Origin of the sequence: Flavobacterium sp. N502536 (assembly GCF_025947345.1) — a bacterium.
Classification (GTDB): domain Bacteria; phylum Bacteroidota; class Bacteroidia; order Flavobacteriales; family Flavobacteriaceae; genus Flavobacterium.
The window spans coordinates 1,960,827-2,076,169 of sequence record NZ_CP110011.1; the positions used below are offsets into that span (position 1 = coordinate 1,960,827).

The window sequence follows — 115,343 nt, forward strand, 5'->3', positions numbered from 1 at the left end:
TGTGTAATTTTAGTTGCAATATTGTTCTCTGGAATTTTAGTTGCACAAGAGATAAAACCGGAATTGGAAGTTGTTGGAAATAGAGTAAAAGCTACTTATTATTATCAAGATGGTACTATTCAACAAGAAGGTTTCTTTAAAGACGGTAAGTTAGATGGTGTTTGGGTATCGTATGATGCAAAAGGAAATAAGATGGCGGTTGGAGAATACACTGAAGGAGTGAAAACCGGAAAATGGATGTTCTTTAACGACAAAAATCTTTGCGAAGTTGCTTATGAAAACAGCAAAGTAGCATCCGTTAAAAATTTACAGAAAAATGCTTTAGCAAACAGAAATTAATAAAATTTCGAACGATTTATAAAACCGCTTTTAAAGGCGGTTTTTTTATGCCTTATTCTTTTTAGATTTTTTGTTTCTTCCGTACCAGATTACAAAACCGGTTACGGGTAAGGCCGCAGCGGTGAGACTGATAAGGAAGGCAAGGATTTTTCCGGGCAGGTCTAAGATCTGTCCCGTATGAATGCCGTAATTCATTTCGACCACCTGTAAACCCAGGCTTTTTTTGTGGTAAGGGTCGCTTTGTATTAACTCTCCGCTGTTGGGATGGAAATAATAATTGCTTTGATGGTCGTATCGCAGAGCATGCGGATAGGCTCCTGTGCCAATAATATCGCCTTTTTGCTGAGGAAACGTAACATAATACATTCCGGCTTTGGGCTGCAGCTGTACGGTGGTGGTAAAAGCGCGATCGACGGCATGAAGTGTATTATTGCTAAATTTGGTGGTATCGATGATGGGTGCTTTTGTTTCGAGGGCTTTATCTCCGCCAAAATTGAATGTTTTATAGATTCCGTCACCTACCCATTCGTAGGTAAAAGTTAGGCCGGTAATGGCAATAATAGCTGCTATTAGCGAAATGTAAAATCCGGAGGTGTTGTGCCAGTCGTAATTGACGCGTCTCCATTTGGCCGACCATTTAATCGTAAAGCTTCGTTTCAGATCGCTTTTTCGTTTGGGCCACCATTGAATAAGCCCTGAAATTAGTAATAGAATGAAGATGATGGTTGCGCCTCCAACAATGTGCTTTCCGATATAATCCGGTAAAAGCAAATACAGATGGATGTATTCGACAATGATAAAAAAGTCAGTTTCGGGATCTTCAATTTTTAAATGTTTTCCGGTGTAGGGATTAAAATAGAGGTATAAACTTCCTATGTCAGAATAGGTATAAACCATTGCAGAACGGTTTTTTCCGTAATACGAAACCATGGTTGATTTGTAATTTGGAAGAATTTCTTTGGCCTTTTCCTGTAATACAGAAGGCATTACAAAAGGTTTGTTCTGGGGTTCAACAAGCCGCCATTCTTTGCGCGTAAGGTCTTTTATTTCATCATGAAAGCAAAAAATACAACCGGTAATACTGACAATAAAAACAATAAGCCCGGAAATTAATCCGAGCCATTTGTGCAGAAATCGTATTTGCGTTTTGAATCCCATTTTTTTGTAAAACGTAAAAGTATACGCTAAATTAATGGGGAGCAAGTATTTCTAATTATTTTTCAATAACCGCTTCTTTTTTAGGTTTTAAAGAATACGCCACATAAAGGGTTATGGAAGCGAGGAAAATCCAGAAAACATCAATAAAGAAAATCTGAATTTTGTTTTGCAGGAAAGAATCCCAAAACCAGGTTCCGGACACTATTCCATTTGTAATCGGAACTAAAAACCCCAGTATACTTCCTAAAATTAAGCAGCATTTGTTGGTAAAAGCATCATTCTTTTTGAGAATAAAAAATACAGTAAGAAGGAGCCATCCCACAAAATACACCAGATACAACTGGCCCTGAGTCAGGGGATAGAATATTTTGACAGCAATAAAAGCCAATGCTGTAATGGGATACATGCTCAGGCATATGGCCAAATAAATTCGAACTACTGCCGCATTAAAGCGTCTTTTCTTTTCGGGCAGATTGTTTTTTTGTCTGGCTACCAACCAAATCATAACACCCGAGATGATGACAAAACAGGTAATTATGCCTAAAACGAAACTTACAATTTTGAGGGCATAACCGCCATAATCGCCAAAATGTATGCGATATAACACATTTTTTACGACATCTAAATAGTTGGTTTGCGTAATCGGATTTTTTCGGGCAATTTCTTTTCCGTTCGCAATTCGATAGACTATTTTTCCAATTCCGGTGAATTTTTTGTGGCTTAACATTTCACCTTCAACCAAAACGTGCATGTTGGCATCTCCGTAATTCTGAATAAAAACGCGGGTGATTTCAAAGTCTTTCCAATTGCTTTTCGCTTTGGCAACAAGCTGATCGATATTAAAGGGAGCGGCTAATTTTTTGTTGTCGAATTTGTAATCAGGATCGGTGTATTCTAATTCTTTGTACAATTTATCCTGATCGCCTTTGTATAAGGCCATTACTGCCGGAGCCACAATTAAAAGTTTAATCATAAAAAAAGTTCCTGTTACGGCATATACAAACTGAAATGGCAGGCCAATCATTCCTAAGGCGGTATGTGCATCTGTCCATAAGGTTTTTAGTTTTTCTTTCGGACGGAAGATATAGAAGTTGGAAACGATTTTTTTCCAGTGCAGCAAAAGTCCGGTTACGATGGCAAATAAAAAGAACAATGCGGTGAAACCCGATAGGTAGTACCCAACAGGATAAGGGATTTGTGCGAGAAAATGCAAACGGTATAAAAACTCCCCCAGCGAATACGATTGTTCGTAGGTAAAGGTTTTAAAGGTTTTGGTGTCAAGGTAGAAGAAGGATCCTTCTTTTTGTTCTTTCGGTGCCAAAGTGTCTTTTGTGCCTTCCATATAAATGGCAACTCTTCGTTCTATGTTTGGTTTAGAAATGGTAATATTTCTTCCGTGCAGGACGTATTCTTTGTCAAGTTTCTTTAGGGCCGAATTATAGTCCAGTTGAATTTCTCTATTGATAGCTGAGGATTCATTTCTTTCCCAATTGATGATTTCATCCCTGAAGAAAGAAAAGGAGCCTGCGAAGAAAATCACAAAAAGCACGACACTGATTACAATTCCGCTAACGGTATGGGTATGAAAATAGATGTTGTAATTACGATTGTTCATAGGTTATTTTGCTATTGGATTGTAGGTTTGACCAAGGTAGATTAAAAGAGAAAAAACTAATGAAAGCAGGATATAGATTCCCCAGATTTTCCATCCGCTTTTGGCCAGAAAAGCAATAACCATAAGGGCCACCCAAAGGATGAATCCGCTAAAAGCCATGGTCATTAATATGTTGGCACGGTTGAACCAGGCTGCTAAGGCCAAATGAAAAGTAACTGAAACAAAATAGCCGCCTAAGATAGCAGCTGTAATTTTGGCAAATCGTTGCCATTTGGATTGGGTTAAATATTTTGGATTTGCCGGCATATTTTGGTTAGCAATAAGTTAGTAGTAATAAAATTCCAGTAAAGCAGCGAGTATGAAAAAAGCAAGAATTGCGTATCGGCTTATTTTTTTGAGCGGCGCTAAAATGATGATGAGACTTCCAATGGTCATGAGCTGAATGAAGAACATAAAGGTTCCGCAGCACAAGGATTGTGTAAACAGCCAAAGCGCATAAGCGAGTAAAAGAAGCCCCAAGCCCAAAATTTTGGTTGGTTTAGGATTGCTTTTCATCCACTTTTCAAAACCTAAATCATACGATAATGCAGCTCTTTTTGAAGTGTAATAAAGGGTGTAAAAAGCTAAAAAAACGATTAGACTTGCAATTGTTATCATGATTGACAGAATTTAAAAAACACCTTTCCGTACAAAGAAAGGTGTTTTTTTGTTTTGTATTAGAATTTGTAAGCGAAGCTTGCCGCTACACTTCTCATGTTTCTTGGGTGAATGGTAGACCAGCCATCGTAAGTGTCTGCGTTGGCGATGTTATCCATTTTTAACGTCAAAGTAAATTTCTCTGCTGAATAGAAAATAGAAGAGTTTAGTACAGTGTATTCCGGGATGGTAAATGCTCCGGTCGTTTTTCTGTTCATGATCTTGTTATCTCCTACATAATTTCCTCCAAAACCTAGTCCAAAGCCTTGTAGTGGTCCTTCAAGGAATTTGTAACTCGCCCAAAGATTGGCTAAGTTTTGTGCTCCGGCACTTTCAGGTCTGAAACTTACAAATTCAGGATCTCCGGCAGTTAATACCGCGTCGTTATAGCTGTAGCCAAATACGATGTTTAAACCGGCAACAGGGTTAGAAACGATTTCGGCTTCAAAACCTTTGTTTTTCTGACCTCCATTTTGGTAAGAAGTTGAGTTCGTAGCATCCGTTCTAATGCTGTAAACCTGATCGGTAACTTTAATGTCATAGTAGCTGAAAGTAGCGTATAGTTTGTCTTTAAACAGATTAAGTTTGGTACCTACCTCAAATTGATTGGCATGTTCAGGGTTGTAAACTCTTGGAGTTCTAACACCACCACTCATATCTTCTCCAGGGGCAACGTTAGAGAATCCATCCATGTAATTGGCGAAAATAGAAACTTTATCTAAAATCGGCTGGTATACTAATCCGAATTTTGGAGAAAAAGCAGTTTGATTGTATCCACCGTTGTCTGCGTTCATGAAACGGTCAACACGTAAACTTGCCATGGCAGACAATGCCGGCGTAAAGTTGATTACGTCTGAAACATAAACACTGTAAACTTCCTGTTTTGTTTTGTTGTTGTTGGTTGTTGCTTTTGCTAAAAGAGCATCGGTTCCTGATTTTGATAAATTTCCGTTATCACCGGTTGTAATGTATTTTGTTGGATCGGTAATTTTGAAAACATTTTCGTTTACGGTTTGTAAACTTGCATTACCAATATAGATGCTTCCGTTACCAATATAACTGGTTCCGTTGTCTGTCGAAGAGTTGTTGAAGTAGTCAAAACCGGCAACAATTCTGTTTCTTAACTTACCGATTTTAAAGTCACCAATAAAATTTTGTTGAATATCTGTAGTTAAGGTTGTTGAATTTTGATAGTTGATATAACGATCTAAGACGATACCTTCTTTAATTGCCGAAAAGCGTTTGGTTCCTTCATATAAATAAGAGTAATACCCTTCAGATCTTGATGATCCTCTTGACAGAACCGTTTGTGAGGTCCATTCGTTGTTAAATTTATAAACCATTTGACCTTGCAGGTTGTAAGATGGAGTTTCGATAGCAAGCTGGTTGCTGGTATAAGAACGCTTGTTGTCGTATCCAAGTTCTTTCATGTTGTGAACTCTTAAAGCTGCACCTCTGTCCAAAAACAACATGGTTGGATTGGTGGCTTTATTGTTCATGAATTCAGTATTCACAAAAAACGAAAGTTTATCGTTTACTTCGTAAGATAGGGATGGGGCAAAAAAGAAGGATTTTTTAAATCCTGCATCCTGAAAACTATTTTCATTGTGATAAGCAGAATTGATGCGAAGATTTACTTTATGTTCGTCGTCTAAAGGAGTGTTAATGTCTGCAGTAACTCTGTTTAGTCCGTAACTTGCGGCAGTATAGCTGATTTCTCCTCCAAAATGATCGTAAGGTCTTTTGGTTGTAATGTTGATTAATCCTCCGTAAGAGATTAAACTACTTCCGAACAGGGTTCCTGAAGGTCCTTTGATTACTTCGATTCTGTCAATGTTGGCAGGATCAAGGCTTCCGTTTGTTAGTCCCGGTAATCCGTTAATCATGGTGGGCTGAACGGCAAAACCTCTTAAAGAAAAGTATCCTGCACCATCTCCTCCACGTCCTGTTGAGGCCCAAAGTGTGGTTAATCCCGGTGCATTTTTAAGCGCATCGTCGATATTGGTTACCACTTGTTCTTTTAGTAATTCACCTGTAATAGTAGTATAAACTTGTGGGTTTTCAAGATTTTTAAGGGGTAATCTTGATACTTGCTGATTTTCTTTACGAGCCAACGGATTCTTTTTTCCATGACCGTTGATTACGATCTCATCCAGTTGTTCAGAGTTTGAACTGATGGTGAAGTCTTCTACGATTTCGTCTCCGGCATTAAGAGAAACACTTTTTTCTTTGGAAGAATGTCCAACAGCCGAAACCTTGATGATGTAACTTCCCGGTTTGATGTTTTTAATTTCGTAAAAACCTTTACTGTCGGTGTTGGTTCCAATCTTGGTTCCTTTTAATACAATGGTTACATTATCGGCAGCCTGATTGTTCGTTAGGCTAATCTGACCTTTTAGAGATGCTTTGCCCTGTGCCGAAATTGTGGTAGCAGCCAATAGGAAGAAGCAGAAGTTTAAAAAGGAAACGGTAAACTTATATTTCATTTTTTATTTAGAATTGATTTGAATAGTGCAAATTTAATTGCAGAATACAAGCCAAACAAGTTATTCTTATTTATTCTAAATAAAATAGTTTTTAGGGGTTAAAATTTTTGTTTGTTTAAAATTTTAACATCTTAAGGAGATTTTAAGGCAATATTAAGAAAAAAAACCTGCTCAAATGAATGAGCAGGTTTTATATGATTGTAGAAAATTATTACAATTACAATTCTAAAGCACGCTTAGCATCGCCATTCATTAATAATTCTAACGGATTTTCTAAAGCTTCTTTTACAGCTACTAAGAAACCAACTGACTCACGTCCGTCGATGATTCTGTGGTCGTAAGAAAGCGCTACGTACATCATTGGGTGAATTTCAACTTTACCGTTTACAGCAATTGGACGCTCGATAATGTTGTGCATTCCTAAAATTCCTGATTGAGGAGGGTTGATAATTGGTGTACTTAACATACTTCCAAAAACACCACCATTAGTAATAGTGAATGTTCCACCAGTCATATCGTCAACTGTAATTTGACCGTCACGTGCTCTAAGTGCTAATCTTTTGATTTCAGCTTCGATTCCACGGAAAGTTAATAATTCAGCGTTACGAACTACAGGAACCATTAAACCTTTTGGTCCTGAAACTGCGATAGAAATATCAGCAAAGTCATAAGCTACTTTATAATCACCATCCATCATAGAGTTTACGTCCGGATACAATTGTAAAGCTCTTGTAACTGCTTTTGTAAAGAATGACATGAATCCTAAACCAAGACCACCATGTTTTGCTTTGAAAGCATCTTTGTATTCGTTACGAATTTGGTTGATTGGTGTCATGTTAACTTCGTTGAAAGTCGTTAACATTGCTGTTTCGTTTTTAGCAGCTACTAATCTTTCTGCTACTTTACGACGCAACATTGATAATTTGGTACGCTCAGTTCCACGGCTTCCACCAGTTGGAGTTCCCATTGAAGGTACTGCATTTACCGCATCATCTTTAGTGATTCTGCCTCCTTTACCAGTTCCTGAAACTGTTGCCGGTGCTATGTTTTTTTCGTCTAATATTTTTCTTGCTGCCGGAGATGGAGTTCCTGCTGCATAACTTGTAGCTGCCGGAGCCTGAACCGGAGCTGCTTTTGGAGCTTCAGCTTTTACTTCTGCTTTTGGAGCCTCAGCCTTTGGAGCTTCAGCTGCCGGAGCAGATCCTGATGGTTTTGCTGCACTTGTATCAATTAAACAAACTACAGCACCTACTGCTACTGCATCACCTTCTTCTGCTTTTAGCGTAATTGTTCCGCTTGCTTCAGCCGGTAATTCAAGAGTAGCTTTGTCTGAATCAACTTCAGCAATAGCTTGATCTTTTTCTACATAATCTCCGTCTTTTACTAACCAAGTTGCAATTTCAACTTCTTTTATTGATTCCCCTGGTGATGGGACTTTCATTTCTAAAATCATCTTATTTTTTGTTTAAGGTTTTTATGGTTTAAAGTTTCCGGTTGTTGAACCGAAAACTTTAAACTTGAAACATTGTTTTTTATCTGAATAAATTTTTATCGAAAACCATTCTAATTGCATCAGCATGACGACGTTTTGAACGTGTGTAACTTCCTGATGCAGGAGCAGAATAAGCTTTTAATGAAGCCAATCTCCATTTTACAAGGTCAAAGTTCATCAGCATAAAGCTGTAAGCTCCCATGTTTTTAGGCTCTTCCTGTGCCCAAACATAATCGTCAACATTTGGATATTGTGCGATGATTTCTTTGATTTGTTCTACTGGGAAAGGGAATAATTGCTCGATACGAACAACTGCAACATCATTTCTTCCGTTGTTTTCTCTTTCAGCTACAATATCGTAGTAGAATTTACCGGTACAGAATACTAAAGATTTTACGTCTTTTTTGTTTACTGTAGTATCGTCAATTGTTTCCTGGAAACTTCCTGTTGCTAATTCTTCAACAGTTGATACGCATCTTGGATCACGTAACAAACTTTTTGGAGAGAAAACAACCAAAGGTTTACGGAAGTCTGTTTTCATTTGTCTTCTTAACAAGTGGAAGAAGTTGGCTGGCGTTGTACAATCGGCAACATACATATTGTGTCTTGCGCAAAGCTGTAAGTAACGTTCCATTCTTGCAGAAGAGTGTTCAGCTCCCTGACCTTCATATCCGTGAGGCAATAATAAAACAATACCGTTTTGGTTGTTCCATTTGTCTTCTCCACAAGAAATGTACTGGTCAATCATGATCTGAGCTCCGTTAGAGAAATCTCCAAATTGTGCTTCCCAGATCGTTAAGGCATTTGGATTGGCTAATGCATATCCATAATCAAAACCAAGAACACCATATTCAGATAAAAGAGAGTTGAATACACCAAATTTTCCTTTTTTGTTCTCAATAGAGTTCAATAAAATTACTTCTTCTTCAGAGTCTTCTACTTTAACCACTGCATGACGGTGAGAGAAAGTACCACGTTCTACGTCCTGACCAGAAATACGAATATCAAATCCTTCTGTTAAAAGTGAACCGTAAGCCAATGCTTCTGCAGTTCCCCAATCAAGTGTATTGTTGTCGTATCCTACTTTTCTGTCCGTAACAATTTTAGTTATTTTGCTAATGAACTTTTTGTCTGATGGTAAAGTCGAGATCGTATTGATGATAGAATCCAGTCCTTTTTTATCAAAAGTAGTGTCTACTTTTTCAAGCATTTGTGTATCTGTTACCTGAACAAATCCATTCCATTCGTTTTTCATGAATGGAGTTATAATCGTCAAATCTTTTTTACGGGAAGCTTCTAAGTTCTCCTCCATAGCCGATTTGTATTCTTTTTCTAAAGCATTTACATAAGTAGCATCGATTATGCCGTCAGACAATAATTTCTCTGCATAAATATCTCTTGGATTTTTATGTTTAGCGATGATTTTATATAAAACCGGTTGTGTAAAACGAGGCTCATCACCTTCGTTATGACCGTATTTTCTGTATCCTAATAAGTCAATAAATACGTCACGTCCAAATTGCATTCTGTAGTCTAATGCAAAAGATACGGCGTGTACCACAGCTTCAGCATCATCAGCATTTACGTGTAATACCGGTGAAAGCGTTACTTTGGCAACATCGGTACAGTACGTAGACGAACGTGCATCTAAATAGTTAGTAGTAAAACCAACCTGATTGTTGATTACGATATGAATCGTACCACCTGTTTTGTATCCGTCAAGTTGAGCCATTTGAATGATCTCATACAAGATTCCCTGACCTGCAATTGCAGCATCACCGTGAACGGCAATAGGTAATACTTTTGAGAAATCGTTTGGATAATACTTGTCCTGTTTTGCTCTTGTGATTCCTTCAATTACAGCTCCAACCGTTTCTAAGTGAGAAGGGTTTGGCGCTAAATTGATATTGATGTTTTTTCCTGTTCTTGTTTTTTTGTCAGCTGTAAGACCTAAGTGGTATTTTACGTCACCGTCAAAATATTCCTGATCGTAATCTTTACCGTCAAACTCACCAAAAATATCCTGAGTTGATTTTCCAAAGATGTTAGCCAAAACGTTCAGACGACCACGGTGAGCCATTCCCATTACGAATTGTTCAACTCCTTTTTCAGCAGCTTGCTCGATCAAAGCATCCAAAGCCGGGATGATAGATTCTCCACCTTCTAATGAGAATCGTTTTTGACCTACATATTTAGTGTGTAGGAAGTTCTCAAAAGATACGGCCTGGTTTAATTTATTTAAGATTGTTTTCTTTTCTTCAGAAGAGAAGTTTGGCTGGTTTACATTTACAGCCAGTTTGTCCTGGATCCATTTTACAACGCCGGGATTTCTGATGTACATGTATTCGATACCAATGTGCTGGCAGTAAATAGTCTGAAGACGTGTTACAATATCCTGTAATGTAGAAGGCGCTACTCCGATTGCCTGAGCAGCATCAAAAACTGTTGAAAGATCAGCAGTTGTTAATCCGAAATTTTCGATGTCTAAAGTTGGAGACGATGTTCTGCGATCACGAACAGGGTTTGTTTTGGTAAACAAGTGCCCGCGCGTACGGTATGCATCGATTAATTTTAGGACATTGAATTCTTTTTGTAATTTATCAGAAACTAAACTACAATCTACGTTGTCGTTTGTCACGTATTCAACGATTCGTTGAACCGGATTTTCGTCATTATAAGTCGTTTGTCCAAAGTCGAAACCTTGAAAAAAACTTCTCCAGCTTGGCTCAACGCTATCTGGGTTTACTAAATACTGATCATATAATTGTGCGAAAAACTCTGTATGCGCTGCATTTAAAAATGAAAACCTATCCATAATATGAGTGAATATACTTTTTGTTAAATAGAATCGCAAAAGTACAACAATCACATTTATTTAAATCTTTTTTTTACGTACTTTTACGTAAAAATTTGTTAAAAATAGACTCAACTATGGATAAAAATCAAATTTCAATCGTTTTCAGAACTTTTTTTGTGATTTTGGTAGTCTTATTTTCAAGTTCTGTAATGGCACAGCAAAAATATGTCATAGACAACAGCAATCCTTTTTGGGATAAAGTTCAATTTGGAGGAGGTCTTGGTTTAGGAATTGGTTCCGGATATACGGATATTTCTGTTATGCCAAGTGCCATCTATAATGTAAACGAAATTGTAGCAGTTGGTGTTGGATTACAGTTTGGTTATTTGTCCTCCAAAAACTATTACAGCTCTTTTGTTTATGGTGGAAGTTTGGTTGGACTCGTGAATCCGATTCCTGAAATTCAGTTGTCTGCCGAATTAGAACAAGTTCGTGTAAATACCGATTATAAGTCGACTGCTTATCGACCAAGTTATTCTGATAATTACTGGAATACCGCCCTATACCTTGGCGCAGGTTACCGAACCGGAAGTGTTACTATTGGAGCACGCTACGATGTTTTGTATAATAAGGATACCAGTCTTTACGGATCCGGATTTATGCCTTTTGTGAGGGTTTACTTTTAGAGGTGCTAAGTTTCTGAGGTGCTGAGATGCTAAGGTTTTTAAAATCCGAAAAAATTGAAGAGATATATTTTTATACTTATTGTCATTGTGTTTGTGAGTTGTAATGACTCTAAAAAATCAAATCTTGAAATTCAAAAAGTTGTAAAAAAAGAATTACGACCTTTTTTTGATTCTGATAGAATTGATCATTACTTTGTGAATTACACTCTTGAAAGTATAATTGATTTTGAGGAAAAAAGTAAAAAATCAAAAAAACATCAGGAATTTGAAGATTTATTTATGGGATATTTTCCTGATAGTATTCCTAAAAGAGATTTTGAAGAAATTTTGATAAGTCATAATTATAAGAAATCGAATCTTACAATTAAACAGCAAAAGGAAATTGAAAATGTATTCAGTCAAAAAGATTCTCTACAAATGAGTGCTTATGCTTGTGTTCCTGAATACCGTGATGTTTTTATCTTCAAAAAGAAAGAAAAGACAATTGGGATAGCAAAAATCTGTTTTAAATGTGGTCGTTTCCAAATTATCGGAAGTAAAATTGATACCCAGTATTTTGGACTTTTTGAGGAATTAGATAAATTACATAATATCGTTCGTCCCTATGAGAAAAAAACATAGAGCCTTAGCGCCTTACTTATAATAATTTCGAAACCAAACCTTCTGCCATTCTCTTTTTAAAATCAAAAAAGAAACCTGCTCGGCAAGAATAACCAAATCAGAACCATCTAGTTTTTTGATTTCGTCTTCAGAAACATCAATGATGTAAAGCAGATTGAGGTATTCGGCAAATTTGTACTGAATCATTCGGTAGATCTTCTCGTGAAGCTGAATCTTTAGTTCGTCGGGAGAAATGCTTAACGGGAAATCGATTCCTTCATTTGCCAAATTAAAATCTTTATTAATTTGTTCAATCAGGTTTAGATATAGGTTTTCTTTTTCGGCATCAGCCAATAAAAAATCGGTATTTTCAGGGATCGGAAACATTGATGCTTTTTAAGAATTGACGCAAAGTTAAAACTAAAAAATCATTTAACGGTTGATTCTCTTTCAATGATTCTTGTCGGGAGTTCAATAATTTGATGGGTCACCGGTCGATGTTCTTTCAGGTCTGCAATTTCATCTATTAAAAGTGAAACCGCCTGATGGCCCATTTCAAAGCCGGGCTGATCAATAGTAGTTAGTTTGGGCGAGATAACCGTACTCATAAACCAATTGCTGAATCCAAAAACCGCTACCTGTTCCGGTGTTTTGATTCCGGCCTCATTAAAGTATTTGATAATTCCGATAGCGACCAAATCGGTGATGGCAAAAATCGCGTCTATGTCCGGGTGTTCGGTCATTATTTTTTGAGCATTTTCGTAACCATCTTCAAAATCGGTATTGTTATCACACACATAAACCAGTTTTGAATCGTATTCGATTCCGTGTGCTTCCAGGGCTCTTTTGTATCCTAAAAATCGGTCAATGGAATTTTGCGGAACGTACGAACCTCTAAAATGTGCGATCTTTTTGAAACCTTTATTAATGAGGTAAGAAACGGCGTCGAATGCTGCTTTGGCATCATTGATAACGACTTTGGAGCAATCGACTCTTTTCGCAATTTTATCAAATAAAACCACAGGAGTGTTTTTGCGGATGGCTTCATTGATGTGGAAAAAATCATCGGTTTCGTTAGAGAGTGACATCAAAACCCCGTCAACCCGTTTTTGAATTAATAAGGCCAGCTGTTTTTTCTCGAGTTCGTATTTTTCATTGGATTGTAATATAATGACAAGATACCCTCTTTTTTCGGCTTCTTCGAGAATACCGTTTAAGACACTTGAGAAGAAATGATGCACAGTAGCCGGAATAATAACGCCTATTGTTTTGGTTTCATTGGTTCTTAGGTTTACCGCAACCGAATTGGGCATGTAATTCATGGTTTCGGCCATCTCGATTACCCGGGCACGAGTAGACTTACTAATATCGGTATAGCCTTTTAGTGCTTTTGAAACTGTGGTAACCGAAATTCCTAATGCTGAGGCTATATCTATTAATTTTGTGTCATTCATGAAATAAAAGTACTAAAAAATAAAGTGTATTAGTAAAAAATTAACTTCCGAAAACGTTTTAGGTCATTTCGAAAACGTTTTCGATTTAGAATTCTTAAATTAGAGTTAATTCCTTGAGTAAGTTTACATTCACAAATGAAAGATTTACTAACTAAACCAAAAAATCATGAAACAGCAACATTCTTATTTAGGCATATTATTTTTGATATTGTGCTTAATTTCTGTTCCAAACCACCTGTTTGCCCAGAATAAAAATACCGTTTCCGGAAAGGTACTCGATGAGAGCGGCCAAACGATTCCGGGAGCCAATGTTTCGCTTAAAGGAACAGATAAAAATACCATTACGGATGAAAACGGAAAGTTCGTATTTTCGAATGTTTCCGCAGGAGATTATACTATTGTAGCAACCAATGTTGGTTACAAAACCTTTGGAAAACAAATTACAGTAAAAGAAGGGGAGTCTTTAGAGGCAAATTTACTCCTTGAAGGAGAATCACAAAGTCTTAAAGAAGTTGTGGTAACGGGATCTTCAAGTCCGAGGTCTAAATTAGAATCTAGTGTGGCCATTACTACAATGGGCGCTAAGGCCATCGAAGACAGAGCTCCGGCCAGTACAGCAGCTTTATTGCAGACTATTCCCGGATTTGTGGTGGAAGCCTCAGGAGGAGAAATTGGAAATAACCTTTTTGCAAGAGGAATTCCGTCTGCAGGAGCCTATGAGTATGTGCAGATTCAGGAAGACGGATTACCTGTTTTTGAAGATGGTGCGCTGCAATTTGCAAATGCCGATACTTTTTACAGATTAGACGAAACCGTGAGCAAAATGGAAGCGGTTCGTGGGGGCTCGGCATCGATTTTTGCCAATAATGCTCCGGGTGGAATCATCAATTTCATATCTAAGACAGGTCAGAATGACTTTCAGGGAAGAGCAAAGTTCTCGACTTCAGATTACGGAATGTTTCGAACCGACCTTAATTTATCGGGTGCTTTAATTCAGGACAAATTGTTCTTTAATATAGGAGGTTTTTACAGAGCCGATAATGGAGTAAGAAACACAGGTTTTACCGCTAATAAAGGAGGACAGATAAAAGGAAACATCACCTATAAATTTGATGATAACGATTATTTAAGAATTAACTTCAAACACCTTGACGACAGAAATACCTTCTACCTGCCAATTCCGCTAAAAAGTAATAATGGAAAAATCGAAGGAATTCCGGGTTTCAATCCTAATTATGGAACATTGACCTCAGTAAATTTCAGTCGTTTAAATGTGCCTCAATACGGTGGCGGAACTTTTAGTGCCGATTTAGAAGACGGTTCTCATCCGATAATCAATTCGATTGGGGCTGAATTTAAAAAGAAGATATCAGAGAAAGTGACGTTTAAAAATGCATTCAAACAAACGAGTATCAATTTGAATTACAATGCTATTTTTCCAAATGGAGGTCCGTGGACACAAAGCGCTTATGCGACCGGTGTTCAGAATACAACGGCCAGTAACCTGACCTATTCTTATGTAGATAACGGCGCAACACTTGATCCAAACGCTTTAATCATGAGAGCAGATCTTTGGCACATCGAGAAAAAGATGAGCAATTTTGCCAATAACTTCTCTTTTGCGTTTGATTTAGATCCGGTAAAACTTACAGCAGGATACTATTATTCAAACTGGAAATCGAATCAATACTGGAACTGGAATTCCTATTTGGTAGGTGTTTCAGATAATCCGAGATTGTTAAATGTAAAAGACAATACATCAGGAGTAAATCATACCTGGAATGGGGTGGAAAGAATTACCTGGTTAGAAAGAGATGCGCAAACCAAAGGGCTTTTGAATGATGTTTATGCCGATGCCGAAATTAAAGCGACAGACAATCTGACTTTCAATGCCGGTTTACGATACAACAAAGACAAGTATTCGGGTTACAGAGACAATGCCCGTTTTTTTGCAGAGAATTTAGGAATTTTAGACAACAATACAGCCGATGATAAGGTAACAACAGTAAAAGGAAATCCTTATACTTACTGGAGATATGATGTGAGTGAATGGTCGTATACTGCTGCCGGAAACTACAAATTCAATGACAATATGGCTTCGTATGTACGTTACAGCCACGGTTTCAGATCGCCTATCGAAGAGTCTTTTTATGATAATGCGGCCGATTTGAGCAAACTGGAAAATACCGAGGTGAATCAGTTTGAGTTGGGGTATAAATATTCTAATTCTTTCTTTAATGTGAATGCCAATTTGTTTCATATGGGCTTAAAAAATGTTGCCTTTACGGATATTTTATCGGATGGAACTTCTGAAAATAAATTTGCCGATGTAAACAATATTGGTCTTGAAGTAGAAACGAATGCGAGATATGAAATGGTAAAACTGAACTTTACGTTTACCGTTCAAAAACCGGAGTATGATAATTTTACCGGTACCAATGCCGACGGATCGACTTTTAATTTCAATGGAAACACCGCACGAAGAATCCCTAAGTTTTTCTGTAACTTAAGACCGGAAGTAGACATTACAAAAGATTTCACAGCCTATGTTCAGTTTTCTTACTACGATAAAAAGTTCACGAATCAGGACAACAAACAAGTTTTGCCAGCGTATAAAGAAGTGGGAGCAGGTTTAAATTATACCTATCATAATCTTCGTTTTGCCGTTGATGCTTCGAACTTGTTCAATGAAATTGGCTTAACTGAAGGTGATCCAAGACAAACTACATCAGCCGCAAGCGATGTGTTTATGGCAAGACCTATTTTAGGACGTGCTTTTAGATTTTCGGTTGCGATTAATTTTTAAGAGATGTGAAATGTGAGATGTGTGTTTGAAACTTGAAACATTTCATAAAAAAACAAACCAATAAAAAATGAAAAACATAGGAATCAAAATCTCTCTTTACCTTAATTATTTTGTCTTCGCTATTTTGCTAAATAGTGTGGGGATTGTGATTTTAAAATCGCAGAAAAATTATGGTGTAGATGAAGTTCAGGCGAGCATCCTCGAAGCTTTTAAAGACATGCCTATTGCAATTGTGTCGTTTTTTATCGCTTCTTTTTTACCCAGAATCGGCTATCGAAAATCGATGCTGATTGGTTTGGGACTGGTTACGCTGGCCTGTATTTCTATGTATTTTGGAAACTCATTCGACAATGCTAAAATTCTTTTTGCGACTGTAGGAGTTTCATTTGCTTTGATTAAAGTTTCGGTGTATTCGTTGATTGGTACAGTAACCGAAACCAAAAAAGAACACAACGCCCTGATGAGCAGTATTGAGGGGTTTTTTATGGTTGGAATCGCACTGGCTTATTTTTTATTTCCGGCTTTTAACAATGAAAATGATCCCAATTCATGGCTGAATGTGTATTGGTTTCTGGCAGGACTATCCTTATTGTCGTTTCTGTTTTTGTTTTTTGTGAAATTTGAAGAAACCGAAGTCGCCGCAGGAGCAAACCTCAAAGACGATTTTATGCAGATGTTCCGTTTAATGGCAAAATTGCTAACGGTTATCTTTGTTATTAGTGTCTTTTTGTTTGTGATGATTGAACAGGGAATTCTTTCCTGGCTGCCTACATTCAATACAAAAGTGCTTCATTTACCGGAGAACATCAGTATTATGATGGCCAGTATTTTGGCTATTTCACTGGCAGTAGGACGATTGATTGCGGGGATTGTGACCAAGAAAGTAAATTGGATCTGGGTATTAAGTTTCTGTATTTTTTCGGCCATGCTGATTGTGATTTTTGTGCTTCCAAAAACAGTTGGACTGGAAGTAAAAAACATCAATACGCTCTCAGACATACCCTTAATTGGTTTTGCATTTCCTTTAATCGGACTGTTTATTGCGCCCATCTATCCCTTGTTAAATTCGATTGTATTAAGTGCGCTGCCCAAAAATCTGCAAAGTTCGATGACGGGATTAATAGTGATTTTCTCGGCTCTTGGCGGGACATTAGGCTCCAGAATAACAGGCTGGCTGTTTAAAAATGAAGGACCTGAAAAGGCGTTTTATTTTACTTTGATTCCAATGTCTTTATTATTAGTATCCTTTTTTATTCTTAAAAAAATAACTGCAAAAGATGAAATTTAAACTACATATATCCCAAACTATCGAAAAACTATTGGCTCAGGAAGATACTGATGGCGATAAAAAAATAACGATTGACGATCAGGGGCCAAAGAAATTTGTACTCAACGATGAGGAAGGAAATTCAACGGTTATTGAAGGAACCTATCAGCTTTCAAACCTGTTGCAGGAATTGGCTTTGGCTAAAAAAGACAATGCTGAATTTGCCGAGATTAGTCTGGATCAAATCATTGAAGATCCTGTGAAAAGAATCTCAGGAAAAATAAAAAACCTGTATTGGAAAGGGCTGACGCGTACTATTGATGCCAATGGCGTAAAAAAAATACTGGAAGACAATAAGATCGAAAACGCTATTTCGTATTTGTATGTGCCTTTTGGGGATGAAATTGTTTTTGATTATTTCAAAAAACTAGAAGCCATAACGCCAAAGTTAAAAGTGGTACAGCTGCCCAAACATATTTCACCGGAATATGTATTGTCACTGAATCAAAAGCCGGGGATTCTGGCTCTGGCGCTTCAAATTAAAAACAATGAAATTTCGGGGGTTCCGTTTGTTGTTCCGGGTGGAAGGTTTAATGAAATGTACGGTTGGGACAGTTACTTTATTGCCAAAGGACTTTTGATAGATGATAAAATAGAGCTGGCTTTGGGCATTGCCGAGAACTTTAAATACCAGATCGATCACTACGGAAAAATACTAAATGCCAATCGAAGTTATTATTTAACCCGAACCCAGCCACCGCTTTATACTTCGCTGATCAGAGATGTTTTAGAAAAGTCGAATCCCGATATTTTCTGGATTGAAAGACATTTAAAAACCGCAATCAAAGAATACAGGACGGTTTGGATGGAGGAAGGAAAAAGGCTTACAGCCAATGGACTGAATAGGTATAAAGCAGAAGGAATTGGCTTGCCATTTGAGGTAGAAGAAGGTCATTTTGATGATATTCTCGAGCAATATGCGCCAAAATACAATTTGTCTACCCGCGAATTCGAAAAAAAATACCTGGAGAGAGAAGTGGTGGATGCCGAACTGGATAAGTATTTTATTCACGACCGAAGTATGCGTGAAAGCGGCCATGATACCACAAACAGACTCGTTGGCGTTTGTGCGAACTTGAATACGGTTGCCATTAATAGTCTGCTTTATAAGTACGAAACGGATATTGCGTTTTTGATTAAAAAGTATTTTAAAGATGAATTTCAATATTTTGAAGACAAATCTTTTTCAAGCGAATATTGGCTTTCAAAAGCGGCTTCCAGAAAAGAAAAGATCAATCAGTTGTGCTGGAATTCAGAATACGGCTGTTATCTTGACTATAATTTTGTAAGTGAAGAACAGCATTTTTTTGAGGCGGCTCCGACATTTTATCCGCTTTGGGCAAAAATAAGTACACAGGAACAGGCCGAAATTCTGGTAAAAAAGACGCTTCCAAGGTTTAAAATGAAAGGTGGAATTGCAGGAAGCACCAAAGAATCTATTGCAGATATAGACGAAAACGCCCCAATTCGACAATGGGATTATCCGTTTGGATGGGCGCCGCATCAAATGCTTTTATGGGAAGGTTTGCTGAATTATAATTTTAACGAAGAAGCCCAGGAGATGGTGTATCGCTGGCTTTGGCTGATTACCCGAAATGCGGTTGATTATAACGGAACCATTCCGGAGAAGTTTGATTTATCGATCAGTTCGCACAAAATTTTTGCAGAATACGGAAACGTAGGAACCGAATTTGACTTCATAACCGAAGAAGGTTTTGGATGGATGAACGCTTCGTATCAGTACGGTTTAACCATTTTGGAAGAAGATTTAAAACAAAAATTATCGGACTTGGTTGATCCCGATGTACTTTTTTAACATTCTAAAATAACAAACCCGACAGGTTTTTGAAACCTGTCGGGTTTAATAATAAAGTTTATCAAGCCTTCGACTTCGCTCAGGGTGACACTCGGTTTTATACTAAAGTTTATCAAACAAACCCGACAAGTTTTTAAAACCTGTCGGTTTACTAAGTTATACTTTTCTACCCATTAAATTCTCACCGAAAGTGCGCAGAATGTTTCTCTTTTCAGCGGTAAGATCCATTTGGTCAAGCGTTTCAAAAGCTTTAAAAGTATACATTTCGATGGCGTCCTGCGTTGCTTTTGAAGCCCCTGATTCATTAAAAATGGATTTTGCAGTAGCTATTTTAGCTGCATTTTCGTCCAATTGCAAACTGAATAATTGCTCTAATTCTGAAGCTTTTTCAGGAGAAGAGAATTCTCTTGCTTTAAGATATAAATATGTTTTTTTGTTTTCGATAATATCTCCGCCCACTTGTTTTCCGAAGGTTTCCGGATCTCCAAAAGCATCCAGATAATCGTCCTGAAGCTGGAAGGCAAGACCCAGATTCAACCCGAAATCATAAATTAAATCACCTTCTTTTTCAGATGTTTCGGCTACAATAGCTCCCATTTTCATGGCTGCCGCAACCAGAACAGCGGTTTTATATTCGATCATTTTAAGATATTCCGGAATCGTAACATCATTTCTTTGTTCAAAATCAACATCCCATTGTTGTCCTTCGCAAACTTCAAGAGCGGTTTTGCTGAATAGTTTTGCTAAATTCCTGAAAACATGAGGTTCGTATTGCTCAAAATACTGATAAGCCAGAATAAGCATCGCGTCTCCGGAGAGAATTCCGGTATTGAGATCCCATTTTTCATGAACCGTTTCTTGTCCTCTGCGCAAAGGCGCATCATCCATAATGTCGTCATGTACAAGCGAGAAATTATGAAAAACTTCAACAGCCATTGCCGCCGGAAGTGCCGTGGTATAAGAGGTGTTAAAAACTTCTGCGGCCATCAGGGTAAGTACGGGACGTATGCGTTTTCCGCCTAAGCCAAGAATGTATTCAATAGGAGCGTAAAGATTTTTGGGTTCTTTTTGTATGCTTTGGTTTTTTAAATAACTAATAAAAAAATCCTGGTACTGACTAATATCGTGCATAAAATGAAATTCTGATTTGCGTGGCCCAAAGATACAATTCATTAATCAATTATTCCTTTTTTTTAAAAATTGAAATGATTCGGGAGGGATTGGAATGTGCTGTTAATCTTCAATTTTGTAAGATGTTAAAATTTTTTTTGAAAAAACTTGGAAACTTTTTTGGTATTCAGAGTTTCCTGTTTATATTTGCACCGTTAAATGGAAACTTAGAACACTATAATAGTTTCCACGGAACAGTTGAGTAATTTATAACCTCAGTAAAATCAATAATTTATGAGAACAACATGGACCTTAGATTCTAGCCAGTCAGATGTTTTAATTAAAATGAGACATTCGATAATCGCTTATATGGGAGGAACTACAAATAAATTTGGTGGTTATGTGAACATTGAAGACAACGAAATTGAAGATGCATCGGTTGAGTTTTCACTTGACATCAACAACAAAATTGATAATTTTCAGCAAATCGATACTTATTTACAGCTTCAGGACCTGTTTGATGTAAACGAACATCCGATTATCAGCTTTAAATCGACCTCCTTTCAGAAAGTAAACAACAATATCAATTTTTTCAAAGGTGACTTAACCATTAAGGATGTGACCAAAGTAGTAGAACTTGATGCAGAGTTTATAGGGGTTAATACCTATAATGGCGAGAAGAAAGTTGCTTTTGAAATTAAAGGAGACATCAAACGTCAGGATTTTGGTTTAGATTATAATTCATTCAATCATAATGGAGGTTTGGCTTTAGGAAAAGACATAAAGCTTATTGCAAATTTAGAGTTTAGCATATAAATCTTACCTAATGTGTAAATTAATGTAAAATTATTACAAAAATCATGGAAACTGTTTTTTTTGATTTTAGTTTCCTGAGTATCTTTGTAATGAAATTTGAAAATTAAAATGAAAGAGAAAATTATATCAAAAGCAAGTGAGCTGTTTTTAAAACTTGGTTTCAAAAGTGTTACAATGGATGATATTGCGGGAGAAATGTGTATTTCGAAAAAAACGATCTACAAATATTTCTGTAATAAAGAAGTTTTGATTGAAGAGAGCACATCATTAGTTCATAAACAGGTTCATGAAATCATTGATACAATTGTAGCGAAAGGTCATAATGCGATTCATGAGAATTTTGAAATCAGAGAAATGTTTAGAGATATGTTTAAAAATAATATGGATACTTCTCCTATTTATCAATTGAAAAAGCACTATCCTGAAATTTATCAAAACATATTGAGTCAGGAGATCGATTTGTGCAGTCATTGGTTCAGAGCGAATATTGAAAAAGGAATTCGTGAGGGGCTTTATCGTAAAGATCTGAATATAGACATCTATGTGAAATTTTATTACACCCTTATTTTTCACATCAACGAAACGACTGTTTCAGAACGGGAAGCACAAAAAATAGAATTAGAGGCACTGGAATATCACACCAGAGCTATGGCAACAGAAAAAGGAATACCGGAATTGGAAAAACAACTTAAAAAAATTACTATTTAATCATCAATCTATGAAACGAATAATTCTTATATTTTTGTGTTCTATTGGCTTGACTGCCAACGCACAAGTCAAAACCCTAACCCTGAAAGAAGCTATTACGTATGCGCTTGAAAACAAAGCGGATGCGAGAAAAGCAAGATTACAGGTTGAAAACAGTGAGTATAAAATTCAGGAAGTACGTTCAAGAGCGTTACCTCAAATTTCTGCCAACGGAAATCTAACTCACAATCCGATCATTCAAACCACAGTAATCGACGGTGCAGGATTTGGTCAGCCGGGAACTACAATTCAGGCGGCATTTGGTCAAAAATGGACTTCAAATGCAGGAGTTTCTTTAACTCAAACGCTATTCGATCAATCTGTTTTTACAGGATTAAGAGCAGCAAGATCTACTCGTGAGTTTTATCAAATAAACGATCAGTTAACAGAAGAACAAGTAATTGAAAGAGTTGCAAACAATTATTACTCTGTTTATGTGCAACGCGAAAGACTGACTTTGTTAGACAGTAGTTTTGTAAATACCACTAAAGTTCGCGATATCGTAAAAGGACAATTTGATAACGGACTGGCTAAGAAAATTGACTTAGACCGTATGATCGTAAAAATGTCAAACATTGATACAGAGCGTCAACAAATTAAAAATCAAATTACTTTACAGGAGAATGCTTTAAAGTTTTATATGGGAATGCCTATTGAAACGGTAATTGATATTCCGAAAGAAGAATTTGAAGTGGTACCGGCTGCTTTAGCAGAAGCACCTAATACTGAAACCAGAACAGAGTATCTGCTTTTGAAAAAACAACAGGAACTTTTAGTATTCAATAAAAAAGCAGTTGAAGCAGGATATTATCCAACGCTTTCATTAACTGCGGGTTACAACTATATTGGTCAGGGACCTCAAATGCCTTGGTTTGCTAAACCTTCTCAGGGAGTATACTGGTCCGATTTCTCTGCAATTGCATTAAACCTGCACGTACCAATCTTTACAGGATTTGGAACCCGTGCAAAAGTAAGACAGGCAGATGTTGAACTTAGATCGCTTGAAGAAGATATGAAGGACACCAAACTTTCACTTGATTTAGATTATAAAAATGCAACAACAGAAATGGACAATAACCTTGTGACCATTAATAATCAAAAGGAAAATATGCGTCTGGCGAATGAAATCTTAAGCAATACAAAAAACAATTACCTTCAGGGATTGGCGTCTTTAACAGACTTATTAGATGCAGAAAACGCATCACTTGAAGCACAAAATAATTATACCAGAGCGATTTTGAATTACAAAATTGCCGAAGTAGCACTAATCAAATCAAAAGGTCAACTTAAAACTCTTATTAAATAACTAATTACAATGAAGAAAACTATTATAACAATCGTAATCATAATTGCAGCCCTGGGTGTGATTGGATATGTCTTAAATAATAATAAGAAAGAGAACAAGGAGAAAACAGATATCGTAGCCGAAAAAAATGCTGCTGTTTCCGTAAAAGTATCTCCTGTAAAAACAGAAGAAGTTTCACTGGATTTCGTAGCCAACGGAAATTTTCAACCAATTCAGCAATTGACATTTTCTGCTGAAAAATCAGGAAAAGTAATCAGCGTTCTGGCTAAAGAAGGAGACTATGTAAGAGTAGGTCAAACCTTATTGACCATGAGAGGAGATGTTATTAATGTAAACGCACAGGCAGCAGAAGCAGCGTATCAAAATGCAAAATCAGATTATAGCAGATACGAAAATGCGTTTAAAACAGGAGGGGTTACCAAACAACAACTGGATCAGGCAAGATTAGCGTTGACAAATGCACAATCTCAATATACACAAGCTAAAATTGATGTTGGTGATACCAGAGTAAAAGCACCAATCAACGGTTTTATCAATAAAAAATACATTGAGCCGGGATCTATCTTGACAGGTATGCCAGCAACAGCATTGTTTGATATCGTAAACGTTTCTAAGTTGAAATTGGTAGTTACGGTAAACGAAAATCAGGTAGCGAGTTTAAAAGTTGGAGATAACATTAATGTATCTGCAAGTGTTTACCCGGACAAATCGTTTTCAGGAAAAATTACTTTCATCGCTGCAAAAGCAGATGAGTCTTTAAACTTCCCGGTTGAAATTGAAATTACAAACAATACCAACAACGACCTGAAAGCAGGTATGTACGGAACTGCAAACTTTGCATCCAAACAACAAAAACAACACCTTATGGTGGTACCTAGAAATGCATTCGTAGGAAGTGTGAGCAGTAACGAGATTTTTGTAGTAGAAAAAGGTACTGCAAAATTAAGAAAAGTAACCGCTGGAAGAATTTTAGGTGATAAAGTAGAGATCATCAACGGATTAACTGATGGAGAAACTGTAATAATTACAGGTCAAATTAACCTGCAAGATGGTAACTCAGTAGAAATTATTAAATAATTGTACCGCTTTAAGCCTTACGCCGTAAGCTTTAAGCCTTTAATAAGAGCCTAAAGCCTACAGCGTATAGCCTACAGCCTAAAATAACATATATGAAATTAGCCGAAATATCCATAAAACGTCCGTCGTTAGTAATTGTACTGTTTACAATTCTAACATTAGGTGGACTGTTTAGCTACAGCCAGTTAGGTTATGAGCTGATCCCGAAATTTGAACAGAACGTTATTACCATTTCTACTATCTATCCGGGAGCTTCTCCTAGTGAGGTAGAAAACACAGTGACCAAGAAAATTGAAGATGCGATCGCATCCCTGGAGAATGTCAAGAAAATTGACTCGAAATCGTACGAGAGTTTATCTATTGTTTCGATTACACTGACTTCAAATGCAAAAGTCGATTTCTCTTTGAATGATGCACAGCGAAAAATAAACGCGATTATTAGTGATTTACCCGATGATGTGAAAACACCGGCACTAACCAAATTCTCGCTGAGTGATTTACCAATCATGACGCTTGGTGCTAACGGAAAAATGGACGAAGCAGAATTTTATGACTTAATTGACAAAAAAATTGCTCCTATTTTATCCCGTGTACAAGGTGTGGCTCAGGTAAACATTATTGGTGGTTCAGAGCGTGAAATTCAGGTCAACCTTGATGCATTAAAAATGCAGGGTTACGGATTATCTGTTCCGCAGGTACAACAAAACATTCTGACTTCGAATTTGGATTTCCCAACGGGTAACATCCAGACGCGTGAGCAAAAAATATTAATCCGTTTAGCGGGTAAATACAAAAGTGTTGAAGAATTAAGAAACTTAGTGGTTTCTTCTCAAAACGGAATTCAGGTTCGTTTAAGTGATATTGCCGATGTTCAGGATACCCAAAAGATTGCTGAAAAAATATCACGTGTAGATCAGAAAAGTGCGATCGTTTTGCAAATTGTAAAACAATCAGATGCTAATGCGGTTGCGGTAAGTGAGCATTTATTAGCAACAATTGCGACTCTTGAAAAAGATTATAAAGTAAACCAGTTAAAACTGGAAGTAGCAAAAGACAGTACCATTTTTACATTAGAGGCGGCAGATTCTGTAGTACACGATTTATTAATTGCGGTAATACTGGTAGCGTTTGTAATGTTGTTCTTCCTGCACAGTATCAGAAACTCGCTGATTGTAATGGTATCGATTCCGGCATCTTTGATTGCTACTTTTATCGGTATTTATTTAATGGGATACACTCTGAACTTAATGAGTTTATTAGGACTTTCTCTTGTGGTAGGTATTCTTGTGGATGATGCGATTGTGGTATTGGAGAACATCTACAGGCACATGGAGATGGGTAAAAGCCGAATTCGTGCTTCGTACGACGGAACAGCCGAAATTGGTGGAACCGTAACTTCGATTACCTTAGTAATTGTGGTGGTATTCTTGCCTATTGCGATGAGTTCTGGTTTGGTTTCTGATATTATTACACAATTCTGTGTTACGGTAATTATTTCGACCATGTTGTCGCTTTTAGCTTCGTTTACAATTATTCCATGGTTATCATCTCGTTATGGTAAATTAGAGCATATTGAAGGAAAGAACTTATTTGGAAGAATCATTCTTGGTTTCGAAAGTTATTTGACACGTTTTACAGACTGGGTTTCTCACTTGTTAACCTGGTGTCTGGACCATTATATTAAAACATTTGCGGTAGTAATTGTATTGTTTTTTGCTTCTACAATTGGTTTAATGGCCGGTGGTTTCATTGGAGGGGAGTTCTTTGCTTCTTCTGATAGTGGGGAGTTCTTAGTTCAGATCGAAATGCCGAAAGATGCTTCGTTAGAGCAAACCAACTTCATGACCCAAAAGGCAGAAGCGTATTTGAAAGCACAGGAATATGTGCACAGTCAGATTACAACGGTAGGACAAACCAGTGAAGGTTTTGGAGCATCGCAAGCAACGGCTTACAAAGCAGAGATTGATGTAAAAATGATCGAGCAAAAAGACCGTACAGATGATGCTAACGTTTATGCAGCAAAAATCAAACGTAAGTTAGAAAAAGTACTGGTTGGAGCTAAAGTAAAAACAGTTCCGGTTGGTATCTTAGGAACTGCTGAGGATGCTACATTAGGGTTGATCGTAACAGGTCCGTCAACAGAAAGTGCGATGGCATTTGCGAAATTGGCAGAGGCAGAATTACGTACGATTCCGGGAACCACAGAGATTAAATTAACGGTTGAGGATGGAAACCCGGAGATCAACGTTAAGGTAGATCGTGATAAAATGGCAGCATTAGGTTTAACACTTCAAACAGTTGGTTTAACCATGCAGACTGCTTTTAGTGGAAATACCGATGGTAAATACAGAGCTGGTGAATACGAATACGACATCAACATCAGATACAATGCCTTTGACAGAAAAAGTATTACAGACGTTAGTAATTTGATCTTTATCAATGCAGCTGGTCAACAAATTAAACTGTCTCAGTTTGCCGACATTACAGAAGGATCAGGACCTAGCCAGTTAGAGCGTAGAGATAAATCGGCTTCGGTAACGGTAAAAGGACAAAACGTTGGAGTACCGTCAGGAACAATCGTTCAACAATGGCAGGTGAAATTAGACAAACTGAAAAAACCTGCTGGTGTAAACTACATCTGGGGTGGTGATCAGGAGAACCAATCGGAAGGATTTGGTACTTTAGGAATCGCTTTATTAGCCGCTATTATTTTGGTTTACCTGGTAATGGTTGGACTTTATGACAGCTTTGTTCACCCGTTTGTGGTATTGTTTGCTATCCCGCTTTCGTTTATCGGTGCGATGTTAGCCCTGGCTTTGACCAACAACTCATTGAACATCTTTACGATTTTGGGGATCATCATGTTGATCGGTCTGGTGTGTAAGAATGCGATCATGCTGGTCGATTACACCAACCAGAGAAGAGCTGCAGGTGAATCTATCCGTACAGCATTAATTCAGGCCAACCACGCTCGTTTGCGTCCAATTTTGATGACAACTATTGCGATGGTATTTGGTATGTTCCCAATTGCATTGGCGTCAGGAGCAGGAGCTGAATGGAAAAACGGTTTGGCATGGGTAATTATCGGAGGATTGATTTCTTCTTTATTCCTTACCTTAATTGTAGTTCCGGTAATCTATAATATCATGGAGAAAATTATTCATAAATTCTCTAAAGGAGAAAAAATCAATTACGAAACTGAAATGTTCGCCGATTATACGCCAACAGAATTAAGTGAAGATGGTTTTAATCCTAAACATACTCATTAAGATTTAAAATCTTAATAAAGAAATTCCAAATTCCAATCCCGATACTTCGGGAGGAAATGGTAAAAATAAAATCCCAAATTCCGAAAGGAGTTTGGGATTTTTTTATGGTTTAAATTTAGATAAGCTGTTGGGTGTAATTCATATAGAATTGATTTCTATATGTTAAAAATAAATAATTTTAACAGCTTAAAATTATGCATTTTATCAAATGAGCACTTTTTTGATGTGTTGATTTTCTATGGCCGAGTGTATTTTTGTTGAGATCTCGTTATAATCAGGATTGTAGTTGTCCCATATTTTCCAGACATCGTCTCTTTTTTTGATAAAGTAGGTTTGCCTGTTCACCTTATTCAGGACAATCGTAGTAACGTCATTTTCGTTTTTCCACTCCAGATTCCAAAACTCCTTTACCGTAAGAATAGCGATATTTTCTTCGATACTTGAAATTTTAAAATCATAAAGCTCAAAATTAGACCGATTATCTTCACAGTTTAAATGATATTTTAAAGTCGAATAATTTTCAAAAAGATCCTTAATCCTTTTTGCAAAAGGCCCTTCTTTGAATACAAAATCGCATAATCCATCCATACTAACGACAGGTAATTTTTGTAACGAATTAAACTCTTCCTGACAATAATCGCTAATCAGTTTTTCAAAAAAGGAAGCTGATTCCGTTTTGTTTTCAGGCTCTAAAGTTTTTACAGCGTCTGTTGCTTCATCATTCAAAAAATGGTTTAAAGAAGGGTATCCAATAAAAATAGCCAGTTTGTCGAGACTTTTTAAAAAACGCAAATCAGAGTTTTTGGTTTTAGAAGAATCATTGGTAAAAATTCTTTGTAAGGTCATACTCGAGATCGAGCATCCGAGTTCATTTCTTTTAGCCCCCTGCATGAATTCTGATTTCTCTAAAACATCAGAGATGATTTCCGACAGGATGATATAATGTGCTCTTTTCCACTCCTGAACACCCGACAGAGTGCTGTTTTGTATAATTGGATGCGATTGTATGCCTTTTATTAATTTTTCTATAATGATTTCCATGGGCGAATTTTTTTAATAATGGAGGTTCTTTTTCAAGATAATTAAATACAATTCCTGCTAGTTAAATCCCGGTTATAGATTTGTGTGTAAGATAAGTTATAGTTGTGATCTTTTTAGTGTTAATGTTATGCCAAAATTACTAATAAATTTGTTAAATAGTTTAACAGACTGAAAATTAACAACAAAAAACCAACAATTATGAAAAAACCACTTATTAAATTTTCAATTAGAAAAATCGCTCTTGTACTTTTTGCATTGCTTGCTTTATACTCTTGTGATAAAGGAAATGATCAGGCTGAAGCCGATGTGCAGCAAAAATTAATGGATGGCAATGTCGATCTTTTGGACAAAGGAAGATACGGACTTGCTCAGATGCCGGATGCTTATTTAAAGAGTATCGAATTTTTAACTCCGGTGGATTATCGTGCCAGAATCGCCGAGTTAAGACCAGATTTAATTACAAGCACTCAAAAAATGTCTTTGACAGCGAAAGTTGCAGCAGTTAAAAATTTACCAACGCCACCGGTTGGAGATCAGGGAAGCGAAGGATCCTGTGTGGGCTGGGGAGTAGGATATGCGGCACACAGTATCGCCCGATATCTGAACAACTCGGTTCATCAAAGCAATTGGAGTGGTGCTTCAAGAAGTGCGGCTTACATTTACAATCAGATAAAATTAGGCAATTGCGGAGCGGGTTCTTACCCAAATGACGCCATGAATCTGATCAAAAATCAGGGAGAATGTTCAGAGGCTCAGATGCCTTATATTGCAGGTGGCTGTTTTACACAACCTTCGACACAGCAGAAAAACTGGGCAGCGGCCAGAAAAACAGGCGGCTGGTTTAATGTTAACCCAGGAAGTACAGCAGATATCAAGTACTATTTAAACCAAAATTATGCTGTTGCGGTATGTTTTGATGTCAATCAGAGTTTTTATGATATCCGTAACAACAACCATGTTTGGTCTAGTCTTTACGGCAGCAGACAGGGTGGACACTGTGTTTGTATCGTAGGTTATGACGACGCAACCGGACTTTTTAAAGTACAAAACTCCTGGGGAGCAGGCTGGGGACGCAGCGGTTTCTTTTATGTAACGTACAACAATATTGCAAACGGAGCCTTCAACTGGGCAGGATGTATTATTCCTAATCCGGGAGCAAATTCGTAACCATAGGTTCGTTGAATTAAAAAAGGAGACCGTCTAAATCAGACGGTCTCCTTTATTTTTAACAGAAAGTTTTAACTCTTAGTAGCTTTATTTCTTCACAATTTTAACTGTTTTAAGCTTTCCTTCTGCTTTAACTTTCAAGAAATAAAACCCTGAGGCAACATTCGACAAATCGATTTCAGAATGGGTATCGTTTATTTTCTTAGTCAGAACAGTTTTTCCGGATACTGATATTAACTCAACTTCATCAATAGCCGAAGTATTGTGTAGCGATAAAGTATGCTGAACCGGATTTGGATAAAATCTGAAATCAGACAAAGCAAAATCTGGTGTAGCAAGCGATCCGTCTACTTTTGCAGTTACTGCAAGACGTTCTTTACTTTCGATTCCGTCAATGGTTTGCGAAGCATAATAGGTAACTCCGTCTACCAAAAGAGTTGTCGGAGACAAAGGCGTTTCGGCAGTTTTACTCGTTTTACCTGTTGAAGCACCTTTAGTGCTGTACCATTTTATATTTTGACCTTCAATGACTAAATCGCCTAAAGTTTGTCCTGCTTTAAAGGTAACAGCGATTTCTTTTTTGCCATCAATTAAAGGAGCCGGAGGATCAATGGTAACCATTATTAAATGCATACAGCCGTTTAGGTCCCTTACCGTTATTTGATACGTCCCATAATTAACAACGGTAAAAATATTACTGGATTGAAAAACAATTCCGTCTAATGAAAATTGATAATTACCTGTGCCACCGGCAGCAGTAACGGTTATGGTTTGATTATTGACAGTTGCAACTGCGGTTATAGGTACAGGTGGAGCCAAACGAATAGCGACAGTCTGATTACAATCGTTAGCATCTTTTATGGTTATAATATGATCACCAGGATTTAGACCCGTAAAAGTTGTGGTACTCTGAAAGGCATTCTGAAAAGAACCTCCGTTTATCGAGAAAAAATAAGGCGCTTTACCACCTGAAGCCCTAACTTCTATTACTCCATTCGAGAAACAAGATACCGCCGAAACAACTACAGCATTTACTACAAGTGGTTCTAAAGCCATTATGGTCGAAGTAAACCTGTAGGTATCATTATTAATATCGCGAACAGTTACGGTATAATTACCGGGCTGAAGAATTAAAAATTCATTAGAAAGGTTGTACGTAGCTCCGTTATCTATCGAATATTGATAAGGAGCTGTGCCACCAATAGCTGTTGCTATTATTTTTCCTGCATTATAACAAGTAGGCTGTACTACAATGGCTGTTGCCGAAAGGGCGTTGGGTTCCGAAATTGTTAACTGTTGTTGAATCGAGGAGCAGCCTTTGGCATCTTTTACCACTACACTATAGGTTCCGGATACCAGATGATTAAAAGTATTGGCGCTTTGTTCTGCAATTATAGTTACATTATTACTGTTCAGAAGGGAATAGGTGTATGGAGCCGTTCCTCCGGTAGCAGTTACGGTTATACTTCCGTTATTGTTGCCCGCAGTTGTTGCATTTGTTAATACGACCGTACTTGTTGGAAGAGGGTGTGGAGCTATGTCAACATTTACGGTTGCATAACAGCCATTGCGGTCCTTGACATGTAACATATGGGGGCCGGCCGTTAATTTTTTTGAAATATTAACGGTCGAAAAGGTATTTAATCCGTCAAAGGAATAGGTATACGGAGCTTGTCCCCCGGTTGCGGTAATCGTTACCGTGTCATTATCTTCACAAGTAAGAGCCGGACTAACAGCTACTGTTGCAACCAGTGAAACCGGTGATGCTATAACAAACGGTATACTGAATTTGCATCCGTTTGCATCCATAACATCTAAGATATAATTTCCGGCATAAGCACCAGAATAAAGAGAACTGGATTGATATGGAAGACCGTTTAATGAATACTGATACGGAACTGTACCTCCTGTTGCATTAATGACAATATGACTAATAGGGGAAGAAGAACAATCGGTGATTGTTGTATGATCAACAGTTGCGGTTAGAGGAACAGGTTGTTGTAAAATGATGCTATTGGTAATTACAGAACAATCCAGTGAATCTTTTACACGCACAAAATAGTTTCCTGCATTTAAATTTGTAAAAACAGGATTGGAAGTGTACGTCACTCCATTATCCAATGAATACTGATACGGTTTTTTACCTCCGGAAGCAGTAACATTTATTGTAGCATTACTTGAGCAATCTATAATTTTAGTAATTACGGCAGTAGCTTTTAAAATGTTTAAATTGTCCAGACTAACCATAACAGTAGTTGTAGTGTTCTGGTTGTCTTTAACCGTTATGACATAGTTTCCGGGAGATAAACCAGAAAATACATTTGAAAAAACGTAGTTTACACCATTATCTATAGAATAGGAATAAGGACCGAAACCTCCGGTTGCATAAACCGTAATTTTTCCTTTAGCATTTTCACAGGTTATTGGAGTTACTACAGCTGAAGCCAGAAGAACAGGAGACTGAGAAATTTCTACATAATTAGGTTGAAAAAAACATCCTTTTGTGTCTATAGTTCGAACCGTATAAGTTCCTACAGGCAGATTATCAAAGGTATTAGAGTCTTGCCAATCGGTAATTATTCCATTATAACTTTCTAAAGAGTACTTGTAAGGCGGTGTTCCACCTGTTGAGGATGCAGTAATCGAATTACCGTTAACAGCAAGTGTTGATTGTATTAAAGTAGGTTCCAATAATGTGATCGATACAGTTGTACGACAGCTATTTTTATCTAAAACATGTAGGGTGTGAGTTCCGGGACCAACATTCCTAAAAGTATCATCAGTTTGAAATTGACCGTTGTCAAGAGCGTAGGTATAAGGAGATTGTCCCTGAGTTACATTTACTCTTACTACACCATCACTGGAACTATTACAGCTTATTGGTAAGATAATCTGTGCTGAAGCTAATACTGGTTTTGCACTTGCGATTGTAATGGGAGCGATAGTTCTGAAACCATTTGAATCCCGAACGGTTACCTGATAACTCCCTGCATTTAAATTAGAAAAGACATTTGAATTTACAAAATTCTCCGGACTAGTCATGGAATATTGATAAGGAGCTGAGCCTCCGGTTGGTGTTACCGTTAGGGTACTTTTTAAATCCGTACAGGTGATAGGAGTTGCGTTAGCGATTGCCGTAAATGGAATCGATTCAGAAATAATGATATTAGAGAACAGTACCTGACCGCCTTGTGAGTCTGATACGATTATATCATAGGAACCATTGACCAGGTTTGTAAATATATTAGACTGAGTGGTAGTTAATGGAGTTCCCGACGACTTTTGAAGTCTATAACTATAAGGCGTGATACCTCCACTGGTCGTAATTGTAACAGTACCTTTGTCGACTACATAAGACGAAACAAGCGGGGTAGGCTCTACTACTGTTATAGGGATATTTACCGTACATTTATTAGGGTCTTTTATAGAAATAGTGTGATTACCATAAGTTACCATTCCAAAAATTCTCGAATCCTGATAACTACCTCCATCAAGGGCGTATTGATATTTTCCATAACCTCCGCTTGCATTAACGGTTACAGTTCTGTAATAATAGGTAATTTGGGCAGTTATCGGAGTAGGATCTTCTAATACTACTGTTGTCGAAACAATACAGCCGTTTGAATCTTTTGCAGATAAAGTATAATTTCCTGCTGGTAAATTTTCAAAAAGATTATTAGAAGAATAAGGCTTTCCATTTATTGAAAAAAGAATAGGCGATTTTCCGTTAGAGGTCCCCACTAATATCGAACCATTAGAATCTCCGTGACACAATATACTTTTATAGGTCGCAGTTATTAGGGGTATTTTTATTGGATCTATAGTGGCAGTTGTAGTAACTACAGCGTTTTGTGCATCGAGAACTTTTAAATCGTAAGTTCCCGCGCTTAAATTAGAGAACACATTAGAATTGCTATAAGTATTTCCGTTATCTATTGAGTATTGATAAGGCAAAGTTCCTCCATTTGGAGTAATCGTAATCGTTCCGGTCGTAATCACGCACGTAATTGGCGTTACTGATGCCGTCGTCGTAAGCGGAGTAGGTTCATTAAGGATATTGATCCCTTTTTGTGAAAGAATACAGCCATGACGGTCTGTTACAACTACTTCGTACGATCCAACGGCTAAACCTGTAAATGGATTAGTTGTTTTAGAAGGAATTGGGTTTCCACCGCTGTCTTTAAGAGCAAAGGTGTATGGGCTAACTCCGCCAGAAACCAGTAGTTCTATTTTTCCTGCATTCGCAGCATTACTATCATTTGTTACAATTGGATTTATAGCAATAGGAGTGTTAAGTAGGCGCATGGTAAAAGGAAGAGAAATAATGCAGCCCGTTGCATCTTTTATTCTTACGGTGTAGTCTCCAACGGTTAAATTTTTGAAAACATTCGCACTTGTAAACGCTCCGTCTGCAATAGAATAGAGATAAGGTGCTTTCCCTCCTGATGCGGTAACCTGAAAAGTACCGTCGTTTCCTCCCTGACAGGTAACAGCTACCATGTTGGCAAGCCATGTCAATGGAGTTAAAGATTCGACCACTATTGTCTTTGAAGCTACACAGCCATTACCATCCCTAACGTATACGGTTTGATTTCCAGGGCTTGGAGTAATAATAACATTGTTTTGCGTATACGTAACACCAAAATGTGAATATTCATAATTAAAATCACCACCATTTCCTGAAATGACGATTCTTGGAACACAATTTACATATTCAACTCTTGCATCAGCCGTTAAAGCGGGATTTACAATCAAATTAAAATAGTTTGTAGTTATGCTTCCATTATGGTCAATTCTGGCATAAATAGTTTTTGAACTTTCCGTACTGCTATAACTTTCCGGATTTGTAATCACATTTAAGTTATCAGTTGCATCTGCAAGACTTAAATGATAACTAACCGTTGTTTCGGCGGGGTTTAAATTGCCAATTAAAAGTGTTTTTTGAGTCGTTAAATTAAAAGAAGTGTCTCCTGCACAATGCTTGATATCATTGACCTGAGCATAAAAATAATTAGAAAACAGTAAAATAAAAAAAAGTAAAGTTTTTTTCATACGTATAGGTTTGTTAATTGGAGCAACAAATATATACAAAAAAACGTACTAAAAATTTCGATACTGGAATCCGGCTTTTTAAAATTTGGAATTTATTATTTCAGGTACAAATAATGATTGTAGTAATCGATAATCGCTTTACCTTCAAGCAAAACGTCGGCCCCAATAATACCCTGAACCGGTTTTGTTTTGTACGATTCTAAAGCTTCATTTACGTGGGAAAGATCAAAAATAACCAGGCTAAAATTAGCATTTTTCCAGCGGCCGAGCTGTAGCTGATTGTGCTTTGAAATTTGTGTTAGCATTCCCGTTCCTCCCGCTCCCGAAGCTTTGGTTTTAGACTTTTTTGCAGTCAGCTCAAAACGTTCAATACTCTCAAATCCTACACAGGAATTAGAGGCCCCGGTATCTAAAATGAAATTTCCCGAAACACCATTGATTTTTGCCTTAATTGATAAATGCTGTGTTTTGGTGACTTTAAATTTTATTTTTTTGTATTTCTCTTTTTTGAGAACCTCGTGAAGATTTTCCATTTTCGGTACTGATTGAAAATCAAAAATAAACCAATTGCGGCCAATAAACTAATGATATAAAAGATATAATTTGGGGATTTTTCTTCTGCCGAAAGAGCACCGTAATACACAAAAGAACTCCAGTAATAAGGAGATTTTTTGGCATTCGAAATGGATTTGTCCTGTAAAAAAGCAAGTTTGGCGTTTGCATTTGCTTCAAAATAAGGCAGACCGTTTTTGATGTTTTTATAAAAATCAGCCATAAAAACTGAGGTGGTGTAATCATTCACTTTCCATAACGAAAACAATAAATTCTGAGCTCCCGCAAACTGAAAACCTCTTGCCACGCTCATCGCACCTTCGCCTTTGTACAACTTGCCGATTCCCGTTTCGCAGGCGCTTAAAACGACTAAATCAGGCTTAATATTCAGATTGTACAATTCCGAATATAAAATTTCCTGATCGTAGAACCGGATGCTCGCGGGCGTTTCGACATCACCAGAAGAGGCGTGAGTACTTAAATGTAAAATGGAATAACGATTGGCGTTACTCTTAAAATTGGAGAAAGTAGCTTGGGAGTTCTCTAAATAGTTTCCTTTGAAATTGCTTCTGATGGCTTCGAGTTCTTTCTTCGAATAGCGCAGTTCAAAAGGAGTATTTTCGAAAACAGGAAAAACGCCCAAAATTGTATTTCGGGAATGTAAAACCGGTTGGGCATTGAGATATTGGTTTGCTGAAGTATTGTACGCAATCCTGAAATCATTTAACAAATAAGGCATTTTGGCAAAATTTGTCGTTTTGGATGTACTTGTCAACAGCGCTTCAAAAGGCAGGAAGTTCAAAATACCGTCAGGAACAAGGATGAGGTTTTGGTAAACGGTATTTTGAGGCAATCGTAACAAATCGTATACTTTTTTGCCATAGTAATTGTATCCCGAAATATCATTTGTAATGGCCGCTGCCGTATTGAAATAATTGATGAATTTTAGAATATATGGCATTGCTTTATGAGCAGTATAAAGGTGATGGAGACTGATCCGGTTATTTTGCAGGGTGAAATAGTACAGGTTTTCGGCCCCCATAAAATAGTACACCAGCACCGCTTTGTCTTTCTCTAATTTGGAGAACAGCGCTTTTAAATCGCAATTGTCAGGAAGTAAATTCGGGTTTTTAGATTGCATTTGCTTTAGGGAAAGCATAAGCTCATTTTGTTTTTGAATAGCCTTATTTAGACTTGGAATATGAGCCGAATCGCCTTTTTGCTGTTCTTTTACAATCAAATTGTTTAAACTTTGAAGTTGCTGTAAAAGCAATTTCTCCGCTGTCGTTGCCTTTTTGATGTTCGATTGATAACTCTTTAAAACCCCTGATTTTGTTCGTTCAGCCAATTGAAATGCGTCCTCCAGATACTCCGTTTTATTTTCCTTTTGAAACAAGCGATCATAAATCGAAAGACATTTTTCGGTACGATGGCGGGAGCGTATCTGAGCAATTATTTTAGAGTTTTCATAAAGCGTAATGTTCATCAGCAGCTCTTCGATATAAAGAGAAAGCTGGTACGATTGCAATGCTTTTTTAGGCTGATTCTGACTTAAAAAAACCTGTGCCTGTAAATCGAGGGCATCAATTAAAACCGTTTCGGCATACAGTTGATTTTGATTCGGCAAAACCTCTTTGGCCTGATAATCGGGGATCAATAGTTTAAAAATGCTTTCGATCTGACCGGTAGTTTTGGCATGTTTTCCCTGATCAAAAAGCAACAAAGCCTTTTCATAATACAGTTTCGCTATTTTTCGGACGTGTACATGAGGCGCTTCCCGTAAAAGCTTCTCCGCTTTGACTAAATAAGAATCTGCCGCTTCAAATTCGTTCTTCTGCCGCTTAAGCATGGCCAGATTCCGATACGAATTCGACAAAGTTTCGGATTGGTTTTTTTCGTTTTTCAGATAATTTACAGAGGACTCAAAACTGTTTTCGATTTTTTGATATACCTCAGGACGCATCAAACCTTCCGTTGAACTCAACAGGTAATTGTTTCCCAGATTATTGAGCACGATTCCTCTCTGAACATTTGTGAGTTTTTCGGTTTTTAGTATTTGTTCTAATAAATCAATGGCCAGATGAAACTTTCCCGAACTCTGATATACATTGGATAAATTGAGGATTGCAGCAAATTTTTGCTTTTGGGCATCGGGATAGGCGGGAGTTGTATTGACAATAAAAAAATACTGTTTTATCGTATTTTCGGCACTGTCGTAATCGCCCAAAACGGTGTATAAATTTCCTAAAGGTTTCAGGCAGTATTCAATAATATCATAATTGCCAAGTTTGTTTTTCTGGTAAATCTGCCAGGCTTTTTCGTAACTCGCAATAGCGTTTTCTGTTTTTCCAAATTGATTTTCATAGTAGGCTTTATTGCAGTTTAAAACTACAATGGCAAGTAATTCGTCTTTGGTTTTTGACTTCGGATTTTTCCAGAAAGCGACCTCGGTATTCTTTAAATTTTGTAACGCCTGGGCCGAAGGATGTCCAATAAAAGAGTCAATTGCTGTATATATTTTATCTTCCTGACTCTGTCCTAAAACATTCAGATTTAAAAAAAGGAAGATTAAAACATATAAGCGATGTAAGTTCATATAATAGAAGATGCAGTATTACGATCGTCTGTCTGAGCGAAGTCGAAGACCTTTATTGTCGGGAAGCCTTCGACTTCGCTCAGGGTGACATTCAATGGCGAATAAAAAACATTTAAAACTTCCAGATTCCATAAAACTGAAAATAATTAAAATTCTGTTCAAAATTAATCACATAACGTGCCCCGAAACTGGGTCCAATTCTGGCAAAACCAGCGGTTAGGTCAAACAAAACTCCGGTTTTTAAATTCACAAAACTGTTCTTTACCGAATTGGATTGCGTTCGGGTATTAATCAGAAACTGATCTGTACCACCTTCAAAAGTTTCAATTTTTTGGGTTTGGTTTTGTTCTGACGAAACATCAAAATTGGCCTGGATTCCGGCGCCAATTCCGATATAATTGTTAAGGTTATACCGAATTAATACCGGAATTTCCCAGTTTACATTTTTGTTTTCGGTTGTCGTGGTCGTGCGTTGCAATTGCTTTACACCATTTGCACCTACTACAGTCTGATCGATTATTGTTAGTCCGCTTTCGTATTTGTTCAGGGCATTAAGCCATTCTGCCTGCCAGTAAAAGCGATAGGACTTAAAAGGCGAAATAGTGGCACCCACAAAATAGCTTGTCGATTTTTGAAGATCAGGATACACATTATAACCTGCTTTTGCTCCAATTGAAATTCCGGGCAGGAATCGGGTGGTAGCGTAGTTGGTAATTATAGGTTCATTTTTATCGAAAATAATAGCCGTTCGGCTTCGGGTTTTTACTTTGTGAAAGTCTTCGCCAAATTTCATCGAATATTTTACAAAGCCTTTTGTACTGTCTTTCTCGCGTACATTTTTCTGTTCGCTTCCGGGTAAGTAAATGTTTTTGAAAGTAAAAAAGATTTGATTTTTTTTGATAATCGTATCCAGGCAGCTTGTTGTTGGAACTTCGTTTTTTGGACAAATGGGGCATTTTGGATACATGTCTTCAATCTGGAAGGTTTTTTTGTCAAACATATCCGGGATGTCCGTTTCAAGTCGGATCATTCGGGCAGGACCTTCACCGTTGTTTTGAAAGCGTGTTTTAAAGTTTACTCTTTTAAAACGAACCAGTCGGTAATTCATCAAACTTCCGTTAGATCCCATTTTATTAGGGTCGTGGGAGGTTACGATCTCCATTTCGAGATTCTTTATTTTATGATTTTTATAACTTCGGTTCGGAACAAAAATACCACGCATCGTAACCGTTGCGCTGGTGTCTTTGATCATTTCGGGAGTTGTTTTAAAGGTGTAAAAAACATTTCGGGTTTCATTGGGGTTGGCCTCATCAAACTCGATGACCGAAACATTATGATAGATTTTATTGGCATCCAGCAACGATGCATCGAGGTCTTCTTCGGTGGTTGTATTTCTGTATTTTTTGGTTTTAAAGGTGTTTTCGGCAGACGCAACATAATTTTTAGAATCGTCCAGATCGTCAATACTTGCTACTGTTTTTTCTTTTACCTCACGCTCGTTGGCATAGGTGCGAAAATCAACCAGCTCGAAGTTATTGTCCTTAAATTGTTTCTCATTGTAAAACAAATACAGTTTTCCGCTTGAAACATAATTCTCAAGATTTTGATAACTTACTACAACTACCATTTCCTGTTCGGGAATAGGATCGCAATTTTTTAAGATCGCAAATCCGTTTTGATCGGCTATAGAGGCAATGTCTTTATAGTTGGTATCGGTAAGATCATTTACGGCTACTTTTTTGGGGCGTGTTGCCGGAGGTTTTCCGTTGTCGTAATTGTTGGTCACAGCAAGTCTGGTGGTATAGGTGTCCTTTTTTTTGTAGACATGTTTGGGTTCCGCTTCTTTGCTGTAATGTCCGTCGCCGAGCTCCCATAAATAAGAATAGCTGGGTTTTGGAGCTCCCGCAATCGGAATTAAAGGCGGAGTTTCGGGTTTATACGTAACCGCATTTCCGTTCTGAATGAAAACAATATTGGCTCTTCGCGTTATGGTGTCTTTTACCTTCGTTTGTCCCATTGCGAAAACAGAAAGCAGCATCAATAAAATAGACGATAGTGGTTTCATAACTAGAGGGTTTTAGTCCTGATGGTAGCGGCATCCTTTTGTATCGGGGTTCGGTACAAAAGATACAGCGGACAGCAGGATTAGCTTCTGAAAAGCATCAGAATTAATTTGAAAACTGGATTAAATGTAAAAAAAAGTGATGAGCAAATCACCACTTTTTCTTAAAAAGAATTTTGTAAGTTACTGAATAGCATTGATTGCGGCTACCAGTTGGGCTTCGGTACCTACAACTGTTTCGGCAAGTGTAAAGGTGTACACATCATTTGCTGCAACGGTTACGGCCTTGATTGCGTATCGCCATTGACCATTGTCTTCGGTTGCAAAAATCACATGGCATTTTAAGCCAATCGGAATTTGTCCGTAGTGCTCGCTGAACAATCCTGCTGCGGTGTAAGTGTCTAATTTCGCAAGTGCATTCCCTTCGCCATCGTAGGACAGGTAAACGGCACTGTTGGTGTTGTTGTAACCATCTGGAGCATCAACCAACAGTGTAGTTTTTGGTCTTGGGTCGCTGTAAAAACGGTCTACGTTGGTCCATCCAAAGTTTCCAAAAGTCACAAAGTAATTGGTTCCTTCTCCCTGAACGCCGCCTTTACCGCCGGTTCCGTCTGCATTTGGTTTAGGCACTTCCCAGGTCAGTTCGTCATTTTGATCGATTACTCCGGTCCATAAAGTCATGGCATTGTCTACACCATCTGTTAGGGCAGCGGGAACGATCATATTCATAGGGCAGGAAATTTTAAGTTCGACTCCGCCCTGAGTCGCTTTGATGAAAAACTCACCACCCGAAATCAAGAGGTTTTTCTTTCCGTCAGGCATAACTCCCATCGTAGGTTTGTTGGTAACCAGCATCTTTCCTTTGTCAAAAAGTTCAATGTATTCAATATCCACTGCTCCTGTTACCGCGACTCCGTTTTTAGTCAGACAGTCGCCGTTGAGGGTTAATTTTACTCCTTTGGCCGAAGTCACCGTTACCACACCGGTTCCGGCAGTAATGGTAAATTTTTGTGTAGCCGATTTTACCCCTTTGCTACTGATGCTTTTAAAAGCGGAAGCTGAAGGCGGCAAAACAAGATTATCGTCGCTGTCGCCATTGTCGCAACTTACAAAACTGATTGCCAGTAAAAATAAAAGTCCGATTTTTCTAAAGTTTGTGTTCATGATTTCTAATTTTTATAAATCTGTCCTGATGATCAGGTGGTTTTCAGATTTCGGTTGTTAATTATAGTTATATCAATTTGGGTTTGATATTGTTACCCTTGCTGTTGAAATTTATTTTTGAATTTGTTGAGATGTGGTTATATCAATTCTTTTAAACAATTGTTACCCTATTTTTTGTATTTCAAAATTTATGCAGAGAGGCACTTGTCTTCAAAGAGATTACCGTCCTCATCTACGGCAACGAGAATGTTTGTTTTTCGTGAAAGCCTCACCATGCAATAGAGCCATACGATAAACCAAAGTCCAAAGGTGATACAGGTAAGAAAGAGATGTAAAGGATGATTGATTGCTTTTTGTTTTTTGGATAAAACAACATACGGAAGCTTCTCGTTATGCTCCACAATCACAAAACCATTTCGTGTTTTGGCAGAAATCATTTGGTAAAATTGATCTAAATTCTTTTCGCTTACAAGTTGACAGGTTTCCATTTTTCTTGATTTTTTGATGGTTCTCAGGACTTTGTCCCGACAATTTTCAGGAGTCCTTTGGTGTTATATCAACTTGATATGTTAATTGTTACCCCTTTGTATGAAATTTATTTCCAATTGTTTTTTAAATTAGCTACAAAAAGGTTTTTTATGGTTAAGGCTAAAATTCATCCCGATCAAATGTATATTGATGGCATTGCTGCAAATAACTCAGTAATCATTCAGATCATTTACAAAAAATTCGTTCCTAAAGTGGTGATGTTCGTCATGAACAATTCCGGAGACAAGGAACATGCTCAGGATGTGGTTCAGGAAGTTATGATTTTGCTTTTTAATCAGGCCAAGGCGAAAACCCTGCAACTCACTTGTCCCTTTGATGCTTACTTTTTTTTATTGTGCAAAAGGAAGTGGCTTAACGAACTTAAAAAAACAGCGAACAAAGGGGTAACAATTAACGAAGATGCAGTATCTATGAATGAATCTGCACTGGAATTAATTGGTCAAACAGAAGAATTTGATGAAAAACAGCAGCTTTTTGATGCGATGTTTCAGAAATTGGGAGACAAATGCCAGGAGTTGTTAAAGCTTAGTTTCACCACTAAAACGATGGAAGAAGTTGCGGCTAAACTCAATGTAACTTATGGGTATGTCCGTAAGAAAAAATCGTTGTGTGTGGGCCAGTTGACACAGTGGATTCAGGAAGCTAAAAATTTTAATTCGCTAAAAAATTAAGGAATCATGAACGAAGAACGCTATATATTATTCGATCAATACCTTCAGGAGGAAATGACTGTTGAGGAGCAGGATCGTTTTGAGAAACAATTGTCTGAGGATCATGAACTGGCTTCGGAGTTTGAAACTTTTAAAGAAGTACAGTCACAGCTTAGGAACAAATTGGGTCATGAAGAAGAAAGAGAAGCTTTTACAGCAAACCTTACCCAGATTTCAGAGAAACATTTCAATGCCAACAAGCCTAAAGTGGTTCGAATGCGACCTTGGTATTTTGCGGCAGCGGCATCGATTATTATTTTATTCGGACTGTTCTTTTTTGATTATAATGGGACTCCTGAATTTGAAGATTTTAATCATCCGGAAACAGCTTCTTTTGTCGAACGTGGTGATACAGACGAAACCTTAAAACAGGCTGAAAAGGCTTTTAATGAAGGAAAATATGTATTGGCAATTCCGTTTTTTGAGGAATTGTTAAGCGAAAATAAAACGGCTGAAATGCAATATTTTTACGGAATTTCTTTATTGGAAGAAGACCATTATAAACCCGCAGAAGCCATTTTTAATGAACTAAAATCAGGTACTTCTGTTTATAAAGAGAAAGCCAAATGGTATCTGGCACTGTCTAAACTAAAACAGAAAGATTACAAGGGTTGCAAAGAAATGCTGCAGACCATTTCGCAGGATTATGAAAACTACGATGATGTTCAGGAACTGCTGGACGATTTGGATTAGTTGTTTGTTAAAATAGAATCAAACCCGACAGGTTTTCAAAACCTGTCGGGTTTATTATTTAGAAAAACAGGTTTTTACGTAAAGCCGTAAACGAATCCGGAATTTTAGTTTTACATTCGGCTGATTTTTTTTTACGAGAATTTACCAAAAAACAATTTCAACCTAACCAGTTATTTACATGAACAAAATTACTTTAGTTCTTCTTATTGTATGCACTCAAACGATCTTTGGCTATGCCAAAATTACCCAAACCGAAAAACTTGCTGCGACCTGCAAAGTCTGGGGATTCTTAAAATATTACCACCCTGCAGTTGCCAGTGGGAAAACAAACTGGGATGAAAAACTTTTTGAGGTTTTGCCCAAAGTTGAAAAAGCACAAACCAAAGAAGAGTTTTCTGCTGTAATAGAAAAATGGATTGAAAGTTTGGGAGAAGTACCCGCTAATACACCAGCGGCTTTGGATCCAAAAACTGACTATTTTACTAAAAATTTAAATTTAGAATGGGCGCAAAAAGGGAAACTGTTCACTAAAAGCCTTTCTCAAAAATTGAAATTTATTACAGAGAATAGATTTCAGGGCGTGAATCATTATGTAAATCAAGAGGGCGAAAATGTGCGTTTGCAGTTTGTTAACGAACCAGAGTATACTGATTTTAAATGGACAGATAAAAATTTACGTCTTTTGGCACTATTTCGTTTTTGGAATTATATAGAGTATTTTTTCCCGTATAAATATGTAATGGATCAGAATTGGGACGAAGCGCTTACGGAGATTCTGCCTCATATCGAGACTCCTGCTTCCGAAAAGGAATTTTTATTGGCCATGCGTGAAATATCGATAAAACTTAACGATACCCATGCCGGGACCAGTAGTCCGGATATGATTAAATATTTGGGCGGAGAGAAATATATTCCTTTTACAGCTAAATTTATAAATGATAAAGCTGTAATTGTTGCGCTGGCAAATGATTCGTTAGCCAAAATAGACGACTTAAAAATTGGCGATATTATAACAAAAGTGGATGGGAGCACAATTGCACAACAATTAGCAGCGCTTTCAAAATATATGCAGGGATCTAATAAAGCTGTAGCGACTTATGTAGGAGGTTTTATAATGTTTACAGGAGATACAGATGATTTAGAAATCGAATTCATTAGAGATAATGTGACATCAACAAAGAAAATACATCGTTATCCAAACGGAAAAATTAAAAGATCGCCACCCAAAAAAACTGCAAAATGGGAAATTCTGGCAGACAATATTGGTTTTGTAAGGATGAGCAAAGTGCCAAAAGAGGAAGTTGCAAAGATGATGGAGGAATTAAAAGGAACACAAGCGATTATTTTTGATGTCAGAAGCAGACCACTCAATACCGATTTTTTAGTCAGTGAATATCTAAATCTGGAGCGAAAACCAATGTTAAGATTACTTCAACAAGACTTAAGCTACCCTGGCCGTTATTATTTTAGGAATGATATGGAAGAATGTGGTAAAAGCAATCCCGATTATTATAAAGGTAAAGTAGTAGTTTTGGTAGGTTCAGGAACTCATAGTTTTGGTGAACAAACCGTAATGAGCCTTCAGACAGCACCAAATGTTACCATTGTAGGTACTCAGACATCGGGCTCCGATGGGCCAAATTATGAGTTTAGTATTATCAACGGATTTGAGTCTTCTTTTACTTCAATGGGTGTTTTTTATCCAAATAAAAAAGAAACGCAGCGTATTGGGATTGTCCCGGATATTAAGGTAATCCCAACTATTTTGGGTGCTCAACAAGGTAAAGACGAAGTTTTCGATCGCGCTTTACAGTTTGTTAAAACAGGGAAATAATTTAGTATCGTATACCGATTCAAACCCGACAGGTTTTTAAAACCTGTCGGGTTTACTATTTTGTTCAGTCAGATAAACAGTACAGCTATAAAAAATCTGTTTTTATCCGCGTTTTCACGAAGTGAATCCGTAAAAATCGGCGTCTCCTGGTTTTTAAAACCTGTCGGGTTTATTATTTTGTTCAGTCAGATAAACAGTACGGATATAAAAAAATCCGTTTTTATCCGCGTTTTCACAAAGTGAATTTGCAAAAATCCACGTCCAATTTTTCCTCATTTCATTCAAATTGGGAAAGTTTTTAATATTATCGTAATTTTGGGCCATTAAAAATTACAACAATTGAATTTGAAGACCATAATTACCGATACACATACACATTTATATTCTGAAGAATTTGATCAGGATCGCGACGAGATGATGCAAAGAGCGATAAATGCCGGAGTAACCCGTTTTTTTATTCCTGCTATTGATGCCGCTGCAACACCGTCTATGTACGATCTGGAGCAAAAGTATCCCGATTATGTATACCTGATGATGGGGTTGCACCCTACCTACGTGAAAGACAATTACGAAGAAGAGTTACAACATGTGGAAAAGGAGTTAGCCAGACGAAAGTTTTACGCCGTTGGTGAAATCGGAATCGATTTGTATTGGGATAAAACACATCTTAAAGAGCAGCAAATTGCTTTTAAAAGACAAATTCAACTGGCGAAACAATATAAATTGCCTATTGTGATTCATTGTCGTGAAGCTTTTGATGAAATATTTGAAGTGCTCGAAGAAGAAAAATCAGCGGATTTATTTGGGATTTTTCATTGCTTTTCAGGGACATACGAACAGGCACTTCAGGCGCTCTCTTATAACATGAAATTGGGAATCGGTGGAGTCGTAACCTTTAAAAACGGAAAAATCGATCAGTTTTTAAATCAAATCGATTTGAAGCACATTGTTTTAGAGACTGACTCTCCTTATTTAGCGCCAATTCCATACCGTGGAAAGCGAAATGAAAGCAGTTACTTAGTAAATGTTATTGCCAAATTAGCCGATATATACGATGTTTCGGAAGAAGAAATTGCAGAGCGAACCACTCAAAATTCGAAAGACGTTTTTGGGATTTAACCCATACCTTACAATAGTTTGATTTTTTTTTGTTCTTTTGCCCACTTAAAACCAATATAAATAATGCAGAGATTTGATGCCATTCGACCGTTTTATGATTCTGAAATAAATGAAGCACTTCATGATGTTGTCAATCATCCGATGATGAAAACCATGATGAACTTTACTTTTCCGGAAGTAGCAGATGAGGTTTGGAAAGAGCAGCTTAAAAAAACACATTCGATTCGTGATTTTCAATGCAACTTTATTTACAATACCATACAAAAGGTTTTAGAGAAAAGTTCAGAAGGGCTTACCACTTCGGGATTTGAGAAATTAGAAAAAAACACCTCTTACTTATTTATCTCGAATCACAGAGATATTTTATTGGATACCACCTTATTAAATGTTTGTCTTTTCGAGCATGGTTTAGTCATGACGGCATCTGCAATTGGAGACAATCTGGTAAAAAAAGCATTCCTGAGTACTTTGGCAAAACTAAACCGAAACTTTTTGGTTTTAAGAGGTTTAACGCCAAGAGAAATGTTGCAGAGCTCTAAATTATTATCGGAGTATATCGGACAATTATTGCTTCGTGAAAACCGTTCGGTTTGGATTGCACAAAGAGAAGGGCGTACCAAAGACGGAAATGATGAAACTAATCCGGGAGTCTTGAAAATGATCGGAATGGGGTCTGATGAACCGAATCTGATGGATTATTTTAAGAAATTAAAAATCGTTCCGGTTTCCATTTCATACGAATACGACCCGACAGATGTTCTGAAAATGCCACAGTTAATGGCAGAAGCCAATAATGAGGTTTATATTAAAGAAAAAAACGAGGATTTCATGACCATTTTAAGTGGTATCATGGGAACTAAAAAAAGAATACATATTTCTGTTGGAGACGTTTTAGATACAGAGATCGATAAGATTGTAGCAGAAAACGACAATGCCAACAAACAAGTGCAGGCTTTGGCGCAGGTTATCGACGATTCGGTTTTGAAAAATTATCAATTATGGCCAACGAATTTTATTGCTTACGATATTTTAAACGAGACCAATAAATTTGCTCATTTGTACAAAGAAAGTGAAAAATCATTGTTTGAGCGTCGTTTAGAAATGCGTATCGGAAGTGATAACCCAGTGACAAGACAAGGATTTTTGGCTATGTATGCCAATCCTGTTGTCAATAAATTAAAATATCAGGATGTCATCTAAAGCTAAAATACTGCTGATTTATACCGGAGGAACGATCGGTATGAGCAAAGATTTTGAGACGGGCGCACTTAAAGCGTTCAATTTTGGTAAATTATTGCAAAAGATACCCGAAATCAAACAATTAGATTGTGAGATCGAAACGGTTTCGTTTGAAACTCCTATTGATTCTTCGAATATGAATCCGGAAGAGTGGACAAAGATCGCTACTATTATTGAAGAAAATTATGCTGCTTACGACGGGTTTGTAGTACTTCATGGTTCAGATACCATGTCGTATTCTGCTTCGGCATTGAGTTTTATGCTCGAGAATTTAGCAAAACCGGTAGTGTTTACGGGTTCTCAGCTTCCAATAGGAGACTTGCGTACCGATGCCAAAGAAAACCTCATTACAGCCATACAGATTGCGTCACTTCAGGAAAACGGAAAGCCGGTAATCAACGAGGTTTGTTTGTATTTTGAATATAAACTGTATCGCGGTAACCGAACTTCAAAAGTAAATGCAGAACATTTTAAGGCATTTACAGCACCAAATTATCCTGAATTGGTAGAATCAGGAGTTCATTTAACGTTAAACAGACACCTGTTTCTTCCTGCAAATACAGACGGAAAACTACTCGTTCATAAAAATTTAGACAGTCACGTTGCAATCATAAAAATGTTCCCGGGAATGAGCGAAGTGGTTTTGGCTTCCATTCTGGCAATTAAAGATTTAAGAGGAATCGTTCTGGAAACTTATGGTTCCGGAAACGCCCCAACAGAAGACTGGTTTTTAAATCTAATCGAAAAAGCAATTCAGTCCGGATTACACATTGTTAACGTTACACAATGTTCGGGAGGAAGTGTCAATATGGGACAATATGAAACCAGTACTGCTTTGAAATCTCTTGGAGTGATCTCAGGAAAAGACATCACTACAGAAGCAGCCATTACAAAATTAATGTACTTGTTAGGACAAAATATTCCTCAGGCCGAGTTTAAAACGATTTTCGAAACGGCTTTACGTGGGGAGATTTCTTTATAAAATTCCAAATTTTTTAAATTCCAAATTCCAAACTTTACGTTGATTGTTTTCTTCGTTTTGGAATTTGGAATTTCTATTTTGGAATTTTAAAAGTTTGGGATTTGCAGCTTTACAAGATTGGAATTTGGGATTTAAAAAGATTGGAATTTGGAATTTAAATTTTAGTCTTTGTAACGAACCTCACAGGTTCCAAACTCCTCCTGAGTACTACGGTTTTTATAATATACATAAACAAGTACCGAAATAATACACACTACACCCTGAATGGCCACTGTTTCTCGGGTTCCGATAATGTGTGAGACATAACCAATAATCAAACTTCCCACAGGAATCATTCCCTGATATGCCATCAGATAATAACTAATACTTCTCGAACGCATATTTACCGTACTTTGCGTCTGGATATAAATGTTGATTGATGAGGTTTGTGCCATCATTCCTATACCGCTCAATGCCATACAAATAAGTGCTACAGTTAAACTATTGGAATAGGCCAATATGATAATGCTAAAGCCCAGTAATAAGCTTGCTGCAATCATTATTTTGCCCATATTGTCGGCTTTTTTAAGGTTAGCCAGATAAATAGCAGATAGTATTGAACCAATTCCGGCGGCGCTTTCAAACCAGCTGAAAGTCTGCGCATTTCCGTTAAAAATATCTTTGGCAAAAACAGGCATTAAAGTATTGAAAGAAATAACAAATAAACTGCTGCACATTAACATCAGAAGCATTTTGGCCATCTCGGTTTCTTTTTTTACATAATCCAGACCTTCCAGAAAATCATCTACCATTTTCATTTTATCCGTGGCCTTAATATGCGGTGTAATTTTCATCAGTAACAGCGAGATCAAAACCGGAATGTAGCTTAAGAAATTGCCAATAAAACAAATATCTTCACCATAATTGTGCAGAATAATTCCCGCCAAAGCCGGACCGGCAATTCGGGCAAAATTATTCAGGGTAGAGTTTAGAGCGACGGCATTTGGTAAATCCTCTTTGTTGTCGACAATATCAATCATCATTGTTTGTCTGCAGGTCATGTCAAAAGAATTGATGATTCCCTGGATCAGACTTAAGGCTAGTATAAAGTTGATGTTGTATATTTTCAGGTAAATCAACAGCGCCAAAGCACCCGCCTGAAGCATGGCCAAAGATTGTAATAGAATCATAGCGCGATGCCTGTCGTAGCGCCCAATAATACTTCCGGCTAAAGGAGCCAGGAATAGGGAAGGTATCATGCTTAAAAACGTTGCTAATCCCAACAGGAAAACCGAACCGGTAACACTGTAAACCATCCAGCTTACGGCTGTTTTTTGAAGCCAGGTTCCAATTACAGAAACAGATTGTCCGTAAAAGAATAACTTGAAGTTTTTTGATTTTAACGCTTGAAACATGATGCCTGATATTTTTTTTACAAAGTTCGGGATTATGATTTCATTAGAAAAATTAATAATTTTACTTATAATAAGTAATTAAACTTATCAATATGGAAATTTATCAGTTAGAATATTTTATCAAAACAGCAGAAGTACTGCATTTTACAAAAGCGGCCGACTTGTGTTTTGTAACGCAATCCGGCTTATCGCAACAGATAAAAAAACTGGAAGAAGAACTCGAAATGCCTTTGTTTAAAAGGATCGGAAAAAAAGTGCAGCTTACGGAAGCCGGTGCTGTTTTTCTGATTCACGCCAGAAAAGTTATTGAAAACGTAGAGAACGGAAAGCAGGCTATTGAAGATTTAAATGAAATGATTGGTGGTGAACTGCGAATCGGGGTAACCTATATTTTCGGACTTTTGATTCTGCCTGTTATCAATACTTTCGCCAAACAATACCCCAACCTGAAAATTGTGGTCGAATACGGTACCACAGAAGCTTTAGAACAAAAATTACTGACGAACGAGTTGGACTTGGTTCTGGTGATTTCGTCGCATGAAATAAATATTCCTGTGGAGAAAGTTCCTTTGTTTACTTCGCAAATGGTGTTGGTAGTTTCGAAAACACATTCTTTAGCCACTTTAGACAAAATTGCATTTAAGAAAATAGAGGAAATCCCGCTTGTTTTGCCGGGGAAAGGTTCGAATTCAAGGGAATTTGTAGAAGATTTATTTGCTAAGAACAAAATGAGACCGAAAATCTCGATCGAACTCAACTCGATTCATGCCTTGTTGCAAATGGTTCAGGATAGTGATTGGGCTACAATAGTTGCCGAAAAAGCCCTAAAAGGCTGGGATGATCTCAAAGCCATTCAGATTACGGGCGTGCCCACAAAAAGAGAGTCGTTTATGCTGACCATTGGAGGTTATCAAAAAAAGGCTGTAAAACTATTTATGGAAGAATTTAGAAAAAGTATGTAAAGTAATATCAGATTTTGTTTTTCTAAGTCAAATTTTTTTATGTTCTTTGCAGACCAATTTAGAGAGGTGTCCGAGTGGTTGAAGGAGCTAGCCTGGAAAGCTAGTATATGGGTAACTGTATCGAGGGTTCGAATCCCTTCCTCTCTGCAAAAACAAGCAATGTATTTTGCTTAAATTTATTAAAAGCTAAAAAAACCGGTAAGTTATAAACTTGCCGGTTTTCTTTTTTTACACCAGTACCTTATATCTTAGATTTCCTTAAGGTTGTCCTTGTAAGTACGGCCTATGGGCAACTCCTTGCCATCTCTGAGCTGTACCATACGTGAATTGAATGATACGATGTGGTTTTTCAAAATCAGGTATGACTTATGTATTCTAATAAAGCCCAGATGACGGTGCATTTCTTCAAACTTTGCCATACGTTCCAGGACCATGTATTTTTTATAACGGGATACAATTTTGAGGTATTCTCCAAAACCTTCTATCCAAAAAATATCATCCAGTTTTACTTTGTTTACAATATTGTCGGATTTAAACATAATGTAATCTTCAACAATGTTTTTAGACTTTATAAAGCGGTGGTATTCTTTGGCTTTTGTAATGGCCTTTTCAAAACGCTCAAAACTTATGGGTTTTATAAGGTAATCTACAACATCAAGCTCAAATGCTTTGGCGGCATGCTGTTCTTCAGCGGTTATAAAAATACAGAGCGGCTTGTTGTGTGTATTTTGCAGTAATTCTATTCCGTTGATGCCGGGCATATTAATATCCAGTATCAGCAGATCAGCTTCATTGTGCTGCAAAAAATCCATGGCTTCCTTTGGGTTGCTGTAGGTAGCCAGCAACTTTATGTCATCCGTTTTGGCACAATATTGTTTTATCAGCTCCAGCGCAAGGTATTCATCGTCTACGCCTACAACCTGCAATTGATTCATAACTTTATTTTGAGAGTAGAAAAGTACGTTTTATTTGATAATTCATCAAACAATTCATAATTTTCTGTGTATTCCATTGCAAGTATTTTTTTCAATGCAACCAGTCCCATTCCGTTATATCCTTTATTATTGCTAACCTGAGCGTGCTCCGGTACAGAGTTTTCTATCCGGAACAACAAGTTATCATCGATTTTATCAAACTTCACAACAATATAGGCATCTATAGCGGTTCCAATGTCTGAATGTTTAAGTGCATTCTCAAAAAGGGTAAAATATATAGAAGGAGGAACCTCTACCTGTTCCTGGGCTTCACTGTCATTTAGCTCAAATACGATATTGAGTGTATTGTTGTACTTGAGCTGGTACAAACCCGCAAGTGCCTTCATTATTTCAAACTCTTTGTGTATGGCAATCGTTTTTTTATCGGTTTCATATATAACATATTGCAGCAACTGACTTAGCTGTAGTATTGCTTCGGTCGTATTAGCATGCTGGCTGTAACTGCCCGCATAAATATTATTAAGGGTGTTGAGTAAAAAGTGAGGATTTATCTTTGACTTCATAAGGTTGAGGTCGGTCTCATTTTTTTTTACCTCAAGGTCAAGATAGTCGTATTCTATTAAAAACTTATGTTTTGATATTCCCAAAAAGGAAGCTACTAAAATCACTATACTTTGCGAACTGTATACGCTTATCAAAAAAAGCGTTTGGTCTTGTGCTACACCGCTCCCTTTTGAAAATTCAGGCTCAGCGAGCAGTCGTAGCAATGTTGTGGATATAAATAATATCAGGGCATACAACAGGTATTCAGGATACTTATTGGTTTGATAATAGGCGGGAACTAAATAGGCATAACAAACAATATACAAGGCAGTATTGATCGTCATAATAAATAGTATCCTATACAACGCAAAAGGCATTTCGGTAAAATAAAACATTGAAATTATCAGAAAGGAGGTATATATCACAAAAAATAAAACATGTTGAAACCGGATAAGGTTTGTCCATTGTTTTTTCATGAGGCTGCCTATAATCTTTTGTTCAAACAGTAATCTAAAAGCTACAAGGAGGATAATGATGTTTATTAGTAAAACCATACTTTTTTGTGTTAAAAATTATTCACCCTTTAAAATTATATCATTTAAAATACAAATATCATTATTTTAAAGTATGCACTTTGCGTTGTTTGTTTATTAAATGAGTCGTTCGTTGAAAATTAATTTTTTGAGAAAATCAATCCTATACTTTTACCTCAGACAAATAAATTAACAATTTATCAGAATGTATAGAATTTATATATCAATCATGTTTTTTTTAATGCTTTTTTCTACGAAAGCATCAGCACAACAAGATAATCTTAACATGTGGCTGCAATATACAATGTCGGCAAAACTGAGCGAAAAGTACAGCTTTACAGCCCTTTCTCAATATCGTGCATACGATTTGGTAAAAGATTCACGTCTTTTTTTAGTTTCGACCTACTTGGAAAGAAAGTTAGACAACGACCTTTATCCAGCTGTGGGTTATATGTTTTTGGTACTTCAACCCTACACAAGTCTTACCGATAAAAAGGTACGTTATGAAAACAGACCGTTTCAGCAGTTAACAATCAAAAGCAAACTGGGGCGTACTACATTACTACACCGTTATCGTGTCGAGGAACGTTTTTTAACCAATCCTGATGATTTTGTTTTGAGACTGCGTTATCTCATATCGTTAAAAATCCCATTGGGTAAAGAAAAGGGAAATAACCTTTTGTATGGCATTCTAAAAAATGAAATTAGGATGAATGTGGTAAAGGAGGAACAATTTGACAGCAACAGGATTACAGCCGGATTGGGTATTAATCTCGGTAAACAATCAGCAATAGAACTTTCATTTGTCAATCAGGTAAGTCCTGATGATACAAGCAACTATGTATTGGCGGGTTTTAGAAACTCATTTGACTGGTCGGCTAAAACAGAAAATAATTAAACTTAAAAATATAGAGTCATGCTTACAATCTTAGGATTTTCAATGATCATTGTATTTATGTACCTGATCATGACAAAGCGCTTGTTTCCGTTAACGGCGCTCATACTTATCCCTATACTTTTTGCCATTTTAGGAGGTTTTACTGCCGATCTTGGTTCGATCATCATGGAGGGTGTAAAGAATATTGCTCCCACCGGCATTATGCTTATTTTTGGGATACTCTTCTTTAGCATAATGATTGATGCCGGATTATTTGACCCGCTGGTAAACCTGATATTAAAGTTTGTAAAAGGTGATCCTTTAAAAATAGCCGTGGGTACTGCCTTGCTTACCATATTGGTTTCACTTGATGGTGATGGTGCGACTACCTATATGATCGTTGTGGCTGCAATGTTGCCCTTGTATAAAAAACTGGGCATGAATCCGCTTGTTCTTGCGTGCATTATAATGCTTGGTGGCGGGGTAATGAATATACTGCCTTGGGGCGGGCCTACAGCACGTGCGATGACCACTCTTAAAATGGATGCGTCAGAACTGTTTATGCCAATGATCCCAGTCATGATTGGCGGTATACTATGGGTACTATTTGCCGCATTCTGGCTCGGGCTTCGCGAAAAAAGAAGAATTGCTCGCGAAGGTGACACGAACAAGTATCTTATAAACGAGGAAGAAGTTATTATAGAACGCGAGCTCAGAAGGCCAGGACTGATATGGTTTAACCTTCTGCTTACTATCCTTCTGCTGGCTTCCATGATGTTTGATGTACTGCCATTGGCCGTTTCCTTTATGATAGCATTCTGTATTGGGCTTATCATTAATTACTCCAAAGTAGAGGAACAGCAAAAAGTATTGAAACTGCATGCGGGCAACGCCCTTTCTGTAGCATCGATGATATTTGCAGCTGGTATTTTTACAGGCATACTTTCGGGTACCGGAATGATGGATGCTATGGCCGCTTCTATGATAGCAATGGTGCCCGATACTTGGGGCAGTGCTTTTCCGGTTATAACAGCGGTAAGCAGTGCACCGTTAACCTTTTTTTTAAGCAACGATGCTTATTATTTTGGGATACTGCCATTAATTACAGAAACCGGTATACATCTAGGCGCTACAAAGTTAGAAATAGGAGTGGCGTCCCTTATCGGTCAGGGGGTTCATTTGTTAAGTCCGCTTGTACCTTCTACCTATCTTTTGGTAGGTTTGGCAGGTGTTGAGTTTTCTGACCACGTAAAATTTACTATAAAATGGGCTTTGGGTTCATCATTGGCTATGCTTATTGCGGCGATGCTTATCGGGTTAATAACTTTTTAAAATTACCTTTACGGAGCAATTTAATGAGTAAGGTTTAAAAAATGAATACCACACAACAACAACCGGAAAGTACTGGAATACCGCAAAAGTATTTGAAAAATTTAGCAGCTTATGTCACACTAGCATTGCTGTTAGGAATTGCTGTAGGTCACTATTATCCCGAACAGGGTATTCAGCTGGATTTTTTAGGAAGTGGATTTTTATACCTTATTGAACCGCTTATACAGCCCATCATATTTTTGACTATAATTATAGGCGTAAGCAGTATTGACAATCTTAAAAAAGTGAGTCGTGTAGGGCTTAAGGCGCTCGTTTATTTTGAAATAATAACTACTCTTGCCATGATAATGGGCATAATGGCAGCATTATTTATAGAACCCGGCAAGATAGAAAAAAGATTTATCGATGCAGCCCTGCCCAAACATTTTACAGCTACCGAATCACTTGATGGCGGCTGGTTTAACTTTATAATACTGAATCGACCGCTGGTATTGGTTTTGTTGGCAGTCATAACAGGTGTTTTGCTTAGCCTTTCGCCGGGTCGGGCAAAGTATGTAACTGCCCTGCAAAAATTTATGACCTTTTTGTATAAGATACTGATGTACCTGTTTTTGCTTATACCGGTTGCTGCTTTTGGCGGAATGGCTTACGCAGTATCGCGATTTGGCATACATAGCCTGTTGCCTTTAGGGAAATTGCTGGCGACTACTTACATAACCATGGCACTCTTTGTATTTATAGTACTGGGGCTTTTGCTGAGGTATTACAACATAAGTCTCTGGAAGTTTCTGAATTATATTAAAGAAGAACTGCTTATTGTTTTTAGTACATCATCATCCAGAACAGTGTTTCCTTTAATTGTTGCAAAGCTTGAAAAAGCAGGGTGTAGTAAAGCTGTAGTAGGTCTTTCAATACCGTTGGGTTATTCTTTTAACCTTGCGGGTGCGTCTATATTTTTGCCCGTATGTACCTTGTTTGTTGCTCAGTTGTTTGACATCCCGCTTACTTTTCACGATATTATAACTATAGGGTTGGTTATCATGATTACATCAAAAGTGGCATCGGGAATACCGGGATCTGGTTTTATCGCTCTTACCATAACATTTACAACACTCAATAAATTTCCTTTAGAAGGCTTGGCACTGCTTTTCAGTATTGATAAGTTCATGAACGAAGCTCGTACCATAACTAATTTTATAGGTAATGGGGTAGCCGTTATTCTCATTTCGAAATATGAAAATGATTTTGAGCCAAACCCCGAAATTGACCTTTCAATATCAAAATAATAAACAAGCCATAAGGCACCATTCTTTAAAATAATACAAAATGACTGAATTACTTACTACGATTAATAGCCTTTGGCAAGATATTATTGCACATCCCGGTACATCACTGGCAATTATTGGAAACCTTATTCTTATTGAAAGCTTGCTCTCTGTAGATAATGCAGCCGTACTGGCTACAATGGTAATGGATTTGCCTGAAAATCAGCGTGACCGTGCGCTTAAGTATGGTATTTGGGGCGCTTATTTTTTTAGGGGTGTTGCCATGATATTTGCTTCGGCACTTATTGCCATTTGGTGGCTTAAGCCTATTGGTGGACTTTACCTGCTCTATCTGGTGTATTCATGGTATAAAGACAAGCAAAAAGAAGGAGGCGAAGAAGAAAAAGTAAATAAGGAAGGTAATTGGTTATACCGTGTAACAGTAGGCTCAATAGGCCATTTTTGGGCTACTGTTTGCCTTGTAGAGCTTATGGATATGGCCTTTTCAATAGATAATGTCTTTGCAGCTGTGGCCTTTACGCCAAACATCATATTAGTATGTATTGGTGTATTTATAGGTATCTTGGCGATGCGTTTTATAGCACAGTGGTTTGTGGGGCTTATGCAAAAATACAATTTTCTGGAAACCGCAGCTTTTGTAGTAATTGCCATTTTAGGAATCAAACTGGCGTTGTCCTTATATGAACATTTTTATCCCGAAACAGCATTCAGTAAATTCTTAGCAAGCCATGCTGCAGATATAGGAATCTCAGTCCTTACCGCTGCTGTATTTTTTGTACCGATACTAACCAGCACCTTCTTTAATTTTCCAATGAAAACCAAACCAGTTGCTCATAAATAAATTATAAGCTTATGAGCGAAGAGTAGTTGAAGAAACTGGTATAGTCGTAACTGTATCCAGAGTTCGAATCCCTTTCTTTCTGTAAAATAAAAAATCCCGCAATTTCATTTTTTAAAATTGCGGGGTTTTATTTTTGAGATCTAAACAAAAAGATCTTTTTTTCATATTATTATTTTCCTGTTGGCAGCAAAGAGTTGCCTTCCAATGACCAGCCAAAAGGAATATCTAAACCAAACCATTTAAGTGAAGAATAAGCAATATCGGTCATTTTTGGCACTTCACCAGTAATTGCTTTTCCGCATTTTAAAGGATCGGTACCGGAAGTCCAGGTTGGATTATTGCTTAGCGACATAGAAATATTACTTGGGCTTGAATCGGTAAAAATATTTCCTGACCCCGTATCTCCTTTCCAATACCCTATCAGGCTACTGTAATCAGGATGAGAAGTGGTTACAGCTGTGCACATATTATTTAAAATGGAAGATTCGGGCAGGGCTTTGTTCCAGATACGAACTTCCGCTATATTTCCATTGATGGTTCGACCGTAAGCTAAAGTTCCGTCCTGACCAATTGCAAGCGGGAGACCTGAAGATAAGCTTCCGAAATCGCTACTGATAGCTGCCTGATTAGCAAGAGCACCGTCTTGGTAAATTTTGAATGATCGGGCTGTACGGTCTACTACCATAACCAGATGGTGCCATTTCCCGTCGTTAATCGGATAACTTCCCTTTAAATCCATTCGACTTGATCCGGTTCCAATATTTGCCCGCCATGAGGCACCGTCGCCTGCAATTACAAACCCCGGATTTGATCCGGACGCCCATTTTTTGTTTGAAACAATAGCGGGATCACTTGAGAAACCGGATGTTTTCACTTTGCATTCGACTGTGAAATCTGAAGTTCCAAAATTATAAAGAGGATTCGTGGTTGAGGCGTAAATTTTGTTAGAGTTGAAGTTTACAAATGATCCGGTTATAGAGGTTTCAGGATCGGCTTGTTGTGTAGGGAAATCTTTGTTGTGAAAAACAGTAAAAATATTTCTCTCCTGATAAGACGAACCACCATGAGATTTACCAACTCCACCGTGATCAGTGGAGACAATTATCAGCCAGTCTTCATTAGCATAGGTGGATCTGCTTTTTAAGGTATTTAAAATTTCTCCAATATAAACGTCTGTCGTTTCAATAGCGGCTTTATATTCAGGAATGCTTCCCGAAAATCCGTATGCATGTCCTGCGTGGTCAACATCATCAAAATGTAGAAATAAAACATCAGGGTTATTGTTTTTGAGGGTATTTACAGCTTCGTTTTTTACCTCCAAATCGGTTGCAGGTGTTTTTTCTACATCAATACCATCAATTATATAATTATTAATAGGTTTCCAGAATGCAATAGATACAGTGTTCAGGGCAGGATTCTGGGTTTCAAGACGTTTTAAAAAACTGGGATAAAGAGCAAAATTTGGAGTTGAAAAAGAATTGTCGGTAACGCCATGTTTGGATGACGAAACTCCCGTAAGCATCGTAGACCATCCGTTTCCGCTCCAAGTAGGAGAGTTGGTCAGAGCATCAAAGCTGTAAACAGAATTGTTGAGCAGGCTTTTAACATTTGGAGTGTTCGAACTCATTAAGGCATCACCTCTGCACCCGTCTATCCCGATAAGGAGCAGTTTTTTTGTTTTTGGGGTCAACGACGGTTCTGATTTTTGATCAGAGTGATTGTCGGAGCAGGAATAGTTTAAAAATAGAACTATCAGGATCGCGATAGAACCAAGTAGGGTTTTTCTGTTCATTTTCTAATTATTTTAAAGGGCTAAGTAACTTTACTAAACTGCTGCAAGTTCGGTATTAAAAAGCGCTTTATACATGATAAAAATCATATTGCATTGAAAAACAGCCTGTTGCTTTCTGTGGTTTGGATAGCTATTGCTCTGAAATTGTTAATTGCTTTTTCAGAAGAGTTTCTCTGGGAGTTTTTCGTTTGGAATGAAAATATCACGGTAAGTAGTTTCGATTTTTCAGGATGGCAATTTCTATTCGTGCCGCTTCTGAGTGTACCTCAATTTACACACTATATTTTAGATGGCTTTATCTGGAAATCTAAAACCTGATTCCAATAAGATAAAAACCTCTTGTGAAAATTAATTCACAAGAGGTTTTATTTTTTTTACTAGATATATCTAAATGTTTTATTACTTGGATTTAGAAAGGGAGTCTAATTTTTCGATTTTTTCTTCCAGAACTTTAATTTTTTCATTCTGTTTCTCAAGTTCAATTATCTTTTTGTTTTGCTCTATTACATAAAGAGTTAATTCTTCGATTTTCTGTAAAAACTTTGAATTTAGATTACCTAAATCAGCTCCGTTTTCTTGCATTTCTTTGGCAGTAGCAACTTCTGGCAGATGTTTTTCAGTTTTTACAAATTTTTCCAGTTCATTTAAGGGTAACAATTTGTAATTTTTTTCAAAAACAAAATCTGCCCCATCTAAATTTACTTTAATTTCATTAGCTCTAATCGTTCCATTGACATCTAGTTTGTAACTGGCATTCTGCTGACTGGTTTTTCCAATCAAAAGATTGCCATTTGCTATGTAATGATTTGAACTTCCGCTAATTTTTAGACTGCCTGATGACTCAATATTATTTTTAGAATCGAGCAATGTGATCCATTCTGACCAGGTATTTTCGTTGTAAAATGCTTGTCGATATCTAATTTTTGAGTTATCCCATCCACCAAAATTTAATTGACTGGTCTGATGATTGGCAAAGCCATAAATTTCCAAAATAGTGCCATATTGTGTGGGGCCTCCAGTATTGTAACTATCCCATAATTTTAATGACATTGGACTTATTCCTGTTCGCGGAGGTGCTGAAAAATCATTTCGATGAAGGTTAAAAGTTAATTCTTCGATTTGAGAATAACCGCATATTGGTAGTACAGCAAGAAATAAAATAAGGTGTATTTTTTTCATTTTAAAGAGGTTTATTGTTTGTTAACATCAAAAGTAATATTTTATGCTAAAGCTTAATCTCAAACAAACTAAAAGAGCCCTCTTTATAATGTTCCGGTAATTCACTTGTCCATTCGATAGTGCTGATACCTTTGTATTCGAAACCACAGCTGGTGTAATACTTGTTTATTCTTTCGTTTCCGCTGTGAGTGTCAAGACGAATGTACTTTTTGTTGTTTTCTTTGGCGTATTCTTTTGCCCAATCGATAATTTTTTTGACATACGATTGCCCCCTGAATTTTGGATTTGTAGCAATACGATGTAGATAAATGGCAGGATCGGCACTAGCTTCTTTCCAGATAATGAGATCATTAAAAGTAAGAACAAATGTACAGGCTACTTCCTCTCCTTCTTTGATGATAAAATGACGATTCTCGGCAATTTCTGTTTCTATAAGAGTCCTTTCAAAACCTCTCCAGCTTTTGTTGTTGACCGTTTTTTGATACGATGTAGCTGCATTGTAAAGAGCAAAAACGGCATCGATATCTTCATTTGTAGTTTTAAAAAATTCCATGATTGAGGGATGTACTGTAGATTAATGAATTCTTCAAAGGTAAATCTTTAAGCAGCGTAAAGCCCCATGAAACATCAGTTTTAACTTTTTTTAGGAACATCCAGCCATACTACATTTTGTTCGGATTGATGCTCCTGACCAATAATATCCCGATACAATTCTGGCCTTCTTGCTTTTATGTAACGATTGCCACCAGCCTGAGTACATTTTTCAGGAGTGAGTATTGCGGTTGTAAAAGAGTCATCAAAAGAGCGGCATTCGGCCAAAACATCTCCAAAAGGGTCAATAATCATCGAACAGCCATTTTTCAGCTGATCGTCGTCCATACCGATTGGGTTAGAGAATATAGCGTAAATAGCATTGTCATAGGCTCTCGCGGGCAGCCATTTCATTAGCCAGTCTCTGCCTTTCATTCCGTCAAATTCCAGTCGGAGAGAAGTAGGATCGGCTTCGCGGTTTTCCCATAGTTGTGGAGCAACAAAACCAGCACCCGGTCGGGTAGAGGGCGTACACATGGTAACATGCGGCATGAAAATGATCTTGGCCCCTAAAAGAGTGGTAGCACGAACATTTTCGATAATGTTGTTGTCGTAACAGATTAAAATTCCACATTTCCAGCCTTTAATCTCAAAAATACAATAACGATCGCCCGGAGTGAGGTATGGGTTTATAAACGGATGCAGTTTTCGGTATTTGGCAACTAAACCGTTTTGGTCGACACACACATAAGCTTTGAACAAATTATCGTCTTCGTCTTTTTCAAAAAGACCGGCCAGAATCACGATGTTATTGTTTCGGGCAATTTCAGTCAATTTCACGATGCTTTCTCCACTCGGAATTAATTCTGCCAGGTCTAACATTTGTTCTTTTGATAAATGTCGTGCAAAAGTATAACCGGTTACCGAGCACTCGTGAAACGAAATAACATCACAACCCTGACGCGCTGCCTGTTGCGAAAGTTTTTCAATTACAGCTAAATTATACGTTTTGTCACCGCTTTTATTCTCGAACTGAGCGGTGGCTATTTTTAGATTTTTCATAATGCGTACTATTGATTTGAGACAAAAGTAGCACTAGTCTTATTTTAGAAATTGTACAAAACCGACATTTTAGAAAACAATAGGTGGAGCGGTTTTGAGAAGATTATTGGTTAATTTTCCGGTATTGTTTAGATACTCTTTTGGAGTTATTCCGGTATGTTTCCTGAATTCTTTGATCAGATGAGACTGGTCCGAAAATCCGGCATTGTAACAAAGACTTGTGAGATTGGTATCGGCAGCTTTGTCTTTTAGTAACTTTAAAAAATAATGCAGTTTTATAATGTTTCCAAATTTCTTCGGATTTAATCCAATAGATTCCTGGAACTTCCTTTCCAGATGCCTTTCGGTATAACCAGTATGTTTAGCCAGCTGTTTTACATTAAAACTTCCTTTGTGGGCAGTAATGAAACGAATCGAACTTTCTATGATTAATTGGTGAGCCCCCTTTTTGTTAGCAATATAGGTACTGAAAAAATGATTTAGTAGCACAACTTTCTTTGGAATCGTGTAGTGTCCGGATATTTTTTCCTGAAGAATCAAACCGTTCTGCTCAAAAATGTCGTCAATAGAGATTATCGCATCCAGAAACTCATAAGCCGGAATTCCCAGCAATTGGTGCATCCCGTTTGGCTGAAAAACAACAATCACTAAATTGATTTCACTATCCGAATAAATGTCTTTAAATCCGGTAAGCTGTCCGTATAAAAAAGAATCAGGTAAGTGGTTGTGTACTCCGCAATCATTAAAATCAGAACTGAGTTTGCCTTTTAAGGAAAATACAATGCCCGTATTACCATCAGAAAACAAGCGAAGTTTTTGTACAGCCATTTCATTATGATCTAAAAAAAGATAATGTTTAATGTAAGGCGATAATTCTTCTGATGGTGAAATCTGCATGGTTTAAAGAATTGATGGAACGCAATCTGTTACGGTCAATTTTAGAAGATCATTTTTGATGGATAACGAAATAACTTTTGATAAAATTAAGGATATTTTTTCAATTATGGTTTTTTGGTTTCCTTGTTGGGGCTGCTTTTTATAGTATTATTTAGTCTGTGGAAGAGCTCAGAATATTAATTCTGTAAAGCCACTCTTATCTTGGGTAAAATACGTTCTGCATATAAAGTATAAGCTTTGGCTGAAGGATGTAAGCCATCTCCGGCTACGAGCTCAGGATTTGTCAGACCTTTACGTGAAATATCAGTTATCGAAACAAAAACAATAGCATTCTGTTTGCAGTAGTTTTCGGCAAAGCTATTGTATTGATCGATTTCGCTTGAAATTCGCTCACCTTGTCCACCCATCTGTACTTCTCCAAAACGAGTATAGGCATAATCGGGTATTGAGATGACAATTACCTTTTTTTTATCTCCTTTTGCCAGAACAACTGCTTTGTTTACGAGTTCTGGAAATTCTTTCTCATAGATCGAAAAACTTTTCCCCTGATACTGATTGTTCACTCCAATAAGAAGGGTAACGATATCGTAAACAGGATCGGGATTTTGGGTATTTATTGCCGAAATTAAATTAGTAGTGGTCCATCCGGTGGTTGCAATAACTTTTAACGAGAAGCTGGCTTGCGGATAAATTGCCGTTAAACTTGATTTTAACTGTTCAGGAAATCCACAGGTTTCGCAAACACTTTGTCCGACGGTGTAGCTGTCTCCAAGAGCCAAATATTTTATAGAACCGGTAAGTGGGGTAACTGGAGCGACAGGAGTTTCTGAAGTCGTTTCGTCAGCACTACAGCTCAAGAGGAATATAGAAAGGGTAACAATAACTATTTGTTTGAAATGCAGTTTCATAATTTAGATAAATTAAATTTCGGCCCATTTTAAACAAATAGTTACGTTAAATAGCTTGATTTGGTTTTTAGACCATCTCTGTTTTCATCAGAATTTCTTCTTCAATAGCGTTCCAGAGTCCGATACGTTTTTCTAATGCCAGAATCGAAATTTCTTCCACTTCTTTCCATTTTTGAGCATCATCTTCACATAAATCAGTTATCATCTGCATGGCCATTGGTCCGTGTTCGTCGGCATCCAATTCGATATGTCTTTCAAAATAGTATAAAAGTTTGCTTAAATCGGTTTCAGGAAGGTTTTTCTGGAAATTTTTCAGGATTGCCGTGAACATACTCGGAATTAAATCTTCTCTTCCAAAAGTAAATGCCGCAGCAATTTGATGCGGTTTTCCTTCTTCAATTACTCTAAAAGTAAAATCTAAGAAAGCTTTTGTATCAGGATGTAAGGAACTTTGTTTTATGGCAACAAAAATATTGTGCAGCGAATTTACTTCAGCCAAAAAGGTATTGATTCCGCTTGTATCGGCGCCACAATCTTCCATGGCTTCAAGATACATTTCATAATGACTTTGTCTTTTTCCATCAATACTTAAATCTGTTTCTTCTGCCAAAACAATTTCGTTGATTAAGTATCTTGTTTCCGGATTTTTTGTAGCAAACCAAGGCGTAGAAGTACAGGTAAGCTTAGATTGTAATGCTTTTAATAATGACATGAAATCCCAAACAGCAAAAACATGAGTTTCTAAAAAACGATGTAAGTCATCAATGCTTTGGATTTTATTGTATAATGAATGTTGTAAAAGTTGATCTTTTTGAGGTTGAATGCTATTGTTTATAGTTTCAATATTCATTTGCGTATTTTTTTTGTGCAAATATAAAAAGCTTCCCGTTAAGAAGAAGCTTTTTGTATTGGTTTTGTATATATTTTAATAGATGTTTATGATTTAAATGCTGGAATTCCAGTTACATCCATACCGGTTATCAAGAGATGAATGTCATGCGTTCCTTCATAAGTAATCACACTTTCAAGATTCATCATATGGCGCATGATCGAGTATTCGCCTGTAATACCCATTCCGCCCAACATTTGTCTTGCTTCACGTGCAATGTGTATGGCCATATCCACATTATTACGTTTGGCCATTGAGATTTGTGCAGTAGTAGCTTTTCCTTCGTTACGTAAAACACCTAAACGCCAGGTTAATAATTGCGCTTTTGTGATTTCGGTAATCATTTCGGCTAATTTTTTCTGTTGCAACTGCGTTCCTCCAATTGGTTTCCCAAATTGAATTCTTTCTTTGGCATAACGTAAAGCAGTGTCGTAACAATCCATAGCAGCTCCGATGGCTCCCCAGGCAATTCCGTATCGTGCAGAATCTAAGCACCCAAGAGGTGCTCCAAGTCCCGACTTATTAGGTAATAGATTTTCTTTAGGAACTTTTACATTGTCAAAAATTAATTCTCCGGTCGAAGAAGCTCTAAGTGACCATTTATTATGGGTCTCAGGAGTTGTAAAACCTTCCATGCCGCGTTCAACGATTAAACCGTGAATTCTTCCTTCTTCATCTTTTGCCCAAACGATCGCAATATCTGCGAAAGGAGCATTTGAGATCCACATTTTGGCACCATTTAAAAGATAGTGATCTCCCATATCTTTGAAATTAGTAATCATACTTCCCGGGTCAGAACCATGATCCGGTTCTGTCAAACCAAAGCATCCCATAAATTCTCCGGTAGCCAGTTTGGGTAAGTATTTCATTCGTTGCTCTTCATTTCCATACTTCCAAATAGGATACATTACTAGTGAAGATTGAACTGAAGAAGTCGATCGAACACCTGAATCTCCACGTTCTATTTCCTGCATGATTAAACCATAAGAAATTTGATCCAGACCTGCACCTCCGTACTCTACCGGAATATAAGGTCCGAAACCGCCAATTTCTCCAAGTCCTTTTATAATTTGTGTTGGAAATTCTGCTTTTTGGGCATATTCTTCTATAATAGGAGAAACTTCTCTCTTGACCCAGGCACGTGCTGATTCGCGAACTAATTTGTGTTCGTCTGTCAATAAGTCATCTAGGTTGTAATAATCCGGTGCTTGAAATAGGTCTGGTTTCATTTTTGTTAGTTTTATTATACAAATCTACGTAATATAAATATAACAAAATACAGTTAAATTGTTATATTTTTATAAATACTGAAGAAGAAAAATAGTATAAACACAAATTAATTTTAGTTTATTGCGAATTTATAAGCTATTTTTGAGATTCAAAAACAAAATGAATGAGGCTGATCATCTCTTTTATACTCTTTTTTGTTCTGAATAATACCTTTTCTCAAGAGAAAAAGGTTTTTACGGAACAGGAGTACTTAATATTGCAAGACAAAATTCGACTAACGGCAAATGCCAATGTTGACAGTTCGATTGTATATGCTAGTCAGTTGGCGAAATCCAATAGTAATAAACATTTGGCTTTTGCTAATGCAGCATTGTCTTATTTGATTCAGTTAAAAGGAAATACAGCAAAATCTAAAGAAAAATACCAGTTAGCCTTAAAATCCTTAGAAAAAATGCCCGATGGGCAGGAAAAAACACAGCTTAGGTCCTACTTGTACAATTATGCCGGATTATCCGAATGGAAAAGGGAGAACTATAGCGACGCCATCGAAAATTACCAGCAGGGCATAAAGCTTTCGATACAGATTGACGATATTATTCAAATTGTAAAGTTTAAGAGTAACATTGCGGCTATAAATGTTGCTGTAGGTAATTACCGGCTTGCGATAAAGGACTTGCGGAGTCTTAGCGAATTTGTTGATAAAAACGAAAGCGTTTATACCAAACAGCAATACCTCAATAATAAGAGTAATATCAATCTTAGTTTAGCAGGATCATATGAGAGTTTTTATATGAAAGATCCTAAAAAGAAGATTTTACTGGACTCTGCCGAGTATTTCTATCAAAAAACCATTAGTTACTCTCAAAATTTTCCCGACAATAAGATTGTGGCAAAACTTAGTTTAGGTAATATTTACAGCGAATTAAAAGAGTACAAAAATGCCGAAAAGACCTACTACGATATCATCTTTTTGGCCAATCAAAACAGTATGCTGGATATTTTATGTACGACTCATTACAATTTGGGGGACTTGTATTTTAATATCAAAAAGTATGATAAAGCATTGGTGTTCTTTAAAAAATCAGACTCTATAGGCAACATTACTAAAACGAATCAGGTTGATCATCTGAAGTCCAATTACTATCAGGCAAAAATTTACAACATCCTTAAAGAGCCTGAACTGGCCTATAAACACTCAAAAATTTACCTGGATAATTACGAAAAATCGGAATCAAAATTAAATGATGAGGTTTTAGAAGTAAATTACAAACTTGGCGTTGGTGATTTGACTAACGAGATGGTTACCATTCAGGAGAAATACAAATACGACGTTTTTCTGAACAAAGCGCTAAAAGTATTTTATGTCGTTTTATTCATAGGAATTGTCTTTCTGCTGATCAAAAACATACGCGATAAAAATAAGGCGCATAAAAAGATGAATGCTTTAATTGAAGAGTTCAAAGCTAATTTAGAAAAGAAAAACGAGCCCGAACCGGAACGAGAGACCATTCTTGAATCTGAAGAAATACAGTCTAAGAAAGAGAATGTCAATTTAAGTATTGATGAGGCAAAAGAGAATAAAATTGTAGAAAAACTGTTGGCTTTAGAAAGTAAACAGGAATATTTACATGCCGATTTTACGCTGCCATATGTGGCTAAAAAAATAAAAACCAACACCACCTATTTGTCTTATGTCGTAAACAAACGATTTGGTAAATCTTTTGGGGAATATTCAAATGAGCTGAAAATTAACTATGTGATTAATGAAATGATAACAAATCATATGTATCGTAAATATTCAACTCAGGCCATTGCCGAAAGTGTTGGTTTTAAAAATGCGGTATCTTTTGCTAAATCATTTCGCAAAAGAACTGGAGTGTCCCCAGCTCAATTTGCGAACAATATCTAAAACAATTTGTTTGAATCAAGGATGCCCTTCAACATCGGTACTTCCTTTTCCGTTCCCTCTGATAGTATCACCAGGATCGTCACCGCCCCCAATTGTTTGTTGTTCTCTTCTTGATAATTTTTCGTTTTCAAAATTTTTGAATTCTATTTTTTTCGTTTTCATTTTTTAAATATTTACTGGTTGTGTAGACCCTTTTCCATTACCTCTGTTAGTATCATTGTCACCTCCTCGAACAGCTTTTTGTTCTTTTTTTGAAAGTGTATTGCTCGTAAAAGCTTCGAAATTTAGTTTTTTATTTTCCATTTTGTTAGAATTTTAGTTGTTAGGTAGATCCTTTTCCATTTCCTCTGATGGTATCACCAGGAATACCAGATTCTTCTTCTCCTCCTCCTTTAACCGTTTTTTGTTCTTTTTTTGAAAGTATATTGTGGGTGAAATCTTCGATGTTCAATTTTTTATTTTCCATTTTTATTAGAATTTTAATTGTTAGGTAGATCCTTTTCCGTTTCCTCTGATGGTGTCACCAGGAATGCAAGATTCTTCTTCTCCACCACCTTTAACCGTTTTTTGTTCTTTTTTTGAAAGCGTATGATGGGTGAAATCTTCGATGTTTAATTTTTTATTTTCCATTTTATTAGAATTTTAGTTGTTAGGTAGACCCTTTTCCATTTCCTCTGATAGTGTCACCAGGAATACAAGATTGTTCTTCTTCTCCTCCACCTCTAACCGTTTTTTGTTCTTTTTTTGAAAGTGTACTAAGGGAGAAATCTTCGATGTTTAATTTTTTATTTTCCATCTTTTTTTGATTTTTAATGATTAGTTAGACCCTTTTCCGTTGCCTCTAATTGTGTCTCCAGGAACATTAGAATCATCTCCTCCGCGAACCGTTTTTTGCTCTTTTTTAGATAGTTTTTCTAATTGAAAATCTTCAAATTTTTGCGCTTGATTTATCATGTTTGTTAGTATTAGGATTATTGATATACCAAAACTATATAAAAAGGAAAACGCTTAATCGAGAATAGGCTTTTTGGGCTTTTTAACAAAATATTTTTCAATTAAGTAATTGATAATCAATTACTTAATTGTTTCATTCAGACTGATATAATTTATAAATTGTATGTAGTATAATTAATAAAATGTGTACTACCAGCGCTTTTTTCTCAATAAAAACAACAATATTTGCAGTGTAATTATGATTTTAAAGACTCGAAAAGATGTTAAAACTTGTCCAAAAATTTCTACAAATAAACAAGTACTCGGAGATCAAAAATGAGTTTAAAGATTTGTTTCTTTCTCATCCAAATTATCCTAGTTTATTTGCGATAACAGATTCTCTGGATTTACTGTCTGTAGAGAATGCTGCGATAAGAGTTCCGAAGGAGCAAATAGTAGATTTGCCTTCAAATTTTTTGGCTTATTTCAAAGAAGAGTTAATATTGGTTGAAAAGGCAAAGAATTTTGTTCGAATCAATACAGTGAAAAAAGGAAGTCATAAAATGGCGTATGAAAAGTTCTTATTAGATTGGAATGGAGTTATCGTGGCAATTGAGCCAAACAATGTTGTTGCGAGAGAGAATTTGAAAATGGAGTTCAGCTGGTTGAAATATGGTTTACCGCTTTTGTTATTAGTGGGATTGTCATTTTTTTATAATACTTACAGTTCATTCAGCCTTGTTTTTTTAGCGACCTCTATTTTAGGGTTTATTGTAAGCGTTTTTATTGTTCAGGAAAAATTAGGGTTTAAGAATACTATTGTTTCAAAACTTTGCAATTTGAGTTCAAACTCGTCTTGTAGTTCTGTTATCAATAACAAAGAAGGAAATGAAAGTAAATGGATTAGTTTTCCAGACCTGCCATTAATGTTCTTTGGGGCCAGTTTGATTGCAATTTTGGTTAAACCATTAGAATCGTCAATTTTTGTTGGTTTTTTAAGCTTATTGGCCATACCGGTTATAGTGTCTTCGATTTGGATTCAAAAATTTGAGATTCAAAGATGGTGCGTAATGTGTTTAATGGTATCTGCTTTGATTTTTGTACAAAGTGTGATATGGTTTGCGTCAGATCTGTTTACGTTGAGTTTTAGTTTTGCCGAAATTTTTCCATTCTTGTTCTCGTTGGTACTCTTGGTTCCGATCTGGGCAGTTTTGAAAACAATCATAACCAGCATTTTGGGAACGGAAAATTCGCTTAAAGAGATGAAAAAGTTTAAAAGAAACTATTCTTTATTGAACTTCTTATCTAAAAAAGTGCCTCATATAAATGGACTTGAGGATTTAAGAGGCTTGAATTTTGGAAATAGAAACGCTGCTGTTAAACTATCGGTAATCATTAGCCCTAGTTGTGCACATTGTCATAAAACATTTCAGGAGGCATTTGATTTAGTCTTGAGATTTCCGGATAAGATAAACCTGAATGTGTTGTTTAACGTGAATCCTGAAAATATCGATAACCCATATAAAGTAGTTGTCGAAAGGCTTTTAACCATAAACAGAGCTACACCAGGGAAAACAGTGGAAGCGATTTCAGATTGGCACATTAAAAACATGAGCCTTAAAAAATGGTTGAAAAAATGGCATGTTGATTCAGTAAGCATGATGATCAGTCAGGAGATAAACAAACAATACGAATGGTGTGCTAAGAATGATTTTAATTATACACCGATTAAAATTGTAAACGATAAAGTTTTTCCGGCAGAGTATGAGCTGGGTGAACTAAAATATTTTCTGAACGATTATATTGAAGAGAAAGAAACTAAAGAAACGATGGTTTTGGAAAAAACAGCGTAGTATTTAAGAAATAGTGACAACAGACAGAAACTTCAGCTGTCTTAAAATGACTGAGGTGCGAATTCAAAAAACAAAAACCTTTAGTTATGTTAAAAATCATTTTAAACTTAGAAGGTGCTCAAAGGCTAAGTGCATACGAGCAAAAAGGGATTGTTGGAGGACAGCCGATTAATCCGCCGAAAAAATGTTGTGTTTGCCCGGGTAAAGGTTCGTCTACTCTAGTAGCCTGTGATTCGATTTGTTCGAATGGTACAATACCGGCAGTGCTTCCGGATTGTTTATAGTCCTAAAAGGATAAGAAATGACGAAAGTTGTTTTTGATATTAATTTTTAGCGTTTTAATAGAAGTATGAAATAGCCTTTTTTAGAATTTAGTCATGTTTTTTTTAATTTGTAGGCGCTCGATCGTGGAACATTGAGCAAATTTCCCGACATTGATGATTGGTGTAGGGATTCTTAGGAAATTGGTCACTGTGTTGATTTTAATTGGTTAGGGTTAACCAGTGCCATGTCCTAAAGAAATTATATTTCTAATAAATATGTTTTTAAATACTCTAAACAGAGAAGATTAATTTCTTCTCTGTTTTTTTTTGGTTTATTTTTAGGTGTTTAGTTCATTTTTGATTTCTGTATCTTAAATGTATTCGTAAAGTCAACGGAGAGATTCAGAGACAGAGGTTTAATTAGCTGAAATGTATAAGTGGTAGTTTTAGTAGCAGAGGTTAAAAAAACGGGAATAAAGGCTCTAAATGATTTAATTGGTTTAATATTGTGATAGAGTGGTGCTATCGCTTTTCAGCAGGAACAAATGAAGCAGGTAAATTGGAGCTCGTATTTTAGATCAGAGGTTGATAATTTTAATAATTTTAGTTTTCAAAGTGGATTGAAGTTTTTTTAACTATAAATCAAAAGGAAAAACAATTAATTACGAATTTTTGGCGGGTAAATATTATATTTTTGTAAGAGAAAGAATGGCAGGGCTATTTGCATATAAATGATTAACTCTAAATTAAATTGAAAAAATTCACCAATTATAGGCAGGTCGATTATAAAGATTGCGGGCCAACATGTTTAAAAATAATAGCAAAGCATTACGGTAAAACAATCAATATACAGGAGTTGAGAGATTTCAGCGAAACAACTCGTGAAGGAAGTAATCTGCTTTTTTTGAGTGATGCAGCTGAGAAAATTGGTTTTAGAACTTTAGGCGTAAAATTAAATCTGGAAAGATTAGAAGAGGCTCCATTGCCTTGTATTCTGCATTGGAACAAAAATCATTATGTAGTACTCTACAAAATTAAAAAAAACAGCTACTATATTTCCGATCCGGCTTTTGGCCTGATTGAATACAATAAAGAAGATTTTATTAAATTTTGGATCGGAAACAATGCCGATGAATCTACTCAGGAAGGAATAGCATTGCTGATTGAAGCTACTCCTAAATTTTTCCAGTCTGATTTTGATAAAGAGGACAATCGCGGACTTGGTTTTGGATTGTTGTCGCAATATGTGCTTCGGTACAAGTCGTTTTTAATACAGTTAAGTATAGGATTGCTGGCAAGTACTTTACTACAGCTGATCTTTCCGTTTTTAACCCAAAGTATTGTTGATGTTGGGATTCAGAATCAGAACATTCATTTTATCTATCTGATACTTTTTGCCCAATTGTTCCTTTTTGCGGGAAGAACAGGTTTGGAGTTGATCAGAAGCTGGATTCTATTACACCTTTCTACCCGAATCAATATTTCACTAATCTCAGATTTCTTTATTAAACTAATGAATCTGCCCATTTCGTTTTTCGATGTGCGAATGACAGGCGATATCATGCAGCGAATTAACGATCATCACAGGATCGAAAAAATTCTAACCACATCGTCATTAAATGTTTTGTTCTCAACTATCAATATGGTTGTTATGGGAGGCGTTCTGGCTTACTTTAATCTCAAGATCTTTTTGGTGTTTTTTGCGGGAAGCCTGCTTTATTTTGGATGGATTACCTTATTTTTAAAAAGAAGAGAAGTATTGGATTACAAGCGTTTTGCTGAAGTCTCCAGCGAGCAAAGTAAAGTGATGGAGCTGATTAATGGAATGCAGGAAATAAAGCTTCACAATGCCGAAAAGCAAAAACGCTGGGGTTGGGAATACATACAGGCAAGACTCTTTAGGGTCTCAATAAAAGGCTTAGTTTTAGAGCAGACACAAACGATTGGTTCTTCTGTAATCAACGAGTTAAAAAACATTTTTATTATATTTCTTTCGGCAAAACTGGTAATTGACGGCTCCATCACACTGGGGATGATGTTGGCAATCAGTTCGATCGTAGGAAGTTTAAACGGTCCCATTACGCAGCTAATCGAATTTGTCAGAGAGCTGCAGGATGCCAAAATATCATTGGCCAGATTATCGGAAATCCATGAAAAAGAAGACGAAACACAACAGGAAGTTTTTCAAACTAATGATGTTCCTTTTGATTCGGATATCGATATCAATAACCTTTCTTATCGATATTTGGGTTCGGATATTCCTGTTCTGGAGGATTTAACGCTGAAAATCCCCGCCAATAAAGTAACGGCAATAGTAGGAGTCAGCGGAAGCGGAAAAACAACTTTGATGAAACTCCTGTTGAAATTCTACGAACCTGAAAAAGGCGAGATCAACATTGGAAATGCACAATTAAAAAATATCTCGCAAAAAGCCTGGCGGTCCAATATTGGTGCTGTGATGCAGGAAGGCTTTATTTTTAGTGACACCATCGCGAATAACATTGCAATTGGCGTTGATAAAGTAGATAAAGAGCGCTTGGTTTATGCGGCTGATGTAGCCAACATAAAAGAATATATTACAGGTTTACCATTGGGATACAATACCAAAATAGGTTCTGAAGGGTTGGGAATGAGTACAGGGCAGAAACAACGTTTGTTAATTGCCAGAGCAGTTTATAAAAATCCCGAAATATTGTTTTTTGACGAAGCTACATCGGCATTGGATGCGAACAATGAAAAAGAAATAATGCAAAAGCTGGATGTTTTCTTTAAGGACAAAACCGTCGTAGTTATTGCGCATCGCTTGAGTACAGTTATGAATGCTGATCAAATTGTGGTTTTAGACAAAGGAAAAATCATTGAAATTGGCAGCCATACTGTTTTGGTACAGCAAAAAGGAAATTATTTCGAACTGGTTAAGAATCAATTGCAATTAGGAAATTAAATCATGACAAAAGATACTACATTTGAACTAAGAAGTGAAGAAGTTCAGGACATTCTCACCAAAGTACCGCATTGGATGATTCGTTGGGGTACCGTACTGATATTTGTGATCATTTCTATGCTTTTTTTCGTGTCCTGGTTTATCAAATATCCGGATGTTGTTACGACTCAGATCGTCATTACAACCAATATTCCTCCAGAGAAAATAGTTTCCAAATCTTCGGGCCGTATTGAAGCAATTCTGGTCAAAGACAAATCGATTGTTTCCAAAAACAGTACACTTGCCATCATTGAAAACACGGCCAATTATAAAGATGTTTTTTTGTTGGAGAAAATTATTGCAGAATACAATATTAACGATCCGAAAAAAGCTTTTCCTTTTGAATTGTTGAAAAACACCCAGTTGGGCGAGATTGAAAGCGCCTTTGCTGTTTTTCAGAAAGACTATCAGGCAGAACAATTAAATAAAAATTTGCAGCCTTTTGAAGTCGAAAATCGGGCGCAGATTTCGGAGAAAGTTCAGATCAAAGACAGATTGGAAATTTTGCAGCAGCAAAAAGTAATTAACGAAAGCGAATTACAGCTTCAGAAAAATGAAATTGCAAGATTCGAAACCTTATTCAATAAAGGAATCATCTCTGCGCAGGAGATGGAAGTGAAAAAACTGGGATATCTTCAGGCGCAAAAGAATTATAGAGGCCTTTTGTCTTCTATTTCTCAGTTAAAGTCGGCTTTAATTACCAATTCCAAATTGAGTCAGAACTCGCAAATCAGTGGTACCAAGGAAGAAGTTACTTTAGGAAGAAATATGGCGCAGTCTTTTTATCAGCTTAAAAAAGTAATAAAAGACTGGGAGCTGGCCTATGCTTTAAAATCATCTGTAAGCGGAGTAGTTACTTTTTTACAGGTTTGGACAGAGAATCAAACCATTAGTGTCGGAGATAATGTTTTTTCGATTATTCCGGATACTAAAAATGGTTTTGTAGGTAAGGTAAAGGCGCCGGCATTAAATTCAGGGAAAATAAAAGTAGGGCAGATGGTCAACATTAGATTGGCGAATTTTCCCGACCGGGAATTTGGAGTGCTAAAAGGAAAAATCCGAAACATCTCTCTGGTTCCTGATAAAGATGGAAATTTATTATTAGACGTAGCACTTCCAAACGGACTGGAAACGTCGTATAAAAAACAAATTGTTTTTCAGCAGGAAATGAAAGGAAGCGCCGAGATTGTAACCGAAGATTTACGCTTAATCGAGAGGATTCTGTATCAGTTTAAAAGTATGTTTGAGCAGGTCTAAAATTTCAGGTAAAAATCTTTAGTGAGTTCAATGTATTCCGGAGTATAGACATGTCTTTCGATTTCGATCGTTAATTCATCTGTCTCTGTTTCCGGGACTTCATTTCGGCTAAAAGCAATCAAACTTCTTTTAATCTCTGAAGTTGGAGTACCTTTTACGCGTGTAATTTTGATCGGGTATAATTCTGATTCTTTGGCCAGAGCAACAAATTTTTCTTCTTCTTTATAAGGAAGAATTACTGCAAAAATCCCGTTTTCTGAAAGCAATAAATCAGCAGCCTCGATTAATTCTTCAAAAGGCATTGCGTCCTGAAAACGTGCCAGATCGCGCTGTTCGTTTTCGGTTTTGTAATTCTCGGAGTAAAAAGGTGGATTTGAAACAATCAAATCGTATTCGTCTTCCGGTTCTTCGATAAATTCATCTAATCCGGCATGGAAACAAAATAAGCGGTCTCCCCACGGAGAGTTTTCAAAATTATCAACAGCCTGTTCGTAAGCATCTTCATCAATTTCAAGTGCGTCAATCTGCTCCGCAGGAGTGCGTTGTGCCAGCATCAAAGCAATAATTCCGGTTCCGGCTCCAATGTCTAAAACGCTAAACGGATTATGACTTATGGGTGCCCAGGAGCCCAGTAAAACACCATCAGTACCCACTTTCATAGCGGTTTTGTCTTGTTGAACTGAAAATTGTTTGAATGTAAACATATAGAGAAATTCCAATTTTTTTAAATTCCAAATTCCAACCAAACAGGAGGAAATTCCAAAGAAGAAAATCTAAGTTCCGATTTAAGTTGTATGTGGGAGGCTTATTTTAAGTTGCAAAAATAAGACTAAAATTCTAATTAATTATTTTGATGTTTTAGTGATTATTGCCGATAGAATTTTTCGTAATTCTTCTATTTCGAATAATAAAGAATTGGAAGCGATTCTCTGATCAGGATTTAATTCGTGTAATAATCTCAGCCAATACTTAGATTCTTTGGCTTCTTTTCGGGAAATTTTTAGTCTGAATATTAAATCTTTATCTCCAAGCTTTTCGTTTGCTTCAATATAATTAGCACCAACCGAACCAGACGATCTTATGAGTTGTTTGCCATCTTCAATATTTGATATTGTTTTTGATAGACTTCCGATGTAATTTCTGCATTCTTTTGCAAACAAAAAAGTTCTCTCTTCTAAATCGTATGGTTTGCTCATTATATAAATTCTATTTTCTAAATTTAAAAACCTAGCTGTTAGGGTTTAAAAGTAGCAAAAAAACAATTAATGTAAGTTTTTTCTTTCAAAAATATAATAATGAATAAGTTTGGTATCCCTTTGGAATTTGGAATTTCTTTTTAGACTTGGAATTTGGAATTTGAGCTTTGGAATTTAAAAAAGATTGGAGTTTCTAGACTCAAAGGTACATCTCTACCAATCCTTCAGGTAAATTCATGATGACCTTTTTGTTTTCACGGTCTATTTTTACCAGGAATTGATCGATCATCGGAATTAACATTTCGACTTCGCCATTCAAAACTTCAAAAAGAGGTTGTGCTGTTGTATCATTTACGGCAGCGATTTTTCCAAAAACGCCTAAACGTTGGTCTTCGATTTCAAAACCGATTACTTCATGGAAATAAAACTTGTTGCCGGAAAGTTTTGGCAACATGCTTAAAGGAAGATAGATCGCATTGCCAAGCAGGGCATCTGCATCTTCTTCTGTGTTTACATCTTCAAAACGGATTCTTAAGAAATCGTTTTTGTGTAAAGAACTTGTTTCAATAAAAAAAGGAACCAAGTGTTTGTTGCATTCAACAAACACTGATTCCAGATTTTCGTATAACTCAGGTTCATCCGTGTCTAAATAAGCCAGAACTTCACCTTTGAAACTAAATTTTTTAGCGATTTTACCTAAATAAAAACATTCTTCTTTACGCATTCTCGCTGGCTAAAATTATGCTTCAGTTGTTTCGTTATTCTCTTCAGCAGCAGGAGCTTCTTCAGTAGTAGCATCAGCTTCAACTTCAGTAACTTCTTCAGCTGCAGGAGTTGCAGCAGCGATAGCGTCAGCTTCAGCCTGAGCTGCAGCAGCTAAACGTTTAGCGTTAACTTCTTGTTCTGCTTTTAAAGCTTTAGCTTTAACATCAGCTTGTGCTTTTGTTAAACCATCTTTTTTAGCATCAACTTTTCCAGCTTTAGCCTCTAACCAAGCAGCTAATTTAGCGTCAGCTTGCTCTTGAGTTAAAGCTCCTTTACGGATACCTCCATCAAGGTGGTGTTTCAATAAAGCACCTTTGTAAGAAAGAATTGCTCTAGCAGTATCAGTTGGTTGTGCACCATTGTGTAACCATTTAACTGCGCTATCAAGGTTTAAGTCGATAGTTGCCGGGTTTGTGTTTGGATTGTAAGTACCGATTTTCTCTAAGTATTTACCATCTCTTTTTGAGCGTGCATCTGCAGCTACAACCCAGTAAAAAGGTTTTCCTTTTTTACCGTGTCTTTGTAATCTAATTTTTACTGACATAATCGTATGATTAAATTTTGAGGTACTCGACCCCTGTTAATTAAGGGCGCAAAGATATAATTTTTTTATGAATTATACGTTCGAAATCATATTAAATGCATTTCAGCTGTATTTCTATGGCTTTTTGTCCTTTTTAACTTCAATTTTTAATTAATTATCCTTAAATGAGGTATTTTTGCCTCAAATTCACCGTGATATGAAAAAAATAATTTCTTTGGTATTACTGCTTTTTATCGTTTCCTCTTGTTCTGAAGATGTAAAATTTAATAATCCTGCTTTCCAAAGCTTAAAGGAGAATGTGTTTTGGCGTGCTGCGAATTATAATGCTTCCAGTACTGTGAACGGCGGTTTTATTATTGAGGGTGATCTCGGATTTGAAAAAGTAATTTTAAAAGTTCCGGAGCCAACAGCACAAACCTACATACTGGGGCGTGACAATATAACGATCGCAACTTACTTAAATACACAATCGTCGCCATCCTCCCGATTTTCTACAGGTATGAATAAAGGAGATGGGCAAATCGTGATTACCGAGTATAATGCCGAGAATAAAACGATCTCAGGAACGTTTAAATTTACGGCCTTGAATGAGGATGAAAAGAATACCGAAAAGCCAAAAGTTAGTTTTACGGAAGGTGTTTTTTACAAAATTCCAATTTCGACAACATTTGAAAATTAGCGTTTTAATTTGCGACGGTTTGGTTTTGTTGATTTCTGTTTTTTTAAATCAAAATAAAAACATAAATAAACTAATATATAGTAGATTACAGAAAAATAAGACTACATTTGCTACATTATTATAAATAAGTACATATGAACATTTTTGTTGGAAGCCTTCCATTCAGTATTGAGGAAGCAGATTTAAGAGAGTCTTTCGAGGCTTACGGAGCAGTAGATTCAGTTAAAATCATTACTGATAAATTTACAGGAAGAAGCAAAGGTTTTGGTTTTGTTGAGATGCCAAACGATGCTGAAGCTCAAAAAGCAATTGATGAATTGAACGGAGCTACTGTTCAAGGTCGTGCAATTGTAGTTAATAAATCTGAGCCGAAACCTGAAGGTGAGAGAAGAAGCTTCAATAACAACCGTGGAGGTGATTCTCGCGGAGGTTACGGAAACAACCGTGGTGGAAATGACCGTGGTGGTAACAGAGGAGGATATTAATATTTTTTTCTAAATATATAAAAGGGATCAACTTGCGTTGATCCCTTTTTTTTTGTTTCAGGTTTCAAGTTTCACGTTCCAAAGTTCCAGCAACTTGAAACGTGAAACAAAAAAATTATAAGTTAGCAACAAGCCAGTCTCCAACTTCGCTGGTTTTGTATGCTTTGGTACCTTTTGGAGCTAAATCTTCTGTCACAATTCCTTCTTCCAGAGATTTGTTGACAACGGCTCTAATCGCCTCAGCTTCGTCTTTTAGTCCAAAGGCATCTTCAAACATCATGGCAGCAGATAAAATAGTAGCCAGTGGATTTGCAATATTCAATCCTGTAGCTTGTGGATAAGATCCGTGAATTGGTTCGTATAAAGAAGTGTGTTCTCCAACAGAGGCAGAAGGCATTAATCCCATAGAGCCTGAAATTACAGAAGCTTCATCGGTTAAAATGTCACCAAATAGATTCTCTGTAATCAAGACATCGTATGAATTTGGCCATTGTACCAAACGCATGGCAACAGCGTCTACAAATTCGTAAGATACAGTAACTTCCGGATAATCTTTTTCCATTGCCTGAACCGTTTCTCTCCATAGACGGGAAGTTTCCAGAACGTTTGCTTTGTCAACACAACACAATTTTTTGCTGCGGGTCATCGCCAGTTCAAAACCTTTTTTTGCTAAGCGCTGCACCTCGGCTCTCGTATAAACGCAGTTGTCAAAGGCAGTATCTCCGTTGTCTCTTCTTCCTTTTTCTCCAAAGTAAATTCCTCCTGTTAGCTCTCTTAAGAAAACCAGATCAGTTCCCTCGATTCTTTCTCTTTTTAAAGGAGAATTGTCAATTAAAGAAGGGAAAGTAAAGGTTGGGCGTACATTGGCAAACAACCCTAATTTTTTACGCATCAGCAACAAACCTTGCTCCGGTCGAACAGGTGCGCTTGGATCGTTATCGTATTTTGGGTGCCCTATTGCACCAAATAAAACCGCATCGGCTTTCATGCATATTTCGTGAGTCTCGTCAGGATAAGGAATTCCAACCGCATCGATTGCGCATGCTCCTGTTAAGGCTGGTGTCCATGTTATTTCGTGATTGAATTTTTTTGCAATAGCATCAGATACTTTTACGGCTTCATTTATGACCTCAGGACCAATTCCGTCTCCTGCTAATAGGGCTATATTAAATTTCATTATTTTTTTGGTATTTCGTTTTTATTAAGGTTCTAAGGTTCTGAGTTGCTAAGGTTCTAAGTTTTTTTACTTCTGAACGACTATTTTTTAAGTCTTAGTGCCTTAGAATCTTAGCAACTTAGTAGCTTTTTTAGGTAACTATATTCAACATTTTTTGAGTAGCAATAATGGCTGCGACTGTTTGATCCGAATCCAGGCCTCTTGTTTTAAATTCTTTTTCGTTGTTTACCCAGGTGATAATGGTTTCGCACAAAGCATCGGAGCTGCTTCCCGGGGGATTCTTACCGCGTAGTCAATTAACTTAGGAAGTGTTAGTTTTTTGCTTTTGTATATCTTGGATAAGGCATTCATAAAAGCATCAAACTGACCGTCGCCCTGAGCATTCTCTTCGATGATTTCATCTCCGAATTTCAGGCATAAAGTCGTTGATGGACGCATTCCTTTGGAGTGAACTAATATATAGGACTCGATTTTTATTCTTTCTTCGTACGTATGGCTGTCCAGAACATCAGAAATAATGTAGGGAAGATCTTCCTTTGTTACGGTCTCTTTTTTGTCGCCCAGTTCGATGATTCTTTGGGTAACCAGCTTCAAATCTTCCTGATTCAGTTTTAAACCTAATTCCTGAAGGTTTTTTTCGATATTGGCTTTTCCGGAAGTTTTTCCTAAAGCATATTTTCGTTTTCTTCCAAAGCGCTCCGGAAGTAAATCGTTAAAGTATAAATTGTTTTTATTGTCTCCGTCTGCATGAATTCCGGCAGTTTGGGTAAAAACATTGTCTCCGACAATTGGTTTGTTGGCAGGGATTCTGTAACCTGTAAAAGTTTCTACCAGTTTGCTTACGCTGTATAGCGAAGTCTCTTTGATGTTGATGCTTACCTCTGGCAGATAGTCGTTTATTACGGCTACTGTGCTTTCGAGCGGTGCATTTCCGGCACGTTCGCCCATTCCGTTTACGGTTACATGAAGTCCGTTGATACCGGCTTTTATGGCCTCCATAACATTGGCAACGCTTAAGTCGTAGTCGTTATGGGCATGAAAATCAAAATGAATTTTAGGGTATCGCGCTCTTATTTTTGAAAGGAATTCGAAAGTCAAAGACGGAATTAATACCCCCAGCGTATCCGGAAGTAAAATTCGTTTAATAGGTTGAGTTGCCAGGAAATCCAGAAATTGAAAAACATAGTCAGGAGAATTTCGCATTCCGTTGCTCCAGTCTTCTAAATACACATTGGTGTCGATATTGTTTTCTTTTGCTAAAGTAACGATGTGGGCAATTTCAGCAAAATGTTGTTCAGGTGTTTTTTTTAATTGATGGGTGAGGTGATTCAATGAACCTTTAGTCAATAAATTCTGGACTCTTGCACCTGCTTTTTTCATCCATTCTATTGAAACGCCGCCGTCTACAAACGATAAAACTTCGATGCGATCGATGTATCCTTTTTCGGCTGCCCAGGTTGTAATGCCTTTTACGGCCTGAAACTCTCCCTCACTTACACGTGCAGAGGCAATTTCGATTCGGTCAATATTTAATTCATCCAATAGTAATTGTGCAATGGTCAGTTTTTCTGCAGCAGAAAATGATACTCCCGAGGTTTGTTCGCCGTCGCGGAGTGTTGTATCCATTATTTCAATTTTTCTCTTTTCCATATTGATTTTCGAAATTCCTTTCTACAGGTAAATTGTTGTTGTGTTGTTTGGTTTAAGTGATAAAGACCCGACAGATTTAAAAAAAAAACCTACCGGGCCTCAAGGGACTGGACTTGATTTTTTAATAAGGAAGTTTATCGGCAAAAGCCACAATTTCTTCTTTAATATTTTGTAAATAATCAATGTCGTCAAAACCATTGATCATGTTGTTCTTTTTGTAACCGTTAATTGCAAATGATTCCTGTTGGCCTGTCGTCAACAAAGTAATCGTTTGATTTGGTAAGTTGATTTCTAATTCAGTTTTAGGATCAGCTTCGATTGCTTTGAAAATGGTATCTGCAAATTCAGGACTCACCTGAACCGGCAAAACTCCAATATTCAAACAGTTTCCTTTGAAGATATCCGCAAAGAAACTTGAAACTACAGCTCTAAAACCGTAATCATAAACTGCCCAGGCAGCGTGTTCTCTTGAAGATCCTGAACCGAAGTTTTTTCCTCCAACAAGAATTTTTCCGCTATAAGTTGAATCGTTTAAAACGAAATCGGCTTTTGGAGTATCGTCTCCGTTGTATCTCCAGTCTCTAAACAGGTTGTCTCCAAAGCCTTCACGTTTAGTCGCTTTCAGAAAACGAGCCGGAATGATTTGATCGGTATCTACGTTTTCAATTGGCAGCGGCACTGCGCTGCTGGTAAGTATATTAAATTTATCGTATGCCATTTTTGTTTGCTTTAGGCTGTAGGCTATAAGCTTTAGGCTTTTCCTACAGTGTATTATTTTGTTTGCTTTAGGCAGTGAGCTATAAGCTGTGAGCCTTTTTTTGAAAATCTGTTATAAGCTTAAAGCCTATTGCTTAAAGCTTATAGCAAGAATTAAAACAGCTCTCTCGGGTCTGTTAGTTTTCCGGTAACAGCGGCAGCGGCAGCCATAATCGGACTTGCTAATAAGGTTCTTGAACCGGGACCCTGACGGCCTTCAAAATTTCGGTTAGAAGTACTTACTGCATATTTTCCGGCAGGAACCTTATCGTCGTTCATCGCTAAACAGGCAGAACAACCCGGCTGACGTAATACAAAACCGGCATCCGTAAGAATGTCTAAAATACCTTCTTCTTTAATTTGAGCTTCAACAACGTGAGAACCGGGAACTAACCAGGCTGTAACGTTATCTGCTTTTTTTCTTCCTTTTACAATTTCGGCGAAAGCCCTAAAATCTTCAATACGTCCGTTGGTACAGCTTCCTAAGAAAACATAATCAATTGGTTTTCCAATCATCACATCGTCTTCGTTGAAGCCCATGTATGCTAAAGATTTTTTGTAAGTTTCGGCACCGCCTTCAACCTGGTTGGCATTTGGGATATGTTTGGAGATACCAATTCCCATTCCAGGGTTAGTACCATAAGTAATCATTGGTTCAATATCTGCAGCATTGATGTTCAATTCGGCGTCAAAAATAGCGTCCGCATCTGTTTTTAATGTTTTCCAGTAGGCAACAGCTTTGGTCCAGGCTTCCCCTTTTGGAGCATATAATTTTCCTTCAAGGAAGTCGAAAGTCGTCTGATCAGGAGCGATCATTCCGCCTCTCGCACCCATTTCAATACTAAGGTTACAAACCGTCATACGGCCTTCCATCGTCATATTTTCAAAAACATCACCGGCATATTCAACAAAATAACCTGTTCCGCCAGAAGTGGTTAACTGAGCAATAATATAAAGAGCAACGTCTTTTGGGCCAACACCTTTACTTAATTGACCGTTTACGTTGATACGCATTTTCTTTGGTTTTGGCTGCATGATACATTGAGTAGAAAGTACCATTTCAACTTCAGAGGTTCCGATACCAAAAGCAATAGCTCCAAAAGCACCATGAGTAGAGGTGTGTGAATCTCCGCAAACAATAGTAGCACCTGGCAAAGTAATTCCGTTTTCAGGACCTACTACGTGTACAATTCCATTTTTAATATGTCCCAATCCCCAGTGTGAAATACCGTATTCATTGGCATTGTCTTCAAGAGCCTGAAGCTGATTGGCTGATAACGGATCCTGAACTGGTAAATGTTGGTTAATCGTTGGTGTATTGTGGTCTGCAGTTGCAAAAGTACGTTCCGGGTATAAAACAGTAACGCCTCTGGCTTTCAATCCTAAAAAAGCAACAGGACTTGTAACTTCGTGAATGAAATGGCGGTCAATAAAAAACACATCTGGTCCATCTTCAATTTTACGCACTACATGTGAATCCCATACTTTGTCAAATAATGTCTTACTCATTTTTTATTTTTTTAATTGTAATTTCTATAATCACAGCAACTTCCTGCTTATATAATAGGAAAGCAAAATTAGAAAAAGCTGCAAAGTGGTCAATTTCAATATTTCATTATATACGATACCCAAACTGAAAATACAAATTGCGATTGGCTTTTGTACGATCGGTTTTGGATCTCAAAAGGAATACGAAATGGGTTTTATTTTTCTTTTTCGGATTAGTTTTTGACGAACGGCTTTTGTTTTTAAGAGTCGGCGGAATCCCCTATAAATCACTATGAAATATGGTTTTTTGGTTTTAAAAATGTAACAAAATCAATAAAAACGGCAATAATTGTTAATTTTTAATTCTTTTTTGAGTTTGTGAAAGGTCAAATACGAACACTTTTTAAAGGGGGTTAAATGCGTTTGACAGGTTTGATTAGATGTAAAATTTTAATGGAAATAATACGACATCCAAGAACTGTATTTTTTTGTTTTTTAGAATGAAAATAAATGAAAAGAAGCAGGATCGTTTGGAAAGAAATTGACCGCTAATGACGGCTATCTGACATTTGCTTCTAAAAGCAAGGGTTAACTTTGACTATTCTAATTTTTAAAAATAATATCATGAATTTAAATGAATTTGCGTACAAACTGGGGGTTGTGGGAACTGTAATTATTTTGGTCTGGGTAGGGCTTTTTAAGTTTACGGCGGTCGAAGCCGGAGCGATAAAAGAACTGGTTGAAAATCATTTTGCCATGGGCTGGATGTACAAAGTAATGTCGGTGCAGCAGGTTTCAAATCTTATTGGAATATTTGAAGTATTGACCGGGATTGGTCTGCTGGCTTCTTTGTTTTTAAGAAGAATTGGTTTTTATGCCGGTTTTGCGTCAGTGGTTATATTTGTAACGACGCTGAGTTTTTTAGTGACCACTCCGGGTGTTTTTAAAATGGTTGAAGGGTTTCCAGTAACCGATTTTTTTATTTTAAAAGACATTCCGTATCTGGCAATTTCGCTGCTGGTTTTTGTAAAAGGCAAAGAATAAAAAATATTGAATGGTATTGATAAAAACCTACATTCTTTCTCTAAAAAAAGACTAAATTTGAACTTCCTCGATTTTGTATCTCAACTTTTTTTATAACTCACATAATCAGTGATTTAGGAGATGCGAAACTTAGAATTTGGAATTTTAAATTTGTCTTTTTATACCTATGTACTTAATATTCGATACCGAAACTACTGGATTACCAAAACGTTGGGACGCTCCAATAACCGATTCTGATAACTGGCCTCGCTGTATTCAGATCGCATGGCAGCTTCATGACGAAATGGGGCAGCTGATAGAACATCAGGATTACCTGGTGAAGCCTGACGGATTTAATATTCCGTATGATGCAGAACGTATTCACGGAATTTCGACAGAATTGGCTGATGCCGACGGAATCACCCTGGCTGAGGTTTTGGAGAAATTCAATATTGCTTTAAGTAAAACCAAGTTTATTGTTGGTCAGAATTTAGGTTTTGACGTTAATATTATGGGGGCCGAATTCCATAGAATGGGCGTGGATTCTCCTATGAGTTCGATGCCGGTTCTGGATACCTGTACCGAGGTTACGGCTTCGTTATTGCAGCTTCCGGGAGGTCGTGGAGGTAAATTTAAATTACCAACCCTAACCGAGTTACACAGTTTTCTTTTCAACAAACCTTTCGCGGAAGCGCACAACGCAACTGCCGACGTTGAGGCAACTACGCGTTGTTTTCTGGAGTTAATCAGAAGAGAAGTTTTTACCAAAGAAGAGCTGGATGTTCCTAAAGATTATTTCAAGGAATTTCAAAATAGAAATCCACAGGAATTTCCGTTAATCGGATTAAAACATATCAATTTAAAGGCTGCCTCGGATAAAATCAGAGAGCAGTTAAAGGCTTTAGAATCTGTTGGAAAAGAACCTGCCGTTTCGCATTCTGACAGAGAAGATTTTAAAGCAGCAAAATATGCGCATTTGCACAATCATACGCAGTTTTCGGTATTGCAATCAACGATAGGAATTGGAAATATCGTTGCGGCTACTGCCAAGAATGGAATGCCGGCCGTTGCTATGACCGATACCGGAAACATGATGGGAGCTTTTCACTTTGTGAGCGCCGTTATGAATCACAATAAAGGGGCATCGGCCAAAAACAAAGCTTTGGTGGAAGCAGGTGAAGAGCCAACCGAAACCGAGATAAAACCGATTGTGGGCTGCGAATTTAATGTTTGTGAGAACCACCTGGATAAAAGCAAAAAAGACAACGGTAATCAGGTTGTATTATTAGCCAAAAACAAAAACGGTTATCACAATCTGGCCAAAATGTCGTCGATTGCCTTTACCAACGGATTTTATTATGTTCCGAGGATTGACCGCACCATTATTGAAAAATACAAAGAAGACATCATGGTGTTGTCGGGGAATTTATACGGAGAGATTCCGAGTAAAATTCTGAATATTGGTGAAAACCAGGCCGAAGAAGCTTTGATTTGGTGGAAAGAACAATTTGGAGATGATTTTTATCTGGAAGTGATGCGTCACAATCAGGAAGATGAAAACCGTGTAAACAAAACACTGATTGAATTTTCTAAAAAACACGATGTCAAATTAATTGCCACCAATAATACCTACTATTTAAATAAGGAAGACGCCAACGCCCACGACATTTTGCTGTGTGTAAAAGATGGTGAAAAACAAGCGACACCAATTGGCCGTGGCCGTGGATATCGTTACGGATTGCCAAATCAGGAGTACTACTACAAGTCGGGAGAAGAGATGAAAAAGCTCTTTACCGATTTGCCGGATGCGATCATTAACATTCAGGAAATCATAGACAAAGTGGAAGGGTACTCGCTTTATCGGGATGTATTGCTTCCTAAATTTGATATTCCGGAAGAGTTTGTGGTTGCCGAAGATGAAGCTGACGGAGGTGTTAGGGGAGAGAATAAATATTTGCGTCATCTTACTATGGTGGGTGCAAAAAAACGATACGGCGAAATTACAGAGTCTATTCAGGAACGTTTGGATTTTGAGCTTCTGACCATTTCGAACTCCGGATATCCGGGTTACTTTTTGATCGTTCAGGATTTCATCGCCGAAGCCAGAAATATGGACGTTTCGGTGGGTCCCGGTCGTGGATCTGCTGCCGGTTCTGCGGTAGCGTATTGTTTAGGAATTACCAATATTGACCCGATTAAGTACGATTTGCTTTTTGAGCGTTTCTTAAATCCGGATCGTGTATCGATGCCCGATATTGATATCGATTTTGATGACGAAGGCCGTGGCCGTGTTATGGACTACGTAATTAATAAATACGGTCAGAATCAGGTAGCGCAAATTATTACCTATGGTAAAATGGCAACCAAATCGGCGATTCGTGATACGGCTCGTGTACTGGATTTACCATTGTTTGAAGCCGATAGAATTGCAAAACTGATTCCGGCAATGATGCCTTCCAAATGGAATTTAGCGCGTTTTATTTCAGAAAGCGAGGATGAAGTTAAAAAAGCACTTCGTTCTGATGAATACGACAATGTAAAAGAATTAATCGCCATTGCCAATGAAGATGATTTGGCGGGAGAAACCATTCAACAGGCAAAAATTCTTGAAGGATCGATGCGAAATACCGGAATTCACGCCTGTGGTGTAATCATTACGCCATCGGATATTACGAATTTCGTTCCTGTTACCACAGCAAAAGATTCTGATTTGTATGTGACCCAGTTTGATAACTCGGTAGCAGAAAGTGCAGGATTGCTGAAGATGGACTTCTTGGGTCTGAAGACCCTTACCCTGATAAAAGACACCGTTAAACTGGTAAAATATAGAAACGGAATTGATCTGGATCCCGACACATTCCCCATTGATGATGTAGAGACGTATGCACTGTTCCAAAGAGGAGAAACGGTTGGAATCTTCCAATACGAGTCGCCCGGAATGCAGAAGTACATGAAGGATCTGAAACCTACGGTTTTTGGAGATTTAATTGCGATGAATGCCCTATATCGTCCGGGACCTTTGGAGTATATTCCGTCTTTCGTTCGAAGAAAAAATGGAGAAGAGGAAATCAAATACGATTTAGATGCCTGTGAAGAATATTTAGGAGAAACCTATGGAATTACGGTTTATCAGGAGCAGGTAATGCTTTTGTCGCAATCGCTGGCTGACTTTACAAAAGGTGAGGCCGACGTTTTGCGTAAGGCGATGGGTAAGAAACAAAAGGATGTACTGGACAAGATGAAGCCTAAATTTGTGGAACAGGCAGCAAAAAAAGGTCATGATGCCAAAGTTCTGGAGAAAATCTGGAAAGACTGGGAAGCTTTTGCGAGTTACGCCTTCAACAAATCGCACTCGACTTGTTATGCCTGGATTGCTTATCAGACCGCTTACTTAAAAGCGCATTATCCTGCAGAATATATGGCGGCGGTTCTTTCGAATAACATGAACGATATCAAACAAGTGTCGTTTTTTATGGAAGAATGTAAACGAATGGGCTTACAGGTTTTAGGACCGGACGTAAACGAATCTTACTATAAATTTACCGTAAATGACGAATATGCGGTTCGTTTTGGAATGGGCGCTATTAAAGGAGTTGGTTCCGGAGCCGTTGCAACTATTGTAGAAAACAGAAAAGACGGACGATATAAATCGATTTTTGATTTGGCCAAGCGTATTGATTTGCGTGCTGCCAATAAAAAAGCAATTGAAAACCTGGCGCTGGCAGGAGGTTTCGATTCATTTGAAGGAACAACAAGAGCGCAGTATTTTCATGATGATGGCGACGGAATAACGTTTTATGAAAAAGCGATGCGTTACGGATCAAAATTTCAGGAAAACGAAAACTCGTCACAGGTGAGTTTGTTTGGAGAAGCCAGTGAAGTGCAGATTGCCGAGCCTGTAGTACCACCATGTGAAGACTGGAGTACCATGGAGAAACTGGCAAAGGAAAAAGAAGTAGTCGGAATTTATATTTCAGGACATCCGCTCGACGATTTTAGATTTGAGATGAAATATTTCTGCAATAACCGCTTAGAATCTCTGAAAAGCATGAACGAATTTGTGGGTAAAAATCTAAATTTTGCCGGAATCATAAACAATGTTCAGCATCGTGTGGCCAAGAACGGAAAGGGCTGGGCGGTATTTAACTTAGAAGGTTATGACGAAAGTTATGAGTTCAAGATTTTTGGTGAAGAATACTTAAAATTCCGCCATTTCCTGATTCAGAATAATTTTGCTTTCATCAAAATATTAATAAAAGACGGCTGGGTCAATCATGACACCGGTAAAAAATCGGATCCAAGAATGCAGTTTGTCGAGATAAGGCAATTGCAGGATATTCTGGAAGCTTTTGCTAAAAAGCTGATTTTGTTATTGAACATAAAAGATCTGGGCGCAGAATTTATTCATAGATTAAGTCATTTGTTTAGTGAAAACAAAGGTGATAATTCAGTGACTTTTGAGATCATGGAATTAGAAAAAGTAAAGCGACTGGTTGAGGTAGAAACGCCAACAGATTTTGAAGAAACGGAAGATGCTGTTTTTGTAGAAGAAAATGATCGGGAAGATGGTATTGAAGAAACAAAAATTCAGGAAGTAAATGAAGTGGAAGAAATAAAGGTCGTGACCAAATTAACGATGCCAAGCCGCAGGTTAAAAGTTAAAATCTCAACTGAGTTATTGATGGAATTGGAAAAAATGCAGATCAATTTTAAGCTAAATTAAATTTTAACAGTTAAAATTTAAAAGAATGCATTTTTTTTAAGTTAAAATTATGCATGCATAATAGTTTTTTAGTAATATTGCTCAAAATTACAACGATTTCGTTCCAAGTCTAACATTGCAAACGGCAGGATTATGTTAAAATAATCTATGTTTGTAAAAATTAATTTAATCAAAATTATGAAAAAGAACCTATTTTTATTAGGATTATTAGTTTGCTCTATGGCCACAATGGCGCAAACAGAAAAAGCGGATAAACCAGAAAGCTGGTATTTTAAATTAGGAGGATCTTATTTTAATCAAACTGCTTCGACAGAATTTCCTGTTGTTGGAGGTCAATTGCCAAACAGAGATGTTTATGCAGGTACTTTAGCAAATAATAAATTAGCTTCCAGAGAAAGTGTTACAGGATCTTTTGGACAAGGTTTCAGAAGTGGAGTTACTGCTGGTTATAGATTTTCAGCACGTTTAGGAGTTGAGATGTCAGCAAACTACTATGTTAGTAATGAAAAAACAATGTCTCAAACAACAAACAGACTTATTTCATATAACCCAGCTGTTAGCCCGGCAGCTACTTATGTAAGTTTTACAGCAAATGGTGAAATCAAAGCTTTTGATTTAGCACCGGCAATTGTAATGTTTTTAGGAGAATCTCATGGTTTTGAACCGTATACTAAAGTTGGAGTTATTGTTCCGGTTCATGGTACATTAGACATTAAAACGGACAGACAATATTCTACGTTTGTAGGAGCTAATCAAGTTGCTTCAACAAATGCTTTCTCAAAAGATGTAGTTAAACCAAATCCAACACTTGGATTTATGGCGTCTTTAGGAACTTCTTATAAATTAGGAAAACACATTTCTGCTTTCGCTGAATTAGAGTACCGTAACTTTACTGTACACGGAAAAACGAAAGAAACTACAATTTATACTGAAAATGGTGTAGATAAATTAAATGAAACTACTGCTTTCAGAACGGCTTCATATTCTGCAATTCATACTAAATATGTAGATCATTTAGACGGAAGCTCTAACAATAAAGAATATAATGCAGCAGGATACGATTCTACTAAACCAATGAATGAATTAAGTTCTTACGTTGGAATTTCAGGTTTAGGATTGACTTTAGGTCTTAAATACAGCCTATAATTTTATAAAAGTTTTTTAGTTTTTTAAAAAAGAGGATATTCGTAACGAATATCCTCTTTTTTTGTTTCTTGTCATTTCTCTTGTTTTTTGTCATTTCGACTAAAAGGAGAAATCACACAAGAAACTCCGCACAGAAAATCGCCAATCTTTGGTGAGCTGCTAGTGGATTCCTCATTCTTCGGAATGACAAGATTGTGGTTAAGGCTAATGATAACAGAGAAAAAACTGCCAGCCCTTTATTTTGAGTTCCTGAATTCCTTTAAAACTTCATCGATTACCCAGGTGGTTCTTGCGGCTGTTGTTCCTTTTGATGGAGAAAAATCCTCTTTGCCTAAAATTTCCGCAACCACAGTCTCAACAAGTGGTAGTTGAATGTGAAGCGGATTTTCGATCGTGATACTTTCTTTTTCACCATTTGTATATTGAATATGAATGGGATCATTCCCGAAAGTAGAGAACGAAATTTTTCCTTTATCGCCTACAATATCCGTATTGTCATAACGTTCAAAACTGGCAAAATTCCACAAACCGGTTCCGTGAATTCCGTTCTCGAATAAAAAAGACATAGAAACCGAATCTTCCGCCGGATAGGCTTTGAGTTGTGAGCTGGCATGTCCGCGAACTGATTTTATAGGTCCAAACACAAAGTCAAGAAAATCTAAAGTGTGGCAAGCCAAATCAACAAATATTCCACCACCGGAAATGTGCGGTAAAACCGTCCAGGGCAAATTGATTTCGTCGTCATAACGCTTTTCAAACGAATGGTATAGAACGCAATTGACATGTCGGACAGTTCCTATTTTGTTTTGGTCGATTAGTTCTTTTATTTTTAGGAATCTTGGAAGACGTCTTCTGTAATAGGCAACAAATAGGGGTACATTGTGTTCTTTACAAACACGGATCATTTCATTGCATTCTTCAAAATTCAAAGCCATTGGTTTTTCCACGTAGACAGGTTTTCCGGCTTTGGCGCATAAAATGGTATATTCTTTATGAGATGATGGAGGTGTCGCAATATAAACGGCATCAACTTCAGGATCGTTAATTAAATCGATGGCGTTGGAATACCATTTAGGGACATTATGACGTTTGGCGTAATCTTCAGCCAGAGCTGCATCCCTGCGCATAACAGCAACTAAAGCCGAATTTGAAGCTTTTTGAAAAGCAGGACCGCTTTTAACTTCAGTTACATTGCCGCAGCCTATAATTCCCCATTTTACAATTTTCATTTTTCTAGTTTTTTAGTTCTTTCAAATTTAAAAAGTTTGCGATGAATTCAACGAATTATTTTTCACGCAGATTTGTAAAAAGTTAGCCACGGATTAAATGATTCTCACGGATTATAAAATCGTATTAATTTTTTTAATCTGTGGCAAAAAAAATAGCCACGAATTCACGAATTATCTTTTATTCAGATTAATACACACAGCTTATAAAAATCACCATAATCCTTTTAATCTGTGGCAAAAAAAATAGCCACGAACTCACAAAAATAATTCGTGAATTCGTGGCTAATAAAACTTAGCTTAAAGTATTATTTTTTAGGTAAAGCTTTAAAACCCATATTGTAAAGTGTAAACGCCTGGATGTCTACGCTTTCCTGAATTGTTGCAGCAACAGATTTTCCTGCTCCGTGACCTGCTTTTACGTCAATACGAATTAAAACCGGATTGTTTCCTGTTTGTTTCTCTTGCAATTCCGAAGCAAATTTAAAACTGTGTGCAGGAACTACACGGTCATCGTGATCACCGGTTGTTACCATAGTTGCAGGGTACTGAACACCTTTTTTTACGTTTTGTACCGGAGAGTATCCTTTAAGGTATTCAAACATTTCTTTGTTATCCTGTGCCGTTCCGTAATCGTAAGCCCAACCTGCACCAGCAGTAAAAGTATGGTAACGTAACATATCCATTACACCAACAGCCGGTAAAGCTACTTTCATTAAATCAGGACGTTGTGTCATAGTTGCTCCAACTAACAAACCTCCGTTAGAACCTCCGCGAATAGCAAGGAAATCAGAAGAAGTGTATTTTTGTGCAATCAAATATTCACCTGCAGCAATAAAGTCGTCAAACACATTTTGCTTTTGCAATTTAGTTCCTGCATCGTGCCATTTTTTACCATATTCACCACCACCTCTTAAATTGGCAACCGCATAAACACCTCCGTTTTCTAACCAAACGGCATTTGCAATACTGAAACTTGGCGTTAAACTAACGTTGAATCCACCATATCCATAAAGGATGGTTGGGTTTTTACCGTCTAATTTTAATCCTTTTTTATACGTAATAATCATCGGGATTTTTGTTCCGTCTTTTGACGTATAGAATACTTGTTTTGATTCGTAATCCTCGCTTTTAAAATCAACTTTTGGTTTTTGATATACTTCTGACTTACCTGATTTTGGTTCGAAAGAGTAAATTGTTCCCGGAGTTGTATAGTTTGTAAAGCTGTAGTATAACGTTTTCTCGTCCTTTTTTCCTCCAAATCCTCCAGCGGTTCCTACTGCCGGAAGTTTGATTTCACGGATTAATTTTCCGCTGTAATCGTATTGTTGTACAAACGAAACGGCATCTTTGGTATAATTGGCAAAGAAGAATCCTCCACCTGTTGAAGGAGACAGGATGTCTTTCGTTTCTTTAATAAAATCTTTCCAGTTTTCAGGTTTTGGATTGCTTACATCAACGGTAACCACACGCGTGTTTGGTGCGTTTAAATCTGTTTCGATAAACAATTTAGTGCCTTCATTCTCGATAATCTGATTGCTGCTGTTAAAATTGTCTACAATCGTTACAATCGGACTATTCGCTTTCGTTAAGTCTTTAATGAATAACTCATTTCCGTAAGTCGAATTGGCCGCAGAAATTACCAGATATTTATCATCTTCAGTAACGTAACCACCGATATATCTACGTTTTTGATCGGCTCCGTAAATCACTTTGTCTTCTTTTTGAGAAGTTCCCAGTTTGTGGAAATACAATTTGTGCTGATCAGTTTTTGCAGATAATTCGCTTCCTTTTGGTTTGTCGTAACTAGAGTAGTAAAACCCACTGTTGCCATGCCATGAAACGCCGCTGAATTTTACATCGACCAAAGTATCTTCTAAAACTTTTTTAGAGATCGCATCGATGATGATTACTTTTCTCCAGTCGCTTCCTCCTTCAGAAATAGCATAAGCAGCTTTTGAGCCGTCTTTAGAGAAATTTAATCCACCAAGAGAAGTTGTTCCGTCTTTAGAAAAAGTATTCGGATCTAGGAAAACCTCTTCTTTACCGTCTTTACCTTTTCTATATACTACAGATTGATTCTGAAGTCCGTTGTTTTTAGAATAATACGTAAATTTTCCTTCTACAAATGGAGCACTGATTTTCTCGTAGTTCCATAATTTTTCCATGCGTTTCTTAAGTTCATCACGGAATGGAATTTTATCTAAATAACCGTAAGTTACCTCGTTTTGAGCCTTTACCCAGGCTCCTGTTTCAGCTGATTTGTCATCTTCAAGCCAACGATACGGATCGCTTACTTTAGTGTCAAAATACACATCAACAGTTTCGCCTTTTTTAGTTTCGGGATATTGGATTTTGTTTTGCCCGAATGAAATCCCTGCAGTTGTGATTGCCATTAGAAGAAATGTTTTTTTCATAATTTGTGTTTAACAGTTATAGCAAAAATAGCCTTTTTGTTGTGAAATAATAAGGATAAAAAGTTAAACCCTATACGACGTATAAGCTTGCTTAGTCAGGATTTAACTGATTTAAGCTATAGGTCGCATAGGGTTTAAAAATGTTACAGATTGAAGTTAACTCCAAGTACAATATTTCGTCCGATATTCGGAATACCGTCTGTTTTTAGTCTGGATAGGTGCGCAATGTATTTTTTATCAAATAAATTGTTTCCGTTCAGGTTAACATCAAAAGCATGTTTGCCTAATTTTACTGTTCCTCCAAAACCTAAATTCACCAAAGTGTACCCTTTTGAAGCAGTCTCAAAACCACTTACTTTATCCTGACTAAAAGTCGAAGAAACGTTTAAAGAAGCATACCCTTCTTCAAACCAGTCTTTAATTTTGAACTCTGTTCTTAAAGTATTGTTCCAGTTGTTGGCAGGAATTAAAGGCAGGTAATCATTGTTTTGTTTTTTACCGGTAACGGTTTCAAAACTGGTTTCAAAATGCAACCAATCCAGTGGGTGCGGGTGAAAGTGCAATCCTGCTTCACCTCCGTATAATTTGGCATTGTTCTGAACATAAGCAAAAACATCATTCTCATCGCGTACCTCACCGGTTGGAGAAGTGTAGATATAGTTGTTTACGTGATTGTAAAATCCGTTGATGAAAAATTCAAAATGAGTGTTCTTGTATTCCAGGTTTAAATCTGTTTGAACGTTTTGTTCGGTTTTCAAATTGCCGTTTCCAATTTCGTAGCGGTTTGTTCCTTCATGAACTCCGTTTGATGTTAGCTCGGCTAAATTTGGAGCTCTGAATCCCGTAGCCACATTCAATCGAAGCGTTAGCGGCTCGGCAAGCTTTGTTTTATATCCTAACGAAGCATTAAAGCTGTCAAATGATCGGTTTAAAGGCTGAAAATAACCTTCTTCGCCTTCAGTTCCGTGTGCTTCAGAAGTTACTTTTCGGTTGTCGAAACGCAGTCCGGCTTGTAAAACGTTGTTGTTCCATTCGTAATTTGCAGTTCCAAAAGCACCGAAATCATTGGTAGTTGCGTCCGGAATTAAATATTCTTCTCCTGAATTTTTATTGGTCTGGTGCATTCCCTGAACGCCAACAATAGTTTCGATTTTACCGAATTTCGGGAAATGATATTTGACATTGTAATTAAGAGTGTTCAGTTTCATGTGAAGAGAAGCGTTGTTGCTGTCTTCAAATTCGCTTCTGTCATTAGCGATATAGCCTAAATCAACATCCAGTTTTGAGTTTTGAAAGAAAATCACATTGTTCAAACTTAATAAATGATTGAAGATGCCTTGTCTTGGGAACATTGTATTTTTGCTTGACGATTGTTCTGCGATTCCTTCTTCCGGAATTCCAATGTCTAACTTGTTGTAATTGTATCGTAAAACACTTGAAAAACTAGAATTGCTGTACCCAACTCCGGTTTTAAAATCGGTTTCGTTATAGCGGGAATTGGTTACGCGGTCACCATCGGCAATTTTGTAATCAGAGTGCGTGTTGAAACTTCCTCTGGCTAAAAATTTCCAGTTGTCCGTTGAGGTTTTTAGTCCAATAGAAGAATTGCTTCCTTGTGTATTCGTAAAATATTTTTGACTGAAATTAGCTTTAAACGTATTGGCATCGGCAAATTTCTCCGGATTAAAATACAAGACACCACCTAAGGCATCAGAGCCATACAATAAAGAGGCAGGTCCTTTGATGACTTCAACACTTTCTATTCCGGCATCATTAAGACCCAGTCCGTGTTCGTCACCAAATTGTTGATTTTCGATACGAACTCCCTGAGAATACACCAAAACGCGATTTCCGCTTAAACCTCTAATCACCGGTTTTCCAATCGAAGTTCCGGTAGAAATTTGAGAAACTCCGGGAATAGTCGCCAGACCTTCAATTAAAGTGGAAGTTCCTTTTTGCTGTAATGTTTTAATGCTTTCGTGTTCCACTTTCATTACGTTCTGCGATTGCAGTTTGTTGAAAGGTGTCGACACCACCACTTCATCCATTTCAAAAACAGATTCAGTAAGGGTAATGTCTAAGGTGTTTTCCTTTAGTAATTTAGCAATTGTTTTGCTTTGTGTTGTATAACCTATTATGGTAAAAGAAAGTCGGAAACTGCCGTTTGGGAGATTCTTAAATTCATATTTTCCGTTTTCATCTGTTGTAGTTCCTTTGTGTAGTTCAGCTGCATAAACAGATACGCCGGCTAAGGGTTTGTTTTGAAGATCGATTACAGTTCCCGATACCGAATTTTGGGCAGAAAGGATGCCCGTAAACCCTAAAATAAGGGCTAATATTAGTTTTTTCATTTGAAAATGATGCTATAGTTAATTGAATTTGCCTCTCCATCAGAAACTAAAAGGAATGGTAAAACTTGCCGATCCTGAAAGTTTCGGGATGGGGAAATTCACTAATTTTTTAGAATTAGATAAAAAGATTTAGAATTGATTTCGTGTATTTCGAAATTTTAGGAAACTATAGCTTGTGGAGGTCCGCGTAATAAATAGGCACTTTCGGAAAATGAAAAGATTCTTTCGGAAAGCGTAAAGAAATAGGGAATTTCGTTATCGAAATGGTGAAACTGAAGCGCCATTTCTTCGGGAACAACATAACTGCCAAAAGCAAAATGACAAACATAACATAAGTCATAATTATGGTGCTGATGCGTTATTTCGCCACTTGGATCATTGTAATCGTGGTGGCATTGTTTTTCTGAAAGCTGCTTTACAATATGCTCATAACTGTGTATGGACTGAAAGAATATTGAGAACAATACCATCAGGGCCAAAGAAACACTTAGTATGAGTTGTTTTCTTTTCATCAAGGGCAAAGGTATAAAAGAAAGGAGAAAAATAGATTTATTTTTTAGATTCTGTTAACGATTCATTGAAAAAAGTTTAGAAAAAGCATTTTTTCGGGATCGAAAAGCGAATAATGACATTCAAATTGTATCCTGAACTAGCATTATATTATATTTGTAATTGAAATAAAACTCTCCTAAAAAACGTTTACTTGAAAAACTCTTTAAAACCAAAATACGATATGCGATTACTTTTTAGTTGTTTGTTTTTAGTATCGTTTTTTAATTCTTTTGCCCAAGAAGTTAAACCGGAGGTAAAGCCAGAAGTGAAGCCTGTGGTTAAAATCGATTCTTTGTATCGGGAAGATCAGTTTTATTTTTCGGTTACCTATAATCTTCTTACAAAGATTCCACAGGGACTTAAACAAAATAAATTTTCTGCCGGACTTTCTGCCGGTTTCCTGCGTGACATGCCAGTCAATAAAAGCAGAACCGTTGCCATTGCTACAGGTTTGGGGTTGAGTTATCAGAATTATAATCAAAACCTGACCATCGCTAAAGGGGCAGATGGAGCTTTGACCTATGAAGTAACCGATTATAATGATATTTCGTCCAACAGATACAAACAATATTCGGTTGATTTGCCAATAGAATTTCGCTGGAGAAATTCGACTTATGAAAGTACTAAATTCTGGAGAATCTATAGCGGATTTAAAGTAAGCTATGTATTCTCTAACAAATCCATTTTAGATACCGGGGAAGAAACGTTTAAAATTTCGAACAATCCGGATATAAACAAATTGCAATACAGCGTATATCTGGCTGTAGGGTATAACACCTGGAACCTTTATCTCAATTATGGATTAAGTCCTTTGTTTAAAGATGTAACAACGGTTTCCGGACAAAATATTAACGTAAGAACGCTTAATGCCGGATTGATATTCTACATTTTATAACCACAAATACAAAAACAACAGCTGCGGTAAAATTCCAATAAAAGTTCCTATTACCAGTTCGTTAGGCGAGTGGGCTTCCATTTCTAAGCGTGAAGAAGCAACGATTCCCGTCATTAAAATCAGGAAAGCACTCCAGTAAGGGTTTTGCATCTGAAGATGTATGTTCAGCCCAATCACAAAAATGGTGAATCCGCTAATGGCCATCATGTGCAAACTTGCTTTTATTTTAAACAAGGAGCAAATCAAAGCCAAAATAGTACTAAACAAAGCACCCAAAAAGAAGAAATGCAATTCAGGATATCGGGTAATGATAATACTTCTTTTGACCAGTAAAATGTATAAAAAACACTGTAAAATTAAAGGAATTTTGCGTTGCGAGGTCTCGTGAACCATAACAGAATTTACATGTCCTGTCGAACGAAGCAAAAGATAGAACAGTATGGGCACCAGAATAGTGATGATCAGAATCTGAAACAACACATAATATTTTTCCTGAGTACTAAAGAGATCCTGCTTGCAAAAAAGATAAAACAGGGTAGCATACATCGATATGAAAATAGGATGTAAGATATAGGAGAATGTAGGCAGAATTCTTTTCAAAACGTTGTATTTAGTGGTGTTAAGCAAATATAAACAAATAATGTTTTTTTGTCACGAATTGCAAAAATTAGCACAAATTTTAACGTGCGTCCTATTTTTTAAATGCGACAGGCATTTGTTTCAGGCAGATCGATCTATTGAATAAGAAAAAATCTGCAAAACTCTTTTTTAATCTGTGGCCAAAGTAACCGCAAAGAATTAGCGAAAATTTGTGCAATTCGTAGCAAAAACACACAAAGAATTAGTACTAATTCGTGCCATTCGTGGCAAACTTTTTTTAGTAGGCTGTAACAAAAATCACCACAAATAATTAGTGAAAATTTGTGATTTTGCTGACAAACCTTTTTTTAAATTTGACAAAAAGAAAATCTTAATGAGCATAAATATAAAAAGCCTGATTCCGGTTCTCGAAGCCGAATGGATGGGTCCAGATTCTGATGTTTTCGTTGATCACATTTCGATCGACAGCCGTTCTTTACAAAACGGTTCTAAAACTTTGTTTATTGCCTTGTCAGGGGTTAATAATGATGCTCATTTGTATATAGAAGAACTTATAGACAAAGGAGTTCAGAATTTTGTGGTACAGTATATTCCGGAGAATGTAAAAGGCAAAGCTAGTTTTTTGGTAGTCAAAAATACGTTGCAGGCTTTACAGGAATTTGCGGGTTATTATCGCAAGCTGTTTACCTTTCCTATTATCGGATTGACCGGAAGTAACGGTAAAACGATCGTAAAGGAATGGCTGAATTTCCTTTTGAGTCCCGACTATAATATTATCCGAAGCCCTAAAAGTTACAACTCTCAGGTGGGGGTTCCATTGTCAGTAATTGCCATTAATGAAAAACATAATCTGGGTATTTTCGAAGCCGGAATATCGACGGTTAATGAAATGGAGAAACTCGAAAGAATCATTAAACCCAATATTGGAGTTTTAACGAGCATTGGTTCGGCACATGATGAGGGCTTTGAAAATCTGGAAGAAAAAATCGATCAAAAATTACTGCTGTTTAAGAATTCGGCCGTTATCATCTATCAGAACAATAAACTTGTAGATGCCTGTCTGGCGAAGTTAAATCAGGACTATGTTTTACCCGAAAGAGTACTTTTTTCATGGAGTTTTACCGAGGAATCTGCAGATGTTTTTGTGGTAAAACGGGTGAATGAAGACGAAACAACGAGTATTCAGGCCCGTTACGGGAATGAAATTTTCGATTTGGAAATTCCATTTAGTGATTCGGCCTCCATCGAAAATGCAATCTCCTGTTTGTTGGTTATGCTTTACCTGAAGTACGATGCGGAAACCATTCAAAACCGATTTCAAAATTTGTATCCGGTACAAATGCGTCTTGAGGTTAAAAACGGAATCAACAATTGCAGTATTATCGACGACAGTTACAGTTCAGACTTTCAGTCGCTAAAAATTGCATTGGACTTTTTAGAAAGCCAGCAGAAAAAAAACGCTTCAAAAACGGTTATACTGTCGGATATTTTTCAAAGTGGATTTTCTAATGAAGAGCTGTACACAAAAGTAGCACAGTTAATTGCAGACAATAAAATAAACCGCGTTATAGCCATCGGAGCAACCATTTCTTCCTTTGCGCCTAAATTTTCGAATTGTACCACTTTTCAGAATACAGCCGAATTTATTGCGCAAATTGAAAGTCTGAACTTTGAAAATGAAACCATCTTAATCAAAGGAGCGAGATCGTTTCAGTTTGAAGAAATTGTGTCCTTGCTGGAAGAGAAAACCCATGAAACGATACTGGAGATTAACCTGAATTCGATTAGTCATAATCTCAATTATTATAAATCAAAATTAGCTTCCGGTGTGAAGCTAATGGTCATGGTCAAGGCCTTTGGTTATGGAAACGGAGGATTGGAAATTGGCAAATTGCTCGAACATCACAAGGTAGATTATTTGGGAGTGGCATTTGCCGATGAAGGGATTTCACTTAAAAACGGCGGAATAAAATTGCCAATCATGGTTCTGAATCCAGAATCGACCAGCTTTCCTTCGATCATACAATACCATTTAGAACCCGAAATTTATAGTGTTAAGGGACTAAAAGCCTTTTTGAAAATTGCAAGAGAAAAGAATTTAAAAGACTTTCCGATTCACATCAAACTGGATACCGGAATGCACCGTCTGGGTTTTGAAGAAGATACTTTAAACGAATTAATTGAAACCCTGAGAGGAAATTCGACCGTAAAAGTAAAAAGTGTGCTGTCGCATTTGGCCACCAGTGATGAGGAAAAACATTTTGATTTTGTGAGATCTCAGATTCGTTTGTTTGAGACCTTGTCGGTAAAATTAATTACAGCCTTAAATATTAACCCTATTCGTCATATTCTGAACACTTCCGGGATAAGTAACTTTCCGGATGCACAATACAATATGGTGCGTTTGGGCATTGGTTTGTATGGTGTATCCAACGATCCGGCTGAGCAGAAGTACCTCGAAAATGTGGGAACTTTAAAATCGATTATTTCTCAGGTGCGAACAATTCCGACAGGAGACAGCGTGGGTTACGGACGCCGTTTTATGGCACAGAAAGAAACCAAAGTCGCTACAATTCCTATTGGTTATGCAGACGGAATTTCGCGTTTATGGGGCAATCAGGTAGGTTATGTGATGATTAAGAATCAAAAAGCATTCATTTTAGGAAGCGTTTGTATGGACATGCTCATGGTAGATGTAAGCGAGATTGATTGTAAAGAAGGAGATTCAGTAATCATTTTTGGAGAAAATCCGACGGTTGTCGAAATGGCAACAGCCTTAAAAACAATACCCTACGAAATCATGACCAGCATCTCGCAACGTGTAAAAAGAGTGTTTTTTAGATAATCTTAACAAATTGTCAGGAAAATTATGTATTTTCGAGATCAATTAAGTATAAACTAAAATAATCGATTATGGGATTTTTTGCAGATTTTAAAGCTTCTTTGCTAAAAGGTGATGTGCTTAGTTTAGCGACAGCTGTCGTTATTGGTGGTGCATTTGGAAAAATAGTGGGTTCTGCTGTAGACGATATTATTATGCCAGTTGTTGGTTTACTTACAGGAGGAATTGATTTTACTCAAAAATTTGTTACACTGGATGGCAATGCGTATCCAAATTTGGCTGCTGCTAAAGCTGCCGGGGCTGCAGTAATTACGTATGGAAATTTAGTTCAGGCGATAATTAATTTTGTAATTATATCGTTTTTTGTATTTGTTGTACTGAGAGCTGCTGAAAAAGCGAAGAAAAAAGAACCTGTGGTTGCGGCACCTGCCGGACCAACTCAAGAAGAGCTACTTACGCAAATTAGAGATTTGCTTAAAAAATAATTCCGCTACACTAAGTCTAACTTAACCGTTCCTTAATTGGGGCGGTTTTTTTGTTTTTGTTTGTTTTGTAACATTTTGTTATTTTTTGTGAAGAGCGTTGTTTTGACTTTTATTATGTATACTTTTGCATAACGAAATAGATTAATTCATACTAAAAATATAAAAATGAGAATAGCCGTTGTAGGTGCCACTGGTATGGTTGGCGAAGTAATGCTTAGAGTTTTAGCAGAAAGAAATTTTCCTGTTACCGAGTTAATTCCTGTAGCTTCTGAGAAATCAGTAGGAAAAGAAATCGAATATAAAGGAACAAAATATAAAGTGGTAGGATTGCAAACAGCAGTTGATATGAAAGCTGATATTGCGGTTTTTTCAGCCGGAGGGGAAACTTCACTGGAATGGGCACCAAAATTTGCTGCAGCCGGAACAACTGTTATTGATAACTCATCGGCATGGAGAATGGACCCAACTAAGAAATTAGTAGTTCCGGAAATCAATGCTTCGACTTTAACCAAAGAAGATAAAATTATTGCAAACCCAAACTGTTCAACCATTCAAATGGTGTTGACATTGGCTCCATTGCACAGAAAATACAATATTAAAAGAATTATCGTTTCTACTTATCAGTCGATCACCGGAACTGGAGTAAAAGCGGTAAGACAGTTGGAAAATGAGTACGCAGGAGTTCAGGGAGAATTGGCTTACAAATATCCAATTCACAGAAATGCTATTCCACATTGCGACAGTTTTGAAGAAAACGGATACACTAAAGAAGAGATGAAATTGGTTCGCGAGACTCAAAAGATTCTTGGAGACAACACCATCAGAGTAACGGCTACTGCAGTTCGTGTACCGGTTGTTGGCGGACATAGCGAGGCAGTAAATGTTGAGTTTACGAATGACTTCGATGTAAACGAAGTTCGTGAAATTCTGCACAATACTGATGGAGTAGTAGTACAGGATAATTTAGATACTTTTACCTATCCAATGCCATTGTATGCCGAAGGTAAAAATGATGTTTTTGTGGGTAGAATTCGTCGTGACGAAAGCCAGCCAAATACATTGAACCTATGGATTGTTGCCGATAACCTGAGAAAAGGAGCTGCAACCAACACCATTCAAATCGCTGAATATTTAATTGCAGCCGGTTTGGTATAAACAGAGATTAAATAAAATTGTTATAGAGAGAAAACCGTAATTGCAGCACTGCAGTTGCGGTTTTTTTGATGCATAAATTTCAATTAAAAACCATAAATTAGCTACTATAAATAGCAATGATATGAACTTCGATAATTATAAAATAATACCCAATTACAAGACCAATAAAACCGATTTGTTCGTGGCCGATGAAGAAGAGATTCTGGCTTGTGAGAAAACCTTAAATATTACTTTCGATGAAGATTACAAAGCATACGTTTCAGAATTTGGGAGCGGAATCCTGGGCGGAACTTACGTAAGGATTTATCTTCCTGAAACGATTGTACTAACGTTGGAAGGATGGAAAAGCCGTATCACAGAGTATTGGTTCTGGGACGAAGGAAAAGAGGTGCTTACTAAAGAGGAAGTGCTGAATTCTGTCAGAATTGGGGATACCTATGATGGTGACGAGATTATTCTTTTAAAAAGCGAATACTTTATTCTGCCAAGGCATAGCGAAATGATCTATAAAGCAGGGAATACGCTTGAAGAGACCATAACCTGGCTGTGTTCGTCAGGAATCCTCACAGAAGCATTTTCTGAAAGAGAATTTGAGCCTTTTAATCCGAATAGTATCAAAGAATAAAAAGTAAACCTGGTTTTCAAAACCTGTCGGGTTTGTTAAGGTAACAGCATAAAAAAAGCGAGAATTTTAGTTCTCGCTTTTTTTTTGTGTTTTAATATTCCGGGGCTAGTTCTAATTCCAGACCTTCTAATTCAGTAGTAATTGGAATCTGACAACCTAAGCGGCTATTTGATTTAACATAAAATGCTTCCGACAGCATGGCTTCTTCTTCATCCCCCATTTCTGGTAACGCAACATCATTTAAAACATAACATTGGCAGGAAGCACACATGGCCATTCCGCCACAGGTTCCTTCAACAGGAAGCTCGTATGCTTTGCACAACTCCATTATGTTCATTGCCATATCAGTTGGAGCTTGTAACTCGTGTATAACTCCTTCTCGATCTTTAATCTTTATTAATACATCCATTTTAATTAGTGGAATTTTACTGATTCGGATTTTATAACGTGAAAAAATCCTTAATTATATTAACTGTTTTTGATACTAAATGCGTATTCTTTTTTGCTGCCTTCTTTAAGGTGCATTTTTACACCAAGTGTATTTCCGTTTTTCTCCAGTATGGTAACTATTGCAATTACGGAATAGTAGTCTTTATCAGATTGAAAAACTAAAGTACCTTCGTAGGTCGAATTCATCACGCCTTGTTTGTCTGTTGTAACAGATATTTTTCTCGGGTGTGAGAATTGTGCAACACTATAAGTCGCTTTGTTGGAGAATTTTGCTTTTCCACCACAAATGTCGAACAGAAAATCATAGTTTCCTATTCTAAGACTTCCTTCTTCATCATTCGCGTTAGTCGAAAATACGATCTGACCGGCGTATTTAAAATCCGACCATTCTTCAGATTCATTTAGCCAGGCTTTATCAACAACTAGCGTCTGAGTGGTTTGTTGCGCATAGTTTACAGAAACACAAAATAATAATAAAAAAAGAGCGTAATACTTCTTCATAAAATTTAAGATTTAAGGGTTATGTGACAAATTTAAATAAATATGTCACAATACCTTAACTAAAACTCTTAAATATTTGTATTATTTTTTGCTAATTATGTAATAACTCGTTTAAATAATGCTATTTTTTTGTGAAATTGCAAATCAAACCATGCAAAGCGCTATTATTCTTGTTAAATCGACAAAATCGATCTGCTGAGAAAAATCGCGTTTTTATTACATTATATTCACCACAGTTTCTATTTGTGGTGCATATTTTTTTATAGTTGTCTCAACTCCCGCTTTTAGGGTCATCTGATTTACACTGCAGCTAATACATGCTCCTTCAAGACGAACTTTAACATGTTTGTCATCGTCTATCGAAATAAGCGTAATGTCTCCTCCGTCAGAATTTAAAAAAGGTCTGATCTCGTCAAGAGCCAATAATACGTTGCTTGTTAATTCTTCTGTTGTCATAATTTTATCAATTAGAAAATTTGTCAATTAGATAATTAGATAGTGTAAACAATTATCTAATTATCTAATTTTCTCATTATCTCATTATATTAATTCTTTTTTACTGCTGAACAGCCTGCCATAGTCGTAATTTTTATGGCTTCGGTTGCAGGTAAGCTATCGTTTCTGTTTACAGTTTCCTGTACAACATTTCGGGTGATTTCTTCAAAAACAGTTTCGATTGCCGAAGCAGTTTGCAAAGCAGCCGGACGACCGTAATCACCAGCTTCACGAATAGATTGTACAATTGGAACTTCTCCTAAAAAAGGAACATTTAAGTCTTCGGCAAGATTTTTTGCTCCTTCTTGTCCAAAGATATAATATTTATTGTCAGGTAATTCTGCCGGTGTAAAATAAGCCATGTTCTCGATGATTCCCAAAACAGGTACATTAATGTTGTCCTGCATGAACATCGCTACTCCTTTTTTAGCATCAGCCAAAGCCACTGCCTGAGGCGTACTTACTACCACAGCTCCTGTAATTGGTAACGATTGCATGATCGAAAGGTGGATGTCTCCGGTTCCCGGAGGCAAATCGATTAGCATAAAATCTAATTCTCCCCAATCGGCATCAAAAATCATTTGGTTCAACGCTTTTGCAGCCATCGGACCTCTCCAGATCACAGCCTGACTTGGAGCTGTAAAGAAACCAATAGAAAGTATTTTAATTTCATAACTCTCAATAGGCTTCATTTTTGATTTTCCATCAACAGTAATCGAAACCGGTTTTTCGTTTTCAACATCAAACATGATTGGCATTGATGGTCCGTAGATATCGGCATCAAGAACCCCAACCGAAAAGCCCATTTTGGCAAGTGTTACAGCAAGGTTTGCAGTAACAGTTGATTTTCCAACTCCTCCCTTACCGGAAGCAACCGCAATAATATTTTTGATTCCAGGGATAGCACGACCTTTAATTTCGTTTTTCTCCGGAGTTTCTACTTTAATATTTACTTTGATTTTTGCTTCAGGAGATACCAATTCATGAATTGTTTTTTTGATATCATCTTCAGCTCTTTTTTTGATATGCATTGCCGGTGTATGCAACACCAAATCAACAACAACTTCATCACCAAAAGTAATGACGTTGGCAACAGCGCCGCTTTCAACCATATTTTTTCCTTCTCCCGCTATAGTAATTGTTTCTAGAGCTTTAAGAATTTCTTTTCTGTCTAATTTCATTTTAATGGACTATTTTCGATTGATTGAAACCGATTTAAAGTATTGTATTTATTTAAACTGATTTCAGACTGCAAAGATAACAGATTATGTTCGGATTCAAACCCTTTTTAAATTGTATTTATTGATATTGAGATTGCTCAAAATGATTCTTAGGAACTGTTTTTGATTTCGGAACGAAAAAAAGGATGGATCATATTGTATTTACAGGCAAAAAAATGTAAAAAACAGTACCTGGAAACAGATAAAAAATTAAGAATAAGATCGTTAAAATGTCAATAATCTTAGCTATATTTGAGTGCCCTAAATTTGCGATTTTTAAATATTCTAAAAAGTATCTGAAAACTTGCCTTTGGGTAAATTATAGGTTTTCGGTATTTTTTGAATAAAGTTTATTTTCTAAAATTTAAATCTGAAAAATATGCGAAATTTTACTTCTTTATCTGTAATCATTACCGTTAGTTTTTTGCTGTTTTCTTTTGAATCTTCTGCTAAAGAAAGCCATGTAAAGCATAAAGTCAGGGAGCTTGAGAATGTTTTTGCATCCAACAGGTATTTCTTTAAAGCTATTGTTGATGCAGAAGCAATCGGCCAGTTTTATAAAAAATATCCCAACCTGAAAAAATACCAAAATGACGTTTTGGATCTGTATAAGAAAAAGGAATTTAAGACGATCTGGTACGATGATAAGAGCGTGAGCGAGTTTGGAGCGCTGCTGTATCATAAGGTTCGATTACTCAACGAGCAGGGAATTAAGGCTACGATGCCTTATATGAATTTGGTAGATGATGTTTTTAACGAGAACGTAACGAATGATCTTCCTCAAATCGACACCGAGCTTTTGCTGTCTAATATGTATGTGTTTTATGCAAGCAATGTTTATTCAGGAGTTGATCCCGCGACACTAAAAAAAATAGGATGGTTCCTTCCGGCCAAAAGCATTTCGTATTCTAAAATACTAGACTCGCTTATGGTAGATCCCGACCGTTTAAACAAAGACGAGACTCTTTTATTTGGGCAATATTACAAGCTTAGAGCGGTGTTGAAAAGATACCGAAACATTGAGAAAAACAATCAATGGACAAAAATTGATATCGACAGCATAAATTATAAAGACTTAAAGCCGTTTGATAGTGGTGTTGCGGTCAAACAAATCAGACAGCGTTTGTTTGTGGTGGGCGATTTGCCACAAGATTCTAAAAGAGCGGTATACGATGAAGAGATGATGGCCGGAGTTTTAAAGTATAAAAAAAGATACGGACTGAAATTGAATTATGCGATCACCCGCGATCACATTAACCAAATGAATGAACCAATTGGGAATCGCATTAAAACCATCATGTTAAATATGGAACGATGCCGATGGATTCCGACCGCATTAGCAAAGGCCAATGAGTATGTAATGGTTAACATCCCGTCTTTTAGGCTGATTTATGTAAAAAATGGTAAATACGAACTTGTTTCAGATGTTTTTGTGGGAACCCGAATGACCGAAACGGTGATCTTTAGCGGTAATATGGATCGAATTGTATTTAGTCCGTATTGGTATGTGCCGCAGAGTATCATTAAAAATGAGCTGAAATTAAAAATGGCAGAAGATAAAAATTATCTGGCAGATCATAATATGGAATGGAACGGAGGAAACGTAAGACAAAAACCGGGACCTAAAAACTCACTCGGACTGGTTAAATTCATGTTTCCAAACCCAAATGACATTTACCTGCATGATACTCCGGCCAAAAGCTTATTCGATTTTGAAAAACGTATTTTCAGTCATGGCTGCATCAATGTTAAAGAAGCAAAAAATCTGGCTCTTGCCATTTTAAAGGATAATCCGGACTGGCCTGTCGATAAAATAGATAAGGCCATGAGCGGTGAAAAAGAAACTACCTGCATGCTGAAAACCAAAATCCCGATTTACATAGGGTATTTTACAGCCTGGGTAACTGATGACGGAGAAATTGGTTTTTATCCGGATGTTTATGACAGGGATAAACAATTAGATAAGTTACTGTATTCAGATTCTGTTGTTTCAAAATAAAAAAGAAACCCGCCCGATCGTGATGATTGGGCGGGTTTTAAAAAAAAATGGTCTACAAGTTTATTCGTATTTTAAATATTTTAAGATATCGATCTTGGTTACCTGATAGGCTTTGGCTAACACAATCATAAGTGTTAAAGCCAGCAGAGAGGCCAAAGCGATACTAAATGGAATTATTGATACTCCAATTCGGAAGGCAAAGTTTTCCAGCCATTTCTGTAGCAAAATATATGCCGGAATGATGCCAATTACAAATCCTAGTAAACAAAAGCCAACATATTGTCTGGATAGTTCTTTTAGTAAAGCATCTGTTTCTGCTCCTAATGTTTTTCGAATGGCGATTTCTTTCAATCTACGTTCCATCGAGAAAGAAGCCAAAGCAAACAATCCGAAAATGGCGATGATGATGACCACAAGATTTAAAATGAAAAAGAGGTTTTTCTGTTTTACCTGTTCCTGATAGGTTCGGGCAAAGCCTTTATTGACAAATTCATATTCAAAAGGATAATCCTGATTGATGTTTTTCGCCCAGAATTTGTCTAGTTTTGATAGGGTTTGATCTAAATTATTAGGAGAAACTTTCACATAAATATTATCATAGTTATTCCACTTTAAAGTTTTAAGATTGATAAAAACCATTGGTGGTACTTTGTCCTGTAATCCTGTGATGTGAAAATCCTTTACAACACCAACAATTTTAAATTTCAGGTTTCCTTTTTCATTTCCCCAACCCGATGTTATAACCGTATTAATAGGATTTTTAATTCCTAAGGTTTTAACAAGAGTTTCGTTGACCAGCCAGTTATCAATGGTATCCGAAGCAAATTTTGGAGACAAATCACGTCCCTGAACAATTTTTATTTTCATCATATCCAGAAAGCCAAAATCCATTTCGACATTTCGGGATTGTACAAAAATACTATTGTGTGTAAATCCTGAACTGGAGTTGGTGCTATTTCCAAAAGAACCGGCAAAGGTGGATACATCGGTAACCCCCGGCATTTTTAAAAGTTCTTGTTTGGTGGTTTGATATTTAAGGAATTTCTTGTCGTATTCCTGATAATTAAAAGGAATTTTGATGACCTGATCTCCACTAAAACCAAGATCCTTATTCATCATATAGCTTACCTGTGAATTCACGATTAAAGCACCAATAATAAAAAAAGCAGCAATACCAAACTGGAAAATAAGCATCGAATTTCGAATCCAGATACCACTTTTACTTCTGGAGAAGTTTCCTTTTAAAACCTTAAGCGTTTCGAAATTTGAGATGTAAACGGCAGGAAAAACACCTGCAAGAACGATTACTAATCCAAATATAAAAAGGAGCTGAAGGTAAAATTCACTGCCATTCATAGTCAGGGATTTTTTCAAAAAAGTATTGTAGTACGGCAGAGAAAGTTCTACAATTGCCAGAGCAAAAATAATGGCTAAAACTACTATTATCGCGGTTTCGAAAATAAACTGAAGGACGATCTGCTTTTTAGTGGCTCCCACAATTTTACGAACACCAACTTCTTTAGCGCGTTTTATTGCTGAAGCTGTTGCTAAATTGATATAGTTCACCAAAGAAAGCGCCAGAATCAAAATAGAAAGACCGACCATAATATAAAGCAATTGCAGATTTCCTTTTCCTTCCGGAAGATTTGCTCCCTGTGACGATTTTGTACCGTGCAAACGGGTATCGCTTAATTTATCTAATATTACAGTTGTCTGTCCATTTTCTTTTACATATTGCTCCGGAGTCTGTCCGTTGGCTTTTGCATCTTTCAAAGTTCGGTTAACGTAATCTACATTTTGTATTTTCTTTAAAACAGTTGCAATATCAGTTCCTTTTTTAACTTTAATCATTAAGCCATAATTAAAGTTACCCCAACTTTGCTCGTCGCCATCACGGGCAACTCCGCTAAAAACGTAATTGGGTTCAAAAGCTGAAGGCGCTATGATTTTATAAACCGATTTTACCGTGTAATCTTTGTAATTATAGGTGATTGATTTGCCAATTGGGTCTTCATTCTTAAAAAGTAATTTTGCGGTTTCTTCTGATAACGCCACACTGTTTTTCTCTTTCAGGATATTGGTTTTGGCTCCTTTTACGATAGGTAGCGGAAACATATCAAAAAAGCCATTGTCGGAAACAGCAATTTTTTTGTGAAAGAATTTTTGCCCCTGATATTTAATCATATCATTGTTATACCAGGAATTAAAAAAACAGATCGATTCTATTTCGGGAATTGTTGCTTTACAGGTTCTTCCGAAAGGAATACTGCTGGAAGCCCAGGTATCTCCTGTTGCTCCAATTTTATTCAAAACCTGATAGACGTTATCTTTTTCAGGATTCCATTGATCATAGGCATTTTCGTTATTCCAGTACAAAATGGCGAAAATTACTCCGGAGATTCCAATGCTTAATCCCAGGACATTTAAAAACGAAAACAATTTGTTTTGCTTCAAATGGTATATAAATATTTTAAACCAGTTAAAAATCATATTGTATTTTTTATAGTTGTTATGGTAGCTCTTAAAATAGTCTTACAGGTTTTGCTATTGGTCAGGCTTTATAGAGTTGATAGTATTTTGCAAACAAATCCCATCAGGATTATGATTGCGGTTACAATAAATTTGATCATTTTATTTTTATTTAGCGTCCATAAAAACATCAACATTACGCTGATTGAATTTTTCAGAAAATATTACACCGTCTTTCATATGAATCGTTTTTTGCGAAAATGAAGCGTCATAATCAGAGTGGGTAACCATTAAAATGGTAGCTCCTTTAGCATGTAAATCGGTTAAAAGTTCCATCACCTCATTACCATTTTTACTATCTAAGTTTCCGGTTGGCTCATCGGCCAGGATAATCTTAGGATCGTTTACCAGTGCTCTTGCCACGGCAACTCTTTGTTGTTGTCCTCCCGAAAGTTGTTGTGGGAAATGTTTAAGGCGGTGTGAGATATTTAGTTTCTCGGCAATAGCCTCAATCTTTTGTTTTCTCTCTGAAGCTTTTACATTATTGTAAATCAAAGGCAATTCGATATTGTCATAAACCGAAAGCTCATCGATCAGGTTGAAATTCTGGAAAATAAAACCAATGTTTTCTTTGCGGACATTTGCTCTTCCTTTCTCTTTTAAACCAATCATTTCCTGATCTAATAATTTGTAGCTCCCGCCTGATGCACTGTCCAAAAGCCCGATGATATTCAGTAAAGTCGATTTTCCACAACCCGAAGGTCCCATAATGGTTAAAAAATCTCCTTTTTTTATCTCTAAAGAAATGCCGCTTAAAGCTGCTGTTTCTACTTCTTCTGTTCTAAAAACTTTGGTTAGGTTTTGTATGGTTATCATAAGTTTTAAAAATTTAGTTGTTGTTAATTCTATTTTTTGATTGATGATTGAAACTTTGTGTATTGTAAAATGTAAAATGTTAATTGTGAACTGTAAACTGCGACTGAGACCGAGAACTGCGACCGAGAACTGCGACTAAAAACTCCTACTGCGCGCGATTAATCGACAATTCTTCAATATCTTTATAATCGGTATAAGATGATGTAATGACTGATTCTCCTTCTTTTAAGCCTTCCAGTATCTCATAGTACGATGGGTTTTCGCGGCCTATTTTTATGTTTCTTCTTTCGGCTTTGTTTCCTTTTACGACAAAGATCCATTTTCCGGCTGTTTCCTGATTGAAGCTTCCTTTTGGAACAACAAGTGTTTTGTTTTTTCCGGACAGAATTAGTTTTACACCAAAACTAAGTCCGTCCTGCAAAGTGATGTTTTCTTTGGAGACAAAAGCCAGCTCAACGGTAAAATGTCCGCTTTTTACTTCCGGAATCACTTTTGTAACTAAAACTTCCAGATTTTTCCCTTGAAACTCGACCTGACCTTTTAAGCCTTCGCGTACTTTTTCGAGATAGAATTCATCTACATCAGCGGTTAATTTATACCCCTGCTTAGAATCGATTCTTCCGATACTTTCGCCCGCCTGAAAAGTTTTTCCCAAAACAGGTTGAAAAGAAGTCAGCCTGCCCGTTTCAGGTGCTGTGATCAAAAAGTTCTTTTTATTGTTTCTTAAAATGTCCAGACTCTTCTCCATGGTCTGAATCGAACGGTTGATTTGAGAAATCTGAACCTGATTGGTTTGTTTTTCTTTTTGAATACTTTGTTGAATGGTTCTCTTGCGTTCGTCCTGAAAACGTAGGCTTTCTTTAAAGTTATTCCAGTCATTTCTCGAAATCACATCCTTTTCAAACAACTTCGCATTCATATCGTACAGCCTTTTGGCATCATTATAATCGTGTTCGATTAAAACCAGGTCTTTGTTTAAGTTTAGCTCCTGATTTCTAATGTTCAGTTTCCCGGTATTTAGATTGTTGATTTGCTCGATAATTGCTGTTTCCTGAGTCAGGTAGTTCAGTTCGGTGTTCGGATTGAACAAACGGGCTAATGACTGGCCTTTGGTTACCATAGCGCCATTTTCGACAAAAATTTCTTTTACAGACCCGCCCTCGGTAACATTCACAAGCATTACATTAAGAGGTACTACTTTAGCCTGAAAAACAACGAAATCTTCAAAGAAGGCTTTTTCGACTTTCTGAATGCTCAGCTCATCTGCTTTTACATTCAGACTTCTTTTGGTATTAAACGAGAAAAATACGATTGTTGCCAAAACTAAAAAAACTCCAATTGCTATTGTGAGATATCTAAATTTTCTATTTTTACGAGGAATTAACTTGTCCATTTCTTTAAATAATTTACTGATTACCAATAGGTAAATACTGTGCCATAAAAAATATTATCTGTAAAGTATTGATTTTAAAGAAGCTTTAAAAACCATCCAAAAAAGAAGTGTTCGAAAATGAACAGTTGACCGTTCAGAATCGGACAAAAAAAGACAGCATGCGAAAAAAACAAGCCCAAATATTAATCGTTGACGATCAGGAAGAAATTCTTTTTTCGGCAAAAATGATCCTCAAAAAACATTTTGAAACCATTTTTACAACAAACAGTCCCAAAAAAATCATTTCGATTTTAAACGAAAATGAAATAAATGTGGTTTTGTTAGACATGAATTACCGGATTGGTTTTGAAGACGGACGTGAAGGGATTCATTGGCTGAAGGAAATAAAAACGCTTTCACCGCAGACAATTGTGATCTTAATGACTGCTTTTGGTAAAATTGATACCGCAGTTGAAGGGATCAAAATTGGGGCTTTCGATTATGTTTTGAAACCCTGGAACAATGAGAAATTACTGGAAATCATTGATAAGGCGGTGACGGAGAGCCGAAAAAACAGCAAAAAAGAAATCGTAGAAAAAACGAGCAAAAGTTATTTTACAGGCACTTCCCTAAAAATCAAACAAGCCTATTCGATTGCCGAAAGAGTGGCTAAAACAGATGCCAACGTCTTGATACTGGGTGAAAACGGAACCGGAAAGTATGTTTTTGCAGAGTATATCCATCTGAATTCAGAACGCAAAGAACAGCCTTTTGTACATGTCGATCTGGGTTCGCTAAGTGATAACTTGTTCGAAAGCGAGCTTTTTGGTTATGCCAAAGGCGCTTTTACAGATGCAAAAACCGATACGGCCGGAAGATTTGAAACGGCTTCAGGAGGGACAATTTTTCTCGATGAAATAGGGAATATTCCACTGCATCTGCAATCTAAATTACTACATGTTTTACAAACCAAAACTGTAACCCGTCTGGGAGAAAGCAAAGCAAGACCACTAAATGTAAGGATTATTGCGGCTACAAATGCCGACATAAAGGCGGAGGTAAAAAATAAAACTTTTAGAGAAGATTTACTGTATCGCATCAACACGATGGAGATTTATTTGCCTTCTTTACGCGAACGAAAAGACGATATCGTTCCGATGGCTAATTTTATTCTGGATAAGATTGCCGAAAAATACAATCAGGAGAATTGGCGTTTTGAGGATAATGTGGGGCCTTATTTAGAAAAATATCCGTGGAAAGGAAACATTAGAGAGCTCGAGAATAAAATTGAACGGGCTTTAATTTTGGCTGATAACCATACCATTTCGGTGACCAATCTGGACATTTTGGATTTCGAGGAAATTCATGAAAATGATGAAAATCCGTTGTCTGAAATGGAAAGAACTGCTATCGAAAAAACATTGTTTAAAAACAACGGAAACATCAGTAAAACAGCCGAAGAACTTGGGTTGTCAAGAGCAGCTTTGTACCGAAGAATTGAGAAATACGACCTAAAAAACACCTAAACTCAAGAGCGATTTGAGGCAGACTTTAAGGAATGTTTTTTAAGCTGCGGTACTAAAAAATAAAATAATGAAGAACTGGAAATTTTATAACGCTTTGTTTGCAAGGGTGCTGCTCGTCATGATCCCCTTTTTCTTTTGTGTCTTTCTGATTTACAAAACGTTTTATTACAATGCGCTTCTGGTTGGTTTTGTGGTTTTACTATTATTGGCCGAAATGTACTTTTTTGTTAAAAATCAGTCCTTGTTTTATGATAAAATGCTTCTTTCGATCTTGCAGAATGATTTTTCGAGTAATTTTCCCGAAGAACACAAAACCGATAATTTCAGGAATTTGTTTTTGCTGTATGATAAGTTAAGGTTTCAGCGACAGGAACAGACTTCAAAAGAACGCATCTATCAGTCTATTTTAAACAACATTGATACCGCTACTTTAATTCTCGAGAAAGAAGGGGAGGATTGGAATCTTTTTTTAATGAACGATTGCTTTTCTAACTTATTTAAGGTGCCAAAAGTAAGCCACTGGAAATACCTTAAAAATTACCTGCCTTCTCTTTGTGAGGAAATTGAAAAAATGGGTTTTACCGAATTGAAATCGGCTATTTCCATCAAAATTGAAGATCAGGATTTGCAGACTTTTATGCTGCAGACCTCGCATACAAAAACCTATGACAAAGAGTATTTCATTATTTTGCTGGACAGTATTCAGCGGGTCATTGAGAAAAAGGAGAAAGAAGCCTGGATTAATCTGATGAAAATTATCTCGCACGAGTTAATGAATTCCTTAACGCCAATTCGTGCGCTTTCGCAGAATTTACTCCAAATCGTAGATCAGGAAGCACTGGAAGAGGATGATTTTGAGGACATCAAAAGCAGTATTTCAACCATTATCAATCGGAGCGATCACTTGCA

General features: G+C 36.9%; 93 protein-coding genes, 1 tRNA gene and 3 pseudogenes (2 of these 97 cut by a window edge). 43 read left to right on the plus strand and 54 right to left on the minus strand.

What is annotated here, in order from left to right:
* A protein-coding gene (locus OLM61_RS08705) for a toxin-antitoxin system YwqK family antitoxin (RefSeq protein WP_264525970.1) crosses the window boundary here: on the plus strand, positions 1 to 339 show its 3' portion. It extends 9 nt beyond the left edge of the window; the window shows 339 of its 348 coding nt (coding positions 10-348); its start codon lies off the left edge, out of view; the stop codon is at positions 337 to 339.
* A 45-nt stretch (positions 340 to 384) separates the two neighbouring features.
* Here OLM61_RS08705 and OLM61_RS08710 read toward each other — a convergent pair whose 3' ends face one another.
* The 7 genes from OLM61_RS08710 to OLM61_RS08740 all read right to left on the minus strand — a co-directional run bounded on the left by OLM61_RS08710 (position 385) and on the right by OLM61_RS08740 (position 10,601).
* Positions 385 to 1,497 (minus strand): PepSY-associated TM helix domain-containing protein, encoded by a 1,113-nt coding sequence (locus OLM61_RS08710; RefSeq protein WP_264525971.1) that lies wholly within the window; start codon positions 1,495 to 1,497, stop codon positions 385 to 387.
* A 55-nt stretch (positions 1,498 to 1,552) separates the two neighbouring features.
* Complete coding sequence (locus OLM61_RS08715; protein WP_264525972.1) at positions 1,553 to 3,112, minus strand: PepSY-associated TM helix domain-containing protein; 1,560 nt, start codon at positions 3,110 to 3,112, stop codon at positions 1,553 to 1,555.
* A 3-nt stretch (positions 3,113 to 3,115) separates the two neighbouring features.
* The gene (locus OLM61_RS08720) at positions 3,116 to 3,418 is read right to left on the minus strand and encodes a hypothetical protein (RefSeq protein WP_264525973.1); all 303 of its coding nucleotides are present in this window, start codon (positions 3,416 to 3,418) and stop codon (positions 3,116 to 3,118) included.
* Positions 3,419 to 3,436: 18 nt separating this feature from the next.
* Complete coding sequence (locus OLM61_RS08725; protein ID WP_264525974.1) at positions 3,437 to 3,769, minus strand: hypothetical protein; 333 nt, start codon at positions 3,767 to 3,769, stop codon at positions 3,437 to 3,439.
* Positions 3,770 to 3,828: 59 nt separating this feature from the next.
* Complete coding sequence (locus tag OLM61_RS08730) at positions 3,829 to 6,294, minus strand: TonB-dependent receptor (RefSeq protein WP_264525975.1); 2,466 nt, start codon at positions 6,292 to 6,294, stop codon at positions 3,829 to 3,831.
* 217 nt (positions 6,295 to 6,511) lie between these two features.
* Positions 6,512 to 7,747, minus strand: coding sequence for a 2-oxoglutarate dehydrogenase complex dihydrolipoyllysine-residue succinyltransferase (gene odhB, locus OLM61_RS08735; protein ID WP_173965343.1), 1,236 nt, complete (start codon positions 7,745 to 7,747; stop codon positions 6,512 to 6,514).
* Positions 7,748 to 7,826: 79 nt separating this feature from the next.
* Positions 7,827 to 10,601 (minus strand): 2-oxoglutarate dehydrogenase E1 component, encoded by a 2,775-nt coding sequence (locus OLM61_RS08740; protein WP_264525976.1) that lies wholly within the window; start codon positions 10,599 to 10,601, stop codon positions 7,827 to 7,829.
* 116 nt (positions 10,602 to 10,717) lie between these two features.
* Here OLM61_RS08740 and OLM61_RS08745 point away from each other — a divergent pair, with 116 nt between their 5' ends.
* Positions 10,718 to 11,269, plus strand: coding sequence for a hypothetical protein (locus OLM61_RS08745; protein ID WP_264525977.1), 552 nt, complete (start codon positions 10,718 to 10,720; stop codon positions 11,267 to 11,269).
* Between the two features lie 54 nt (positions 11,270 to 11,323).
* Entirely contained in the window at positions 11,324 to 11,890 is a 567-nt protein-coding gene (locus OLM61_RS08750) for a hypothetical protein (RefSeq protein WP_264525978.1), read from the plus strand.
* 12 nt (positions 11,891 to 11,902) lie between these two features.
* Here OLM61_RS08750 and OLM61_RS08755 read toward each other — a convergent pair whose 3' ends face one another.
* Both OLM61_RS08755 and OLM61_RS08760 read right to left on the minus strand, forming a co-directional pair.
* On the minus strand, positions 11,903 to 12,256 hold the full coding sequence (locus tag OLM61_RS08755) for a hypothetical protein (protein ID WP_264525979.1): 354 nt from the start codon (positions 12,254 to 12,256) through the stop codon (positions 11,903 to 11,905).
* Positions 12,257 to 12,297: 41 nt separating this feature from the next.
* Complete coding sequence (locus OLM61_RS08760; RefSeq protein WP_263362413.1) at positions 12,298 to 13,323, minus strand: LacI family DNA-binding transcriptional regulator; 1,026 nt, start codon at positions 13,321 to 13,323, stop codon at positions 12,298 to 12,300.
* 166 nt (positions 13,324 to 13,489) lie between these two features.
* Between OLM61_RS08760 and OLM61_RS08765 the strand changes: the two genes are divergently transcribed.
* The 3 genes from OLM61_RS08765 (at position 13,490) to OLM61_RS08775 (ending at position 19,272) form a co-directional block, all read left to right on the plus strand.
* Positions 13,490 to 16,129 (plus strand): TonB-dependent receptor, encoded by a 2,640-nt coding sequence (locus tag OLM61_RS08765; protein WP_264525980.1) that lies wholly within the window; start codon positions 13,490 to 13,492, stop codon positions 16,127 to 16,129.
* A gap of 67 nt (positions 16,130 to 16,196) precedes the next feature.
* Positions 16,197 to 17,417, plus strand: coding sequence for an MFS transporter (locus tag OLM61_RS08770; RefSeq protein WP_264525981.1), 1,221 nt, complete (start codon positions 16,197 to 16,199; stop codon positions 17,415 to 17,417).
* Positions 17,407 to 19,272, plus strand: a complete 1,866-nt coding sequence (locus OLM61_RS08775; protein ID WP_264525982.1) for an alpha,alpha-trehalase — start codon at positions 17,407 to 17,409, stop codon at positions 19,270 to 19,272. Before OLM61_RS08770 ends, OLM61_RS08775 begins: the two co-directional genes overlap by 11 nt.
* A 156-nt stretch (positions 19,273 to 19,428) precedes the next feature.
* On the opposite strand, the gene OLM61_RS08780 is transcribed toward OLM61_RS08775, so the two are convergent.
* A complete protein-coding gene (locus OLM61_RS08780) occupies positions 19,429 to 20,403 on the minus strand; it encodes a polyprenyl synthetase family protein (protein WP_264525983.1) in 975 nt (324 codons plus the stop codon).
* 273 nt (positions 20,404 to 20,676) lie between these two features.
* Between OLM61_RS08780 and OLM61_RS08785 the strand changes: the two genes are divergently transcribed.
* The 5 genes from OLM61_RS08785 (at position 20,677) to OLM61_RS08805 (ending at position 27,597) form a co-directional block, all read left to right on the plus strand.
* The gene (locus OLM61_RS08785; protein ID WP_264525984.1) at positions 20,677 to 21,198 is read left to right on the plus strand and encodes a YceI family protein; all 522 of its coding nucleotides are present in this window, start codon (positions 20,677 to 20,679) and stop codon (positions 21,196 to 21,198) included.
* A 108-nt stretch (positions 21,199 to 21,306) separates the two neighbouring features.
* On the plus strand, positions 21,307 to 21,906 hold the full coding sequence (locus tag OLM61_RS08790; protein ID WP_264525985.1) for a TetR/AcrR family transcriptional regulator: 600 nt from the start codon (positions 21,307 to 21,309) through the stop codon (positions 21,904 to 21,906).
* Positions 21,907 to 21,916: 10 nt separating this feature from the next.
* A complete protein-coding gene (locus tag OLM61_RS08795; RefSeq protein ID WP_264525986.1) occupies positions 21,917 to 23,251 on the plus strand; it encodes a TolC family protein in 1,335 nt (444 codons plus the stop codon).
* A 9-nt stretch (positions 23,252 to 23,260) separates the two neighbouring features.
* The gene (locus OLM61_RS08800) at positions 23,261 to 24,328 is read left to right on the plus strand and encodes an efflux RND transporter periplasmic adaptor subunit (protein WP_264525987.1); all 1,068 of its coding nucleotides are present in this window, start codon (positions 23,261 to 23,263) and stop codon (positions 24,326 to 24,328) included.
* 92 nt (positions 24,329 to 24,420) lie between these two features.
* Positions 24,421 to 27,597: an efflux RND transporter permease subunit gene (locus OLM61_RS08805; RefSeq protein WP_264525988.1), complete on the plus strand. Its 3,177-nt coding sequence runs from the start codon at positions 24,421 to 24,423 to the stop codon at positions 27,595 to 27,597.
* A gap of 204 nt (positions 27,598 to 27,801) precedes the next feature.
* On the opposite strand, the gene OLM61_RS08810 is transcribed toward OLM61_RS08805, so the two are convergent.
* The gene (locus OLM61_RS08810) at positions 27,802 to 28,638 is read right to left on the minus strand and encodes a hypothetical protein (RefSeq protein WP_264525989.1); all 837 of its coding nucleotides are present in this window, start codon (positions 28,636 to 28,638) and stop codon (positions 27,802 to 27,804) included.
* Between the two features lie 198 nt (positions 28,639 to 28,836).
* Between OLM61_RS08810 and OLM61_RS08815 the strand changes: the two genes are divergently transcribed.
* Positions 28,837 to 29,805: a C1 family peptidase gene (locus OLM61_RS08815; RefSeq protein WP_264525990.1), complete on the plus strand. Its 969-nt coding sequence runs from the start codon at positions 28,837 to 28,839 to the stop codon at positions 29,803 to 29,805.
* Positions 29,806 to 29,892: 87 nt separating this feature from the next.
* Here OLM61_RS08815 and OLM61_RS08820 read toward each other — a convergent pair whose 3' ends face one another.
* The 6 genes from OLM61_RS08820 to OLM61_RS08845 all read right to left on the minus strand — a co-directional run bounded on the left by OLM61_RS08820 (position 29,893) and on the right by OLM61_RS08845 (position 41,719).
* Entirely contained in the window at positions 29,893 to 34,857 is a 4,965-nt protein-coding gene (locus tag OLM61_RS08820; RefSeq protein WP_264525991.1) for a T9SS type A sorting domain-containing protein, read from the minus strand.
* A 95-nt stretch (positions 34,858 to 34,952) separates the two neighbouring features.
* Positions 34,953 to 35,390 (minus strand): retropepsin-like aspartic protease, encoded by a 438-nt coding sequence (locus tag OLM61_RS08825; RefSeq protein ID WP_264525992.1) that lies wholly within the window; start codon positions 35,388 to 35,390, stop codon positions 34,953 to 34,955.
* On the minus strand, positions 35,342 to 38,005 hold the full coding sequence (locus OLM61_RS08830) for a CHAT domain-containing protein (RefSeq protein ID WP_264525993.1): 2,664 nt from the start codon (positions 38,003 to 38,005) through the stop codon (positions 35,342 to 35,344). Before OLM61_RS08830 ends, OLM61_RS08825 begins: the two co-directional genes overlap by 49 nt.
* 112 nt (positions 38,006 to 38,117) lie before the next feature.
* Complete coding sequence (locus OLM61_RS08835; RefSeq protein WP_264525994.1) at positions 38,118 to 40,070, minus strand: PKD domain-containing protein; 1,953 nt, start codon at positions 40,068 to 40,070, stop codon at positions 38,118 to 38,120.
* A 180-nt stretch (positions 40,071 to 40,250) separates the two neighbouring features.
* The gene (locus OLM61_RS08840; protein WP_264525995.1) at positions 40,251 to 41,231 is read right to left on the minus strand and encodes a hypothetical protein; all 981 of its coding nucleotides are present in this window, start codon (positions 41,229 to 41,231) and stop codon (positions 40,251 to 40,253) included.
* Positions 41,232 to 41,419: 188 nt separating this feature from the next.
* The gene (locus OLM61_RS08845) at positions 41,420 to 41,719 is read right to left on the minus strand and encodes a hypothetical protein (RefSeq protein ID WP_264525996.1); all 300 of its coding nucleotides are present in this window, start codon (positions 41,717 to 41,719) and stop codon (positions 41,420 to 41,422) included.
* Between the two features lie 150 nt (positions 41,720 to 41,869).
* Between OLM61_RS08845 and OLM61_RS08850 the strand changes: the two genes are divergently transcribed.
* The 6 genes from OLM61_RS08850 to OLM61_RS08875 all read left to right on the plus strand — a co-directional run bounded on the left by OLM61_RS08850 (position 41,870) and on the right by OLM61_RS08875 (position 48,357).
* The gene (locus tag OLM61_RS08850; protein ID WP_264525997.1) at positions 41,870 to 42,451 is read left to right on the plus strand and encodes an RNA polymerase sigma factor; all 582 of its coding nucleotides are present in this window, start codon (positions 41,870 to 41,872) and stop codon (positions 42,449 to 42,451) included.
* 6 nt (positions 42,452 to 42,457) lie between these two features.
* On the plus strand, positions 42,458 to 43,183 hold the full coding sequence (locus OLM61_RS08855; protein WP_264525998.1) for a tetratricopeptide repeat protein: 726 nt from the start codon (positions 42,458 to 42,460) through the stop codon (positions 43,181 to 43,183).
* Positions 43,184 to 43,361: 178 nt separating this feature from the next.
* The gene (locus OLM61_RS08860) at positions 43,362 to 45,017 is read left to right on the plus strand and encodes a S41 family peptidase (protein ID WP_264525999.1); all 1,656 of its coding nucleotides are present in this window, start codon (positions 43,362 to 43,364) and stop codon (positions 45,015 to 45,017) included.
* 345 nt (positions 45,018 to 45,362) lie between these two features.
* Positions 45,363 to 46,136, plus strand: a complete 774-nt coding sequence (locus OLM61_RS08865; RefSeq protein ID WP_413614375.1) for a TatD family hydrolase — start codon at positions 45,363 to 45,365, stop codon at positions 46,134 to 46,136.
* 63 nt (positions 46,137 to 46,199) lie between these two features.
* Positions 46,200 to 47,336, plus strand: coding sequence for a 1-acyl-sn-glycerol-3-phosphate acyltransferase (locus OLM61_RS08870; RefSeq protein WP_264526001.1), 1,137 nt, complete (start codon positions 46,200 to 46,202; stop codon positions 47,334 to 47,336).
* Positions 47,326 to 48,357, plus strand: coding sequence for an asparaginase (locus tag OLM61_RS08875; RefSeq protein ID WP_264526002.1), 1,032 nt, complete (start codon positions 47,326 to 47,328; stop codon positions 48,355 to 48,357). Before OLM61_RS08870 ends, OLM61_RS08875 begins: the two co-directional genes overlap by 11 nt.
* A 161-nt stretch (positions 48,358 to 48,518) precedes the next feature.
* Here OLM61_RS08875 and OLM61_RS08880 read toward each other — a convergent pair whose 3' ends face one another.
* On the minus strand, positions 48,519 to 49,751 hold the full coding sequence (locus OLM61_RS08880) for an MFS transporter (RefSeq protein ID WP_264526003.1): 1,233 nt from the start codon (positions 49,749 to 49,751) through the stop codon (positions 48,519 to 48,521).
* Positions 49,752 to 49,843: 92 nt separating this feature from the next.
* On the opposite strand from OLM61_RS08880, the gene OLM61_RS08885 reads away from it, so the two are divergent.
* Both OLM61_RS08885 and OLM61_RS08890 read left to right on the plus strand, forming a co-directional pair.
* Positions 49,844 to 50,713 carry a LysR substrate-binding domain-containing protein gene (locus tag OLM61_RS08885; protein ID WP_264526004.1) on the plus strand — a complete coding sequence of 290 codons (870 nt, stop codon included), beginning with the start codon at positions 49,844 to 49,846 and terminating at the stop codon, positions 50,711 to 50,713.
* 60 nt (positions 50,714 to 50,773) lie between these two features.
* Positions 50,774 to 50,860, plus strand: a tRNA-Ser gene (locus tag OLM61_RS08890).
* A gap of 101 nt (positions 50,861 to 50,961) precedes the next feature.
* On the opposite strand, the gene OLM61_RS08895 is transcribed toward OLM61_RS08890, so the two are convergent.
* Positions 50,962 to 51,648: a LytR/AlgR family response regulator transcription factor gene (locus OLM61_RS08895; RefSeq protein ID WP_264526005.1), complete on the minus strand. Its 687-nt coding sequence runs from the start codon at positions 51,646 to 51,648 to the stop codon at positions 50,962 to 50,964.
* On the minus strand, positions 51,645 to 52,745 hold the full coding sequence (locus tag OLM61_RS08900) for a sensor histidine kinase (RefSeq protein ID WP_264526006.1): 1,101 nt from the start codon (positions 52,743 to 52,745) through the stop codon (positions 51,645 to 51,647). The genes OLM61_RS08895 and OLM61_RS08900 overlap by 4 nt, the downstream gene beginning before the upstream one ends.
* Before the next feature lie 184 nt (positions 52,746 to 52,929).
* Between OLM61_RS08900 and OLM61_RS08905 the strand changes: the two genes are divergently transcribed.
* From OLM61_RS08905 to OLM61_RS08920, 4 genes are read left to right on the plus strand one after another with little or no spacing between them, the layout of a single operon-like run.
* Positions 52,930 to 53,622, plus strand: coding sequence for a DUF2490 domain-containing protein (locus OLM61_RS08905; RefSeq protein ID WP_264526007.1), 693 nt, complete (start codon positions 52,930 to 52,932; stop codon positions 53,620 to 53,622).
* 18 nt (positions 53,623 to 53,640) lie between these two features.
* Positions 53,641 to 54,933, plus strand: a complete 1,293-nt coding sequence (locus OLM61_RS08910) for a CitMHS family transporter (RefSeq protein ID WP_264526008.1) — start codon at positions 53,641 to 53,643, stop codon at positions 54,931 to 54,933.
* Positions 54,934 to 54,974: 41 nt separating this feature from the next.
* The gene (locus tag OLM61_RS08915; protein ID WP_264526009.1) at positions 54,975 to 56,219 is read left to right on the plus strand and encodes a cation:dicarboxylate symporter family transporter; all 1,245 of its coding nucleotides are present in this window, start codon (positions 54,975 to 54,977) and stop codon (positions 56,217 to 56,219) included.
* A 40-nt stretch (positions 56,220 to 56,259) separates the two neighbouring features.
* The gene (locus tag OLM61_RS08920; RefSeq protein ID WP_264526010.1) at positions 56,260 to 57,060 is read left to right on the plus strand and encodes a TerC family protein; all 801 of its coding nucleotides are present in this window, start codon (positions 56,260 to 56,262) and stop codon (positions 57,058 to 57,060) included.
* Positions 57,061 to 57,229: 169 nt separating this feature from the next.
* On the opposite strand, the gene OLM61_RS08925 is transcribed toward OLM61_RS08920, so the two are convergent.
* From OLM61_RS08925 to OLM61_RS08960, 8 genes are all read right to left on the minus strand, one after another.
* Positions 57,230 to 58,852 carry an alkaline phosphatase family protein gene (locus OLM61_RS08925; RefSeq protein WP_264526011.1) on the minus strand — a complete coding sequence of 541 codons (1,623 nt, stop codon included), beginning with the start codon at positions 58,850 to 58,852 and terminating at the stop codon, positions 57,230 to 57,232.
* Positions 58,853 to 59,251: 399 nt separating this feature from the next.
* Positions 59,252 to 60,031, minus strand: a complete 780-nt coding sequence (locus OLM61_RS08930; RefSeq protein WP_264526012.1) for a hypothetical protein — start codon at positions 60,029 to 60,031, stop codon at positions 59,252 to 59,254.
* Between the two features lie 46 nt (positions 60,032 to 60,077).
* Positions 60,078 to 60,584, minus strand: coding sequence for a GNAT family N-acetyltransferase (locus OLM61_RS08935; protein ID WP_264526013.1), 507 nt, complete (start codon positions 60,582 to 60,584; stop codon positions 60,078 to 60,080).
* 80 nt (positions 60,585 to 60,664) lie between these two features.
* A complete protein-coding gene (locus OLM61_RS08940; RefSeq protein WP_264526014.1) occupies positions 60,665 to 61,624 on the minus strand; it encodes a nitrilase family protein in 960 nt (319 codons plus the stop codon).
* A gap of 69 nt (positions 61,625 to 61,693) precedes the next feature.
* On the minus strand, positions 61,694 to 62,521 hold the full coding sequence (locus tag OLM61_RS08945) for a helix-turn-helix transcriptional regulator (RefSeq protein WP_264526015.1): 828 nt from the start codon (positions 62,519 to 62,521) through the stop codon (positions 61,694 to 61,696).
* Between the two features lie 176 nt (positions 62,522 to 62,697).
* Complete coding sequence (locus tag OLM61_RS08950; protein WP_264526016.1) at positions 62,698 to 63,429, minus strand: SGNH/GDSL hydrolase family protein; 732 nt, start codon at positions 63,427 to 63,429, stop codon at positions 62,698 to 62,700.
* A gap of 67 nt (positions 63,430 to 63,496) precedes the next feature.
* Positions 63,497 to 64,279, minus strand: a complete 783-nt coding sequence (locus tag OLM61_RS08955; RefSeq protein ID WP_264526017.1) for a DUF3050 domain-containing protein — start codon at positions 64,277 to 64,279, stop codon at positions 63,497 to 63,499.
* An 86-nt stretch (positions 64,280 to 64,365) separates the two neighbouring features.
* Positions 64,366 to 65,547, minus strand: coding sequence for an acyl-CoA dehydrogenase family protein (locus tag OLM61_RS08960; protein ID WP_264526018.1), 1,182 nt, complete (start codon positions 65,545 to 65,547; stop codon positions 64,366 to 64,368).
* Positions 65,548 to 66,536: 989 nt separating this feature from the next.
* Here OLM61_RS08960 and OLM61_RS20960 point away from each other — a divergent pair.
* A pseudogene (locus OLM61_RS20960) lies at positions 66,537 to 66,626 on the plus strand (tetratricopeptide repeat protein); the annotation flags it as partial.
* A 588-nt stretch (positions 66,627 to 67,214) separates the two neighbouring features.
* Positions 67,215 to 67,457 (plus strand): annotated as a pseudogene (locus tag OLM61_RS20965) (helix-turn-helix domain-containing protein); the annotation flags it as partial.
* A 15-nt stretch (positions 67,458 to 67,472) separates the two neighbouring features.
* Here OLM61_RS20965 and OLM61_RS08970 read toward each other — a convergent pair.
* Genes OLM61_RS08970 through OLM61_RS08995 form a run of 6 tightly spaced genes read right to left on the minus strand, consistent with a single transcriptional unit; the run spans position 67,473 to position 68,411 of the window.
* Complete coding sequence (locus OLM61_RS08970) at positions 67,473 to 67,619, minus strand: rSAM-modified peptide (RefSeq protein WP_264526020.1); 147 nt, start codon at positions 67,617 to 67,619, stop codon at positions 67,473 to 67,475.
* Positions 67,620 to 67,622: 3 nt separating this feature from the next.
* Positions 67,623 to 67,760 (minus strand): TIGR04149 family rSAM-modified RiPP, encoded by a 138-nt coding sequence (locus tag OLM61_RS08975; RefSeq protein WP_264526021.1) that lies wholly within the window; start codon positions 67,758 to 67,760, stop codon positions 67,623 to 67,625.
* Between the two features lie 19 nt (positions 67,761 to 67,779).
* On the minus strand, positions 67,780 to 67,923 hold the full coding sequence (locus tag OLM61_RS08980) for an rSAM-modified peptide (protein WP_264526022.1): 144 nt from the start codon (positions 67,921 to 67,923) through the stop codon (positions 67,780 to 67,782).
* Between the two features lie 20 nt (positions 67,924 to 67,943).
* Positions 67,944 to 68,087 (minus strand): rSAM-modified peptide, encoded by a 144-nt coding sequence (locus tag OLM61_RS08985; RefSeq protein WP_264526023.1) that lies wholly within the window; start codon positions 68,085 to 68,087, stop codon positions 67,944 to 67,946.
* 19 nt (positions 68,088 to 68,106) lie between these two features.
* Positions 68,107 to 68,253: an rSAM-modified peptide gene (locus OLM61_RS08990; RefSeq protein WP_264526024.1), complete on the minus strand. Its 147-nt coding sequence runs from the start codon at positions 68,251 to 68,253 to the stop codon at positions 68,107 to 68,109.
* A 20-nt stretch (positions 68,254 to 68,273) separates the two neighbouring features.
* Complete coding sequence (locus OLM61_RS08995) at positions 68,274 to 68,411, minus strand: rSAM-modified peptide (protein WP_264526025.1); 138 nt, start codon at positions 68,409 to 68,411, stop codon at positions 68,274 to 68,276.
* Between the two features lie 260 nt (positions 68,412 to 68,671).
* On the opposite strand from OLM61_RS08995, the gene OLM61_RS09000 reads away from it, so the two are divergent.
* The 4 genes from OLM61_RS09000 to OLM61_RS09015 all read left to right on the plus strand — a co-directional run bounded on the left by OLM61_RS09000 (position 68,672) and on the right by OLM61_RS09015 (position 74,746).
* Complete coding sequence (locus tag OLM61_RS09000) at positions 68,672 to 70,243, plus strand: vitamin K epoxide reductase family protein (RefSeq protein ID WP_264526026.1); 1,572 nt, start codon at positions 68,672 to 68,674, stop codon at positions 70,241 to 70,243.
* Positions 70,244 to 70,329: 86 nt separating this feature from the next.
* A complete protein-coding gene (locus tag OLM61_RS09005; RefSeq protein WP_264526027.1) occupies positions 70,330 to 70,527 on the plus strand; it encodes a hypothetical protein in 198 nt (65 codons plus the stop codon).
* A gap of 730 nt (positions 70,528 to 71,257) precedes the next feature.
* Positions 71,258 to 73,450, plus strand: a complete 2,193-nt coding sequence (locus OLM61_RS09010) for a peptidase domain-containing ABC transporter (protein WP_264526028.1) — start codon at positions 71,258 to 71,260, stop codon at positions 73,448 to 73,450.
* A gap of 3 nt (positions 73,451 to 73,453) precedes the next feature.
* On the plus strand, positions 73,454 to 74,746 hold the full coding sequence (locus tag OLM61_RS09015; protein WP_264526029.1) for an HlyD family secretion protein: 1,293 nt from the start codon (positions 73,454 to 73,456) through the stop codon (positions 74,744 to 74,746).
* Here OLM61_RS09015 and OLM61_RS09020 read toward each other — a convergent pair.
* From OLM61_RS09020 to OLM61_RS09035, 4 genes are all read right to left on the minus strand, one after another.
* On the minus strand, positions 74,743 to 75,450 hold the full coding sequence (locus OLM61_RS09020) for a tRNA1(Val) (adenine(37)-N6)-methyltransferase (protein WP_264526030.1): 708 nt from the start codon (positions 75,448 to 75,450) through the stop codon (positions 74,743 to 74,745). The genes OLM61_RS09015 and OLM61_RS09020 overlap by 4 nt on opposite strands.
* Positions 75,451 to 75,591: 141 nt before the next feature.
* Positions 75,592 to 75,942 (minus strand): four helix bundle protein, encoded by a 351-nt coding sequence (locus OLM61_RS09025; RefSeq protein WP_264526031.1) that lies wholly within the window; start codon positions 75,940 to 75,942, stop codon positions 75,592 to 75,594.
* A gap of 199 nt (positions 75,943 to 76,141) precedes the next feature.
* Complete coding sequence (rimM, locus tag OLM61_RS09030) at positions 76,142 to 76,666, minus strand: ribosome maturation factor RimM (RefSeq protein WP_202702131.1); 525 nt, start codon at positions 76,664 to 76,666, stop codon at positions 76,142 to 76,144.
* Positions 76,667 to 76,681: 15 nt separating this feature from the next.
* Positions 76,682 to 77,251: a 30S ribosomal protein S16 gene (locus OLM61_RS09035; protein ID WP_264526032.1), complete on the minus strand. Its 570-nt coding sequence runs from the start codon at positions 77,249 to 77,251 to the stop codon at positions 76,682 to 76,684.
* A gap of 196 nt (positions 77,252 to 77,447) precedes the next feature.
* Between OLM61_RS09035 and OLM61_RS09040 the strand changes: the two genes are divergently transcribed.
* Together OLM61_RS09040 and OLM61_RS09045 are read left to right on the plus strand one after the other, a co-directional pair.
* On the plus strand, positions 77,448 to 77,930 hold the full coding sequence (locus tag OLM61_RS09040; protein ID WP_264526033.1) for a DUF6252 family protein: 483 nt from the start codon (positions 77,448 to 77,450) through the stop codon (positions 77,928 to 77,930).
* A gap of 134 nt (positions 77,931 to 78,064) precedes the next feature.
* Entirely contained in the window at positions 78,065 to 78,415 is a 351-nt protein-coding gene (locus OLM61_RS09045) for an RNA recognition motif domain-containing protein (RefSeq protein ID WP_068844832.1), read from the plus strand.
* Positions 78,416 to 78,530: 115 nt separating this feature from the next.
* On the opposite strand, the gene leuB is transcribed toward OLM61_RS09045, so the two are convergent.
* The 4 genes and pseudogenes from leuB to leuC form a co-directional block, all read right to left on the minus strand.
* Positions 78,531 to 79,592 carry a 3-isopropylmalate dehydrogenase gene (gene leuB, locus OLM61_RS09050; RefSeq protein WP_264526034.1) on the minus strand — a complete coding sequence of 354 codons (1,062 nt, stop codon included), beginning with the start codon at positions 79,590 to 79,592 and terminating at the stop codon, positions 78,531 to 78,533.
* Between the two features lie 130 nt (positions 79,593 to 79,722).
* A pseudogene (locus OLM61_RS09055) lies at positions 79,723 to 81,242 on the minus strand (alpha-isopropylmalate synthase regulatory domain-containing protein).
* A 121-nt stretch (positions 81,243 to 81,363) separates the two neighbouring features.
* Positions 81,364 to 81,960 carry a 3-isopropylmalate dehydratase small subunit gene (gene leuD / locus OLM61_RS09060; protein WP_264526035.1) on the minus strand — a complete coding sequence of 199 codons (597 nt, stop codon included), beginning with the start codon at positions 81,958 to 81,960 and terminating at the stop codon, positions 81,364 to 81,366.
* A gap of 152 nt (positions 81,961 to 82,112) precedes the next feature.
* Positions 82,113 to 83,507, minus strand: coding sequence for a 3-isopropylmalate dehydratase large subunit (leuC, locus tag OLM61_RS09065; RefSeq protein WP_264526036.1), 1,395 nt, complete (start codon positions 83,505 to 83,507; stop codon positions 82,113 to 82,115).
* Positions 83,508 to 84,110: 603 nt separating this feature from the next.
* Between leuC and OLM61_RS09070 the strand changes: the two genes are divergently transcribed.
* The 3 genes from OLM61_RS09070 to OLM61_RS09080 all read left to right on the plus strand — a co-directional run bounded on the left by OLM61_RS09070 (position 84,111) and on the right by OLM61_RS09080 (position 90,378).
* On the plus strand, positions 84,111 to 84,530 hold the full coding sequence (locus tag OLM61_RS09070) for a YkgB family protein (protein WP_264526037.1): 420 nt from the start codon (positions 84,111 to 84,113) through the stop codon (positions 84,528 to 84,530).
* A 166-nt stretch (positions 84,531 to 84,696) separates the two neighbouring features.
* A complete protein-coding gene (gene dnaE, locus OLM61_RS09075; RefSeq protein WP_264526038.1) occupies positions 84,697 to 89,232 on the plus strand; it encodes a DNA polymerase III subunit alpha in 4,536 nt (1,511 codons plus the stop codon).
* Between the two features lie 177 nt (positions 89,233 to 89,409).
* Positions 89,410 to 90,378 (plus strand): outer membrane beta-barrel protein, encoded by a 969-nt coding sequence (locus OLM61_RS09080; protein WP_264526039.1) that lies wholly within the window; start codon positions 89,410 to 89,412, stop codon positions 90,376 to 90,378.
* A gap of 236 nt (positions 90,379 to 90,614) precedes the next feature.
* Here OLM61_RS09080 and OLM61_RS09085 read toward each other — a convergent pair whose 3' ends face one another.
* The 4 genes from OLM61_RS09085 to OLM61_RS09100 all read right to left on the minus strand — a co-directional run bounded on the left by OLM61_RS09085 (position 90,615) and on the right by OLM61_RS09100 (position 96,884).
* Positions 90,615 to 91,607 carry a Gfo/Idh/MocA family protein gene (locus tag OLM61_RS09085; protein ID WP_264526040.1) on the minus strand — a complete coding sequence of 331 codons (993 nt, stop codon included), beginning with the start codon at positions 91,605 to 91,607 and terminating at the stop codon, positions 90,615 to 90,617.
* 305 nt (positions 91,608 to 91,912) lie between these two features.
* Positions 91,913 to 94,021, minus strand: a complete 2,109-nt coding sequence (locus tag OLM61_RS09090) for a prolyl oligopeptidase family serine peptidase (protein WP_264526041.1) — start codon at positions 94,019 to 94,021, stop codon at positions 91,913 to 91,915.
* Positions 94,022 to 94,164: 143 nt separating this feature from the next.
* The gene (locus tag OLM61_RS09095) at positions 94,165 to 96,372 is read right to left on the minus strand and encodes a TonB-dependent receptor (protein WP_264526042.1); all 2,208 of its coding nucleotides are present in this window, start codon (positions 96,370 to 96,372) and stop codon (positions 94,165 to 94,167) included.
* Between the two features lie 158 nt (positions 96,373 to 96,530).
* Positions 96,531 to 96,884 (minus strand): hypothetical protein, encoded by a 354-nt coding sequence (locus OLM61_RS09100; protein ID WP_263362458.1) that lies wholly within the window; start codon positions 96,882 to 96,884, stop codon positions 96,531 to 96,533.
* Between the two features lie 221 nt (positions 96,885 to 97,105).
* Between OLM61_RS09100 and OLM61_RS09105 the strand changes: the two genes are divergently transcribed.
* A complete protein-coding gene (locus tag OLM61_RS09105) occupies positions 97,106 to 97,819 on the plus strand; it encodes a porin family protein (protein WP_264526373.1) in 714 nt (237 codons plus the stop codon).
* Here the strand turns inward: OLM61_RS09105 and OLM61_RS09110 are convergent.
* The gene (locus OLM61_RS09110) at positions 97,814 to 98,419 is read right to left on the minus strand and encodes a hypothetical protein (RefSeq protein WP_264526043.1); all 606 of its coding nucleotides are present in this window, start codon (positions 98,417 to 98,419) and stop codon (positions 97,814 to 97,816) included. The genes OLM61_RS09105 and OLM61_RS09110 overlap by 6 nt on opposite strands.
* 373 nt (positions 98,420 to 98,792) lie before the next feature.
* Between OLM61_RS09110 and OLM61_RS09115 the strand changes: the two genes are divergently transcribed.
* From OLM61_RS09115 to OLM61_RS09130, 4 genes are all read left to right on the plus strand, one after another.
* The gene (locus OLM61_RS09115) at positions 98,793 to 101,264 is read left to right on the plus strand and encodes a bifunctional UDP-N-acetylmuramoyl-tripeptide:D-alanyl-D-alanine ligase/alanine racemase (RefSeq protein ID WP_264526044.1); all 2,472 of its coding nucleotides are present in this window, start codon (positions 98,793 to 98,795) and stop codon (positions 101,262 to 101,264) included.
* 68 nt (positions 101,265 to 101,332) lie between these two features.
* The gene (gene mscL / locus OLM61_RS09120; RefSeq protein ID WP_264526045.1) at positions 101,333 to 101,746 is read left to right on the plus strand and encodes a large conductance mechanosensitive channel protein MscL; all 414 of its coding nucleotides are present in this window, start codon (positions 101,333 to 101,335) and stop codon (positions 101,744 to 101,746) included.
* Between the two features lie 165 nt (positions 101,747 to 101,911).
* Positions 101,912 to 102,901: an aspartate-semialdehyde dehydrogenase gene (locus OLM61_RS09125; RefSeq protein ID WP_264526046.1), complete on the plus strand. Its 990-nt coding sequence runs from the start codon at positions 101,912 to 101,914 to the stop codon at positions 102,899 to 102,901.
* A gap of 121 nt (positions 102,902 to 103,022) precedes the next feature.
* On the plus strand, positions 103,023 to 103,526 hold the full coding sequence (locus OLM61_RS09130; protein ID WP_264526047.1) for an SMI1/KNR4 family protein: 504 nt from the start codon (positions 103,023 to 103,025) through the stop codon (positions 103,524 to 103,526).
* Positions 103,527 to 103,617: 91 nt separating this feature from the next.
* Here OLM61_RS09130 and OLM61_RS09135 read toward each other — a convergent pair whose 3' ends face one another.
* From OLM61_RS09135 to OLM61_RS09150, 4 genes are all read right to left on the minus strand, one after another.
* Entirely contained in the window at positions 103,618 to 103,935 is a 318-nt protein-coding gene (locus OLM61_RS09135) for a 2Fe-2S iron-sulfur cluster-binding protein (protein WP_026982672.1), read from the minus strand.
* Positions 103,936 to 103,994: 59 nt separating this feature from the next.
* Positions 103,995 to 104,477, minus strand: a complete 483-nt coding sequence (locus OLM61_RS09140) for a hypothetical protein (protein ID WP_264526048.1) — start codon at positions 104,475 to 104,477, stop codon at positions 103,995 to 103,997.
* A gap of 216 nt (positions 104,478 to 104,693) precedes the next feature.
* Positions 104,694 to 104,933, minus strand: coding sequence for a NifU family protein (locus OLM61_RS09145; protein WP_026982674.1), 240 nt, complete (start codon positions 104,931 to 104,933; stop codon positions 104,694 to 104,696).
* Positions 104,934 to 105,022: 89 nt separating this feature from the next.
* Complete coding sequence (locus tag OLM61_RS09150; RefSeq protein WP_264526049.1) at positions 105,023 to 106,153, minus strand: Mrp/NBP35 family ATP-binding protein; 1,131 nt, start codon at positions 106,151 to 106,153, stop codon at positions 105,023 to 105,025.
* Between the two features lie 418 nt (positions 106,154 to 106,571).
* Here OLM61_RS09150 and OLM61_RS09155 point away from each other — a divergent pair, with 418 nt between their 5' ends.
* Positions 106,572 to 108,191: a L,D-transpeptidase family protein gene (locus tag OLM61_RS09155; RefSeq protein WP_264526050.1), complete on the plus strand. Its 1,620-nt coding sequence runs from the start codon at positions 106,572 to 106,574 to the stop codon at positions 108,189 to 108,191.
* A 60-nt stretch (positions 108,192 to 108,251) separates the two neighbouring features.
* On the opposite strand, the gene OLM61_RS09160 is transcribed toward OLM61_RS09155, so the two are convergent.
* The 3 genes from OLM61_RS09160 to OLM61_RS09170 form a co-directional block, all read right to left on the minus strand.
* On the minus strand, positions 108,252 to 110,681 hold the full coding sequence (locus tag OLM61_RS09160; protein ID WP_264526051.1) for an ABC transporter permease: 2,430 nt from the start codon (positions 110,679 to 110,681) through the stop codon (positions 108,252 to 108,254).
* Between the two features lie 147 nt (positions 110,682 to 110,828).
* Positions 110,829 to 111,536, minus strand: coding sequence for an ABC transporter ATP-binding protein (locus OLM61_RS09165; RefSeq protein WP_264526052.1), 708 nt, complete (start codon positions 111,534 to 111,536; stop codon positions 110,829 to 110,831).
* 145 nt (positions 111,537 to 111,681) lie between these two features.
* Complete coding sequence (locus OLM61_RS09170; RefSeq protein WP_264526053.1) at positions 111,682 to 112,929, minus strand: efflux RND transporter periplasmic adaptor subunit; 1,248 nt, start codon at positions 112,927 to 112,929, stop codon at positions 111,682 to 111,684.
* 158 nt (positions 112,930 to 113,087) lie between these two features.
* Between OLM61_RS09170 and OLM61_RS09175 the strand changes: the two genes are divergently transcribed.
* Positions 113,088 to 114,434, plus strand: a complete 1,347-nt coding sequence (locus OLM61_RS09175; RefSeq protein WP_264526054.1) for a sigma-54-dependent transcriptional regulator — start codon at positions 113,088 to 113,090, stop codon at positions 114,432 to 114,434.
* A 67-nt stretch (positions 114,435 to 114,501) separates the two neighbouring features.
* A protein-coding gene (locus tag OLM61_RS09180; RefSeq protein WP_264526055.1) for a sensor histidine kinase crosses the window boundary here: on the plus strand, positions 114,502 to 115,343 show its 5' portion. 484 nt of this gene lie beyond the right edge of the window; the window shows 842 of its 1,326 coding nt (coding positions 1-842); it begins with the start codon at positions 114,502 to 114,504; its stop codon lies off the right edge, out of view.

Excerpts from the sequence above, each read along its gene's own strand:
- OLM61_RS08790 (WP_264525985.1), top strand. The coding sequence starts at position 21,307 with ATGAAAGAGAAAATTATATCAAAAGCAAGTGAGCTGTTTTTAAAACTT.
- OLM61_RS08900 (WP_264526006.1), bottom strand. The coding sequence starts at position 52,745 with ATGGTTTTACTAATAAACATCATTATCCTCCTTGTAGCTTTTAGATTA.
- rimM (WP_202702131.1), bottom strand. The coding sequence starts at position 76,666 with ATGCGTAAAGAAGAATGTTTTTATTTAGGTAAAATCGCTAAAAAATTT.
- OLM61_RS09115 (WP_264526044.1), top strand. The coding sequence starts at position 98,793 with ATGAGCATAAATATAAAAAGCCTGATTCCGGTTCTCGAAGCCGAATGG.
- OLM61_RS08995 (WP_264526025.1), bottom strand. The coding sequence starts at position 68,411 with ATGATAAATCAAGCGCAAAAATTTGAAGATTTTCAATTAGAAAAACTA.
- OLM61_RS08930 (WP_264526012.1), bottom strand. The coding sequence starts at position 60,031 with ATGAAAAAAATACACCTTATTTTATTTCTTGCTGTACTACCAATATGC.
- OLM61_RS09165 (WP_264526052.1), bottom strand. The coding sequence starts at position 111,536 with ATGATAACCATACAAAACCTAACCAAAGTTTTTAGAACAGAAGAAGTA.
- OLM61_RS08915 (WP_264526009.1), top strand. The coding sequence starts at position 54,975 with ATGAATACCACACAACAACAACCGGAAAGTACTGGAATACCGCAAAAG.
- OLM61_RS08810 (WP_264525989.1), bottom strand. The coding sequence starts at position 28,638 with ATGGAAATCATTATAGAAAAATTAATAAAAGGCATACAATCGCATCCA.
- OLM61_RS09130 (WP_264526047.1), top strand. The coding sequence starts at position 103,023 with ATGAACTTCGATAATTATAAAATAATACCCAATTACAAGACCAATAAA.
- leuB (WP_264526034.1), bottom strand. The coding sequence starts at position 79,592 with ATGAAATTTAATATAGCCCTATTAGCAGGAGACGGAATTGGTCCTGAG.
- OLM61_RS08710 (WP_264525971.1), bottom strand. The coding sequence starts at position 1,497 with ATGGGATTCAAAACGCAAATACGATTTCTGCACAAATGGCTCGGATTA.
- OLM61_RS08950 (WP_264526016.1), bottom strand. The coding sequence starts at position 63,429 with ATGAAACTGCATTTCAAACAAATAGTTATTGTTACCCTTTCTATATTC.
- OLM61_RS08830 (WP_264525993.1), bottom strand. The coding sequence starts at position 38,005 with ATGAACTTACATCGCTTATATGTTTTAATCTTCCTTTTTTTAAATCTG.
- OLM61_RS09040 (WP_264526033.1), top strand. The coding sequence starts at position 77,448 with ATGAAAAAAATAATTTCTTTGGTATTACTGCTTTTTATCGTTTCCTCT.
- OLM61_RS08935 (WP_264526013.1), bottom strand. The coding sequence starts at position 60,584 with ATGGAATTTTTTAAAACTACAAATGAAGATATCGATGCCGTTTTTGCT.
- OLM61_RS08715 (WP_264525972.1), bottom strand. The coding sequence starts at position 3,112 with ATGAACAATCGTAATTACAACATCTATTTTCATACCCATACCGTTAGC.
- OLM61_RS09035 (WP_264526032.1), bottom strand. The coding sequence starts at position 77,251 with ATGTCAGTAAAAATTAGATTACAAAGACACGGTAAAAAAGGAAAACCT.
- OLM61_RS08925 (WP_264526011.1), bottom strand. The coding sequence starts at position 58,852 with ATGAACAGAAAAACCCTACTTGGTTCTATCGCGATCCTGATAGTTCTA.
- OLM61_RS08905 (WP_264526007.1), top strand. The coding sequence starts at position 52,930 with ATGTATAGAATTTATATATCAATCATGTTTTTTTTAATGCTTTTTTCT.
- OLM61_RS08785 (WP_264525984.1), top strand. The coding sequence starts at position 20,677 with ATGAGAACAACATGGACCTTAGATTCTAGCCAGTCAGATGTTTTAATT.
- OLM61_RS09170 (WP_264526053.1), bottom strand. The coding sequence starts at position 112,929 with ATGGACAAGTTAATTCCTCGTAAAAATAGAAAATTTAGATATCTCACA.
- OLM61_RS08775 (WP_264525982.1), top strand. The coding sequence starts at position 17,407 with ATGAAATTTAAACTACATATATCCCAAACTATCGAAAAACTATTGGCT.
- OLM61_RS08720 (WP_264525973.1), bottom strand. The coding sequence starts at position 3,418 with ATGCCGGCAAATCCAAAATATTTAACCCAATCCAAATGGCAACGATTT.
- OLM61_RS08855 (WP_264525998.1), top strand. The coding sequence starts at position 42,458 with ATGAACGAAGAACGCTATATATTATTCGATCAATACCTTCAGGAGGAA.
- leuD (WP_264526035.1), bottom strand. The coding sequence starts at position 81,960 with ATGGCATACGATAAATTTAATATACTTACCAGCAGCGCAGTGCCGCTG.
- OLM61_RS08780 (WP_264525983.1), bottom strand. The coding sequence starts at position 20,403 with ATGCACGATATTAGTCAGTACCAGGATTTTTTTATTAGTTATTTAAAA.
- OLM61_RS08895 (WP_264526005.1), bottom strand. The coding sequence starts at position 51,648 with ATGAATCAATTGCAGGTTGTAGGCGTAGACGATGAATACCTTGCGCTG.
- OLM61_RS09095 (WP_264526042.1), bottom strand. The coding sequence starts at position 96,372 with ATGAAAAAACTAATATTAGCCCTTATTTTAGGGTTTACGGGCATCCTT.
- OLM61_RS09005 (WP_264526027.1), top strand. The coding sequence starts at position 70,330 with ATGTTAAAAATCATTTTAAACTTAGAAGGTGCTCAAAGGCTAAGTGCA.
- OLM61_RS08960 (WP_264526018.1), bottom strand. The coding sequence starts at position 65,547 with ATGAAACCAGACCTATTTCAAGCACCGGATTATTACAACCTAGATGAC.
- OLM61_RS08870 (WP_264526001.1), top strand. The coding sequence starts at position 46,200 with ATGCAGAGATTTGATGCCATTCGACCGTTTTATGATTCTGAAATAAAT.
- OLM61_RS09000 (WP_264526026.1), top strand. The coding sequence starts at position 68,672 with ATGTTAAAACTTGTCCAAAAATTTCTACAAATAAACAAGTACTCGGAG.
- OLM61_RS08835 (WP_264525994.1), bottom strand. The coding sequence starts at position 40,070 with ATGAAACCACTATCGTCTATTTTATTGATGCTGCTTTCTGTTTTCGCA.
- OLM61_RS09125 (WP_264526046.1), top strand. The coding sequence starts at position 101,912 with ATGAGAATAGCCGTTGTAGGTGCCACTGGTATGGTTGGCGAAGTAATG.
- OLM61_RS08760 (WP_263362413.1), bottom strand. The coding sequence starts at position 13,323 with ATGAATGACACAAAATTAATAGATATAGCCTCAGCATTAGGAATTTCG.
- OLM61_RS08730 (WP_264525975.1), bottom strand. The coding sequence starts at position 6,294 with ATGAAATATAAGTTTACCGTTTCCTTTTTAAACTTCTGCTTCTTCCTA.
- OLM61_RS09090 (WP_264526041.1), bottom strand. The coding sequence starts at position 94,021 with ATGAAAAAAACATTTCTTCTAATGGCAATCACAACTGCAGGGATTTCA.
- OLM61_RS08940 (WP_264526014.1), bottom strand. The coding sequence starts at position 61,624 with ATGAAAAATCTAAAAATAGCCACCGCTCAGTTCGAGAATAAAAGCGGT.
- OLM61_RS09025 (WP_264526031.1), bottom strand. The coding sequence starts at position 75,942 with ATGAGCAAACCATACGATTTAGAAGAGAGAACTTTTTTGTTTGCAAAA.
- OLM61_RS08755 (WP_264525979.1), bottom strand. The coding sequence starts at position 12,256 with ATGTTTCCGATCCCTGAAAATACCGATTTTTTATTGGCTGATGCCGAA.
- OLM61_RS08725 (WP_264525974.1), bottom strand. The coding sequence starts at position 3,769 with ATGATAACAATTGCAAGTCTAATCGTTTTTTTAGCTTTTTACACCCTT.
- dnaE (WP_264526038.1), top strand. The coding sequence starts at position 84,697 with ATGTACTTAATATTCGATACCGAAACTACTGGATTACCAAAACGTTGG.
- OLM61_RS09070 (WP_264526037.1), top strand. The coding sequence starts at position 84,111 with ATGAATTTAAATGAATTTGCGTACAAACTGGGGGTTGTGGGAACTGTA.
- OLM61_RS09085 (WP_264526040.1), bottom strand. The coding sequence starts at position 91,607 with ATGAAAATTGTAAAATGGGGAATTATAGGCTGCGGCAATGTAACTGAA.
- OLM61_RS08770 (WP_264525981.1), top strand. The coding sequence starts at position 16,197 with ATGAAAAACATAGGAATCAAAATCTCTCTTTACCTTAATTATTTTGTC.
- OLM61_RS08765 (WP_264525980.1), top strand. The coding sequence starts at position 13,490 with ATGAAACAGCAACATTCTTATTTAGGCATATTATTTTTGATATTGTGC.
- OLM61_RS08910 (WP_264526008.1), top strand. The coding sequence starts at position 53,641 with ATGCTTACAATCTTAGGATTTTCAATGATCATTGTATTTATGTACCTG.
- OLM61_RS09175 (WP_264526054.1), top strand. The coding sequence starts at position 113,088 with ATGCGAAAAAAACAAGCCCAAATATTAATCGTTGACGATCAGGAAGAA.
- OLM61_RS08990 (WP_264526024.1), bottom strand. The coding sequence starts at position 68,253 with ATGGAAAATAAAAAATTAAACATCGAAGATTTCTCCCTTAGTACACTT.
- OLM61_RS08970 (WP_264526020.1), bottom strand. The coding sequence starts at position 67,619 with ATGAAAACGAAAAAAATAGAATTCAAAAATTTTGAAAACGAAAAATTA.
- OLM61_RS08815 (WP_264525990.1), top strand. The coding sequence starts at position 28,837 with ATGAAAAAACCACTTATTAAATTTTCAATTAGAAAAATCGCTCTTGTA.
- OLM61_RS09135 (WP_026982672.1), bottom strand. The coding sequence starts at position 103,935 with ATGGATGTATTAATAAAGATTAAAGATCGAGAAGGAGTTATACACGAG.
- OLM61_RS08825 (WP_264525992.1), bottom strand. The coding sequence starts at position 35,390 with ATGGAAAATCTTCACGAGGTTCTCAAAAAAGAGAAATACAAAAAAATA.
- OLM61_RS09080 (WP_264526039.1), top strand. The coding sequence starts at position 89,410 with ATGAAAAAGAACCTATTTTTATTAGGATTATTAGTTTGCTCTATGGCC.
- OLM61_RS09155 (WP_264526050.1), top strand. The coding sequence starts at position 106,572 with ATGCGAAATTTTACTTCTTTATCTGTAATCATTACCGTTAGTTTTTTG.
- OLM61_RS08980 (WP_264526022.1), bottom strand. The coding sequence starts at position 67,923 with ATGGAAAATAAAAAATTGAACATCGAAGATTTCACCCACAATATACTT.
- OLM61_RS08740 (WP_264525976.1), bottom strand. The coding sequence starts at position 10,601 with ATGGATAGGTTTTCATTTTTAAATGCAGCGCATACAGAGTTTTTCGCA.
- OLM61_RS09145 (WP_026982674.1), bottom strand. The coding sequence starts at position 104,933 with ATGACAACAGAAGAATTAACAAGCAACGTATTATTGGCTCTTGACGAG.
- OLM61_RS09140 (WP_264526048.1), bottom strand. The coding sequence starts at position 104,477 with ATGAAGAAGTATTACGCTCTTTTTTTATTATTATTTTGTGTTTCTGTA.
- OLM61_RS08885 (WP_264526004.1), top strand. The coding sequence starts at position 49,844 with ATGGAAATTTATCAGTTAGAATATTTTATCAAAACAGCAGAAGTACTG.
- OLM61_RS09020 (WP_264526030.1), bottom strand. The coding sequence starts at position 75,450 with ATGTTTACATTCAAACAATTTTCAGTTCAACAAGACAAAACCGCTATG.
- OLM61_RS08880 (WP_264526003.1), bottom strand. The coding sequence starts at position 49,751 with ATGTTTCAAGCGTTAAAATCAAAAAACTTCAAGTTATTCTTTTACGGA.
- OLM61_RS09150 (WP_264526049.1), bottom strand. The coding sequence starts at position 106,153 with ATGAAATTAGACAGAAAAGAAATTCTTAAAGCTCTAGAAACAATTACT.
- OLM61_RS08845 (WP_264525996.1), bottom strand. The coding sequence starts at position 41,719 with ATGGAAACCTGTCAACTTGTAAGCGAAAAGAATTTAGATCAATTTTAC.
- OLM61_RS09015 (WP_264526029.1), top strand. The coding sequence starts at position 73,454 with ATGACAAAAGATACTACATTTGAACTAAGAAGTGAAGAAGTTCAGGAC.
- OLM61_RS08875 (WP_264526002.1), top strand. The coding sequence starts at position 47,326 with ATGTCATCTAAAGCTAAAATACTGCTGATTTATACCGGAGGAACGATC.
- leuC (WP_264526036.1), bottom strand. The coding sequence starts at position 83,507 with ATGAGTAAGACATTATTTGACAAAGTATGGGATTCACATGTAGTGCGT.
- OLM61_RS08840 (WP_264525995.1), bottom strand. The coding sequence starts at position 41,231 with ATGAACACAAACTTTAGAAAAATCGGACTTTTATTTTTACTGGCAATC.
- OLM61_RS09105 (WP_264526373.1), top strand. The coding sequence starts at position 97,106 with ATGCGATTACTTTTTAGTTGTTTGTTTTTAGTATCGTTTTTTAATTCT.
- OLM61_RS08820 (WP_264525991.1), bottom strand. The coding sequence starts at position 34,857 with ATGAAAAAAACTTTACTTTTTTTTATTTTACTGTTTTCTAATTATTTT.
- OLM61_RS08850 (WP_264525997.1), top strand. The coding sequence starts at position 41,870 with ATGGTTAAGGCTAAAATTCATCCCGATCAAATGTATATTGATGGCATT.
- OLM61_RS08800 (WP_264525987.1), top strand. The coding sequence starts at position 23,261 with ATGAAGAAAACTATTATAACAATCGTAATCATAATTGCAGCCCTGGGT.
- OLM61_RS09100 (WP_263362458.1), bottom strand. The coding sequence starts at position 96,884 with ATGAAAAGAAAACAACTCATACTAAGTGTTTCTTTGGCCCTGATGGTA.
- mscL (WP_264526045.1), top strand. The coding sequence starts at position 101,333 with ATGGGATTTTTTGCAGATTTTAAAGCTTCTTTGCTAAAAGGTGATGTG.
- OLM61_RS08955 (WP_264526017.1), bottom strand. The coding sequence starts at position 64,279 with ATGAATATTGAAACTATAAACAATAGCATTCAACCTCAAAAAGATCAA.
- odhB (WP_173965343.1), bottom strand. The coding sequence starts at position 7,747 with ATGATTTTAGAAATGAAAGTCCCATCACCAGGGGAATCAATAAAAGAA.
- OLM61_RS09160 (WP_264526051.1), bottom strand. The coding sequence starts at position 110,681 with ATGATTTTTAACTGGTTTAAAATATTTATATACCATTTGAAGCAAAAC.
- OLM61_RS08745 (WP_264525977.1), top strand. The coding sequence starts at position 10,718 with ATGGATAAAAATCAAATTTCAATCGTTTTCAGAACTTTTTTTGTGATT.
- OLM61_RS08805 (WP_264525988.1), top strand. The coding sequence starts at position 24,421 with ATGAAATTAGCCGAAATATCCATAAAACGTCCGTCGTTAGTAATTGTA.
- OLM61_RS08795 (WP_264525986.1), top strand. The coding sequence starts at position 21,917 with ATGAAACGAATAATTCTTATATTTTTGTGTTCTATTGGCTTGACTGCC.
- OLM61_RS08860 (WP_264525999.1), top strand. The coding sequence starts at position 43,362 with ATGAACAAAATTACTTTAGTTCTTCTTATTGTATGCACTCAAACGATC.
- OLM61_RS08945 (WP_264526015.1), bottom strand. The coding sequence starts at position 62,521 with ATGCAGATTTCACCATCAGAAGAATTATCGCCTTACATTAAACATTAT.
- OLM61_RS09045 (WP_068844832.1), top strand. The coding sequence starts at position 78,065 with ATGAACATTTTTGTTGGAAGCCTTCCATTCAGTATTGAGGAAGCAGAT.
- OLM61_RS08985 (WP_264526023.1), bottom strand. The coding sequence starts at position 68,087 with ATGGAAAATAAAAAATTAAACATCGAAGATTTCACCCATCATACGCTT.
- OLM61_RS08920 (WP_264526010.1), top strand. The coding sequence starts at position 56,260 with ATGACTGAATTACTTACTACGATTAATAGCCTTTGGCAAGATATTATT.
- OLM61_RS08975 (WP_264526021.1), bottom strand. The coding sequence starts at position 67,760 with ATGGAAAATAAAAAACTAAATTTCGAAGCTTTTACGAGCAATACACTT.